The 115,343-nt window shown below is 51.4% G+C and carries 92 protein-coding genes and 1 tRNA gene (1 of these 93 cut by a window edge); 48 read left to right on the forward strand and 45 right to left on the reverse strand.

Features of this window, described 5'->3' with window-relative positions; genetic code table 11:
- Positions 1-522, reverse strand: the 5' portion of a protein-coding gene (locus tag Pan161_RS11625) for a site-2 protease family protein (protein WP_145226962.1). The gene continues 174 nt to the left of window position 1, outside the view; the window shows 522 of its 696 coding nt (coding positions 1-522); it begins with the start codon at positions 520-522; its stop codon lies off the left edge, out of view.
- Positions 523-1,072: 550 nt separating this feature from the next.
- On the opposite strand from Pan161_RS11625, the gene Pan161_RS11630 reads away from it, so the two are divergent.
- Positions 1,073-2,347 (forward strand): reverse transcriptase family protein, encoded by a 1,275-nt coding sequence (locus tag Pan161_RS11630; RefSeq protein WP_145226964.1) that lies wholly within the window; start codon positions 1,073-1,075, stop codon positions 2,345-2,347.
- Positions 2,348-2,491: 144 nt separating this feature from the next.
- Positions 2,492-3,283 (forward strand): DNA topoisomerase I, encoded by a 792-nt coding sequence (locus Pan161_RS11635; protein WP_232103705.1) that lies wholly within the window; start codon positions 2,492-2,494, stop codon positions 3,281-3,283.
- Between the two features lie 14 nt (positions 3,284-3,297).
- On the opposite strand, the gene topA is transcribed toward Pan161_RS11635, so the two are convergent.
- On the reverse strand, positions 3,298-6,009 hold the full coding sequence (gene topA / locus Pan161_RS11640; protein ID WP_197995834.1) for a type I DNA topoisomerase: 2,712 nt from the start codon (positions 6,007-6,009) through the stop codon (positions 3,298-3,300).
- A 432-nt stretch (positions 6,010-6,441) separates the two neighbouring features.
- On the opposite strand from topA, the gene Pan161_RS31225 reads away from it, so the two are divergent.
- The 9 genes from Pan161_RS31225 (at position 6,442) to Pan161_RS11685 (ending at position 20,548) form a co-directional block, all read left to right on the forward strand.
- The gene (locus tag Pan161_RS31225) at positions 6,442-8,874 is read left to right on the forward strand and encodes a SurA N-terminal domain-containing protein (protein ID WP_145226966.1); all 2,433 of its coding nucleotides are present in this window, start codon (positions 6,442-6,444) and stop codon (positions 8,872-8,874) included.
- Between the two features lie 408 nt (positions 8,875-9,282).
- On the forward strand, positions 9,283-10,050 hold the full coding sequence (locus Pan161_RS11650) for an ABC transporter ATP-binding protein (RefSeq protein WP_145226968.1): 768 nt from the start codon (positions 9,283-9,285) through the stop codon (positions 10,048-10,050).
- Positions 10,051-10,110: 60 nt separating this feature from the next.
- A complete protein-coding gene (locus Pan161_RS11655) occupies positions 10,111-12,759 on the forward strand; it encodes a Gldg family protein (RefSeq protein WP_145226970.1) in 2,649 nt (882 codons plus the stop codon).
- An 84-nt stretch (positions 12,760-12,843) separates the two neighbouring features.
- Positions 12,844-14,703, forward strand: a complete 1,860-nt coding sequence (locus Pan161_RS11660; protein ID WP_145226972.1) for a DUF4340 domain-containing protein — start codon at positions 12,844-12,846, stop codon at positions 14,701-14,703.
- 497 nt (positions 14,704-15,200) lie between these two features.
- Positions 15,201-15,686 carry a thioredoxin family protein gene (locus tag Pan161_RS11665; RefSeq protein WP_197995835.1) on the forward strand — a complete coding sequence of 162 codons (486 nt, stop codon included), beginning with the start codon at positions 15,201-15,203 and terminating at the stop codon, positions 15,684-15,686.
- Positions 15,687-15,759: 73 nt separating this feature from the next.
- Positions 15,760-17,211 carry a hypothetical protein gene (locus tag Pan161_RS11670; protein WP_145226976.1) on the forward strand — a complete coding sequence of 484 codons (1,452 nt, stop codon included), beginning with the start codon at positions 15,760-15,762 and terminating at the stop codon, positions 17,209-17,211.
- A gap of 78 nt (positions 17,212-17,289) precedes the next feature.
- The gene (gene panC / locus Pan161_RS11675; protein ID WP_145226978.1) at positions 17,290-18,162 is read left to right on the forward strand and encodes a pantoate--beta-alanine ligase; all 873 of its coding nucleotides are present in this window, start codon (positions 17,290-17,292) and stop codon (positions 18,160-18,162) included.
- A 146-nt stretch (positions 18,163-18,308) separates the two neighbouring features.
- Positions 18,309-18,932, forward strand: coding sequence for a sigma-70 family RNA polymerase sigma factor (locus Pan161_RS11680; RefSeq protein ID WP_145226980.1), 624 nt, complete (start codon positions 18,309-18,311; stop codon positions 18,930-18,932).
- Positions 18,929-20,548 (forward strand): anti-sigma factor family protein, encoded by a 1,620-nt coding sequence (locus Pan161_RS11685; RefSeq protein WP_145226982.1) that lies wholly within the window; start codon positions 18,929-18,931, stop codon positions 20,546-20,548. The genes Pan161_RS11680 and Pan161_RS11685 overlap by 4 nt, the downstream gene beginning before the upstream one ends.
- A gap of 43 nt (positions 20,549-20,591) precedes the next feature.
- Here the strand turns inward: Pan161_RS11685 and Pan161_RS11690 are convergent, their stop codons facing one another.
- Positions 20,592-21,632 (reverse strand): SMP-30/gluconolactonase/LRE family protein, encoded by a 1,041-nt coding sequence (locus tag Pan161_RS11690; protein ID WP_232103706.1) that lies wholly within the window; start codon positions 21,630-21,632, stop codon positions 20,592-20,594.
- Positions 21,633-21,881: 249 nt separating this feature from the next.
- On the opposite strand from Pan161_RS11690, the gene Pan161_RS11695 reads away from it, so the two are divergent.
- The 3 genes from Pan161_RS11695 to Pan161_RS11705 all read left to right on the forward strand — a co-directional run bounded on the left by Pan161_RS11695 (position 21,882) and on the right by Pan161_RS11705 (position 23,610).
- A tRNA-His gene (locus tag Pan161_RS11695) sits at positions 21,882-21,955 on the forward strand.
- A 169-nt stretch (positions 21,956-22,124) separates the two neighbouring features.
- Positions 22,125-22,691 (forward strand): D-glycero-beta-D-manno-heptose 1,7-bisphosphate 7-phosphatase, encoded by a 567-nt coding sequence (gene gmhB, locus Pan161_RS11700; RefSeq protein ID WP_232103707.1) that lies wholly within the window; start codon positions 22,125-22,127, stop codon positions 22,689-22,691.
- A gap of 16 nt (positions 22,692-22,707) precedes the next feature.
- Positions 22,708-23,610 (forward strand): NAD-dependent epimerase/dehydratase family protein, encoded by a 903-nt coding sequence (locus tag Pan161_RS11705; RefSeq protein ID WP_145226986.1) that lies wholly within the window; start codon positions 22,708-22,710, stop codon positions 23,608-23,610.
- A 21-nt stretch (positions 23,611-23,631) separates the two neighbouring features.
- Here the strand turns inward: Pan161_RS11705 and Pan161_RS11710 are convergent, their stop codons facing one another.
- Positions 23,632-24,771, reverse strand: a complete 1,140-nt coding sequence (locus Pan161_RS11710; RefSeq protein ID WP_145226988.1) for an MraY family glycosyltransferase — start codon at positions 24,769-24,771, stop codon at positions 23,632-23,634.
- Positions 24,772-25,194: 423 nt separating this feature from the next.
- Between Pan161_RS11710 and Pan161_RS30525 the strand changes: the two genes are divergently transcribed.
- Positions 25,195-25,809: a hypothetical protein gene (locus Pan161_RS30525; RefSeq protein WP_197995836.1), complete on the forward strand. Its 615-nt coding sequence runs from the start codon at positions 25,195-25,197 to the stop codon at positions 25,807-25,809.
- A 154-nt stretch (positions 25,810-25,963) separates the two neighbouring features.
- On the forward strand, positions 25,964-26,857 hold the full coding sequence (locus Pan161_RS11720; RefSeq protein ID WP_145226990.1) for a DUF1559 domain-containing protein: 894 nt from the start codon (positions 25,964-25,966) through the stop codon (positions 26,855-26,857).
- Positions 26,858-27,406: 549 nt separating this feature from the next.
- On the opposite strand, the gene Pan161_RS11725 is transcribed toward Pan161_RS11720, so the two are convergent.
- Positions 27,407-28,885: an IS4 family transposase gene (locus tag Pan161_RS11725; protein WP_232103358.1), complete on the reverse strand. Its 1,479-nt coding sequence runs from the start codon at positions 28,883-28,885 to the stop codon at positions 27,407-27,409.
- Between the two features lie 369 nt (positions 28,886-29,254).
- On the opposite strand from Pan161_RS11725, the gene Pan161_RS11730 reads away from it, so the two are divergent.
- On the forward strand, positions 29,255-29,683 hold the full coding sequence (locus Pan161_RS11730) for a leucine-rich repeat domain-containing protein (RefSeq protein WP_145226992.1): 429 nt from the start codon (positions 29,255-29,257) through the stop codon (positions 29,681-29,683).
- 102 nt (positions 29,684-29,785) lie between these two features.
- Here Pan161_RS11730 and Pan161_RS11735 read toward each other — a convergent pair whose 3' ends face one another.
- From Pan161_RS11735 to Pan161_RS11750, 4 genes are all read right to left on the reverse strand, one after another.
- Positions 29,786-30,586 carry a class I SAM-dependent methyltransferase gene (locus Pan161_RS11735; protein WP_145226994.1) on the reverse strand — a complete coding sequence of 267 codons (801 nt, stop codon included), beginning with the start codon at positions 30,584-30,586 and terminating at the stop codon, positions 29,786-29,788.
- Between the two features lie 26 nt (positions 30,587-30,612).
- Positions 30,613-30,852, reverse strand: a complete 240-nt coding sequence (locus Pan161_RS11740) for a Trm112 family protein (RefSeq protein WP_002645969.1) — start codon at positions 30,850-30,852, stop codon at positions 30,613-30,615.
- A 123-nt stretch (positions 30,853-30,975) separates the two neighbouring features.
- Positions 30,976-31,995 (reverse strand): sugar phosphate isomerase/epimerase family protein, encoded by a 1,020-nt coding sequence (locus tag Pan161_RS11745; protein WP_145226996.1) that lies wholly within the window; start codon positions 31,993-31,995, stop codon positions 30,976-30,978.
- Positions 31,996-32,186: 191 nt separating this feature from the next.
- Entirely contained in the window at positions 32,187-32,921 is a 735-nt protein-coding gene (locus Pan161_RS11750; protein ID WP_145226998.1) for a GntR family transcriptional regulator, read from the reverse strand.
- Positions 32,922-33,089: 168 nt separating this feature from the next.
- On the opposite strand from Pan161_RS11750, the gene Pan161_RS11755 reads away from it, so the two are divergent.
- Both Pan161_RS11755 and Pan161_RS11760 read left to right on the forward strand, forming a co-directional pair.
- Complete coding sequence (locus Pan161_RS11755) at positions 33,090-34,370, forward strand: Gfo/Idh/MocA family protein (protein ID WP_145227000.1); 1,281 nt, start codon at positions 33,090-33,092, stop codon at positions 34,368-34,370.
- Between the two features lie 92 nt (positions 34,371-34,462).
- Positions 34,463-35,869, forward strand: coding sequence for an aspartate aminotransferase family protein (locus Pan161_RS11760; RefSeq protein ID WP_145227002.1), 1,407 nt, complete (start codon positions 34,463-34,465; stop codon positions 35,867-35,869).
- Between the two features lie 87 nt (positions 35,870-35,956).
- Here Pan161_RS11760 and Pan161_RS11765 read toward each other — a convergent pair whose 3' ends face one another.
- From Pan161_RS11765 to Pan161_RS11775, 3 genes are all read right to left on the reverse strand, one after another.
- Positions 35,957-36,916: a tetratricopeptide repeat protein gene (locus Pan161_RS11765; protein WP_197995837.1), complete on the reverse strand. Its 960-nt coding sequence runs from the start codon at positions 36,914-36,916 to the stop codon at positions 35,957-35,959.
- 227 nt (positions 36,917-37,143) lie between these two features.
- On the reverse strand, positions 37,144-38,640 hold the full coding sequence (locus Pan161_RS11770; RefSeq protein WP_145227005.1) for an ATPase: 1,497 nt from the start codon (positions 38,638-38,640) through the stop codon (positions 37,144-37,146).
- Positions 38,641-38,709: 69 nt separating this feature from the next.
- The gene (locus Pan161_RS11775; protein ID WP_145227007.1) at positions 38,710-39,408 is read right to left on the reverse strand and encodes a hypothetical protein; all 699 of its coding nucleotides are present in this window, start codon (positions 39,406-39,408) and stop codon (positions 38,710-38,712) included.
- A gap of 574 nt (positions 39,409-39,982) precedes the next feature.
- Here Pan161_RS11775 and Pan161_RS11780 point away from each other — a divergent pair.
- Positions 39,983-42,466 carry a Tex family protein gene (locus Pan161_RS11780; RefSeq protein ID WP_145227009.1) on the forward strand — a complete coding sequence of 828 codons (2,484 nt, stop codon included), beginning with the start codon at positions 39,983-39,985 and terminating at the stop codon, positions 42,464-42,466.
- A 45-nt stretch (positions 42,467-42,511) separates the two neighbouring features.
- Complete coding sequence (thpR, locus tag Pan161_RS11785) at positions 42,512-43,081, forward strand: RNA 2',3'-cyclic phosphodiesterase (RefSeq protein ID WP_145227011.1); 570 nt, start codon at positions 42,512-42,514, stop codon at positions 43,079-43,081.
- Here thpR and Pan161_RS11790 read toward each other — a convergent pair.
- The 5 genes from Pan161_RS11790 to Pan161_RS11810 form a co-directional block, all read right to left on the reverse strand.
- Positions 43,062-43,964: a DMT family transporter gene (locus tag Pan161_RS11790; RefSeq protein ID WP_145227012.1), complete on the reverse strand. Its 903-nt coding sequence runs from the start codon at positions 43,962-43,964 to the stop codon at positions 43,062-43,064. The genes thpR and Pan161_RS11790 overlap by 20 nt on opposite strands.
- A gap of 33 nt (positions 43,965-43,997) precedes the next feature.
- Positions 43,998-44,738, reverse strand: coding sequence for a 1-(5-phosphoribosyl)-5-[(5-phosphoribosylamino)methylideneamino]imidazole-4-carboxamide isomerase (hisA, locus tag Pan161_RS11795; RefSeq protein ID WP_145227014.1), 741 nt, complete (start codon positions 44,736-44,738; stop codon positions 43,998-44,000).
- A gap of 36 nt (positions 44,739-44,774) precedes the next feature.
- Positions 44,775-45,380 (reverse strand): imidazole glycerol phosphate synthase subunit HisH, encoded by a 606-nt coding sequence (hisH, locus tag Pan161_RS11800; protein WP_145227016.1) that lies wholly within the window; start codon positions 45,378-45,380, stop codon positions 44,775-44,777.
- A gap of 219 nt (positions 45,381-45,599) precedes the next feature.
- Positions 45,600-46,016 (reverse strand): transposase, encoded by a 417-nt coding sequence (locus tag Pan161_RS11805; RefSeq protein WP_197995936.1) that lies wholly within the window; start codon positions 46,014-46,016, stop codon positions 45,600-45,602.
- Positions 46,013-46,450 carry a transposase gene (locus Pan161_RS11810; RefSeq protein ID WP_145226021.1) on the reverse strand — a complete coding sequence of 146 codons (438 nt, stop codon included), beginning with the start codon at positions 46,448-46,450 and terminating at the stop codon, positions 46,013-46,015. Before Pan161_RS11810 ends, Pan161_RS11805 begins: the two co-directional genes overlap by 4 nt.
- Positions 46,451-46,608: 158 nt before the next feature.
- Here Pan161_RS11810 and Pan161_RS11815 point away from each other — a divergent pair, with 158 nt between their 5' ends.
- The 5 genes from Pan161_RS11815 to Pan161_RS11835 all read left to right on the forward strand — a co-directional run bounded on the left by Pan161_RS11815 (position 46,609) and on the right by Pan161_RS11835 (position 50,569).
- Complete coding sequence (locus Pan161_RS11815) at positions 46,609-47,208, forward strand: hypothetical protein (protein ID WP_145227018.1); 600 nt, start codon at positions 46,609-46,611, stop codon at positions 47,206-47,208.
- Between the two features lie 122 nt (positions 47,209-47,330).
- A complete protein-coding gene (locus tag Pan161_RS11820; protein ID WP_145227020.1) occupies positions 47,331-47,783 on the forward strand; it encodes a hypothetical protein in 453 nt (150 codons plus the stop codon).
- 373 nt (positions 47,784-48,156) lie between these two features.
- The gene (locus Pan161_RS11825; RefSeq protein ID WP_145227022.1) at positions 48,157-49,524 is read left to right on the forward strand and encodes an IS4 family transposase; all 1,368 of its coding nucleotides are present in this window, start codon (positions 48,157-48,159) and stop codon (positions 49,522-49,524) included.
- Positions 49,525-49,592: 68 nt separating this feature from the next.
- Entirely contained in the window at positions 49,593-50,078 is a 486-nt protein-coding gene (locus Pan161_RS11830) for a hypothetical protein (protein ID WP_145227024.1), read from the forward strand.
- Between the two features lie 275 nt (positions 50,079-50,353).
- Positions 50,354-50,569 (forward strand): hypothetical protein, encoded by a 216-nt coding sequence (locus tag Pan161_RS11835; protein ID WP_145227026.1) that lies wholly within the window; start codon positions 50,354-50,356, stop codon positions 50,567-50,569.
- A 493-nt stretch (positions 50,570-51,062) separates the two neighbouring features.
- Here the strand turns inward: Pan161_RS11835 and Pan161_RS11840 are convergent, their stop codons facing one another.
- From Pan161_RS11840 to Pan161_RS11885, 9 genes are all read right to left on the reverse strand, one after another.
- Positions 51,063-51,494, reverse strand: coding sequence for a carboxypeptidase-like regulatory domain-containing protein (locus Pan161_RS11840; RefSeq protein WP_145227028.1), 432 nt, complete (start codon positions 51,492-51,494; stop codon positions 51,063-51,065).
- A 160-nt stretch (positions 51,495-51,654) separates the two neighbouring features.
- Positions 51,655-52,608 carry a DUF1559 domain-containing protein gene (locus Pan161_RS11845; protein ID WP_145227030.1) on the reverse strand — a complete coding sequence of 318 codons (954 nt, stop codon included), beginning with the start codon at positions 52,606-52,608 and terminating at the stop codon, positions 51,655-51,657.
- 910 nt (positions 52,609-53,518) lie between these two features.
- Positions 53,519-54,721: a BaiN/RdsA family NAD(P)/FAD-dependent oxidoreductase gene (locus Pan161_RS11860; RefSeq protein WP_390620748.1), complete on the reverse strand. Its 1,203-nt coding sequence runs from the start codon at positions 54,719-54,721 to the stop codon at positions 53,519-53,521.
- Between the two features lie 178 nt (positions 54,722-54,899).
- Positions 54,900-56,642, reverse strand: coding sequence for a phosphate ABC transporter substrate-binding protein (locus Pan161_RS11865; RefSeq protein ID WP_145227034.1), 1,743 nt, complete (start codon positions 56,640-56,642; stop codon positions 54,900-54,902).
- A 135-nt stretch (positions 56,643-56,777) separates the two neighbouring features.
- The gene (locus tag Pan161_RS11870) at positions 56,778-57,188 is read right to left on the reverse strand and encodes a host attachment family protein (RefSeq protein ID WP_145227036.1); all 411 of its coding nucleotides are present in this window, start codon (positions 57,186-57,188) and stop codon (positions 56,778-56,780) included.
- A 283-nt stretch (positions 57,189-57,471) separates the two neighbouring features.
- Positions 57,472-57,918: a CsbD family protein gene (locus Pan161_RS11875; RefSeq protein ID WP_145227037.1), complete on the reverse strand. Its 447-nt coding sequence runs from the start codon at positions 57,916-57,918 to the stop codon at positions 57,472-57,474.
- Positions 57,919-57,976: 58 nt separating this feature from the next.
- Positions 57,977-58,468, reverse strand: a complete 492-nt coding sequence (locus tag Pan161_RS11880; protein WP_232103708.1) for a YciE/YciF ferroxidase family protein — start codon at positions 58,466-58,468, stop codon at positions 57,977-57,979.
- A gap of 104 nt (positions 58,469-58,572) precedes the next feature.
- The gene (locus Pan161_RS31230) at positions 58,573-58,707 is read right to left on the reverse strand and encodes a hypothetical protein (protein ID WP_261342965.1); all 135 of its coding nucleotides are present in this window, start codon (positions 58,705-58,707) and stop codon (positions 58,573-58,575) included.
- A 55-nt stretch (positions 58,708-58,762) separates the two neighbouring features.
- On the reverse strand, positions 58,763-59,725 hold the full coding sequence (locus Pan161_RS11885; RefSeq protein ID WP_145227039.1) for a hypothetical protein: 963 nt from the start codon (positions 59,723-59,725) through the stop codon (positions 58,763-58,765).
- Between the two features lie 625 nt (positions 59,726-60,350).
- Here Pan161_RS11885 and Pan161_RS11890 point away from each other — a divergent pair.
- Both Pan161_RS11890 and Pan161_RS11895 read left to right on the forward strand, forming a co-directional pair.
- Positions 60,351-60,815, forward strand: a complete 465-nt coding sequence (locus tag Pan161_RS11890; RefSeq protein WP_145227041.1) for a hypothetical protein — start codon at positions 60,351-60,353, stop codon at positions 60,813-60,815.
- Between the two features lie 33 nt (positions 60,816-60,848).
- The gene (locus tag Pan161_RS11895) at positions 60,849-61,271 is read left to right on the forward strand and encodes a DUF1801 domain-containing protein (protein WP_145227042.1); all 423 of its coding nucleotides are present in this window, start codon (positions 60,849-60,851) and stop codon (positions 61,269-61,271) included.
- Between the two features lie 60 nt (positions 61,272-61,331).
- Here the strand turns inward: Pan161_RS11895 and Pan161_RS11900 are convergent, their stop codons facing one another.
- The 3 genes from Pan161_RS11900 to aroE are packed head-to-tail and all read right to left on the reverse strand — an operon-like array spanning position 61,332 to position 64,672.
- Positions 61,332-62,612, reverse strand: a complete 1,281-nt coding sequence (locus Pan161_RS11900; protein WP_145227044.1) for a prepilin peptidase — start codon at positions 62,610-62,612, stop codon at positions 61,332-61,334.
- Between the two features lie 24 nt (positions 62,613-62,636).
- Positions 62,637-63,164, reverse strand: coding sequence for a shikimate kinase (locus tag Pan161_RS11905; protein ID WP_145227046.1), 528 nt, complete (start codon positions 63,162-63,164; stop codon positions 62,637-62,639).
- Positions 63,165-63,175: 11 nt separating this feature from the next.
- Positions 63,176-64,672, reverse strand: coding sequence for a shikimate dehydrogenase (gene aroE / locus Pan161_RS11910; RefSeq protein WP_145227048.1), 1,497 nt, complete (start codon positions 64,670-64,672; stop codon positions 63,176-63,178).
- 367 nt (positions 64,673-65,039) lie between these two features.
- Between aroE and Pan161_RS11915 the strand changes: the two genes are divergently transcribed.
- From Pan161_RS11915 to Pan161_RS11925, 3 genes are all read left to right on the forward strand, one after another.
- Complete coding sequence (locus Pan161_RS11915; RefSeq protein ID WP_145227050.1) at positions 65,040-65,534, forward strand: cupin domain-containing protein; 495 nt, start codon at positions 65,040-65,042, stop codon at positions 65,532-65,534.
- Positions 65,512-66,084 carry a TetR/AcrR family transcriptional regulator gene (locus Pan161_RS11920; protein ID WP_145227052.1) on the forward strand — a complete coding sequence of 191 codons (573 nt, stop codon included), beginning with the start codon at positions 65,512-65,514 and terminating at the stop codon, positions 66,082-66,084. The genes Pan161_RS11915 and Pan161_RS11920 overlap by 23 nt, the downstream gene beginning before the upstream one ends.
- 189 nt (positions 66,085-66,273) lie before the next feature.
- Positions 66,274-67,236 (forward strand): prenyltransferase/squalene oxidase repeat-containing protein, encoded by a 963-nt coding sequence (locus Pan161_RS11925; protein ID WP_197995838.1) that lies wholly within the window; start codon positions 66,274-66,276, stop codon positions 67,234-67,236.
- A 478-nt stretch (positions 67,237-67,714) separates the two neighbouring features.
- Here Pan161_RS11925 and Pan161_RS11930 read toward each other — a convergent pair whose 3' ends face one another.
- The 7 genes from Pan161_RS11930 to Pan161_RS11960 form a co-directional block, all read right to left on the reverse strand.
- Positions 67,715-68,209, reverse strand: a complete 495-nt coding sequence (locus Pan161_RS11930; RefSeq protein ID WP_145227056.1) for an Imm26 family immunity protein — start codon at positions 68,207-68,209, stop codon at positions 67,715-67,717.
- A 10-nt stretch (positions 68,210-68,219) separates the two neighbouring features.
- Positions 68,220-68,855: a hypothetical protein gene (locus Pan161_RS11935; protein ID WP_145227058.1), complete on the reverse strand. Its 636-nt coding sequence runs from the start codon at positions 68,853-68,855 to the stop codon at positions 68,220-68,222.
- Between the two features lie 928 nt (positions 68,856-69,783).
- Complete coding sequence (locus Pan161_RS11940) at positions 69,784-71,127, reverse strand: DUF1501 domain-containing protein (protein WP_145227060.1); 1,344 nt, start codon at positions 71,125-71,127, stop codon at positions 69,784-69,786.
- Between the two features lie 1,036 nt (positions 71,128-72,163).
- The gene (mutL, locus tag Pan161_RS11945) at positions 72,164-74,098 is read right to left on the reverse strand and encodes a DNA mismatch repair endonuclease MutL (protein ID WP_145227062.1); all 1,935 of its coding nucleotides are present in this window, start codon (positions 74,096-74,098) and stop codon (positions 72,164-72,166) included.
- A 208-nt stretch (positions 74,099-74,306) separates the two neighbouring features.
- Entirely contained in the window at positions 74,307-74,999 is a 693-nt protein-coding gene (locus tag Pan161_RS11950; protein ID WP_145227064.1) for a UbiX family flavin prenyltransferase, read from the reverse strand.
- Between the two features lie 29 nt (positions 75,000-75,028).
- Complete coding sequence (ubiE, locus tag Pan161_RS11955) at positions 75,029-75,742, reverse strand: bifunctional demethylmenaquinone methyltransferase/2-methoxy-6-polyprenyl-1,4-benzoquinol methylase UbiE (protein ID WP_145227066.1); 714 nt, start codon at positions 75,740-75,742, stop codon at positions 75,029-75,031.
- Positions 75,743-75,764: 22 nt separating this feature from the next.
- Complete coding sequence (locus Pan161_RS11960) at positions 75,765-77,246, reverse strand: UbiD family decarboxylase (protein WP_145227068.1); 1,482 nt, start codon at positions 77,244-77,246, stop codon at positions 75,765-75,767.
- 137 nt (positions 77,247-77,383) lie between these two features.
- Here Pan161_RS11960 and Pan161_RS11965 point away from each other — a divergent pair, with 137 nt between their 5' ends.
- A complete protein-coding gene (locus Pan161_RS11965) occupies positions 77,384-78,367 on the forward strand; it encodes a bile acid:sodium symporter family protein (protein ID WP_145227070.1) in 984 nt (327 codons plus the stop codon).
- Here Pan161_RS11965 and Pan161_RS11970 read toward each other — a convergent pair.
- Positions 78,364-78,642 carry a hypothetical protein gene (locus Pan161_RS11970; RefSeq protein WP_002646417.1) on the reverse strand — a complete coding sequence of 93 codons (279 nt, stop codon included), beginning with the start codon at positions 78,640-78,642 and terminating at the stop codon, positions 78,364-78,366. The two genes, Pan161_RS11965 and Pan161_RS11970, sit on opposite strands and share 4 nt — an antisense overlap.
- A gap of 503 nt (positions 78,643-79,145) precedes the next feature.
- On the opposite strand from Pan161_RS11970, the gene Pan161_RS11975 reads away from it, so the two are divergent.
- Positions 79,146-82,055 (forward strand): hypothetical protein, encoded by a 2,910-nt coding sequence (locus tag Pan161_RS11975; RefSeq protein ID WP_145227072.1) that lies wholly within the window; start codon positions 79,146-79,148, stop codon positions 82,053-82,055.
- Positions 82,056-82,582: 527 nt separating this feature from the next.
- A complete protein-coding gene (fbaA, locus tag Pan161_RS11980) occupies positions 82,583-83,614 on the forward strand; it encodes a class II fructose-bisphosphate aldolase (RefSeq protein WP_145227074.1) in 1,032 nt (343 codons plus the stop codon).
- A gap of 83 nt (positions 83,615-83,697) precedes the next feature.
- On the opposite strand, the gene Pan161_RS11985 is transcribed toward fbaA, so the two are convergent.
- Positions 83,698-84,582, reverse strand: a complete 885-nt coding sequence (locus tag Pan161_RS11985; protein ID WP_145227076.1) for a hypothetical protein — start codon at positions 84,580-84,582, stop codon at positions 83,698-83,700.
- A gap of 336 nt (positions 84,583-84,918) precedes the next feature.
- Between Pan161_RS11985 and ispF the strand changes: the two genes are divergently transcribed.
- From ispF to Pan161_RS12010, 5 genes are all read left to right on the forward strand, one after another.
- Complete coding sequence (ispF, locus tag Pan161_RS11990) at positions 84,919-85,431, forward strand: 2-C-methyl-D-erythritol 2,4-cyclodiphosphate synthase (RefSeq protein ID WP_145227078.1); 513 nt, start codon at positions 84,919-84,921, stop codon at positions 85,429-85,431.
- 81 nt (positions 85,432-85,512) lie between these two features.
- Positions 85,513-87,069 (forward strand): cysteine--tRNA ligase, encoded by a 1,557-nt coding sequence (gene cysS, locus Pan161_RS11995; RefSeq protein ID WP_145227080.1) that lies wholly within the window; start codon positions 85,513-85,515, stop codon positions 87,067-87,069.
- Positions 87,070-87,100: 31 nt separating this feature from the next.
- Positions 87,101-87,631 carry a crossover junction endodeoxyribonuclease RuvC gene (gene ruvC, locus Pan161_RS12000; protein WP_232103709.1) on the forward strand — a complete coding sequence of 177 codons (531 nt, stop codon included), beginning with the start codon at positions 87,101-87,103 and terminating at the stop codon, positions 87,629-87,631.
- A gap of 29 nt (positions 87,632-87,660) precedes the next feature.
- Positions 87,661-88,281 (forward strand): Holliday junction branch migration protein RuvA, encoded by a 621-nt coding sequence (gene ruvA, locus Pan161_RS12005; protein WP_145227082.1) that lies wholly within the window; start codon positions 87,661-87,663, stop codon positions 88,279-88,281.
- Between the two features lie 261 nt (positions 88,282-88,542).
- A complete protein-coding gene (locus Pan161_RS12010; RefSeq protein WP_145227084.1) occupies positions 88,543-89,862 on the forward strand; it encodes an HD-GYP domain-containing protein in 1,320 nt (439 codons plus the stop codon).
- 30 nt (positions 89,863-89,892) lie between these two features.
- On the opposite strand, the gene Pan161_RS12015 is transcribed toward Pan161_RS12010, so the two are convergent.
- From Pan161_RS12015 to Pan161_RS12040, 6 genes are all read right to left on the reverse strand, one after another.
- Positions 89,893-91,251: a glycerate kinase type-2 family protein gene (locus Pan161_RS12015; protein ID WP_145227086.1), complete on the reverse strand. Its 1,359-nt coding sequence runs from the start codon at positions 91,249-91,251 to the stop codon at positions 89,893-89,895.
- Between the two features lie 141 nt (positions 91,252-91,392).
- Entirely contained in the window at positions 91,393-91,950 is a 558-nt protein-coding gene (locus Pan161_RS12020) for a hypothetical protein (protein WP_145227088.1), read from the reverse strand.
- A complete protein-coding gene (locus Pan161_RS12025; protein WP_145227090.1) occupies positions 91,950-92,168 on the reverse strand; it encodes a hypothetical protein in 219 nt (72 codons plus the stop codon). Before Pan161_RS12025 ends, Pan161_RS12020 begins: the two co-directional genes overlap by 1 nt.
- Before the next feature lie 352 nt (positions 92,169-92,520).
- Positions 92,521-93,174, reverse strand: coding sequence for an HAD family hydrolase (locus Pan161_RS12030; RefSeq protein WP_197995839.1), 654 nt, complete (start codon positions 93,172-93,174; stop codon positions 92,521-92,523).
- A gap of 28 nt (positions 93,175-93,202) precedes the next feature.
- Entirely contained in the window at positions 93,203-93,517 is a 315-nt protein-coding gene (locus Pan161_RS12035; protein ID WP_145227094.1) for a Rieske (2Fe-2S) protein, read from the reverse strand.
- A 128-nt stretch (positions 93,518-93,645) separates the two neighbouring features.
- On the reverse strand, positions 93,646-94,626 hold the full coding sequence (locus Pan161_RS12040; protein ID WP_145227096.1) for a lysophospholipid acyltransferase family protein: 981 nt from the start codon (positions 94,624-94,626) through the stop codon (positions 93,646-93,648).
- 352 nt (positions 94,627-94,978) lie between these two features.
- Between Pan161_RS12040 and Pan161_RS12045 the strand changes: the two genes are divergently transcribed.
- The 9 genes from Pan161_RS12045 (at position 94,979) to mnmA (ending at position 112,036) form a co-directional block, all read left to right on the forward strand.
- On the forward strand, positions 94,979-95,377 hold the full coding sequence (locus tag Pan161_RS12045; protein ID WP_145227098.1) for a hypothetical protein: 399 nt from the start codon (positions 94,979-94,981) through the stop codon (positions 95,375-95,377).
- Between the two features lie 149 nt (positions 95,378-95,526).
- Positions 95,527-98,340 carry a tetratricopeptide repeat protein gene (locus Pan161_RS12050; RefSeq protein WP_145227100.1) on the forward strand — a complete coding sequence of 938 codons (2,814 nt, stop codon included), beginning with the start codon at positions 95,527-95,529 and terminating at the stop codon, positions 98,338-98,340.
- 66 nt (positions 98,341-98,406) lie between these two features.
- Positions 98,407-100,314 (forward strand): CRTAC1 family protein, encoded by a 1,908-nt coding sequence (locus Pan161_RS12055; protein WP_145227102.1) that lies wholly within the window; start codon positions 98,407-98,409, stop codon positions 100,312-100,314.
- Between the two features lie 429 nt (positions 100,315-100,743).
- A complete protein-coding gene (locus tag Pan161_RS12060) occupies positions 100,744-102,042 on the forward strand; it encodes a DUF1501 domain-containing protein (protein WP_145227105.1) in 1,299 nt (432 codons plus the stop codon).
- A 160-nt stretch (positions 102,043-102,202) separates the two neighbouring features.
- Positions 102,203-104,617 (forward strand): PPC domain-containing protein, encoded by a 2,415-nt coding sequence (locus Pan161_RS12065; protein WP_145227107.1) that lies wholly within the window; start codon positions 102,203-102,205, stop codon positions 104,615-104,617.
- Between the two features lie 93 nt (positions 104,618-104,710).
- Complete coding sequence (locus Pan161_RS12070) at positions 104,711-107,242, forward strand: DUF1549 domain-containing protein (RefSeq protein WP_145227109.1); 2,532 nt, start codon at positions 104,711-104,713, stop codon at positions 107,240-107,242.
- A gap of 160 nt (positions 107,243-107,402) precedes the next feature.
- Complete coding sequence (locus Pan161_RS12075) at positions 107,403-109,538, forward strand: c-type cytochrome domain-containing protein (protein ID WP_197995841.1); 2,136 nt, start codon at positions 107,403-107,405, stop codon at positions 109,536-109,538.
- Between the two features lie 144 nt (positions 109,539-109,682).
- Positions 109,683-110,690, forward strand: coding sequence for a cation diffusion facilitator family transporter (locus Pan161_RS12080; protein ID WP_145227113.1), 1,008 nt, complete (start codon positions 109,683-109,685; stop codon positions 110,688-110,690).
- Positions 110,691-110,926: 236 nt separating this feature from the next.
- Positions 110,927-112,036 (forward strand): tRNA 2-thiouridine(34) synthase MnmA, encoded by a 1,110-nt coding sequence (gene mnmA / locus Pan161_RS12085; RefSeq protein ID WP_145227115.1) that lies wholly within the window; start codon positions 110,927-110,929, stop codon positions 112,034-112,036.
- Between the two features lie 6 nt (positions 112,037-112,042).
- On the opposite strand, the gene Pan161_RS12090 is transcribed toward mnmA, so the two are convergent.
- Positions 112,043-115,015: an MMPL family transporter gene (locus tag Pan161_RS12090; RefSeq protein ID WP_145227117.1), complete on the reverse strand. Its 2,973-nt coding sequence runs from the start codon at positions 115,013-115,015 to the stop codon at positions 112,043-112,045.
- Between the last annotated feature and the right edge of the window lie 328 nt (positions 115,016-115,343).

The following is a 115,343-nucleotide window of genomic DNA, read 5'->3' on the forward strand; positions in this document are numbered from 1 at the left end:
ACAGATATCTTCGCAGATATGACCGCCATCCAGTGGCAGCACGGGAGCGAGATTGATTAATCCCCAGATCAAATTAATAAACAGCAGATCATGAAAGGCTGCACCAATATAAATTCGGGCCTGTTCACTGAAACCGTCCCACATTCCATAGCGAACTGAGATATATCTGAAGAAAAATATTGCTCCATACAGCCCGAATCCAGCCATGGGTCCTGCTGCCGAGATAATGATGGAACGTTGTGTTGTCAGACCTGAATAGGGCTGGTAGATCGCCAGTCCTCCAAAGTGATACAGCACAATTTCCGGAGGCCAGCCAAAATATTTGGCCATGACAGCATGCCCCAGTTCATGCACGAGGATCGAGATAAAGACGCAGGCGATCCAGATGAACGTGATTTTCAGATCATTTGGATACCAGCCCATGAACGCTGCCATCACCCAGAACAGAGGATGAACGCGGATCGGGATTCCAAATAAGGAAAAACGCAAATCGAATTCGGTGGGAGCGACATTTCCCAGCATCAGCTCAACTTTCTGTTTGTATATCTATCTTTATCAGGCGTGCAGCATGCTCGTTTTACCTGGACTGAGACAGCTTATCTGATAATGCATGGGAATGCACTCCTGTGAAAGATCCTAAATTGATCGCACTGTAGCCGGGTCTGCGAATCGAAGCAATTGCAGTTCCGAATGTGGGATTCAGAGCTGTATACTGTCCGCTGGAACCACTCCGTTTACAAAACTTTTATCCTGATGGAAAATAGAGGCATTGGTCAGATTCACAAGACTTAACATTGACGCATCTCACGAAAAGGCTACGATTTGCAGACATAATGGGCAGTGGGTCGCACAAGTTCTGACTCTGACTGAATCTTGACTGATCACTCAGAGTTCTGCGGGGATACCCCGCGGGAGAAGGATTGACCATGCATCGACACTTGAAGTGTCGCTACGATAGACGCTTATCGTAGCAACACTTCGTCACAGGATCGGTTGTGCGGCCCGCTGGCCATTTTTTTAGGCATCACTATTATTGCCTTATATTGAAACGGAATGACTGCAGGTTTTCTCAATGGGTTTATTTGATTTCTTACGACGGATCTTTTTCGGTTCTCCACCGAGCCAGTCTGTCTCGCCAGTAGAGTCGACTCCCGTCCCGGAAGAGACCAGTCCCCGCAAACCCCGATGCAAAGCCAAACTGGAACCATTACGCTACACCAGCGTTCATTCGGACCGGGTCGAGAATATCGAAGAAGTGGCAGCGCCCCCCTACGAGTTGGCACGCTATGGAGCGAGGACCGGTCATTATTTCGATATGACCAAAGATGGCGATGCTCAGAAACTGGCTCGTTACGAACTGCCGCAGTTCTCTACGCCAATGGAACTTGCTGAGTGGCTGCAGATCCCAGTGGGGAAACTGGCCTGGCTGACCCACCGCTTCACACAATTCGACCGTCCTGATGAAGCACAGGAATCGCATTACATTTATCACTGGAAGCCAAAACGGTCCGGATTTCGCCTGATCGAATCGCCGCGCCCGTTCTTGAAAATGGCACAGCAGCAGATCCTGCAGGAGATCTTAAATCAGGTTCCTCTGCACACAGCCGCGCATGGATTCGTAAGAGGCCGCTCTTCTGTGACGAATGCGGCACCACACACGGGCAAACGTGTGGTTGTCAAATTTGACCTGGAGAATTTTTATACCAGCGTCAAATTTTCCCGCGTCGTTGCCATCTTTCGCAACCTGGGCTACTGCCGTGAAGCATCACTTTATCTGGCGCGGTTAACGACCTCCGTGATCCCCATGAGTCTACCTTTTCCGGATGGCAGCCTGCGCCCTTTGCTTCCTTATCTGTCACGGCATCTGCCTCAAGGCGCAGCCACCTCTCCAGCGCTGGCGAACCTGTCGGCCTATTCGCTGGACGTTCGGCTCTCCGGTCTGGCGCGCGCCTTCGATGCTGACTACACACGCTATGCAGATGACCTGACCTTTTCGGGATCAGAACCGTTTCTGCGATCACTGCAAGTCTTTCTGCCTCTGGTCAATCAGATCATCCGCTCAGAACGGTTTCAGGTGAACCACATGAAACGCCGCGTGCTGCGAGATAATCAGCAGCAGAAAGTGACCGGCGTCGTTGTGAACGAACATCCCAATGTGCCACGCAAAGAATTTGATCTGCTGAAAGCGATTCTCACAAATTGCATTCGCCAGGGTCCGGGAACTCAGAATCGCGAGAATCATCCCGATTTTGCCAGCCATCTGCGCGGGCGTGTGGCATATGTGCAGCAACTCAACCCGAACCGTGGGCAACGTTTACTGCAACTGTATGAACAGATTCGCTGGTAAATGGTTTGCTCCAGATTTACCTTGTCTCACTGGAGCATTTTAAGGCATAATAAGTAAACGATTTACGCTTAAGACCCGAATTTCCCGCGGTCTTTTTAATCCCTGACAGAACCACCTGCGTTTACACTGTCAGGAGATAAACTCGTGCCAATACCCTTCGATCAGTTAGGAACCGTTGTGGGTGGATTTTTTCGCATCCTGTTTGCCAACCCCTATTTCAGAAACCTGTTAAAACCTTTAACACGTTTCTTTATCGGTCTGATTGCCATCCCGGTCTTCCACCTGATTCTCAATAAAGTAGTGCGGGTTCAGGAAATCGACGAGGAACTGGAAAAGGATTTAGAGCAATGGTTTCGTGGATCCCTGTTGCTGCTGGCTGCGACTGCGAACATGGAGGCTGCGCTGTTTGGCTGGGTCCCGATGAGCCTGCAGGGAACCGAAGGCTGGATCCTGATGGGCTTTCGGATCATGCTGGCGATCGGTGTAATCGAAGCCATGCCCGACCAGGAACTGTTTTCGATCATTCATCCCGGTCCTCCCCAATTAAAACTGTCTAAAGAATATGGAATCTGGCGCGAGTTAAAAGAAAAATGGCGTACCATTTTGAAAGGAGTGATCTGCCAGCATATAAACCGTTCCTCCCCGGTCTTTGCGATTCTGTCCGCGATCGCCATCGATACAGTGGGTTGGGTCTGTTATGGCATGGCAATTACGCAATATCTGATTATCGGCCTGGTGACGTCGCGTGATCGCGCGCTGGACGTGCTGAGTGAATTTGATCGGAAGGTCACCATGCGGCGGCGCGAACTGATCGAAGAATTTGATCTGGACCAGGAAGAGGTTGAAGAAGCAGATCGAAAGCGATGCGAAGAGATCGAGCAGGAGCAGACGGAGTCGAAAAAAAAACAGGCCGACGCCTCGAAAGCATCGGTCTGATTTGAATTGTGCTGTTATTCTTCTGATTCTTCTTTCTTAGCAGCTTTTTTCTTTGTTGTTTTTTTCGCTGCTTTCTTTTTGGTAGTCTTCTTTTTTGCTGCCGCTTTTTTAGTTGTCTTTTTCGCGGCTGCTTTTTTGGTGGTTTTCTTGGCTGCTGTTTTCTTTTTGGCTGCCTTCTTTGCGCCTTTTTTCTCCGCTTTCGCGTCCAGCCACTCAATGGCCTGATCCAGCGTGACGTTATCCACTTCGTATCCCTTGGGAATTGTCGCGTTAATTTTGCCGTGCTTCACGTACGGTCCGTAGCGACCATCAAAGATGCCGATCGGTTCTTCGTCCTCAGGATGTTTGCCCAGATCACGAATCGGAGTCGGGGCACTGCGTTTACGCGCCTGTTTGAGCAGTTCGACTGCGCGAGGCAGGTCGATGGTCAGGATGTCGTCTTCCTTACCCAGCGACTTATAAACTTTATCATGCAGCACATAAGGACCGAAACGACCGATGCCCGCGTTGACCTTTTTACCGGTCTCCGGATGTTCGCCTAACGGACGAGGCAGGCTCAGATATTTCAAAGCAGTTTCAAAGTCAATCGTATCGGGGTCGACAGTTTTCGGAATACTGACGCGCTTCGGCTTCGGGCCATCTTCGACTACATCTCCCAACTGCAGATAAGGGCCAAACGGTCCATGCAGTTTATAAATGGGGGTGTTTTCCTCGGGATGCATGCCGAGTGATTTCGGGCCTTCGGCTTTCTGCCGGATTAATTTTTCAGCCAGTTCGTTGGTCAGATCCGCGGGAGCAATATTATCGGGAATGGAAGCTGAAACCGGTTCTTCATCTGCTTCATTCGAAACATAAGGTCCATAGCGACCAACGCGGACAGCCGAGGTGATGCCTTCCAGATCCAGCGTGCAGATTTCCCGCGCATCGATGGTCTCTTCCTTGGCTTTGACCTGTTCGTCGAGCCCCGCTTCCCCGCGATAAAACTGGTTCAGATAAGGCAGACGGTCCCCTTCACCGACGGCGATGTCATCGAGTTCCTGTTCCATGGCAGCGGTGAACTGCAGATCGACCAGGTTCGGGAAAAACTTCTCCAGTAGACGCGTGACTGCCAGCGCGGTAAACGTAGGAACCAGCTGGCTGCCTGATTTTTTGACGTAGCCGCGATCCTGGATTGTCCCGATGATCGATGCATACGTACTCGGACGGCCGACGCCTTCACTTTCCATTTTACGCACGATGGTCGCTTCCGTGTAGCGCGCGGGTGGTTTGGTTTCGTGCTTGAGTGGTTCCACTTCACTGGCTTCCAGAGCCTGATTTTCTTCCAGCGGAGGCAACACGGATTCGCTGTCATCCAATGCTGCTTCAGGATCATCCGAGCCTTCCACATAAGCACGGAAGAAACCGGGAAATTCAACATGACGACCGGTGGCTCGGAATTCGGCGTTGTCGGCTGTGATAGTAACGGTCTGGAATCGCAGACGGGCCTCTTCCATCTGGGTAGCCATCGTCCGCTTCCAGATCATGGCATATAGTTTTCCCTGTTGTCCTTTGAGGCCGATTTCCTCCACCGTTTTCATCGACTTTCCGGCGGGTCTGATCGCTTCGTGTGCTTCCTGCGCCCCTTTGGACTTGGTATCAAAACGGCGAATCTCGGGGCTGAGATAATCTTTGCCGTACAGATCTTCAATCCGTTGACGGGATGCGGAGACCGCTTCATTGGAGAGATTGACACTGTCAGTACGCATATAGGTAATGTGACCGTCTTCATACAGTCGCTGGGCGACCTGCATGGTTTCCCGGGCCGACATGTTCAGCTTGCGGTTACCTTCCTGCTGCAATGTACTGGTTGTAAAGGGAGCCGGTGGTTTGCGCTGTTGCATTCGCTGTTCGACCGAGGTGACCGTCCAGTCCGATTTTTTGACCCGCTCCAGCAGGTCATCTGCCTGCTGTTCATTGAGCAGCAGGACATCTGCTCCCTCTTTCAGTTTACCGGTCGACTCGTCGAAGTCTTTACCGCTGGCGACCTTTTTACCACCGACCGTCATCAGCATCGATTCGAATTCGGCACCTGCATCCGTCTTAAGCTGGGCTTTCAAATCCCAGTAAGTACCACTTTTGAAGGCAAGCCGTTCCAGTTCGCGCTGGACCAGAATTCGTACGGCCACCGACTGGACGCGACCAGCAGACAGACCCCGGGCAATCTTTTTCCATAACAGCGGGCTTAATGTAAACCCGTACAGACGATCCAATACGCGTCTGGTTTCCTGAGCTGAGACCAGGTTCAGATCGAGCTCGCGGGGGTTGGCGATCGCTTCCTGAATGGCTTCTTCGGTAATTTCCGAGAAAACCATGCGTTTCACGGGGACTTTGGGTTTCAGCAACTCGGCCAGATGCCAGCCGATACTTTCCCCTTCGCGGTCTTCGTCAGTCGCGAGAATCAGCTCTTCGGCATCTTTCAGAGCATCTTTAAGTTCTTTGACCGTTTTTTTCTTCTCTTTGGGGACCAGATAATAAGGTTCGAATTCGGATTCGACATTGACCCCCAGGGTCGCCCATTTATGTTTTTTCTTGAATTCAGAAGGAACATCAGAGGCTTTCGTAGGCAGATCGCGTACATGGCCCATACTGGCCAGCACCTTATAGTCGCTGCCTAAATAGCTGCCGATTTTCTTGGCTTTTGCCGGTGATTCCACGATCACCAGTGCCTTCAGCTTTTTCTTTGCCACCAGACCTGCCCTTCCTGAGAAACCGACGTCGACCTTGCCTCCAGAGTCAAGCTGGCTACAATACGCGGCTTAATCATTCCTGTTTATTCTATATCAGATCTGCTGAATCCAGATCAGTTTGTAAACTTCATCCGGCAATCTCTAACCGCCTTAAAAGTCTCTGTCAAGCCTGTATTTATTTTTTTCACAGGTCAGGCAGCCCCGAAACCGGGTACTTTTGAGTGTAAGAACAGACAGGAAACAGCAGGATTCTTTAAGAGAAGACTTTCACGAATGGCCGGAATAAATTACAACACATGAAATAAACGGAAAACTCTTTTCCAATTGGAAGATACGAAAACCAGCGATTACTAGAATCGGATCTCGTTGACACCGGAAGTTCACTACAGGAAATCGAATTCATTCGACTTGCAGACTGAAGAAGGAAACAGAATGGCCTCGCCACTGGAATTGTTTCGTAAAAAACAAAAAGTATTAATGGTTCCGCTTACCATTCTGGCGTTGTTCGCCTTTATTGTCATGGACCAACTCACACCGGCGCAGTTTCCCCCGATTGCGGGAATGCTGTTCTTCGGGTTCGTCTTCTGGTATCTCGGCCGGGACCGGGGTAAAGGAATTCACTTCGCGGCAGTGGGGGTCATTATCGGCTTCTTCGTGGGTTATTTGTATATTCCACGCGTCGGAGCTGAAACCGTTGTTAAGAGTACCGCCGGTGACATTGACCAGAGACAGTATCAGGAGATGGTCCATAACCGTAATGTTGCCAATCAGTTTATCATGAGATCCTATATGGCCTCACTGACGGAAGAAGAGCAACAACGCCCCCAACCCCCGCGTGGTGCCATGTTCGGATTCGGTCGTGAGATGGAAGACGATATTATTCTTGAGTTTCTGTTCCGCAAAGAAGCGGAAAAGATGAATCTGGTCGTCTCGGATGATGCGATTTCCAACTACATTTCCCGCTACACAAATAACAAACTCAGCCGCAAAGCCTTTCAGAAGATCTGCAAGGAAATGGGAATGACTGAGGGGCAGCTTTACGACATTTTCCGCGATCAGCTGCAGGCACGACTGGCTTTCCAGATGCTGCGACCTGAGGTTTCTCTGACTCCTGATCAATACTGGAACTTCTATAAGAAGTTCAATGTCCGCCAGGAACTGGAACTGGTTGCCTTACCAGTCAAAGATTTTGAAGAGGAGGTCCCCGCGCCAACTGCTACGGAGAAAAAAGCATTTTTTGAGACCTACAAAGCGGTCTTTCCAGGCGAAAAAGGACCGGGCACCCCTGGATTACGCCAGCCTCAAAAGGTACAGGTGGAATACCTGATGGCGGATTACGTCGATACCGAAAAACAGGTTCCCCCTGTGACAGACAAAGAAATTGCAGCATTCTACGAAGACAATAAAGAACGCCTCTACAAAAACAATCCGATTCCTGATCTTCCCGCAGGTTCAACAGTACCGACGGCACCGGAACTGCCTGCTCCTGCTGGTCCCAAAACCGAGCAGCCAGCGGAAGCAGCGAAACCGGGAGCTGCCGAGAAGCCAGCAGACAAACCGGCAGCAGCGCCCACTAAAGCAGAGACACCTGCCAAACCCAAGGCTGATCCGAAACCGGAGCCGGCAACAAAACCCGAACCGAAAACAGAAAAGAAAGAAGAGTCGAGTGCACTGGCGACTGAGTCAACCACATTCGTTTCTCTGTTAGATGAAAAACCAGCTGAGACCCCCATTGTCGCCCCCAAACCGGGTGCAGAAGCAGAGGGAGCAAAACCAGAACCGACCACAACGACTCCGCCTCCGCTGGAACCGTATCGTCCTCTGAATGATGATTTGAAAAGCGAAATCCGCGATCAGCTGTTGCGTGAAAGTACGCTGAAATTGATGAAAGATAAAATTTCAGAGGCTGTGATGTTCATGAATGAACTCAGTGATAAAATCACCAACCCGGAGGAAGGGGCTACTCGGCCGACTCCGGAAGAAGCGACCAAAGCCTTGAAAGAGTATGCTGCCAAACATCAGTTGATTTACAATATTACTCCGATGATGTCGGCTCAGGAGATGTCGGAATCTGAGAAATATCCACTGGGCACTGCCAAAGAGCCAACTATTAATCAATTTGCAGCGCAACCGAGGACTGCCATCGAGCAGTTGTTTGAGACACCTGTCAATCTGACCTATATGCCTTATGAGGCAGAAGACTCCTTCTCCAGCGGATTACTCTGCTACTGGAAGATCAAGCATGTTGATGCCACCATTCCTAAATTTGATGATCCTGAAATTGATCAGCAGATCACGGCACAGCTGAAGCTGGAAAAAGCCCGCCCCCTGGCTCAGAAACGGGCAGAAGAGCTGAAAAAACTGATCAGCGGCGATAAAGAAATGGCGGCAGCGATCGAAGGTCAGACCATCACCGGCAAGAAGGAGGGGACCGAGTTGTCCACGACCACAACGGAATCCTTCAGCTGGATGCGGACCTCAACGGCCAATGCCAGCAACCCGTTTTCCATGCCCCGCCCTGAACTGTCGAGTATTTCAGCAGTTGAAGGTGCCGGTAATGAATTCATGGAACAGGTCTTTGATAACCTGGACGACGGGGAAGTCGGCGTGGTTATGAATTCCGAAAAATCGGTCTGCTATGTCGTGAAAGTCATCAATCGCATCCCCTCCACACCAGGCGGATTGACTGCCATGTACCAGGAGTTTCTGAAGGAAGACATGTTCTTCTTCTTTTCTCCGTATCTGCCTATGGCCCAGATGGAACAGCAGCAGACCAATTTCGAATGGAGCCAGGAACTGGAAGCAAAGTACCAGGTCGAAAAATATTTTGAGCAGGTCGAGGGTCCGGAAGTTGTTGCTCAGTAGTCGCTATTGAGTTTTGAAAAAATGAAATCGGTTGTACCACGATCTGGTACAACCGATTTTTTTGTAATCTGACTCTGGTGGATCCGGAAAAAATTTTCGAAAACCAGGTTCAAAAAGGCTGGACATCCGCAAATTCAGGGATTATTTCTATAGGGATCATGTGGATGTTTCCTGTCAACTGTCCGGAGACTCGATGTCGGACAGATACGGGATAAGATCCATGTAACTCAAAACGTATTCTCCCCCTTTGTTGTGTTTTTAACACTTTCCAGTTAAAAATGTACAAGTCATCCAACTGCCGACTGGCTTGTCTCGTAAAAAGATTTGAGCAAAGCCACTGGCAGACCATGAACTTACAGTCTTTCTGTTGAATCAACCCACGAGATCATCATCGGGAGTAGTATTGTAATGTCGGAACAGGTTCAGCAATCTCCTGCAGAGCAGTCTGAAACTTCGTCCCGGGAGAACATGATTGAAGCCATCGGATTGAGTAAATTCTATGGTCAGTTCGCCGCGACAAAAAATGTGACATTCTCCGTCCCCCGTGGCCAGGTCGCTGCCTTCCTGGGTCCTAACGGTGCGGGAAAATCCACAACCATGAAACTACTGACCGGGTTTCTCTCCCCCAGTGAAGGTCAGGCACGTGTTGGCGGCTTTGATGTGAGTACCCATCGCATCGAAGCCAGCCAGAAACTCGGGTATCTTCCGGAAAACGGCCCACTGTATGAAGAGATGACGCCAAAGGGCTTTCTGACCTATGCCGGCAGCGTGCGAGGCATGTCGGCCGCTGAGCTCAGCAAACGCCTGGAGTTTGTCATGGAAAAATGTGACCTGAGCAGTGTCTGGAAAAAACCAATCCGAAAACTCTCACGGGGTTTTCGACAACGCGTGGGCATGGCTCAGGCATTATTGCACGATCCGGATATTCTGATTCTGGACGAACCCACCAGTGGACTGGATCCAAATCAAAACCAGTCAGTGCGAGATCTGATTCGCGACCTGGGTAAGACCAAGACCATTCTACTGTCGACTCATATTCTGCAGGAAGTCAAAGCGGTCTGCAGCCGGGTGATCCTGATCAATCAGGGTTTGATTGTGTTTGATGGTTCTGTGGATGAACTGGGAAACAGCCAGGACGACATGGAAGCCAGTTTCCACAAGCTGACACACGCGTAATTTTTCTATTATCGACCAGTTTATAGTTTCAGATAAAGCTGACGTAAGGACCCTTCTGTTATGTTGCGGAACAACGTTGTATTGGCCGTATTCAAGCGAAACGTACAGAGCTACTTTTCCGGAGTACTGGGTTATCTGTTTATCGTCGTGTTCGTTGTAGCCGGCGCATTTGCAGCTTTCAACCAGCAGTTCTTCGCGAACAATCAGGCGAACCTCGATCAATTAAGCCTGTGGTACCCGCTACTGCTGCTGTTCATTGTTCCCGCAATTACCATGGGTGCCTGGGCGGATGAGAAAAAAATGGGGACAGACGAACTGCTGTTTACCCTGCCTGCCTCCGACCTGGAAATCCTGATGGGAAAATTCCTGGCGGTGCTCGCTGTTTACACTATCGCCCTGCTGTTTTCCGTGACACATGTTTTTGTGCTCTGGAAGATCGGTAATCCCGATATGGGCCTGATGTTTACCACCTACTTTGGTTACTGGCTGGCGGGTGCATCGCTGCTGGCGGCAGGCATGTTCGCCTCGGCCCTCACCAGCAGTGCCACGGTCGCGTTTGTACTGGGAACCGTCATCTGTGCCATTCCGATTTTCATCGGGCAGGTTGCTCCCACAAGTGACCTGATTCAGAGCTTAAGCCTGGTGGAACAGTTCCAGGATTTCAGCACGGGGGTCATTCCGCTGGGAGCGGTTCTGTATTTTATTTCCCTGGCCGTGATGATGCTGTATCTGAACCGGATCCTGATTACGCGCCGGCACTGGAGTGCACAACAGCAGAACTCCATGGGGCTGCAGTACCTGGTCCGTACCATTTCACTCGCGGTTATTCTGATCAGTGCCAATGTCATCGTCTCCTATGGCAGCAGCCGCATCGATATGACGGGCGAAAAAGTTTTTAGTCTGTCGCAGACCACCAAAGATCTGCTCTCCAAGATTGATGAAAAAAATCCGATTACCATTGAAGCCTTCATCAGCCCGGAAGTCTCTCGCGAGTACGTCCCGATCCGCAAACGACTGATTGGTCTGCTGCGGGAATATAACCAGTTGGGCGGCAAACGGCTGCAGGTTCGATTTGTTGATGTCGAGCCCTTCAGTAAAGCGGAGGAAGAAGCCCGCCTGCTGAATATTACACCTCAACAGGTCCAGACTGAACGCGGCGGCCGTGCATTTGTCGATACGATTTTCATGGGTGCCGTTGTGAAAAGTGGCACCGATGAAGTGGTGATTCCCTTCTTCAATGTGGGCACCCCGATTGAATATGAGCTGACGCGTTCCATCCGTACGGTCTCAAAAGACAAACGTCTGACAGTCGGAATTCTCAACACCGATGCCAGTATCTTTGGCGGCATGAATATGGGCACGGGCGGCAACCAGCCTCCGTGGCTGATTGTCAGTGAGCTCAAGAAACAATACAAAGTCGAACAGGTCTCACCCGATTCTCCGATCAATGAAACGGCTTACGATGTATTGATCGCCGTATTGCCTTCCTCGCTGACAGATCCGCAGTTGAACCACCTCGTCGATTACGTCAAAAAAGGCAAACCAACGCTGATCTGTGATGACCCGCTACCCGTGTATGGCGGGGGACGAGGTATTCAGAATGCACCACGCATGCCCAAACCCAGTCCGGGTGGAGGCATGTTCGGGATGCAACAGCCACCATCAACGCCTAAAGCAAATGAAGGTCGTTTAACTCCACTGTTGAATCTGCTGCAAGTTCGCTGGGACAACGGTCAGGTTGTGTTTGACTACTTTAATCCTCATCCGGAATTTGCCGAAGTCGTGCGTCCCGAACTGATCTTCATCAGCCCCAAGAGTGGCACGGCAGGAGCCTTCAGCCAGAACAGCAATATCACCAGTGGCCTGCAGGAAATCCTGACTTTCTTTCCGGGCAGTATTCAGCCACTTCCCAATATGACAATGAATTTTGAACCCTTGCTGAAAACCGGTCCGAATTCGGGGCTGTTATCCTGGGGCCAAATCACAAGCCCCTTCTTCAACTCCGTCCGTATTACACAAGAACCGCCGCGCGTGATTGATAAATATGGGCATGTACTTGCCGCACATATTACTTCGACTGAGAAGTCCGAGGCAAAAGATATCAATGTCATCTTCGTCGCTGATGCCGACCTGATTTCAGATGAACTGTTCAACATCCGGGAACGTCAGGCCTTCGGTTTGAAAATTGATAACGTGACGTTTTTATTGAACTGTGTCGACCAGCTGGCCGGCGATGATTCCTATATCAAACTGCGTAAACGACGGTCTAAACTTCGCACACTGACTGTCGTTGAGCGAGAAACATCAGTGTTTGTGAAAGAACGGAATGCGGAACGCGAAAAAGCAACTGAAAATGCGGATGAAAAACTGAAAGAAGCCCGTGATCGCCTCAAAGCAGAACGTGATAAAATCATCAAGGACACCACCATCGACGGTAATACCAAACAGCAGATGCTGCGGATGGCCGAAGAAAATGAGAGTCGCCGGCTGGAAGTTGATGAAGCCAATATCGAACGTGAAAAACAGCGACAGATTGAAAAAATCAAAGCGCAGACGGAACGTCAGATTCGGACCATCGAAGACCGCATCCGCTGGTATGCGATCCTCTTCCCTCCGTTTCCCGCCATCCTGCTGGGGATCTGCTTCCTGTTTTTCAGACTGAAAAATGAAAACCAGAATATTTCTCCTGACCGGAGATTGAAGAAATAACGCATGCCTGTCATGCAGAATCATGTCGGGAAACCTGATCAGAATTCTATTTAAATCACTGTTTAATAAGTAAAATCGTTTGCCATGAATGAAACGACACGAACACTGACATTTGCAGGAATCGCAGCGGTTGCCTTAGTCGCCGCCTATTTCGCTGACCGTGCTTCTCAACCGGTTCAACTGACCGGTTATGAAAATGTAGGGGAAGAATTCTACCCGGATTATACAGATCCGACAGAGGCCAAATCTCTGCGAGTGGTGAGCTACAATGAAGATCTAGCCACGTTGAAAGTCTTCAACGTCGAGTTCAAAAATGGTGCCTGGATCATTCCGTCCCATCACGACTATCCGGCGGACGCCGAGGATGAACTGGCGGAAACTGCCACCTCACTGGTGGGCGTCGTGCGGGGTGCCCTGGAGAGCCGGCGCAAGAGTGATCATGAACGCTTTGGTGTGATTGATCCCCTGGATGATTCCAATACCAACCTGAAGGGCCGCGGACAGAGACTGACTCTGTCCAAAGAAGGCGGCGTTGCTCTGGTGGACTTCATTATCGGAAAGGAAGTTCCCGAGCAGCCTAATGAATATTATGTTCGCAAAGTGGATGAAGACGCCGTATACCGCACGAAACTGAAAGTCGATCTCTCGTCCGAATTCTCCGACTGGATCGAGCCTGATATCCTGAAAGTAGACCGCGATCGACTGGTGGAAATTCTGATCAGCCACTATTCGATTGATGAAGCACAACAGAAAATCGTATACGAAAGTGACAAACCTGAAGAAAACGTAACGGTGCTCACTCGCAAAAACTCAACGACCCCCTGGGAAATGCAGGGCCTGGATAAAGCGACTCAACAGCTGAATACTGCCGACGTCAATCAGCTGGTGAATACCCTGACAGACTTGAAACTTCAGGGTATCCGCCCCAAGTCGGGCGATCTTGCGGCGGGACTCAAACAATCGGGATCTTTAAAACCAAAGACTCAACTCGATCTGTTTGATCTGCAGAGCAAAGGTTTTGTGCTGGCACGAGGTCCCCAGGGTACTCCACGGCTGGCTTCCAACGAAGGGGAAGTCGTTCTGGCTACCAATCAGGGCGTGGTGTACTCCCTGTACTTTGGCGAAATCTTCACGGGTAGCACTCTCGATATCGAAGTCGGTAACAGTAATAAAAAAGAGGATGAGAAATCAGACGAGAAACAGGATGATGCAAAATCCAGTGACGCCAAACCGTCTGAGAAAGCAGAGTCAGAAAACGGAAATGACAGTGCGCTGAAAACCAGCCGTTACCTGTTGGTGACAGTTTCATTCGATCCCTCCTTCCTCGGCGATCCGCCACAAAAGCCGGAAGCGCCTGAAAAACCAGCCGGCCTGAAAGAAAAACCGGAAACAGAAAAAAACGAGCAGGATAAAAAAGAGACCGATAAAAAAGACGCTCAGGCAGACGAGAAACCCACTCCGGAAGCCGCTTATGAAAATGCCATGAAAGCCTATCAGTCTCAACTGAAAACGTATGAGCGAAAACTGAAGGAATACGATGACAAGGTAGTCAAGGGGAAAGAACAGGCGCAAGAACTCAACGAGCGATTCGCAGACTGGTATTACGTCATCTCTGCAAACAGCTTCGAAGCCTTGAAATTGAAGCGTAAAGCCTTGGTGGAACCGATCGAAAAACCGAAAGCGGATCCAGCCAAACCAGGTACAGCGACACCCCCGTTTGGCAAACCGGTATTTCCACCAGCGGATAAAAAACCAGAACCAGCGCCTGCTAAAAAACCGGCTCCCGCAAAATCAGAGGCGCAGAAACCCGCGCCGGGACAACCTGAGAAAGATGCGTCTGCCACAGCGAAAAAACCCGCTACTGGAAAACCAGCCAGCAAACCCGAGTCCGCGCCAAAAGAGACTCCCCCCGAGCCGAAATCGGTAACACCACCCAAAAACTGATCATAAGACCAGTGGCAGATACCAAAAACGCATTAGATTAAACCATAGCGCCTCTCAATCTATTATGCTCGGTCCCAATGGCCTTGGAGACGCTACAGTAAAACTGGACACAGTCTAAAGTCAAAGCTGTGGCAGATTTCCCATCAAATCTGTCAGCGGCTTTGGCTTTTTTGCTTTCCGCGTCGACTCTGTTCCGGTTAGGTAAACTTTACCGTCGATGTTCCAGTTATTCAGATGATTCGGGTCGAATCGATCATAGAAGTTCCCCACATCACTCCGATAAAGCTTAATGAATGATTTATGACGATCCGACCTGAACCCAGGCTGTTCGTCGCTGCATGCAGCTATTTCACATTGAGCAAAACTGTGACTGTCATGCCCTGAATCATTCAAATGCGTTCAGATCAGTTGCTCACTTTTAACCGGGTCATCACGTTTTTACTACATAAGTTCAGCTGTCAGGGATGACAGTTCAGACTTGTGAAGGAGTCACAGATATGAAAAGACTTCCCAAACAGATTCAATGGGTTTTTATTGGTTTTTCGATCGTTGCCCTGGTCGGCATTTCAATCGAATTATCGAAAGCCGATACTAAGACTGCAGATACGATCAAGTGGCATACCGATCTGGAATCGGCTCATCAGGCCTCACTGAAGAGCAATAAGCCTGTTTTGATCGTGTTTGATGCCAGCTGGTGCACTTACTGCCGCAAACTGGAACAGGAGACGCTTTCCGATCCACGAATGTCCCGCTACCTGAATCAGGCGTTTGAGCCCGTCCATCTGGATTTCGACAAAGACCGTAAAATTGCCGATGTTTTGAAGGTCAAATCGATCCCCTGCACAGTGGTTTTGAGTTCAGAAGCAGATCTGCTGGCCCGCCAGGTAGGTTATGCCAAAGTTCCCAAATACCATTCCATGCTGGAAAAAGCTCGCAAATTGCAGGCTGTGATCCACCATATCGAATACTCGGACAGTCAGTGATTTCCCTGAGATATAAAAATTCGGTACAGGCGCAAATCTTGAAAAAACTCTACGGAACGTGTACTTTGCGCATATGAATAAAAGCAAAGAGCCGTTTGGCATCAATCCGTCGGGTGAAGGTGACTCCTGGGAGTCTCTCGCAGGTGATCTGTTTGGCATCGATTTTGACCAGCAGGTTGAGCCGCTGCCCATTGACTTTGAAGATGATCTCGCAGAAGACGAGGACTCCTCGGAACAGGCTGAGGAGCCTAAGCCCACTGACAAGGAGGTTGTCGAAGCTCCGGTAGCAGCGAAGTCCGTGGAGCGAGAAGACGACGACGACGATCAGTTCTTCGGTGATTCGATCTTTGATGACGACGATGATGCACCTGCCTCCCAAAGCACAAAAAAAGTCCCCGTCCAGGAGCTGGACTCCGGAATCGGCTTCGATGAAGAGGACGACGAAGACGACTTTGAAGAAGAAGATGATGATGATGATGACATCATCGCTGCTTTTGATGACGAAGACGACGATGAAGAAGATGATGAAGTCGAAGAAGACTTTGCTCCCGCTGCCCCGCTGAAGGAAGCAGCGTCATCCGAAGATGAGGATGACACCTACTGGGATGCGCTGGATGGCTGGAACTGGGACGAAGATGATTCCCCACGTTCCCGAAAAGAAGTCCCGGTTGTCGCCAGCGATGAGGATGACGACGAGGAAGAGGAAGTCGCCGAGATTAAAAAGCCTGCTGTCAAAGAGCAGAAGAAGCCTCGTCCCGAAAAGAAAAAGAAACCTGCCCCGCAGCAAGTCACTGCCCGGACAGACGAACGACTTGATGATGATAACGAGTTTGGTTTCGGACTTATTTCAGAAGAGGTTGCCTTCCAGCAGGAAGCATTCGATGCCGATGAAGATGACGACGATGAGGAAGAGCAGAATAAAGCGGTAGCAGAAACAGCTGCAGAAGCAGACAGTGAAACCGAGGGTGAAGAAGAAACAGCGGAAACCAAACGTCCCCGTCGACGTCGCCGACGCCGACGCTCTCGCTCCCGCAAGGCTGAAGAAACAACGGATTCATCAGAAGAAAAAACTGAAGACGCCGAGCAGGAAGTCCAGGCGGAAAGTGATGAACCCGATGCGGACAAAGAGGACGATTCCGAAGACGAACAGAAACCAAAACGTCCGCGACGTCGATCCCGTAGACGTAAGAGCGAAGTAACTGCTGATTCTCCTGAATCTGCCGAAGACGATAAAAGCGAACTCGATTCTGAATCAGCAGACGCAGATGAATCGACTAATCCGACAAAACAGGACGTCGAAAACAAATATCCGAACGTCCCCAGTTGGGAAGAAGCCATTTCCTATCTGTTGAACCCGAAGCTGGTCGGTGGCAAAAGTGATAAGGATGAAGATCCTAAAAATCCACCGGCAGGCGAAGCGGATGACCAGAGTCGCAGACGTCCTAAAAGAAGACGTTCTTCCAGCAAACGGAGCGGGGGCGGAAGTGGAAGCGGTAACCGAAGCCAGGCCCCTAAAAAAACATAATCAAAACCAAACAGTATCTACCAGGCTGAATCATCTGGCCTGAAGTGGCCTTTGAGCCCGTCCTGAAAGTTTTCGATCATGTCTGATCTGACTCTGGAAACGGTGAGTGAGATTCCTGCGCTGCGGGAGCGGGTCAAATCGCGTCGTCAGCAGGGCGCAACAATCGGCTTTGTGCCCACCATGGGTGCGCTGCATGCGGGACATACCAGTCTCATTGAAGCAGCCGGGGCTGACTGTGATTTTGTCGTCGTCTCAATCTTTGTCAACCCGACCCAGTTTGGACCTGATGAAGACTTTGAAAAATACCCGCGCGTGCTGGAACAGGATCTGGCAAAATGTGCGGCGGCCGGCGCGGACCTCGTGTGGACCCCGGATACCAGCAGCATGTACCCTGACGGGTTTTCAACGCATGTGACTGTCAAGGCACTCTCGCGCATCCTGGAAGGAGCCACCCGCACCAATCATTTCCAGGGTGTGACCACTGTTGTCACCAAGCTGCTGTTAAGCTGCCTGCCGGATATCGCTTATTTTGGCGCGAAAGATTTCCAGCAACAGGCCATTATTCGCAGGATGTGCCTCGATTTGAACATTCCCGTAGAGATCAAAACCTGTCCCATTATCCGCGATACAGACGGGCTGGCACTTAGCAGCCGGAACGCCTATCTTTCTGCAGCAGAGCGCGAAGCAGGCTTATCCCTTTCCCGCGCCCTGCGACTGGCGGAAGAAAAAATCGCTGCCGGCGAAACGGATCTCGAGCAGATCAAAACTGCCATGCATGAGCTGTTACAGGCCACGCCGTTATTAAAACTGGACTACGCCACCATCGTTGATCCCATGACACTGGAAGACATCACCACCATTCAACCCGCGATGGTCGCGCTGATTGCAGCCTGGGTCGGCGCCACTCGTTTGATCGATAACTGCCAGATCAATCCCGCTTCTCCAGGCTGATTCCTGAGCCACCTGCTGATTTGATATTGACGTAAGCTGCTGAAAAGTAAGAAGATAGACGTTAAACTAATCGTTTTTCGCGGAAAATCCCGGTTTTTCTCAAACCAGGGGAACTTCGTTTCCCCCCGGATCGTCCAAGAGGTACTGTGACCAACAATGATCAATACCTGATTCAAGAATGTTTGGCAGGTCGTACCGAGGCGTTTGATCAACTGGTTCTGAAATATCAGGACCGCCTGTTTCGAACCCTGGTGCGGATTCTGGGCTCCAGCGATGATGCGCGCGATGCCGCCCAGGAAGGTTTTACCCAGGCCTTTTTTAAATTGAAAACGTTCCGAGGGACAGCCGCCTTTTATTCCTGGCTGTTTCGCATTTCTTTTAATGCCGCGATTACTCAGAAACGAAAAACCAAACGAACCTCCACAACAATTGATCCACAAGACAATCCGGCCAGTACCTGGCTGGTCGATACACACCCCGAAAACCATCCTCCCGAAGTCGCGGAACTCGCTGAGCGAAAAAAACTGGTTCATCAGGCATTGAACGAGCTACAGGAAGAATATCGCACGCCTTTAATCCTGCGGGAACTGGAAGGCATGTCGTACGGGGAAATTGCCGAAATTACGGAGATCCCATTAGGAACCGTCAGGAGCCGAATTTTCAGAGGAAGGAATGAACTAAAACAGAAGCTGAGCACGTTGTTTCAGGATGAACCTGTGACACGTGTTTCCGAGTCTGACCATGAGTCATCGATAAGTGAAACCAAATGAGCAGCCAACCCCCCTTTAACGAAAATCTGTCCGCCTACTTCGATCATGAAGTTTCCCCCGAGGAACGTCTTGAGTTGGAGTCACATCTGGAGCAGTCCAGTGCCGCGCGACAGGAACTGCACGAGCTCGGCGAACTCTCCCGCCTGCTGCAGGAGACCGCGACGGAATCGGCGCCTCCCGAACTGGCGCCTTCCATTCGTCGTCGCATTGAACAGGAAACCCTGCTTGCTTCCCCCGAAACAGTACCGGTCAAACGCGTACCATCAATGTTGCGTTACCGGATTGCCGTCGCCATCAGCGCCTGCTCTTCCGTGGCTGCGCTGGTCTTATTTGTGTTGCTGTTGAATACCAGCCCCCCGGAAACCACCTGGCAACTCTCGCAGGCAGATCATATGGTACTGCAACCAACTGCAGAATCTTCCTTCGGCACAATGGGCGATCAGGATAAAAAACTGGTTTCTGCTCGATCAAATCAATTCAATATCCAGACAGGAACAGATATTGGACCAGCCGGCCAGCCGCATCCTGTTTCCTCAGTCGAACTTCAGTTGGACAAGCGGGAATTGCAGCTCCCTAAAGTGGAAGTGGAAGAGAAACTGGTAATGCAGTCTCCGAACGAAAAATCGTCTGCCGACTTTTCCGTGCATAATACGCTGACTGAACTGAATTCCGCAGTAAAACAACACAAATCGCCAGCGCAGGGTCTGGCTGCCTCTACAGGGATTCCCAGCCATATTCCGCTGGATTCGATCCGCATTGGAGATGTGTTGCCTTACTTCCGGGATATTGACGGCAAAGTGGCTGTGATCGAAGTTCGCGTCGTCGATGTCAAACAGGCTCTGGGAACGATGGAACTCCTGTTGGCACAAAACAATATCCCCGTCGATCAACAGAAACAGTCGGAAGTCGAGCGTCAACTGCAGCGCACACAATCGCTGGAATATAGTACTGCAGACTCTAAACAACTGGCTGGCCAAAGCAAATCTGAGACGGACCAGCAGTTATTTGCTGTCTACGTGGAAGCCACCGATGCACAACTGGCTTCCACTCTGGAAGAATTTCAACGGGACCTCAAACAAGATCAGATGCTGAGCCTCGCATTGCAGCCGGCGATTACAGAACAATCCCTCAAAGAAGAAGTGGCCAGCCTGCCTCAACTGCTGGCTCGGCAGCCTGAAACAAAACAAGAACGTCCTGCAGCGAAGTCAACTTCTTCAGCGCTGCTGCCTGAAGTAGAGAATTCTGACCAGTACAGTAAGAATCCGACAGGCCCTAAAACTGTAACGGAGAGACTTGCACAAACCAAACCTCCGGCCAAAGGTATTCCGCAACGCTCTTACCAGATGCGCTACCGGATGCAGGTTCCTGCTGAGAATGAACCTGATCTTAAGCAGATGGCGCGATCCAACCTGCTTAAGAAAAAGGATTCTGAGCATCCATTCAAATCAGCAACGGATGCGCCCCTGATGGCGTCTAAGCCTCTCGACGACAGTCCTGCAATGCCCCGCCTGGTTCCGCAAAATTCCGCCGGAAAATTGCTCTCAGAGGCACCCGTTAAAGTCCTGTTTGTCTTTAAAAATCCGGAAACTCCCGCGCTCCCCACCGCTCCCCAGTAACGGGCAGCGGTGCAGCAGCGGAGAACTTCGTTTCTGAGCGGGCTTATTTCGCAGAACCAACGCGTCCTTTGGTTTTTGTGGGAATCCGAACCAGGTAGGTGTCTGCGGTCAGATACAGAACCGTACCATCGTTCCCCCAGGCACAGTTGGCTGTCCGTTCGCCCGTACTGATGCGTCCCAGCAGTTTGCCTTCAGGAGTGAAGATGTAACAGCCTCCTGGTCCGGTGGCAAACAGATTTCCATTAACGTCTGTTTTGAGTCCATCAGGCAGACCAGGCAGTTTGCCGACTTTGTCAGTGACATCATAAAAGACTTTGCTCGCTCCCAGTGTGCCGTCTTTATTGACGGGGAACGCTTTCCAGAGTGCCGCCTCGGGATCAGACTGGGCAACATACAATGTTTTTTCATCGGGTGAAAACGCAATCCCGTTCGGACGTGTCATCTCTTTGGTCAGTAATGTCAGTGTGCCATCCGTCGCCAGGCGATAGACGCCACAGAAATCCAGTTCACGTCGCGGGTCGTCATAGCGGTTGGGCAGTCCGTAAGGGGGATCCGTGAAATACAGATCGCCGTTGGATTTGAAGACACCATCATTGGGACTGTTTAACCGCTTGCCCATGTAGTTATCAACCAGCGTTCGTTTGCCGCCTTCTTTGGTCAAAACAGAGACGCGGCGGTCACCGTGCTCACAGGACACCAGGCGGCCTTGGGGATCGAGAAACAGACCATTGCAGCCTGGTTCAGATCCGTAGGGAGTGACTCCCGTGTAACCAGAGGGTTTCATGAACAGTGATGCCCCTGCCCCTTCTTTCCATTTCATGACAGAGTTGCGGGGAATGTCAGAAAACAACAGAAATCCGTCCGTGGCATTTCCCATCCAGACCGGGCCTTCCGTCCAGTCGAAGCCGGACGAGAGAACCTCAATCCGGGCATTCTTGTCCAGGAGATCATCCAGGCCGGGATCGACGCGGACGACTTCTCCCAGCGTGGGATAATTGGTGGAATCCTGAGCAGATAGTTCTGGCTGATAAAGGCTCAAAACGCAGGTTGCTAGAATCATGCAGGTGAATCTAATGGTTTTCATGCTTTTTCCCTATTTTTCAGATAGATCAGTGTGACTTGATACGGGAACTTAAGAGGGTTCAATTCTACAGATTCTCCGCAAGAGATGCACGTATAGAGGAAATATTCCTGATTCCGGGGCTTGGAATACTTGCATCCCGAAAACAGCTTCGATAACGTAGCACATGATCCAGTTGTCATGACTGAGAGACTTTTCAGCGATTTGATAATTGGTTAGAATCAGATCGACTCTGGTCAGATCACCACTATGGTGGGTATAGCTCAGTTGGTTAGAGCGCCGGATTGTGATTCCGGAGGTCGCGGGTTCAAATCCCGTTACTCACCCTTTTCTTCTCTCTCCTGCAGAATCACGTGATCAGCTTTCCTGGCTGCATCATCGGCTCTTATTCTCTGCCCTGTTCATCAAAGCCGTTTCGATTCTGAAACCCGGATACCTGAATGAATGTAACACCAGAAATTCTCCAGCCTGTTTTGAATCACGGATGCCATCATTTTGTCCAAGTCATTGTTTCTCGATCGTGATGGAGTGATCAACGTAGAAAAGGACTACCTGCACCGGATTCAGGATTTCGAATTCATTGACGGCATCTTCGATCTGTGTCAGGCAGCGGCAGAGGCAGGTTACCTGCTGATTATTATTACCAATCAGTCGGGGATCGCCCGTGGGTATTACACAGAACATCAATTTCAACAGTTGATGACCTGGGTCGTCGCTGAATTTTCCCGACACCAGCTGAGCATCACCGATTATTTCTACTGTCCCCATCATCCCACCAAAGGCACAGGCCATTTCCGCGTTGACTGCAACTGTCGCAAACCCAGGCCGCAAATGCTGCTGGATGCGGCTCAGAAATATGACCTGGATCTGTCGCAGTCGATCATCGTAGGAGATAAACTGACAGATATCCAGGCGGGACAGGCCGCCCACATTGGCACGAAGGCGCTGGTGGGAACCGGACATGCAGTGAGCCATGCAGATCAACTGGCGGCCGACGTGTATGCGGATACGTTAACCGAGTTAAAAACACGTTTATTTCCGGCAACGCCCGAGAACGACTGAAGGAACCTGCAGGACCATGCCGAACCAGACGCGTGTGATTGGAGTCATCGGAGCCAGGAGTCCAGTCGGTCAGTGCCTGCTCTCAAATGAAGTCCCGCATCGTGCGGACCGCAACGAACAGTTTGTGGCTTTCACCAGAGGAGACCTCCCGGAGGAGCAGAATACGGGGGTACCGGTTCGGTGGCGGCATTTAGTCGATGCTCCAGAATTGCCCGATCAACGAGAGACAATTACAGACTGGATTTGCCTGGCACCGATCTGGGTCGCATCCGAACACTTTGAACTGTTATCTGAGTATGGAGCACGCCGGATTGTCGTCTTAAGCTCCACAAGCCGCTTTACCAAAACGGAATCGATTGACGCCGGCGAACAACAGACGGCTCAGCAGCTGATTGAGGGCGAAGCCGCTTTGCAAAACTGGGCGGAAGCTCAGCAGATCTCCTGGGTAATCCTGCGACCGACTTTGATTTATGGATTTGGCCGCGATAAAAATATTGCCTCTGTCGTCAGGTTCATCCGGCGCTGGAAATGTTTTCCGCTACTGGGCAAAGCGCATGGAAAACGACAGCCAATTCATGCAGCCGATGTCGCAACCGCCAGCCTGCAGGCACTACGAACTGAGACTGTCGCAAACCAGGCCTATAACATTTCCGGAGCGGAAACGCTGACTTACCGCGAAATGATTGAGCGAGTCTTTCTGGCTCTGCAGCTGAAACCACGCTTTGTGCGGATCCCGTTGCTGCTGTTTCGCGCGGGGATCGCAGTCGTTCGCAATTTGCCCCGCTTCCGACATCTGACTGCGGGTATGGCCGAACGCATGAATGCTGATCTGGTCTTTGATCATTCTGAGGCACAGCAGGACTTCGGTTTTCAACCCCGTCCGTTTGAACTGCAGAGTGATGATGTAGCGAGCCCGTAAAGCGAATTCAGGGAATTCCGGCTAAACTTCGAGCGAGACACCTTCCTGGAATTCGACATTTTTTGAATGCTTCTGATGCCGCTGTTCGATATTTCCCGGCTTGCCTGCACCACAACTGGCGGCCAGCAGAACGAGGGGTGTCCAGGCTGCAGCGACCGTCAGCAGCCCCCAGGCAGGCCAGTATAAAGCGACAACGGACAGCGGAAACAGCCAGCCGATATTGATACACAGCATCCCCAGACTCACCTTGCGATGCGCGCGATGCCGTGTATGACTTCCGGGTCGTGTTTCTTCCAGAAAACGTGAGAGTCTCTGATAGGCGTGGCTTTGATGTGCCTGGTACCAGCAATCGCGGCGGATCATACGCCTGAGCAGTGTAAATGTGGCATCGACCCAGAAGACGGCAGGGATAATCAACCAGACCCAGAGATTTAAGGAACCGGAGCAGAGGGAAGTCAACGCAAGCATACCCAGCATATATCCCAGGTAGGTACTGCCCACATCTCCCATAAAGATTTTTGCAGGAGGCCAGTTAAGAGCCATGAACCCCAGCAGTGCAACCGTCAGCAGCAGCATCAGTATCTGTTCTGTTGCTTCAAAGGAAGCGGTCTTCAGTGAAATCAACAGCGTGGCGGCAACCAGAATACTGGTGGCCTCTCCTCCGGCAAGCCCATCGATGCCATCCATAAAGTTATACAGATTCAACCACCAGATCAAAGCAAATGTGGCGATCCCCCAGGTGAACCAGCTGACATTCAGGTTGAACCCCCAGAATTCCAGAGCGGGTAAGGGAGACAGAGCATATACGGAGGCAGCAACGATTGCAGCCTGGGCCACAAGCCGGTATCTGACAGGGACATTATGGAGATCATCCCAGAATCCCAGCGCAGCGATCAGAGTCCCGCCTGCTAAGATGACAGGGATCACAGGACCTGATATTGATCCTGAAAAATACAATATCGAAAATGCGATCAGACTCGAGACGACAAAAGAGACTCCACCACCACGAGGCGTCGGCATCACATGAGAACAGCGATTGGTCGGAGACTTCACCAGCCCCAGTATGGGAGCCAGGTTAAGAATGACACAGGTACAAATTAAAGATACCAGAAACACGCCGACAGCGATCAGGCCTGGTATCATCAAGTTGCCGAACATCATTTGTCAACAAACCCTTTTCGAAAATGACCTGGACCTGATGCACATATAAATACAGGTAAATGCCGAGCGCTGAAGTATTTTTGGGTTCATATGATTTTAATACGTTCGTTTTTGCACAAATGTCTTCGAGACAAAGGGAGCTGGTTCAGACCTGGCCTGCAAAAATGATGGTTTCTGAACCGCGGGGGAGTATACCGGGTTAGTAAAAACGGGTCAATCCGTTATAAAACCCCTGTTTTCAGGGGATAAACTGAGGATAGATTGCTCCTGTGAGTCATTTTCCTACTCTCGAAACCCACCCTGCAGTGAACGTTATGGCAGATCACTGAAATTCTGGCGTTCGCTCTTTATTTGAACAGAGGTAATTTGTTCCCCCCTGCTGACATTGATTTTGCCTCTCGCGAAAATTATCGTCGAACTGTCATGCAATATCTGTCACGTAAACTCGTCTGGGTCCTGGCAAGCCTGGGTCTGCTGGGGATGATCCTCCAGAGCCTGCAGGTTCAGGTCGAACATACGCACTCAGCTGGAAATGTGGACCACAGCCACTCCCACGGACACAGTCATTCACACGGCCATGCTCACTCACATAACCACGGCCATTCGCACAGTCATTCCCACCGCCATCAGGGGCATGCGCATTCCCATAAAGCGAACCCCTCAGAAATTCCGCAGACGCACATCCACGTATCACTGCTCTGGTGGGAATTCACCCTGAATGTGGATTCGGACCAGAGTCAACCTGCGCCCGTTGTTTCAAATTCAGAACTACCAGACGCTGCGCCTTCAGAATCGCGAATCCACGAGCACCCCACCAGACGATCGACCGGGCCGCTCTTCACATCAGTCTCCTGGGGGCAGATCCTTGCGGAACTGTATTCGGGCTGGAGCTCTGTCCTGCCCCCTTCCCGAAACCAGCTGCCTGCACAGCAGGATCTGTTCGCGATGCTGTCTCTCCCCGCCTGCTGTTATGAATGTCTGGCAGCAGCGCCCCCTGTTCCCCCGCCCGAAACTCTGCTTTCTGTTTCATTCACGTAATCCCCGTGAAATGTCTGCGTATGGCATTCCGGGAAAGGTGCGTGCGTTCATTGCTGCGCCTATTTCACTCGAATGATTTTCAGAGACCGATCTCTGTCCGCGCTGATGTTGCGGACTGAGTAAGTGTCTCTTTTAGAAAGTGGGATTCCATTCCATGAAAACAAAACGTTTTGTTCCGAGGGGGTTCACTCTGATTGAGCTCCTGGTGGTGATTGCAATCATCGCCATTCTGATTGCCTTACTGTTGCCTGCCGTCCAGCAGGCACGGGAAGCAGCCAGAAGACTCTCGTGTAAAAATAACCTGAAACAGCTGGGGCTGGGATTGCACAATTACCAGGAAACCCATGGCTGTTATCCCCCCGGTTATGTGTATAAGCCGGGAACCGATGGCAACCAGTCCGGCTTTGGCTGGGTGACAATGATTCTGCCGATGATCGATCAGGCCAATCTGTACAACCAGTTTGACCTGGAAGAACCGATCTTCAGCCCCGTGAATCTGATCCCCCGCGAACGTCAGATTCCCGGCCTGCTCTGCCCGTCCGATTCGGTTTCGGAAAATGGCTTCATCGAAATGGGCAGTTCCGCCGAGCGGTATGCTATGGGCTGCTATGTCGCCAGTTTCGGTCCACCCGATCTGGATGCGACCCAGGAAAAACGCGCGGGCATGTTCAGCCGCAACAGTTCGACACGCCCCCGTGATGTGATCGACGGTCTGTCCAACACACTTTGTGTCGGCGAAAGGCAGAACGGCGTATTCAGAAATGGTGCCGCCCACGGAAACCATTTTGAATACGAAACCACCTGGGCCGGTGCCGTCCGTGAAATTACCGATGCCACCGATGACCACGGGCATATGATCCTGTTTCAGACAGGTCATGTCCCCAACAATCCGGCAAGTGATGACCGCGATGTCTCAGCTCCGCATGTGGGGTTCGCGCAGTTTCTGCTGGGAGATGGATCGGTCAGACTGATCGGTTCCAGCATTGATTTCGGACTTTACTCCGCGCTGGGTACGATTGCCGGCGGTGAAGTGATCGGCGAGTATTAATTCTCACAAGTTAACAAGAGAAACGATGCAGGCTCACATCAACGTGGTGTGAGCCTGTTTGTCAATAGTCACATACGACCTGAGACTAAAAAGATTGCACACAGAAATACACGTTGATTAAGAACGTATCAACTTCAGGAACGGATGAATGGCTTCTTGGGATTAAGGAATTCAGTCATAAATTCGAGATAGTTTCTCGCCAATCACCTTTCCTGATGCATATCATATATGAACAAGTCTATGAAGTTAACTGAGAGCGAGAGCGTCCATGTTTAAAAATCCCAATAGAGCGCCATCCGATCCTCGTACGTCTGATGCCAATACTGTGCGTAAGATCTCAAAACGAGGTGGTATCTCAGTTTGTATTATTGTTCTGTTAGTTACAGCAATCCTTTTGTTCTCCTACCGCACTTCCGTATCACACGACCAGAAGCGCATTCAGCTGCTTGGCGGCACAACACGGGCATAAAAAGGGGCATAAAAAGGTGTCAGGCATAAAAAGGTGTCAGGCATGAATGGCACTGCCTGTTGTTGTGAAAGAGTTTGCGTTCATACAGTTGCTTTTCTTTGTTGATGGTAATGGTATCTTGGTTGCTTCAGCAAAGCCAGCACTTTGGTTCGGCGTTTATTGGCTCTGGGTTCTGTTCGGCCGATGCGATGCCCTACACGTTCGCTGCAGGGGACCTGCTGTCCGAGTGTGGCTAATTCCTCAGTCGTTTTTGTAACCGCGCCCAGCAACCAATTCGCAGCCAGCATCTGTTGCGTGGTAGTAAACGAGAGTGAACGGGGATCACGGCCTGTCGCCAGGCTACTCTGCAGCATCTTCAATCGAATCAGATTGTACGCCAGCAGACATGACCAGAGTTCGGTGAGCACCATGGCCGGAGACTTCGCCCGCAGGATATCCATCCCCAGCGAGCACTTGATACTGCGAATGTCCAGTTCGATCAGCCAGCGGCTCTGATACACGGCGGCGATCCAGCGCGCCGGGCATGCTTTCCGATCTGTGATGGTGGTGGCAATCGTAAATGTTTTGGCGCGATACCCCGGCTGACTGATCTGCACATCGACCAGCCGCAGAGTGAGTGTCAGCGGTTGTCGCCAGAATTCCTGACGGGTCATCCAGGCAGGACGGACGGGGGGACGTAACCATGTCACCAGGCGCTCTCGCTTGTTCAGTCGACGTGCGGTTTGTGGATGATTGTCACGCAGGTGATGGTTCTTCATCAGGATCTGAACGCCCCGCGCATGGCACGCACTCACCAGCCAGTACGTGCAGTAATACGAGTCAGCCACCAGAATATCACCCGGCCGGAGTGCATCGAGCATTTGCCAAAGCAGGGCCGTTTCGCCACTCCCTTTACCGCTGTAAGGCCCGCTCACCAGATCGACCAGCAGTCCGGTGGTCATCGAGATCAGAGAAACGCAGCGGAGAACGGGGAACCCGAGCCCCGGTTTCTGAGCCGGGTTCTGCGGATAGGCCCGCTGATTCTCAGGGGTATCGGCGGCCGTGATGGTGAAGCCGTCAACGAGCAGAATGCGACCGCCGGTACTCCGTGATTTCACATCGGCGACGCTGGAAGGACTGAGGCGCGCCGTTGACTGCTCTCGAGACTGGACACAGTTCTGGTCACAGGCCGCTTCGGCATCCGCGGCAAGTTGCTGGACGAGATCGCGGATGACGGTAAAGGATAGTTTGAGTCGCGCGCGACAGTAAGCACCGGTATTCGTACTGCAGACCCGTCGCCCCAGTGCCGCCCATAAGCTGGCAACACGAATGACGGCTGCCTTACAGCTGCGTTGCTCGCCGGAAAAGAACACCTGAGAGATTAACGCCCAGAGAGTGATTGCCGGTGTGTAAATGACATCGGGGTCATTGCCAAAGTCGATTTCGTGTTCGTCAAACACCTGCTGCCAGCGTTGATCGTCAAGGACGTCGGCTAGCGGCAGGCTGCTCTCCTGCATCATCGAACGTTTGAAAAGAGAAAATGATGCTGCATTCACTCGGGAAGATGATATAAATGGCATAGGACCTTCCTTGGTCAAATGTTTTGCCCACACCAACCCAAGGAAGGCCCTGCCAGAACGCAGCATAATGCCAGGAGACGTTTTGCCAAACACAATTTCCAGCGAACTGGCAAAAAAATCAGAAAATCAAGCATGTGACGATGTCACATGGGAACCGTTGCGCATACTCAAAGCAAAAAAACACCGGCAGTGCCATTCGTGTCAGGCATAAAAAGGTGTCAGGCATAAAAAGGTGTCAGGCATAAAAAGGTGTCAGGCATAAAAAGGTGTCAGGCATAAAAAGGTGTCAGGAACCTTAAATTTAAGGTTCCTGACACCTTTTTTATCCGATTCCAGGTCATTTACACAGTTGATCTTCGTGGCGTACGTGTGAATGCTGGCGTTAATACGGCGCTGAAGATTGCGAGAGATTTTGAACACGTCAATGAATTGATACTCTATCAATCCGCCGTTACCGACGATGACCTCGCAATACTCAAGACAGGATTTCCCAAACTTGAGCGCATCAAACTCAATGAGACGGCGATTACGGACGCTGGTATAGTTCACTTACGCGATCTTCCCGAACTACGATTGATCAATGCTCAACGTACAGCTATCACAAATGCTGCCGTACCGGACCTTGCGGCAATATCGAAGCTTAAAGAACTGAACATTGCAGAAACGCAAATTACATCAGTCAATTTAATTCGCAACACCCACCCAAGGTGTTACATCAACGGCCAATTAGTCACACGATCGCAGTCCAGCGATGCTCATCGTGCGTCCGGTCAACGAAGCCCACTAACAAATCGCTAAACCAAACAGGAAAAGGTATCAGTGACTCTGGCTAAAACTGTCAATAGGTAATCAGAACTCGAGGCCATCCGGTTCCGGGGCATGACCGCCTGGGGAATCGAATTACTTCTCTTCGGTTTTTTCAAACACCAGAATATGCTGGCGGGGGAGAATGCCGATGGTTTCTTTCCACTTGAGATTCAGTTCGGGTCGGGCGACCTCTTTTTTGGCCTGGGCTTCTGACATCTTGTGGACGAGTTTGATGGGGACGGCCGGATCTTCTTTGCGGTATTCGACGAGCACCACCCGCCCCCTGGGTTTGAGGGCTTTGGAAATTTCCTGCATCATTTCATAAGGAAATTCGAACTCGTGGTAGACGTCGACCATGATCGCCAGGTCGATCGACTCAGGTTTGAGGCCCGGCGACTTCTGTGTTCCCAATACGGGATGAATATTCTCGACCCCCTGCTTTTTCATCTTTTTATCCAGCAGATCCAGCATCTCCTGCTGCACGTCGACTGCATAGACTTTGCCATCGGGACTGACATGCTCGGCGAGGATGACGGAAATCACCCCGCTGCCTGCACCGATGTCGGCAATCGCCATTCCAGGCTTCAGCTTGAGCGCTTTGGGAAGCAGTGAGAGCCGTTCTTCCTGTTCGCGGGTTCTGCGTTCCAGCCAGGGCGCACCCTGATAGCCCATCACGCGGGCAATTTCGCGCCCCTGATAAAACTTGCCGATCCCGTTCCGATCGTGATCACGCAGGTTATAAGTATACCGTTCTTTCTTGCCTTCTGGTTTTGACTTCGCTTTTGCCGGTTCGTCAGCCCGCAGCGAGGATGTCTGCAACAACACCAACAGCAGGCAACTGAGAATCCCGATGAAACAGTTTTCAGATACGAATTTCTTCGACGCGATTCTCATCAGATCTCCTCAGGCGGTGAAAGGTTTCAGGAGACGAGTTCTCCTGATTCAGGATTCCGCTGGTGACGCTGCATGATCTCGGCCCACTCAGACTGAGGGACTTCAACCGCTTCGTCAACCAGCATGACAGGAATCCCGTCTTTTATCGGGTACTTGAGTCGTGTTTCAGGATCGACAGAAATCAGAAACTCACCTTCGCAGATGAGTTTCGCTTTGGTTTTCGGGCAGGCAATAATATCCTGCAGATGCTGCGGATCAAATAACATTGGTTCTTACTCTCGAACGACTTTCGCTTTATTGTAGCAAATGAGACAGCAAATCGACAGTTTTCTCTTCAAGCTGACGTTCCTGAAACACGAGACCCCACTCAGACAGTTTGAGTCTGATGACTAGAAACCACGCAGTTCCTGGATATCTTTGAAGGTCCGCAGATCATAGTCGATGCCGACATAATCCAGCACAGAGCATAACGCCCGCACAGCCACGCCGATTCCATCGGGACCGCTGAAACCACCGAACTGTCCGCCCCCCTTCAGATGAGGCTCGACTTCCAGGAAGACGCCGGGCACGCCGAGCTTCTTCATTTTCTTTTCCATTTTGGGCAGCATCTCGCGCAGTTCACGCAGGACGACTTCATGACCGGCGTCACCCACGTTGGCGGGTACGAAATTCTTGAGGCGTTCTTCATCAACGACTCCTGTCCATTCCAGATCTTTATCGACGGCGTAATCCTTGATATGCAACCAGCCCATGGATTTCTTCATGTCATTGAATTCGCTCAGGCACTGCATGGCGTCTTTATTCTGAGCAGCGATATTACCGCCATCATAAATGGTGACCATGTTCGGCCGATTGACTTTGCGTGCCAGTTCCGCCAGTAGCGGTCCGGTTTCCCCAATCAGATTGGGTTCAATTTCGAGACCGTAAACGAGGCCCTCTTTGGCACAAAGATCGACGATCTGGCCAATCTGATCGACGGCCTGACTCATGTAAGGCTTGGCGTCTTCACCTTTGGGAGGATAGAACGAGAAACCGCGAATCAGTTTGGTGCCCAGAGTCGTCGCCGCGTTGATCGTATTGGTGACCTCTTTTTTCAGGTACTCTTTAAACGGAACGAATACATTGTGTGAACCATCGTCTTTATCCACGAGTTTGATCTTCCCCACGCGGGCTCCGATGCTGGTCACGTTGATGCCGTATTCATCGTGCATTTTGAGCAGCGACTTGTATTCTGATTTATTCAGATCGACGACATGCTTGATGTTGCCATCGCCGTTCACATCAATAAACCGGGGGCTGTAATATCTCAGTCCCAATGCCGAAAGTGCCACCATCTGCTCAACGGCTGTTTTATGGTTTGCTGCTTCATCTGCAAAAGCACTTAAAATTACACGTGGGTTATCTGACATGACGGAGTTTTGCCTTTTAAATCTAAATCGAAAGCGAATGAGAAGATGCCCATTCCATGGACGATGCGCCACGGACTATGCGGGAGTCATTTTTGACAGGTTCGGGTCAAGTTTCAAGAGCTACGCGAAGTTCGACGTGTCTTTTTCAATGTCATTTCACAAATCACTCCTCAAATACAGCAGGAAAGTGATTACACAATCAAACGATCAGGTCGCATGCGGGACGCATTTCTGAGATGCATGGTCATCGCGGCCGCAGCGGTCTCGGCATCATGCTGTTTCAGCGCATCCAGCAGGACCAGATGATCATACAGGCCCCGGGTCATGATCTCCGGTGTTTCACCAGCTGCCGAATAGGAAACCCGCTTGTAGCTCCAGCATTTGTGAATCGCTTCTGAAATGGGAAGATTTCCACAGTGATCGGCGATCGTGAGATGCAGCGCATAATCGAAGGTACGCGAAGCGGTTCCCCATTTCTGCAGGTGTTCGGCTGACTGATCGCCGACCTCATACTGCTGCTGACAGGCTTTGACTTCCGCCGCCATCCCCTGCAAACGGGCGATTTCTTCCGCACTGATGTGCTGTGCGGCCATGCCTGCGGCACTCGGTTCCAGCAGCAGGCGCAGTTCGTGGATTTCGACCAGCCAGTTTTCGGCACCTTCCCGCACGACCGCACGGTGATTTTTCTGCTGAATCACAATGCCATCGGCCTGCAGACGGGCCAGTGCCTGCACGACCGGTGTACGACTGACGCCAATTTCCCGGGCGAGTCGCGTGCTCTTCAGCTCGGTCCCGCCGGGCAGTTCACAGCGAATAATCCGCAGCAGCAGCTTCTGATAGACCTCATCCACCAGGGAAAGACTCTCGTCTTCCTGCTGCAGCTCCTGATCTTCAGGTTCCGTTAATAAAGAGATCTCTTTTTTCACGTGAATCTCGATTCAAGGGCTTGACAATTCCGCTCCCGACCCATAAAGTGAATTCACTTTTGAGCTATTGGGACGCCTTCTACAGCGACTTACGGCTTATTATAGCAACATAAATGAAAACCACACCTATAAATCCAAACATTTTTGAATTCACTTAGGGATACCACTATGAGTTCTGCGGGAAACGAAAAAACCCTGAAAGCCGGCCTGGTCGGATTCGGCATGATTGTCGACGAAACCTATCGCCCTTTCTTTGAAACGGTTCATGAAACAGCACTTTACCAGAGATCCACGGGCCCGGTTGAGGTTTCCCTGGACGCCGTCGCGACCCGTACTGGGTCACGGGCAGAGAAGTATCTGGCAGAACGTGGTGATAAAGTGGGTGGCTTCCAGAGCTTCGCCGGCGAAAACGCCATTGAAGAGATGACGTCGACCGGTTTGAACTTCGCCTGCGTCGCTTCTCCCGATGACCGTCACTTCGATTCCTGTAAAAAGCTGCTGGAAGCGGGCACCCACCTGATTGTCGAAAAACCGTCTGTTCTGAAACTGCAGGAGCTTGATGAACTGGTGGCGCTGGCTGAGAAAAACAATGTGACTGCCAAAGTGGTCTACCATAAGCTGTTCGACCCGGATCACAAGAAGATGCGGACCCTGGTGTATGACAATATCCTGAAGCACGTTAACAGCGGCTATTGTTCGCTGCTGGAACCCAAGGCGATTTCCGGCAAGCAGTTCGCGCAGTGGATTACCGGTCGTAACCCGGGAACTTACGTTGCCGTCCATTATATCAAGCTGATCGACTACACGTTCGGCGGAAAACTGAAGACGGTCACTGCTACCGGTCAACGTGGTCTGGTGGGTGACAAAGATGGCCCCACCTGGGACAGTTGCCAGTTGCGGATGATCTACGAATACGAGTCGGGCCGCGAAGCCGCCTTCGATATTCACACATCCTGGGTCACGCCGGACAACTTCCCTGGCTACGTCGAACAGGAAGTCTCTTTCCGCTTTGACAATGGGTTATGGAATGGCCATTCCCGCAAGCGTGGTGTGGAATGTACGGTTGAAGAAAAAACGCCGTTCGAACTCAAGAACTCCATGAACAACCACTTCAATGCGACCTTCATCGAACCCTGGAACGAACGTTCGCAACGTGGTTACGGGATTGAAGTCATTGAGCAGTTTGCCAAAGAAGTCGCGGAGATCGAATTTGGCGGCCCCGAATCGGAACGCCAGGCACGACTCGAGAAGATTCGCTCGCTGGGCTACAACGATTTATCCGCCGACCGCCAGACCGTCGCCACTGTCCAGGCTCTGGAAGCGATTCTGGAACACCAGGCCGCTGGCGACCCTGACTGTGTCGTGCGTGTAAACGATGAAAAAGGCGGACTTGTTCTGTATCGTCCCGGTTCGGATGAGGCAGAAGTCCTTTATGACGGAACTGTGTAAGTAAAAAATCATGCGAATCACTTCGGAACCATTCTGACGTTGATTCAATTTCAATCAAACTGTCCATTACCCGATTTGTAAAAGAGAAAATCATGACCACAGCCATTCATTTCGACAATGAAAAACAATCCAATGCCGTTCGCGACGATCTGTTCCAGACCGAACCGCTGGCACTGCGCACATTTACCCCCAGCCAGGCCGTACTGGCCAAATCCGCCGGCTGCTATCACTGGACTCCCGAAGGACGTCGTCTGTACGACTTTACATCGGGCGTCCTGGTGGCCAACCTGGGACACAATCCCCGTAACTGGATGAAACGCTTCAGCGAATACATGGGCTGGAAACCGGAACATGTGACTGGTGAAGGAGAAGGCGAGTACTTCGACGCTCTTACACTGACTGCCTATAACGCCGTCACACCGATTGAAACCGAAGCCAGCAAGCGACTGATTGCCAGCATTCAATCCTTCAAAGGTGGTAATCGCTGTGATAAAGTCATGTGGGCTGCCTCCGGTTCTGAAGCCGTCCAGAAAGCACTCTGGGCCTGTCTGCACCGTGATTCTGAGCGCGATATCATTCTGGCAACCCGCTATGGTTTCCACGGCAAAAAAGGTCTGGCCGGCGCTGTCACCGGTTCCGAAACCGACGCCGACCGTGATCCACGCGTCAAGTTTATCAGCTTTCCCCGCACGGAATGTGATGATATCAGCAAGGCTGAAGATACGCTTGACGTTTCTGTCTACCAGAAAGAACTGGAAGATCTGTGGACCGAATATGGGACACGAATCAACTGCCTGATTACCGAGCCTTACCTGGGTGGCGGGGGAAGTTATCATCCGCAGGTTGCGTATCATAAAGTGCTGCAGGATTTCTGCCGTGCCCATGATATCATGTTGATCCTGGATGAAGTGCAGGCCAACTTTGGTCGGACCGGCTGCATGTACGCTTTCGAAAAATATCAGATCGAACCAGATTTTGTCGTCCTGGGTAAAGGTCTGGGAAATGGTGTACCTGTCGCTGCTGCCGTTGGTCGTAACGACGTGATTGCCAGTCTGAAATACGGTGAAGCATCTGACACCTGGAGTGCCAACCCGCTCTCTTCTGCCGCCGTGCTGGCGACCCTGGATGAGTTCGAAGGGACGGATGTAATGGACAACACTCAGAAGCTGTCCCAACTGTATATCGATGGTCTCAATGAGTTAAAAGAAACCGGCATCATCGCCAAAGTGCGTGGTGAAGGCATGGTCTTCGGCATCGAGTGTGCCGAGCTGGGTGGCAAGACCAGCCAGGAAGTCGCCATTGAGCTGGTAAAGACCTGCTACCTGGGTGAAACAGACGGCGATGGCATTCACCTGCTGGGTGCATTGGCTGGAAACGTGTTACGCATCAGCCCGCCGATGACGATGACCGAAGCCGAAGCCGAAGCCTCGATCGCGCTGCTGAATCGCATGTGCGTCAAACTGGCCGAGCAGTTGCAGGGTGCGACAGCATCTGCCTGATGCCCCGTGTTAGTTGAAAAAATGAAACAGGCCCCGGATTCATTCGGGGCCTGTTTTTTTATGTGTGTTAACAAAGGCGTTCGTTGATTACAGCTGTCGCTGGTTGCGCCATTGTTCCCGTTGTTCGGGGGTCATATCAGGAGGTGGTTTCGCGGCGTTTGTGGTATTGCCTGAGGGGGAGACATGCGCGCCTCTCATACCGGCTGCCACTGCTGTATGATTCGTTTTGACAGCCGCTGTCTTTTTCGGTTTAGCCTGAGAATAAGAGGCCTGTTTTGCTCCCTGATTCAAACCGGCATTGGTATCTGAAGAGACACCCGCCAGCATCAGGCGGTTTTCTTTTTCGCGGCGGATTTCATCGAGCCAGTACTGAGCTTCATTGAATTCCGGCTTGAGCAGTACGGCCTGCAGGAACTGAGACTCACTGGCCTGCAGTTCTCCACGCTCTCTTAAGATGTAGCCGATGTTATAATGTGCTTCCGCTTCACCAACCGCACGAATCAGGTGAGGCATGGCTGCCTGGTATTCGCCGGCGGACGCCATTGCGATTCCCAGTTGATAACGAATGTTTTTGTCAGCGGGTGCCGCTTTGCTGGCTTCACCCAGCAGTGCGACTGCCTGATCCCATTTTTTCTCAGCAGCATAGAACTGACCAATGCTGGCACGCACCTGGGGATCTTTGGGAGACATCTCCAGTGCTTTCTGGAACCCTTTTTCGGCTTCCATTTTGCGACCGGCAACCTGATCCAGGCGGGCCAGTCCCAGCACGGCATCAACCGATTTGGGGTTCTCGCCCAGCGCGACTTCATAAGAAGAGCGAGCCGAATTCAGATCTCCCATTTTCTCCTGAAGCTGTCCGTGAGTCACATAGAACTTATCCGGATCTTTGAGTTTATTTTTCGCGACAGAGATCTTGTCTTTCAATGTCGTGGGAGCTTCGTCTGATTTCGCGACAAATTTATCCCGCATCGAGCTGCAGCCATTACATAAAAGTAAAGCACAGGTGATGCCAGCCATCCATGTCTGTTTGGTTAATAATCCGGACATATTCATTACCTCCATGAGGTCCACTTGCAAGACGTGATGTGAGAATTAATTAATTGACTCTCAAAAGAACACGTCTTTGGATTCTGCCAGTTCCGATCGCAGCGCACCTGTGGTATCGCGCAGATGATGTTGAATCGGTCATATTAGAAACGAGTGATCATGAGTGAATCAGGTTGCTTTATCAGCCCGGTCCATTTCAGGCTAATAAAGATATTCAGGAAAGGACTTTATAGTTGACAGAAGAAACGTTGCGCTGCTTCTGAAATTAATTGAGTGGATAGAATGGGTTTCTGTCCTTTAAATCGACAAATTGACTGAATAATCTCCAGTAAATCTCGCGGGTCACTCGACCTGGGTAATTTTCCCTGATTGTAGTAAGTGTCATACAGGTAACTTACAAAGACTGGGTCATATGCAATTTCACGTTGGCGGCAACAGAGCTTCGCAATCTCTGTGAACACATCTTGAGACGGCGCAGTGATTTCGATCTTATGACGGATACGTCTGAGGAAGGCTTCGTCGACCAGTTCCTTCGGATCAAGGTTGGTTGAGAAGACAATTAATTGTTCGAAGGGAACCGCAAATTTCTTACCGGTGGCCAGCGTCAGATAGTCGATCCGGTCTTCGAGCGGCATAATCCACCGGTTCAGCAGGTCTTTTGGACTGACGAGTTGTCTACCAAAGTCGTCGATCAGGAACACACCACCGTTGGCTTTGATATGCAGGGGCGCTGTATAGAAGTTGCTGACTTTGTTGTAACGCAGGTCCAGCATTTCCAGATTCAGTTCTCCCCCCGTAATCACAACCGGGCGTCTGATGCGTCGCCAGCGCAAGTCGGTTTCGGGTTTGGCCCAGTCCTTCATTTCCGGAATCCGGCTCCCCTTCTGCAGATCGGTGGGGGCCCGGTCCTGCAATTCCAGATCGTCAGTGGTCTGATGAATGGTCGGATCAAACAGCGTGATGATGCTGTTTTCCATCTGCAGCGCGTAGGGAATATAAATTTCTCCCCCCTGCCGATTCAGAAAACGCCCCAGCCCTTTGGCAATTAAGGTTTTACCGTTACCCGGAGGTCCATAAATAAAGATGGAACGTCCACTGCAGACCGCTGGTCCCAGTTCGTCGAGCAGTCCTTCACGAATGATAAAATCGGAAAAGGCAGCTTCGAGCCGCTCCGGAGTACAATCGATGCCAACCACGGTCTGGAGCGCACACTGCCTGACATACGCTTCTAAAGGCACTGGTGCCGGTCCGACATAACGGCATTGCTCGAATGCTTCCCGTGCACGAATCCGCCCCAGCTCGGTCAGATTGAAGCGGTACGAAGAACGACCGATCAGATTACCTGACGTGACTTCGATGCATTTATCATCTTTCAGAAACACCAGTGCGGTATCAATGATGGTGAACGGCAGGTGAGCACTGCGCGAGATTTCAATACCCAGCGCACTTCCCTGAAGATACAGCTGTTTCAACACCAGGTTGCACAACTGATTCAATGTCAGTCCCGATTGATCCAGCGTGTTTGGCGCGGGAATCGCATGATCCTGTTGTGCTGCAGCGGCTGGCGCAGGCACTTTCTTTTCCGGTCGCTTCCATTCCCCGTCCTGCTGAGTTCCGGGAAACAGATCACTATACAGATCTGTCAAATCATTTGCTTTATCATTTTCCCGGAATCCCTGCCCGGAGGCATCTTGTGATTCATCTTCACCAGGGCGATCAATCATGATGGCAGTTTACGTTCAAGCTAGCTTGTTGTGAGAAAAAAATCGAAACCGGCAGAAAGCAGCTCAACCTTAATTACTTCCATTGGCTGCGGAACCGCCACCTGTCGTATACTGAATCCGAGGAGCCAGAATCGAACCCACGTAGGCACGGTATTTCATATCTTCTTCACGTGCCGGACGTCCGTATGTCTGGCTGACCCGTAACATGGCGGAAGGAATATTCTGTCCATCAGACATCTCGCTGGCTGCATACTGGACATTGGCCAGTCGTTCCTGACTGGAGATGGAACTGTTGGCAGTCTGCACGAAAATCATGCGACGCTCTTCGGGTGCATGTTCCATGATCCAGCGCAGATGCAGTAAGCCGGCTTGTGTCAACTTGTTACCATCTTTGTCAAAGTGGTAAGCGTACAACGTATTCTGATCAGTCCAGCCGTTGTGAATCTGTCGATCCATGATGTCTGCTACGTAAGCACGGTCTTGACAGGTATAGGGGTAAGGCCAGTAGTGGGCATGGTGGTAGCGGTTCCAGAAATGCTGTTTCGGTCCGGTGGGCCGGGGGTAGGGAGGCCAGAGTTCTCCGAATTTGTATTTCTGGCGGGAGCCCACAGGTCGCGAGGCGCGTTCTGCCCATTTTGCTTCTTTGGAATTATCTTCCGAACAGGTGGCACTGGACCAGGGCCAGCCCGCTTCTGCTGTCACGCCATTCATCAGGCTAACTGCAAAAACGATAAGTAGATACGATTGCATTTTGACGGCAGTAGCCATGCCATCTCCCCCCTGTATTGATCGTGCAGGAATCGCCAGACCCTTCACGAAAGATTGTTTTGCGCAATACCAGAACAGATCTGTGTTGCGACAGTCCTTTGTGAATTTATCGGCAGGCGACAGGTCTGGTCCTGACGAGAAAAACGATTCTACCGGGAGAATAAGAGAGATAATTTACAGCTGGTATCGCGGTGAAATCCCTGGTTCGCCTTGTGATGCAGTGGTTGCATGCAGCGTCTGCTTCCACCATCCGGGAAGGAATCCAGTCGCCTGCGTGACAGCGCATCACGGGCACTCTCTTTGAAAAGAGAGTGAATAAACTCAGCCCTGCCGGACAGGGCTGCCGCTCACTCTATTTTCATTTGCCTGAGCCTGTTAAACTGACGTCACTACCACTACACTTTCGAGAGTCGGGACAGAAGCGATCCTGTCTCTGGCACGTGTGTCGTAGCATAACCATTTCTATTTTTTCTCAAAACAGTTATTCTAAAGTAACTGAAAAGTAGATCCTGTAACTTATCATATTTCCAGACTCAGTTTTCGGCACCTGTGTCCGAAACGAATCGAGATCGAAATGGATGCGGTTGAGATACAAGCAAATGATTCCAGCGCCCGCTTCTCTGAACGAGACGCAGAGCAGATTGCGTCGGAACTGAATCTCACATCACAACAGATCCTGAATGTCATTGCGCTGCTGGATGAAGGAAACACCGTTCCCTTCATTACCCGCTATCGCAAGGAGCGTACCGGCAATCTGGATGAAGTGCAGATTCGCGACATCCAGAAGCGCGTGCAGTTCAAACGTCAGATCTGGGAACGCGCCTCGACCATCCTGCGACTGATTGAAGCTCAACAACAGCTGACTCCCGAACTCAAAGCAGAGATCGAAAAAGCAGATACACTCAAACGACTGGAAGACCTGTATCGCCCTTATCGCCCCAAGCGAACCTCGCGTGCCGCGACGGCGCGTAAACATGGATTTGAACCACTGGCCAACGCGATCTGGGTCGGCGATGCCCGCATCCAAAATCTGACGAACGCCGCGCTGCAATATACCAAGGCCGAAGACGGCGCCCGCACCACCGAAGATGTGCTCAAAGGGGCCGCCGACATCCTCGTCGAAAAAATCGGCGAAGATCCCGACGTGCGTGAGATCTCACGAAAGATCGCCTGGCGCTCCGGCAAACTGACTGTGAATGCCACCAAAAAAGCAGAAGAGTCCGGACAGGAATATCGCGATTACTTCAACTACTCGGAACAGGTCGTCAAAGTTCCCCACCACCGCACGATGGCGTTGAATCGCGGCGAAAAAGCGGGCGCGTTACGGGTTCGCTTTGAATGGGCCGACGATTCCGCCTGTCTGTCAATTACCCGCCACCTGAATCTCAACGGGCATCGCTTCCACGAATTTCTGACCGAAGTCATTTACGACGCACTCTCGCGACTGATCCAGCCCAGTCTCGACCGCGAGATCCGTCGGGAACTGACAGAAAAAGCAGAAAAACATGCCGTCTCCGTTTTCGCGCAGAACCTGAAAAACCTGCTGCTGCAACCTCCCCTGCAGGGCCAGCGGATTCTGGCCATTGACCCCGGTTTACGCACGGGCTGCAAGCTGGCAGTCCTTGATGAGCTGGGATACTGCGTCGCGAACGACCTGGTGTATGTAACCGGTTCGGCTGACAAAAAAGAATTCGCCCGCAAAAAACTGGCCGAAGTCATGACCGAACATCAGTGTCAACTGGTGGCGATCGGTAATGGAACCGCCTGTCGTGAAACAGAAGAGATTATCACCGAGATGATCGAGCAGGACCTGCCCGAGGCCCGCTATCTGATTGTGAACGAAGCAGGTGCCAGCATCTATTCCGCCAGCCCGGTCGCACGCGAAGAGTTTCCGGAACTGGACGCAACGATTCGCGGTACGATTTCCATTGGCCGCCGCCTGCAGGACCCGTTGAGTGAGCTGGTGAAAATCGACCCTCAGCATCTGGGAGTCGGCATGTATCAGCACGACGTCAATTCCAAGCGGCTTAAAGAGTCGCTGGATGAAGTCATCGAATCGTGCGTGAATTATGTCGGCGTGAATTTGAATACCGCCAGTGCCTCGCTGCTGCGTCACGTATCCGGCATGAACCAGTTAATCGCCCGCCGGATTACCGAATGGCGCGAAAAACATGGTTCGTTCCAAAGTCGCAAGCAGTTGCTGGATGTCGCCGGAGTGGGTGAAGCAACATTTACCCAGGCCGCTGGCTTCCTGAAAATCGATCAGGGAAGTGAACCGCTGGATTCGACGTGGATTCATCCTGAAAGTTACGAACAGGCTTATAAAGTATTCGAGCAACTGGAACTCCCCCCCGACAGCCTGAAGACGTCGGCCCAGGATCGTGCTTCGATTATTGAAAAAGTCGGACAGATCGACAAAGGAGGCCTGAGCAAGAATCTGAAAATCGGTCTGCCGACACTGGAAGACATTCTGGAAGCGATCGTCCGTCCGCGTCGCGACCCCCGTGCTGATTTACCCGGGCCGATTTTCAAACAGGGTGTGCTCAAGCTGGAACAACTGACAGAAGGCATGGAACTGCAGGGTACGGTGCTCAACGTGGTCGACTTCGGCGCATTCGTGGATGTGGGCTTGAAAGACAGCGCCCTGATTCATGTCAGCGAGATGGCAAACCACTTCATCGAAAATCCTTACCAGTTTGTCTCCGTCGGTGATGTGATCACGGCGTGGGTCCTGGGTGTGGATCTGGAACGCCGCCGCGTCTCATTGACGTTAATCAGACCGGGCACAGATCGTCAGCCGAAAAAAGCACAACGTCCCAAACCTGCTGAAAAACCAGCGGCAGCGGAGGCAGCAAAGCCGGCAACAGCGCCTGCCCAAAAAACATCGAGCAGCGGAAACAACACAGGTCACCAGCAGAATAAGCCGCCGCATCAAAAACGTAAACGATCTGGTAAAAAAGTTCCGCCTGCCAAACTCACCGATGAAATGAAAACCGGAGATCAGCCCCTGCAGGGCTTTGATCAATTAAAAGCACTTTGGAACCAGAAGAAGAAATAGAATTCTCTCATTTCTTCGGATCTGACGATTCTCCCGAGAACTATCATGCACACCAATCAACGCACGCGAACTTTTATCGCCGTTCCCATTCAGCCCCCCCGTGGTCTGAAAAAATTAATGCCCCGCCTGGAAAAGCTGGCCCCGGCTGTCAAAACCATTGATGTCGAGCAGATGCATATCACACTGAAGTTTCTCGGACCGACGGAGCTGGAAGACATCATGCCCGTCAGCAGGATTCTGAAAAACATGCGCGACCGCTTCAAGCGGATCAAACTGGCCTTCAAAGGGCTGGGCGCGTTTCCCCGCGAAGATCATCCGAACGTCATCTGGGCCGGCATCTCGGACGCCACCGCGCTGATGGAAATGGTCGAATTCCTGGAAGAAGAAACCGAGAAGCTCGGCTACCCTCGTGAGCGGAAAGACTTTCATCCCCATCTGACTCTGGCTCGCGTCAAAGCCAAACCCTCCGAAGATCTGTTCGATATCCTGCGGGACCGCAAGAACGCTGAATGGGGTGAAGTCACCGTGGACACGATCAAGTTTTTCCAGTCGGAACTAAAAACGCCACAGGCCCGCTATCACGAAATGCAGACGGTCAAACTGCCTCAGCGTTGATCGGCTTCGGCAGTGGTTTGGGTCGGAAGAACAGGAACCGGACCAGCAGCCCCAGTATGATCAGCGCACAGCCGATGAGCGTATGCAGGGAGACAGTCTCGCCCCAGAAGAGCCAGACCCAGATCGGGTTCAAAATCGGTTCGGTCAACACCAGCAGCGCCGCTTCCTGCGACTTGACGGTTTTGACCGCATGCGAAAAGACGACATAAGGCGTTCCCATCTGCACGACGCCCAGCAGCGCGATCAGAAACAACTGCAGCCAGGTCAATGAAATTCCGAGCGCCATCACCCAGGGCGCGACGACCGCTGCGGAGACCAGCAGACTGAGTGCCACCAGCCAGGCCGGATGCTCATCACGCAACACGCGAAAGAAAATCACCACCAGCGCATAGGAAATGCCGCTGAGCAGCGCAATCAGGTTGCCGGCGAAGTTTTCGCCCGACCAGTCGCCGGCGACAATACAGAAGATACCCACCAGCACAATGAACATGGCTAGCAGAGAACCCGCTTCAATGTGTTCTTTCAAAAACAGAAAGCCAAACAGCATGGCCCAGACCACGCTGGTATTCTGCAGAAAGATCGCAGCGGCTGCCGAGGTTTTTGTCATCGCGGTCACGAACAGGAAGTTCATCGACGCGAAGGCGATCAACAGGGGAATCAGAGCGGGACGCCAGCGGACGTATTTGAATTTCACGAACGGGAGCAGAAACAGCCCGGCGAAAAACGCACGATAACAGGCAAGGATCAGCCCGCGGTCGGCTTCGGGAATCGACTGAAACGGTGGGGACTTGATGAACACGCCACTCAGGCTCCAGAGCACGGATGCCAGCAGCACCAGCAACCGCGCCCGGAACAGTTTTGCCTGGTCATCGTCTTCGGTCATAACCTGTGTTCCGGTCCTGCTCTGCGGGAAGTTTTATGAACCGGCGGCTGCGATGGCGGCGGGAACTTCGATGGTTCCCTCGTACAAGGCGCGACCGATAATCGCTCCCACCAGTTTGGGTTGTGTGCGGCTGACTTCTGCCAGGCGCGAAACATCCTTCAGCGTTGTCACGCCGCCGGACGCGATCACGGGCAGACCGAGTTCGGCCAGTGAGATCATATCCTGAATCGTCGCTTCATCCACGCCCTGCATCATGCCGTCATTGGCGATGTTAGTGTAGATAACCGCCGCCAGTTCGACGCCGACATATTCTTTGGCCAGATCGATGGCGGACGTTTCGGAGACATCTAGCCAGCCTTCAGTGGCAACTTTGGAGTCGCGGGCATCCAGTCCCAGTGCCAGCCGATTCGGATAACGTTGCACCATCTGTTTGAACCACTGCGGATCTTTGAGTGCCTGGGTGCCGACGATTACGCGGTCGATACCCACATCATCCAGCATGAGTTGTATGGATGCTTCATCGCGGATGCCGCCCCCCATCTGACAGGGAACCGAAACGGCTTCCACAATCTTGCGGACGACTTCATGGTTCACAGGCTGCCCGGCTTTAGCACCGTCGAGGTCGACCAGATGCAGACGTGAAGCGCCGCCGTCGGCCCAGCGACGGGCCATTTCGGTCGGATCATCGCCGAACACGGTTTCCTGTCCGTAATCGCCTTGTCGCAGACGCACGCATTTGCCTCCCCGGATATCGATGGCGGGCAGTATTTCCATAACTGAGCTGACTTTCTTTTCGCTGATGTGGTGGTTTTAAAAGGAAGCAAAATTCTGCAGGAGTTTGAGTCCCGCGTTCTGACTTTTTTCGGGGTGAAACTGAGAGGCGACAATGTTATCGCGGGCGACCATCGAAGCAAAGCGACAACCGTATTCGGTATAGGCGGCGACATCTTCGGGATTGTCAGGAGCCACATAATAGCTGTGTACAAAATAGAAATGTTCGTGAGCAGGAATGCCTGCCAGGATCGGGTGTTCGGCCGTGCGTTCGATCTGGTTCCAGCCCATGTGGGGGATCTTCAGACCGGGTTGATCTTCGAAGCGAACGACCTTGCCGGGAATGAGACCCAGCCCCTCATATTCGCCGTCTTCATAGCTGACATCAAACAGCAGCTGCAGCCCCAGGCAGATACCCAGAAAGGGTTTGCCGGACTGCGCATGTTCCAGAATCGGTTCGACCAGCGACTGATCTTTGAGTGCCTGAATCGCATCGCGAAAGGCACCGACGCCGGGCAGAATCAGTTTGGAGGCCTTGGCAATTTTATCCGGATCGGCACAGATGACTGCTTCCGCCCCGACCTTCTCAAAGGCCTTCTGGACGCTCCGCAGATTTCCCATTCCATAATCGACAATTGTAATCATAGTGGTTTCTAAATTAAGGTCTCTATTTTCATCGCACAGTGACGCTGAACTGACACATCTGACACAGCAAAGTTCAGTACGTGCGACCGATTCTAGTCTCTCAACCCGTTTTTGTGAATGATGCCCGCAAAAATGGCCGATTCAACGGTTTTTATGGCAGTTCGGTCTGTGTTGCATGTTTTTTCTATAGACGCCAGCCCTGGTGAATTTCGGTTGACACTAGAGGTGGTCCGAAAACCGTTTAATAATGGTGAACAGGCAGGCCAGCTTTACAAAGCCTGTGTAAAGGTGATTGTGGTACTCCCATCGTGTCACCACTCGCCGATAATTATGTAACCAGGAGATCGTCCTCTCAACAATCCAACGTCGCTTGTAACGTCGGAGCTTGCGACCATCTTGGCTTTTCTGCTTTCGGTTTTTGATGTCCCGGTGGGGACAAATAAAATCGATATTCTGCTCAGCCAAACAGTCTCGCAATTTTTGTGAATCTCCCGCTTTATCGTAAATCAATCGCTGAGGATGTCGTTTTTTCAATGTCATTTTTGCAATCAACGGTTCGACCAGAATTGCTTCATTACGGTTGGCTGATTCCGTCTCGACTGCTAGGGGAATCCCCTGGGCGTCCACGCAAATCATAATCTTAGTTCCTTTGCCACGGCGTGTCGGTCCAACCTGTTTACCCCTTTTTTTGCCGAAGCAAATGTGCCATCGGCAAAGGTTTCTGTCAGGTCTAATATCTCCGATTCTTCCAAGGCTCTCAATAATCGTTCTAATGCTTGATCGAACAGACCTGACTCCGACCATTCCTTCAAACGGTCGTGACAGGTCGATTTTGGAGGATACCTCTCTGGTAAATCTTTCCAGCGGGCTCCTGTCCGAAGTATCCACATTATACCATTGAAACAGGCTCTGGGTTTTGCTTTGGGACGTCCACCCTGGGGCGCCGGAGGTTCCCAAGGGAATAAATCCTCAATTAAACTCCATTGTTTATCGGTTAATTCTACAGTTGGGTCCGTCCTGGATCCCGTGTCGACGAGCCGGCTTAGCTCTGTACGGGATCGTGTGGGCATGATAAAGCCTCCTTTCAGAGAGCAGAATCATGCAAATCTCAGGCCAGACTGTTCACCCTTTTCTTAGTTTTCGGATACCCTCTATACAAAATACTGGTAGATTGAGACGGAGTTATATTTTTGTCTTTCAATTGTTATCCCAACTCGATCGCCCTCAAATGAAGCCAAACGAAACACCATTCTCGACTGCAGCACCCCCAAAAGATGTTCCGTATCCACCAGATGGCTCCTTCAACTGGCTTCGGTCAACCGCTACTCATGATGAATGGGCAATCGGCGACCGCGCAGGATCGAATCTACCATCCCAACTCAAGGCTCTTACTGCTTCAGCCGAGGCAAATGGATTAACACTACCTTCTATCTTCACCAGATTCATGGCAGATCCAATACTCCACAAACATTTGCGATCTGCGAGTGGTGACTACCTTCGGCTGGCAGATTCGGTACTTCCTTTTGCCAACGGCTATCTGATTCGATTTCTTTCCGACCAACAGGAATGTGCCCACTGGTATTTGTTCGTCAACTCCACCGGTTCTGACCATTGTGTTGTGTCATCGTATGAATACTTTGATGCTGACGAAATGGACTACGAACTCGACGAATTGAAAGAGACTGACTTCCAGTTCTGGACTGAATCATTCGAATTGTTTTTCTGTCGATATTGGATCGAACACGAGGTTATGTTTTCTCAGAATGATGAGACCCCACTTCCGAATATCGATCCACAAATACTTATGTTGTACACAAACAGCGGATAACCAATGGATGAACCGGCGTGCCGATTGGTTTGTTGTTTAGAATTAAGGGAAGAATCTGAAAAGGGTCCAGGAACCGATTGTCTGGTCTGGCTGATGCCCACAGTATGTCACAAAGAGCGAACATGAAAACGCGAGCCGAGTATGATGCGAATCTGAAACAACTGGTGGGTTTCGCTATTGAGCGTGTGGTCTATTTCGAACTCGACTATCAGGATGGCAGGCAATACTTCCGTGACTATCCCGAGACCGGCCATTTTCTGGATTTCGGAGTCGAGCTGATTGACGCCACGGGACGAACTGTGTGCCTCACCTGGGATAGCACTTTTTTTCAATACGGAATGGGCGTGTATGTTGATATCTCGTCTGCTGACGTGCTTGCGGGACTCTCATACGATGTGACGAACGATCCGGAATGGACGCCATTTCTTCGGCGGAAAATCGTCGCTGTCGAGAGCTACTGGACAGGGATCTTCGACAGCATGGCCCCGACGCCACGGAGGCTTCTTATCCACAAGACATACGAATTACCTTCGATAACAATCGCAGTCTCTATCTTTCGGCGTCCCAGTTTCTGAATGATTCCGATGAACTCTTCGGCATGTCGGACAATGTGCTGATTGTCTTCCACGACGAAGTAGCACAGAAACACAAACTGGGACCATGGCAGTTGAATAACTGAGACTCAAAGTGCATATCGTTCTCCGAGAAGCAGTCTTCCATTCGCTATGGTTGTGAATTCAGCATATGCCAATTGATCACAATCAAAAACCCGGGTAGATTGGGGTGGAATCCATATTGTTCACGAAAGAGTTTCGAGATTCAAACCGGGGCTAAGGCCTAATGGCACTTACTTTAAATTAAGTTGGTTACCCCTGCCGTTTGGTATGGGATTTGCGCAGATTTTTATTCTTGAAAATAGGCCGCCAATTTGACAGGAGTAATCACGCTGTGAAACAATCACCGGAACAGATTCTTGAATTCGATCGTGCCTTCGAACAACTTAAAGAATTGGTGGACTTACGCCAAGCCGATCAACTGCATCCCAGGCGACCCAATGCAATCTATACCGCCTGCGTTGTGCTGTGGATGCTGATTTTTCAACGACTCAAACCAGATGCTTCACTCGAAGCAGCGGTGAAGCATCTGATTGAAAATCAACCTGGCTACCTTCCTGAAAACAAACGATTAAGCCAGGGAACACTCTCGTCCAACAGTGCAGCATACAGCCGAGCTCGCAGCGAACTACCGTTGGATGTTGTGAAATGGTTTTCCAATGAAATCACTCGTGCCATCGTCGGGCAATCTGAACCCCTGCTGGACGGTCGTCAAATTTTTTTACTCGATGGAACCACGATCACATTAGCACCGGAAAAAGAATTACAAACGAAATATCCACCTGCCTCCAATCAGCACGGCGAAAGTGTCTGGCCCGTTGTCAATCTGACCGTTTTTCATGAGCTCAGTAGTGGTTGTGCCTTGCTGCCACAGTTGGGGGCCATGTATGGACCTGAAGCGGTTTCAGAAACGGAACTTGCCCGAAATGGCATGCACTGCCTGCCAGACGAATCGATCATCATGGCTGATGCAGGATTTGGGATCTTTGGTGTTGCTCACCAGGCACAACTCCTGGGGCATGATTTTTTTCTACGTATGAAGAAGTTAAACTTTGACTCGCTTCGAGCCAAAGCAAAACTTGTATCGCAAAGCCCAAAACATAAGACCTATCAACACCAGTGGACTCCGACCCCCAAAAACCGTAGAACACAACCCGGGCTCCCCAGGGACGCTTCGCTGGCTGTTGTTTTGCACGAAATCATCGTCAATGAAACCTTGACGCTTTATTGCGTTACCAGCCTGCCGCAAGACGCTGCCACCTTAAGTAACCTCTACAATCAAAGGGTCAATGTCGAAGTTGATATTCGTAACTTGAAGGTCGTATTAGACACCGAGAACATTCGCGCCAAGAAGGTAGACACGTTTTTGAAAGAGCTGTATACGTCAGTGGTTGCCTACAATTTAGTTGGTCAATTCCGCAGACAGGCGGCTGAACTGAATCAGGTTGCTCCACGGCGGATGAGCTTTAAGCGAACCTGGACAACATTCCAAACGTTTCTCTTAAGACACCTGCACACTGAGCCTGAATTATGGCGTAAATGCTTCGAGCGAGCCCTGTTCTACGCGACCAAAGATAAACTTCCGAATCGCGCTGCCAACCGAAGCGTAAAAAGAGAATGCTACCCCAAACGTTCGAAGAGAGACCATTTCGAAAAAAGAAAAAAACCTCCAGAAAAATTGAAACACACTGATCTGAAGTAAGTGCCATTAGGCTAAGGCCCTGCGGCTAATGATTACTAATGCCTGACGTCTGATATGGTGGGATAGTGATGCATGATCAACCGCTGGCTTATTTCATTACGTTTACTGTTTACGGTACCTTCCTGCAGGGAGACTGGCGACTGTGGCGGTCTCGTGGCAAAGGCTCTCAGCCAGCTCAGCCGCCACTGGAACAGTGGCACCGCGACCGGCTCAAACATGACATCATTCTGCTCGGCAAACAGCAACGATCCGCAGTGGAAAATGAAACAGCACGCCTGTGCCATTTTCGAGAATGGAAACTCTGGACTGCCAACGCCCGCAGCAATCATGTCCACGTTGTTGTTTCCGTTTCAGCACAGGCTGGTGACAAGGTCCGAGATCAAATCAAAGCCAACTGCACACGAGTCCTGCGACAAGATTGGCCTGTTTTCATTGATCGACCTGTCTGGACCGTCGGCGGCGACTGGCAATGTATCAATTCAGAAAACGAACTGGAACAGGCAGTAATATACGCGGGCGAAGTTCAGGATCGAAAAGACAGAGATCATCAGTAACAATTAGAAATATTAGCCGCACGGCGTTAGCCGCGGTTAGCGCTGATTGGTGATAGAGCGGCCCTCACGTATAAAATTACCGAACAGGCAGCAGACTAATCATTCTCAATCGAATAGGGACCACTCTATGAAACGCGACAGGAGTCTGCTCCGTGAACTGGCTTTTGTTTTAAGAGAGCGATTGCGCGCTGCCTTAACCAGACGACTGATAGCATTTCTATTTTTGACAGTCTTTTAGTCATCATTGTCCAACCGGGGCTAAGGCCCTGCGGCTAATGGTCTCTCACTGGCATTGTTCTGAGAACATCATCAGCTGGTCTTTTCGTATCCAGCTACATCGCATTGCCGGCGGTCGAGGCTGTAGTCCAGGCGTTTTGAAAATTGAAGCCGTCGGCGGTGACTGGCTATGTATCAATTCAGAAAACGAACTGGAACAGGTCATCCTGTATGCGTCAGAAGCCCAGGATCGAAAAGCCAGAGACTCCCAATAACAATTAGAAAAATCAGCCGCACGGCGTTAGCCGCGGTTAGCGCTGATTGGTGATAGAGCGGCCCTCATGTATAAAATTACCGAACAGGCAGCAGACTAATCATTCTCAATCGAATAGGGACCACTCTATGAAACGCGACAGGAGTCTGCTCCGTGAACTGGCTTTTGTTTTAAGAGAGCGATTGCGCGCTGCCTTAATCAGACGCCTGATAGCATTTCTATTTTTGACAGTCTTTTAGTCATCATTGTCCAACCGGGGCTAAGGCCCTGCGGCTAATGGTCTCTCACTGACATTGTCCTGATCACATCGTCCGGCTGCCTTGTTTACATCGCATTTCCAGCGAACGGGAGAACCCGACGCTGTCCGACATGTAGTCCACGTTATCTTTTCGCCATCATATTCTGGACGTTATTCTTACGCCGGTTCGATACTCTCTATGGTTTTCTCACCATGAAAAAACCGCCTCTCATCGAAAATGAGAGACGGACTTTGCTTATTTCTTTTTTCCCTTAAGATCAAAATCGATCTCGTTCTCCCCCTCTTTGACGGTAGCCGTTAAGGTACTTGCAGTTCCATACGAATCAGGAACAAGACTTTCCTGAGGCAATTCGGGATCATCTCCATAGTGAAACACACGGACGATATAATCGCCGATAGCTGCACCGGAAGTGTCGCCATACATGAGTGTGAATTTACCCTCTCCGTCTGTGCCTCCTGAAGCAGAAACGGCTTGAAATTTAGGTTCAAAAATTACCGATGCTCCTGATACTGGCTTACCGTCGATGGTGACAGTGCCACTGACTTGAGCTAACGGAGGAATTTCTCTACCAGACCCACAACCAACAACAAAGAAAATCATTATTAATACGACCCAGGCATCGCGAAGGATCGTCTTACTAAAAAGCAAATTATAAAGTGAGCTCATTATTGGGTCCCTTAAACTCGTTCTCAATGATAAAAGAATGGTTCAGAGAACGAGTCTTCCAGTGAAGAAAAATTAATAATCTGTCAGGTCGATTTTAAGCCGCTATAAAATCATTAAAAATAAGTTTAAGAACTCTCAAGTGGAATGATGATTTCCACCATTAAAATTCTGAAACGATTTCTCCTCCGTCAATACTGACTAAGGCCCTGACAGTTGCTAAATCAATATTTTCACTGATGAAGCGAACAGCACCATCCCCCATCAGGATATGCATACCGCCAACATGCGCGCTGCCAGCACGGAAAGCATAAACGTAATCGTAGTGGGTAGTCCCACTCACATGATTTACATTGATCCCATATGCACCAGGTGCAATTCCTTGAGTGTAAGACCATTGGTTCCATAAGGGGCCATAGCTGGTACTGGTCTTGCGCAGAGGAGTTTCACACATGAACATCGTGTTACTGGTACCGTCTTTGATATGACTGATAATCGCAGCGCCATTGGTACCAAAAGCACCTTTAGCTGCTGTATTGCTCGAAGTATAATTCACCCTGAAGTTGTTGTCATAAGTGTGCACGGCAAACGCGTAGCTCGTTCGTTTCCCGTTGATTCTGGCATAAGCTCCTGATGCAACATTGGGAACAGGATTGGGCACGTCACTGGGACAGACAAATACCGGCAATTCGACATCCGTGTTTGTCGGGTTGGTATTTCCAGTCATGTCCGGATTACTGCCGGAGTAACTTGAAGGTCCCATGGGAATGCTGAAATTCAACTTGTTATAGATATTCGCCTGATCCAAAAACGGAAGAAGCAACAGGTGCCCGGTGATATTACGGATCGACGATGCCGCCGTGGACCCGTGTATCGCTGCCGTGTCTGTCACTCCCGGCATAACGACTTTTGGTGGCAGAACACCATGAGTATCATGGTAGTTATGAATTGCCAGGCCGATTTGTTTCAAGTTATTTTTGCAGGTACTCCTGCGAGCTGCTTCACGCGCCTGCTGCACAGCCGGTAACAACAGGGCAATTAAAATGGCAATGATGGCAATGACCACCAGCAATTCGATCAGAGTAAATCCCCGTTTACGCTTCAGAGAATGAGACATGAAAAACTCCTTAAAAAATAAAATAAATTTTTGATGAACTACAAGAGTTCTATAATTTCTGCCTTAAAATCCTCCACGGATGCATGAATTGAGCGCTGGAGGCAGAACAGATAAATCTAGATTAAAGGAGATATGTAAAACTTATTAAAATACTGCAAAATCGGTGCCACATTACCAGCGATACCAATTGTCATGCCATTCCAGAGATTTTGGCGCGCGTTCTCGCTCCTGGGAATTGATCGCTGCTTTCGGCAACAAAACGCAGGGGCTCCACGCCTCAACGTGAAATCAGAACAGGAGGCTACGTCGCGTTGCCGGCGATCCAGGCTGTGGTCCAGGCGTTTTGGAAGTTGAAGCCGCCGGTGATGCCGTCGATGTCTCAATGGTGCCAGGATTCGAGACCAAATCAAAGCCAACTGCACACGAGTCCTGCGGCACGGTTGGCCTGTTTTCATTGATCGACCCGTCTGGACCGTCGGCGGCGACTGGCAATGTATCAATTCCGAAAATGAACTGGAACAGGTCATCCTGTATGCGTCAGAAGCCCAGGATCGAAAAACCAGAGACATCCAATAACAATTAGAAAAATCAGCCGCACGGCGTTAGCCACGGTTAGCGTCGATTGGTAACAGGGCGGCCCTCACGTATAAAATTACCGAACAGGCAGCAGACTAATCATTCTCAATCGAATAGGGACCACTCTATGAAACGCGACAGGAGTCTGCTCCGTGAACTGGCTTTTGTTTTAAGAGAGCGATTGCGCGCTGCCTTAATCAGACGACTGATAGCATTTCTAATTTTGACAGTCTTTTAGTCATCATTGACCAACCGGGGCTAACGCCCTGCGGCTAATGGTCTCTCACTGACATTGCCCTGATCACATTGTCTGACTGGTCTTTTTCGCATCCAGCTACATCGCATTGCCGGCGATCCAGGCTGTGGTCCAGGCGTTTTGGAAGTTGAAGCCGCCGGTGATGCCGTCGATGTCCAGGATTTCTCCTGCGAAATAAAGGCCCGGGCAGATGCGACTTTCCAGTGTGCGGAAATCGACTTCTTTCAGGTTCACGCCGCCACAGGTCACGAACTCTTCTTTGAAGACGCCTTTGCCGGCCACCTGGAATTCGCCGGCTGATAATTCTGTCACGAGCGCCTGCGTTGCCTTTTTGGAAAGTTCAGCCCAGCGAACAGGTTGCGGGCCGACGGCGTGATCGACGAGCGATTTCCATAACCGTTTTGGTAACGGCCACGGGCACGCCACATCGACTGTCTTTTTGGGATGAACTGCTTTGAAGGAATTCAGTTGTGCCCGAATCTTCTCGGCACGGGAACCCGCCAGCCAGTTGATGCGCAGCGTGGCGTTGTAATTCGCATCGTGCAATTCCCGGGCCGCCCACGCAGACAGTTTCAAAACGGCAGGACCACTTAAGCCCCAATGCGTCACCAGAATCGGCCCCGACTGGCGGAACGTCTTCGCATCGGTGACGAGCTGACAATCCACATGTTCCACCGCCACCCCTGGCAGGTTTTCGATCCGTGGATCCTGAACTTTGAATGTGAACAACGAGGGCACAGGGGGAACAATCTGATGCCCGAGGCTGCTCGTCAATTCGAAACCGGCGCGGCTGCCGCCGGTCGCCAGGAGAATCCGGTCCGCCTGCATTGTTTCGCCTGATTGCAGAGTGACCAGGAAGAGTGAGTCTGTTTTCTGAATCGACGACACGTTGGCGCGCAGACGAATCACCGCTCCCGCGTCTTCCGCTGCGCTTTGCAGACAATCGACAATGGTCGCGGAATCATCGGTTGTGGGAAACATCCGGCCATCCGACTCGGTTTTGGTCTGCACGCCGCGCGATTCAAACCAGCTGATGGTATCAGTAGGCTGAAACCGGCTGAAGGGACCACGCAGCGCTTTCCCGCCTCGCGGGTAGCTGTTGACCAGCTCGCGGGGCTCAAAGCAACTGTGAGTCAGGTTGCAGCGACCGCCGCCGGAAACGCGGACTTTCGCCAATACGGACGCAGCCGCTTCGAGGATCGTCACCTCGTGACCGTTTTCGGCAGCCGCAATTGCCCCGAAAAATCCCGCTGCGCCGCCGCCAATCACAATCACTTTCAATTTTCTTCGCCTCGGATGAAATGCCAAAATACGCGACCGACGTCGTGTGGTCCAGGAGATAAAAGGTGTCAGGAACCTTAACATTAAGGTTCCTGACACCTTTTATCTCCTCGCTACAGTAAAACTGGACACAGTCTAGCATTTCAACCGATTGATTTCACCCATGCGGCTTCTCTCTTTAATCCCTCTGATCTGAAATGGGGAACTGCTTAAACAGAACGCACCAGTTCCAGAGCGGATACGGTTCCCCTGCACGCGTGCCATAACCCGGGTCGGCAAATTGATAAATGGCTGTTTCGGGATCAGAATCTCGCAGATTTCCAAACGAGAAACCTCGGTATGCTGTGAGTATCTGCCCGGTCTCGAAATTTTTATTCTTGCGACGCTCCCGATTCTCAAAGCGGAGTATCGTTTTTCCCTCACTTTCAGCCACGTGTCGAATGGGTGCCTGTGCGTAAGCATCGCCGGCCAGCATGTTGGACACGAAGAAGGCACCTTCAGCCAGTAGCGGTTTGAGTTGAGGATCGAATTGTTGATTGAGGATCAGTTCGGTTGTGGACTGACCTTCGATGACAGGTCCCGTTCTGATCTGAGAAATTTTTCCAACTTGCCCCGCGTAAGGCAGTCCATAGCTGAGCGTAAAATGTGTACCTGTTGTGAGCGGAGAGACCAGTTGTATTCGCAGGCGGGAAGGCGATTCGAATTCAATGGCCTTGATCGCTGAGACAGCACGGGCACTGTTGCGAACCTGGAATCCATAGAGGGAGTGGTATCCTTCGCCTCTGACTAACTGTTCTCGCGGGAGAAATGTTTCATCTAATACCAGCGGTGGTCGTGGCACATGAAACTCGACCAGCACACTGGCACGATCCGGCGCAACCCAGGCTTTCAAGGGACGTAATGGCTGCCATGTTTCTCCCAGCTTGAGAACACGATGGATTACCTTGGCCACCTGTTCGCCAAACCAGCGTTCGCCATCGGCTGACATATGGATCGGGTCACCATATCGGCCGGCATAGCGACTGTTCATAGCACTCGCCACCATGTAATGCGGGCCGACCAGCGTAATGTGCGGGTCCTTATCCGCAGCCAGCAGTTGAGCCTCACCGGCGGTGCTCAATGTCTGATAGGTAAACAGCGGAATTTCATCGATTTGCCCGGTAATTAACTGCAAGTCATGCGACCATTGCTTGCGGTAGTCAACGAGCCGATCCCGATACCAGTGCAGTCCTGCGGGACGAGGAATTTCCTTGTCCCAGCGACTGGGATTAATCCCGCCTGTCGGCCCGGCATTGCCTTCCCCCTGCATCCAGATTAATGCCGCGATTCCAAACGTTTCACCCCTGGCTGCCGCTTGTGCTTGGGCGCGACGGGCATCATCCAGACTCGTTTGATAATAGCCGCCCCCATGCTGCCTGGGTTGCGGCGTACGAGGATCAGTCGATTGATCTACACTGGAAAGTTCATCAATCATCCGTCCCCCCTGACCTGCATAAGTCACTAAAAAATGAGGCGTCTTTTTCTGCCTCCCTTTCAGGTCCTGCTGAGAAGCGGTGAGACTGGACTTCAAATGGTCGGCCAGACCGTTGGCGATGGTCTCCCCCAGTCCGCCGTTGACTGTAGCTTTGAGTGGCACCAGGGAGAACTGTTCGGCAGGTCGCTCGTGTGGCTTGTCACAATATTTCCGATACGACCAGGTGCGGACGCCACGCTGGAACATATAGTTTCCCCAGTCACCATCGGAGTGCGTGACAACAGGCAGCGACTCGGCACCTTCACATAACGATTGCCCCATTAACCAGAGGCCCACAATGTCGCGCTGAAGGAGCGGCTGCTCCGAAGCGGGCTGCGGTCCCTCTGCGGAAAAAGAGTCGGTAACCGATAAAACCACAACGGTGACGAAAAGTAAAAGTGACTTCATTCTGATGAGAATCCTGCTGCTGACGTGTGATGTGAAAAACAAATACACCGCAGCTATAGCCTATCAGAATAAAAGCAATCGCGACAGCAGAGAGGCACAGGAATGCTTCACATCCCCTTTTATCCTCCCCGGAAGTTATCCGTTAGACAAATGCTGTTCCAACTCCTGCTTTGATAAGTTGACGAGAGTCTTCGGCAGTTCGCAGGTAATACGATCTGTGACTGCCTTGTTGAAGACTTCTCGCATCTGTCCCATGGTTTGCGGATCTGCAATGACAACGAGATCGCTGAACTTCCCGGCGTAGGCCATTGAATTCAATGCTTCGGCGGCGTGTTTCGCGAACGTCGCTTCCTGCGTCTGATCGTATGTCTGTTCCGGCGGACGCGAACCTGAAGGCCCCTCGTGCTTTTCATAATCCGGTTCAAGAACATCAACGGCTGTCAAAGCTAAACGATCATCTGCAGCAGATGCCGAAAACAATCGACCGCCTGTGCCATCAGCCACCAGGATATAGGCTCCATCGGGTATTGATACTTTATCCGTCATCGTATGCCCTTTCTATTCAATGTTGGGACTGCTGCGAATCAGGTAGTTGAACGCAGCGCTGGTTATTCGCAATGAAATTCTGCCTAGTGGAGTGTCATTTTTAAAATTTGGGTTGATAGATATCACGAGAGTGCGACAACGGAGCACGTAAACAACACCTCCCAACCCTCAATTTGTAGCTTGACAAAGCACTAGACTGTGTCCAGTTTTACTGTAGCGTCTCCAGAGCCATTTGGACCGAGTAGAATAGATTGAGAGACGCTATGGTTAAATGTGATGCGCTCTAGCGTTTCCAGCGATCATACCAGGACAATTCACGCTCGCGCTGGGCACCAATCGAGGTTCCGATTATCAAACCGCAGACAATGCCAACGCCCAGGGCAATGCCTACAGAGGCCAGTGGTTTTTGAGCTACCGTTTTGATCGTCTCGTTGTATCCCTGACGGGCCTGTTCGGTGGCCTTATCGTAGCGTTCTCGAACTGCTTCACCGGCTCCGCCAGCCAGTTCTGCGGCCTGACCACCGACCGAATCTACGGAGCCGCAACACTCTTCGTAGAATTCTTTGATCTGCTTTTGCGTCTGGCCAGTTTTTTTCTGAATCAAACCAGCAAGCTGGTCCAAATTGCCTTCGACCTGTTTGAGGTCGTTGTCTGTGATCTGACCATACTTTTTCTTAACCGCACCGGCGATCGTTTTCCACTTCCCACTAAGTTCTACCTTAGTTGCCATGATTAATCTCGTTTCAATTGAAGGTGTTGATTGTGTGTTTGAACGACGCAATTCGATGCTACGCGTTGGCAGCGGTATTAATCGCTTTACTGAGCTTCGTCAGATTCTTGTCAGCTTTTTCCTCATCGTCGAGATTCTGGCCGAGTTGCTTTTTCGCATTGGTGTATTCCAACTTTTCAGCCCACATGCAGAGTGTGCCGTAGGTTGCGATCTCATAATGTTCGACCTTCTGTGCCAGTGCGATGATGAGCGCGTCCATCACGTCAGGATCGGCTTCTTCCCTCATCATTGATTCGGCTTCTTCGATCAGTCCCGCCATGGCGTCGCACTTTTTCGCGCGAGCCGCCTTGCCTGTCTCCTCGAAAGCGTTCTCAACACGTTCGACGTGTTCCCGGGTCTGCTCCAGGTGATCTTCCAAAGCCTTGGTCAGCTTTTCACAGGACGCCTTTTTGACCATCTTGGGAAGGGCCTTCGTCAACTGCTTTTCAGCACTCAGTACGTCCTGCAGTTCGTCATGGAATGCATCCGCCAGTGTTTTCATTTTCGTCATCTTTAAGTTTCCGTATTGTAAAGTTAGAAGGGGAGTTAAATACTATTTAGTACTGACCGGGAGAGCATGCCAGCGGCCAGATTCATTGTCGTTCCGCCTGTTTACTACAGACGACCGGTCAACAATAGAACCAGCAGAATCAATAACAGCACTCCACCGATGCCACCAACGGCGACGCTTTTGAGCAGTGCGGATACCAGCAGCACGATGAGTAGTAATCCAAGTAAGCCGTAGCCCATGAGAATATTCCTTTGTTTGTATTTTGACTTTATATTGACGAAGAGTCAGGTTGCATTAACGGGCAACAACCCGGCTGCGTTCGACTGCGAGAGTATGCAGACGGACGGCAGTATGGCATCCCAGCATTACTCCGAAGATGGTTGCAATCAGCCCGAGCGCTGCCGTAACGAATGCGGCCCAAAGCACTGCCTGAGCATACGAACTCGCTGTTTCTACAGCCTTTGCCGTTGCTGCCTTGTACTCCTGAACCCGCTTCTCAACCTTGTTTTCGATAGTGCTTGACAGATTATTGACCTGCTGTTCGCTCAAATTGGTGTTGGCAGCGAGCGTGTCCCGTGCGGCTACAGCATCGTCGTTGATATAGCTCCAGCCAATTTGTTCCAGAGCGTTCGGATCCAACGCGTTGATTGCCTGACTGGCTTCTTCTTCAGTTAATGAAGCGCCGCCCGTGCCGGATGCGGCTTCGGCAATCTCCCGCTTGACGGCGGCACTGATACCACTCGTAACGCGATTCAAGCGTTGCGAGTTCATACTCGAAGGGTCAGGCAAAGAACCTGCTGCATTCGAGGCGGCTTCGGTTGCGGTTGCCACGATCGACGAGCCGGTATTCACCAGCCCGGAGATGCCCAGGTAGCTCAGAACCAACATCAAAACAGTGGCGGTACTCCACACTGCTATTCCATGTAGTAGACCTGCCTGATCATCATCCTGACCACAAAGGCGACCCGTGACGAGTCCACCGATGAAGAACGCTGCCAGCCCGGAGATTGTCATCCAGATCACGGCACTGATCCCAAAACCGTTGCCGAGTGCTTCCGCGTCTGTTCCGTCCAAAACACTGGCCCCAATCGCGGAGCCCAGCAGTGAGAGGAGCCAGAGGATCGCCGGGATGACGACAATACCACAAATGATTGCTGGCCAGCTTGCGTACAACCTGCGAGGGCCAACCGCATCGATTCGTTTTTCGTGAACGACGCTGCCAGGGGTGTCTTGTGAGACAGAGTGGTCAGTTAGCATGTGATTCCTCAATATGGTGAAAATGTTCTAATGGTCGGCTCACACCCCAAGGGCGGGATTGATGTATTGATGCATTTAGACAATGCACTTTTTGTGCCAGTGCCATTTAGATTGTGAGTCGAAGTTGACAGTCGCGTTTCAACCCGTGATAAGCTTAGGCATTTCACAAACGGACAAATTGACTCACCAGAATCAACGTCGAATATTAATCGATCACTGATTGCAATCCGCTCAGCGCGTGCGTTTTACGTTCAGTTTCTCTACGCGCCAGGGCTCCGTTATGCACAATTTTCGTACCTGTTAAACAGTTATTCTTCAGGCTGAAACATCGACGAACGGTCACGCATTTCAAGGCGTGCACGGACAAACTTCGATGAGGGGCTGCAACGAACGATTTCATTCCACGCATCCAGCAACTGGTACCACTATTCATACGCGGTACAGTAATAACGAGGTTCGTGTTTACAATGAATCCCAAGAACTTTCGATCCACATCCACTGTCCTGTTGACTAACACGAATGGAATTTAAGTTGATACTGGATCGACTGAATTTTAGTTGACACTATACAAAATGCTGGTAGATTGAGATGGAATCGTAGTTGACCTAGTTATCGTGATCCGCCTATGAATTGCACCGATATTGAATCGCGACCTGATTGTGAGTTTGTATACGTTCACAACGCAATCGTTAGTGTTCTTGCCAGATTCCTGGACCCGACTGTTCCGTGGGTCTGGATTCTCGGCCATTGTCCGAATCGGCATCTGCAATGGTGGAACACAACCGTCCCGTTAAACGACGGCGGCAGCATCTACACGGGAGCAGTGCGTGCCCTGAGCTTTGATCTGCAACTTTCAACCCGTGACTTCGTTTCCCGCGCCACAGATTTCGATGAACACGGCCTGGCATTGATTCAAAGCCACAAGCGAATGCCCGATACACTGTCGCTAGATGGCATTCCCGAATCGCAACAAACAAATGTCTTGCGGCAGAACGGTGGAACACTAAGAATGTATTTACCACATGCGATCGAAACCGCTCAGGTGCAAAGCTTTAAGAAAGGCTACCTCGAAACCGTGATCGGCACATAATCATCAGGGTACTTGATATAAAAGGGGATCCCCATGTCAAAGTTGAAAACGCAAAAGAACGATGCCAGCGTTGACCAGTTTCTTGCCGGGATTAAAGACGAACAGCAACGCGCCGACTGCCTGAGCCTGCTTGAGTTGATGAAGGAACTGACGGGAGAGCCGGCCGTCATGTGGGGAAAGACCAAGGTCGGCTTTGGCAGTTTTCACTACCGGGGGAAAACGTCAGAGGGAGACTGGTTCCATGTCGGTTTCTCTCCCCGCAAACAGGACCTGGTCCTCTACCTGCACTGCGAACTGGAGAAGCAGGCCGCGTTGCTGGAAAAACTGGGAAAGCACCAGATCGGCAAGTCCTGTCTCTACATCAAAAAGCTGGAAGACGCCCACCTGCCCACGCTCAAGAAGCTGATCACGAAGGCTTATAAATCCCCGGCGATTGCGGGCGCCACCATCGAATAGACACCGCCCGTGAAAAGTAGCATTCCAGTTTTGACGTAATGAGCCAGTCGGCAACTCAGTTCATCTGTTACCGTTTTTCCATTGATGATAGTGCTGCGTTCCCCGCCCGGCACGGGTGTGTGCGTTTATGGTCAGATCCCAGCGGCCCTGGGTTTCGTTGACGTTTTCGCCCGACTGATAGGTGAGCTGATCGGCGGACGTCCATTCTTCGACCCATTCTTCCTCATAATGCAGGGGGATGCCCAGCATCCATTTGACCATTTGTGTCGTCATCAGGCAGGCTCCCAAAAGCAGCAGCATCACGATTGCCAGGATCGGGAGCAGTGGACCGAAGTGGCAGATGCGTTCGATGAACGGCCAGATCTTCGGCCAGCCCAGCAGTACCAGCAGCGCGCCCAGGCTGAGATAAGGGCCAAACGGGATTTCGCGCGACTGTTTGAAAAAGATGGAAACCGCCACAACAGCCAGGGCACACAGAGGCGAGATGACAAACACGGTCACCGTGGCCTGCCAGCCGAGAAAGCTGCCGATCACCGCCATTAAAATGACATCGCCGAAGCCCATCGCTTCCTGACGCAGCGTCCACTGGCCGATAATTCGCACAGCCCAGACAACTCCCCCGCCGACGATCAGTCCAACCAGGCTGACGGCCAGTCCGTGCAGATGCGGATACAGGCTGACCCACTGCGGCACTTTTTCGACGACGAATGCACTGCGATACTGTTCGGGAAAATAGATGCCCAGCAGACGCACGACCGAGGGTTCCTGAAACCAGACCGGCACCAGATACAGCAGACCAAACACAAACGAGCCGACGACGCCGATGAACATGGCGGGCAGCGTCGCACCGTCGGGAATGATTTTGAGATCGAAGTCGATAAAGGTCGCGACCATCAGCGATTCAATGAGGACCAGATGAAAGGCATACCGCAGATTGAGCAGCATGACGGGTGTCATCCACGAGTTCACTGCCAGCGGATCGGGGGCATACAGCGTAAACAGACCACTCTGCTGCAATGTCGCCTGGGCACTCAACGGGACTTCCGCCAGATACAGGAGCACAAAGATCACGCCGTTCAACAGTTCGACCAGCGCTTCCCGCTGAGAACGCCGGTAGGGGAATGCCGAGTGGGGAGCACGCGTTAAATAAACGCCGATAATGGGTATGTGATAGCGTGACCAGAGATGACGCAAGCGCCGGCCGACGCGTCTCCAGGCAGGTCCGACTCGCTCCTCGCGAGGAATTTCTTCAATACAAATATTGACAATCCGCCCCAGGCAGGCCCCCAGCAGAAACAGCAGCACGAGCAGAAAATAAGGATTGATGCCAAACGGAGTCATAGGAGTTGAAACTTTCGTCGTGCCTTACGAGGGAGAATCCAGAGCGGAAATGATTTCATCGACGATTTGTGCTACGGATTTGTCATCGGTCTGAATCACAATCGTGGCAGCTTCGTGATACAGGGGTTCGCGCTGTTCGAGCAGATGTTGTATCTCTTCGCGCTGGGAAGCACGCGTCGTCAATGCCGGACGGCGGCTGCCTGTGGTGGCATCCTGATTGATCCGCTGTTCCAGTTTTTCCACACTGGCGTTGAGCCAGACTACCGGGCCGGCGGTTCGCATGTCGGCGCGGGTCTCTGCATTCAGAATTGCCCCGCCGCCCGCAGCGATGATGAGTGACTCCCGGGAAAGCAGATCCTGCATGACGGCCCGTTCCAGTTGGCGAAAGTGAGGTTCTCCCTCCTCGGCAAAGATCTCAGTGATCGATTTTCCCGCGCGGCGTTCAATTTCGTCGTCGGCGTCGATCCAGTCTGCAGCCTGCCTGGCGGCCAGGGGGGCGGCGACACTGCTTTTGCCGCTGCCCCGATAGCCGATCAATGTGATTACCGTCATGCTCTAGCCCCTTATAGTTTTCCGACGGCGGAAATCCCTTTTCGCAGGGTGTTCCGCATGACTTCCAGCGGGGCTTCTTTGCCGGTAAACATTTTGTACTGGGCGGCTGCCTGGCGAACGAACATTTCTATTCCCGAAACCGTTTTGCAACCCCGCTCCCGGGCCTGTTTGAGGAGCAGCGTGTTTTCCGGATTGTAAACGGTGTCGAAAACCAGCATTTCTTCCTGCATGAAGTTCTGCGCGAAAGGGGTGTCGTTCACATTGGGATACATGCCTACCGCGGTGCCGTTGATGAGAATGTCATAACGACCGCTGCCCCGGTTTTCCCAGGTGGAATGATTACAGCCCAGATCTTTTGCCAGTTTTTCTCCACGTAGTCGACTCCGGTTGGAGATCGTTAAAGCACCTCCGGCCCCCACGATGCCTGCACCAATGGCCCGCGAGACACCGCCGGCGCCTAACAGCAGCACCTGTTTGCCGTTGATCGGGTCGGCAGTGGCTTTCCCCTGGGGGTCGAGTCCGAGGCGAATGCTGTCGAGGGCCGCATCGTAGTCGGTATTACGGGCCTGCCAGGCGTTTTTCTCATCTTTGAACAGCGTGTTGGCGACTCCCATTTTTTTCGAAGCGTCGTCAGCTTTGTCGGCCAGTTCCAGCGCCCCGGCTTTGTGGGGAATCGTCACGCTGTAGCCCTGCACGTTGAGCCATTCGAATTCTTTGAGTGTCTCTTTGAGTCGGTCTTTGGGAATGCGGAACGGCAGGTAAACTGCATCGAGTTTGTCGTGCTTAAAGGCGATGTTATGAATCAGCGGACTCAGGCTGTGCGCGATTGGATCGCCGATGACGCCGTACACGGGGGTCTCGGGACCGATTTCATCGTAGCGGTATATTCGCGACATTTCCGAGTAAGACAGTTGCCCGGGTGCCAGTTCGCGTTCGCGGCTGAAGGTGGCATACGTGAAGGGAGAACCATACTTCCCGCAGAGAATACGGCTGATCACGCCATACTCGCCCATGCAGAAACCGATGGTGGGCACCTTCGCATTCGCGACCAGTTGCAGCATCCGCACCGAATCGCCGGGCGAATTGGCCATGGTGACCAGCTTGACGATGTCCGGATCCTTTTTACACATCGCGGCGTGGATCTCTTCGATGTCGTCGGGGGTTTCATCGAAATTGTGATGACTGATGATACGTTTGGTTTTGCCGTAACGGGGGATAGAGCCGGCGATGTCGTCTTCAATGTCAACATATTCGACTTCGGAGACAATCGCGGTGCGCAGCAGCGCCTGCCGCTGATCTTCCGTTTTGTTCCAGCGGCCTTTGTCTTCGGGGCGACGGCAGGTGACGACCACCGGCGTCGGTCTGTCTTTGATCAGGCGGCTCACATCGGGAGCGCGGGCGATCCAGTCCAGCCGCAGTTCTACCAGTTCCGCCCCTTTTTCTGCGAGGGAGCGGTGTTCCATCATCACCATTTTGTGTCGGGTTCGACCGATGCTGACACAAATCATTGAATTACTTCAACTTTCTATAAGGAGCCGAACTGTCGGCGAACATGATTTTTAACGCAGGTTCCTGACAGGCAGACGAATGAACAACAGAGAGAGCGACCAGTGTACCCAATTTCTGACGCTGACTCAAACAAGTACCTGCCTCAGAGACCCGTTTATTATAGCGAATCACCGTCGTTTTCAGCTGATGATGCCTGACCTGAGGGGATTGCTATCCAGAAACCACAGCGATTTCGTTACTCACCCCTCCGGTTATGCGGCCTGCAGGGATTTTTCCGAATATGAAAACGGGATTGACTTAATATAACGCACGTTATATAACGATCGTTACATTTACATTCCAATCTGATTTGCAGGGAGAACCAGGATGAGTCAAGTGGGTGAAGAAGTACTGCACGGCGAGGGATACGACTGTTTTGCAGCGGGGCCACTGGAGAGCTGGACGCGGTTTCGGCTGTCGCCTCCCGAAACGCCGATGGCGGCGCGGGGAAAATATTTTCTGCGGAAGTATCTGAATTCGGACGGGCTGGAGATGTCTGTTAATGCATTGCCCGCGGGCGGCGAGATGCCGTTCGTACATTGCCATAAGGAGAACGACGAGATTTATTTCGTCATTCAGGGGCGGGGACAGTTCCAGGCGGGCACGGAAGTGTTCGACGTGTCGGAGGGATTCTTTATCCGACTTTCGCCGGAAGTGCCCCGGGTCTGGCGAAACAACTCGGAAGAACCGTTATACTATCTGGTAATCCAGTACCGTGCCGACAGTTGTGTGACCGGCACGATACAGGATGGCCAAATCCTGAACGATTACCCGATTGCCTGGAAAGCAGACCCCGAACATGACGTCCCCCACGGATCGTAAAACCCGTTCCCGCAAAAACATTCTGAACGCCGCGCTCAGGATGTTTAAGCGCCAGGGGTATGTCGGGAGTGGAGTGGACGGCATTATGGAAGAAGCCGGGATGACCTCGGGTGCGTTTTACGGTCACTTCGATTCGAAAACGGATGTGCTGGGCGCAGCGCTGGTGCAGTCATTCATTGAAGATCAGGCAGCGATGAACGGGGCGCTCAGTGAATCGGAAACGCCGGAGCAACTGATCGAGATCATGCGACGGTACCTGTCGAGCAAACATTGCGAGCATGTGGAGGAGGGCTGTTCGATCCCTCCTCTGCTGTCCGACCTGGGCCGGGCCGATGAAGAAACGAAAGCGCAGTTTGAAGAAGTGATCCAGTGGATGGTCACGCAGTTCGAAGAACGATCCCACAACGAATTCACCCGACAGCAAATACTCTCGACTCTGGCGCTCTGTTTTGGAGGCCTGTCACTGGCACGGGCCGTCAAGTCCCCTGCCCTGGCCCGGCAGATCCTGTCCGCGTGCCGCAAGAATCTGCCGATTCAGAAGGAAAAGTGATCGCCGTTCTGCTCAGTTATTGTATTTTCTTCTGTTCCACACTGAGTCAACGTACCGTAGGTTTGACCTGACAGAAAACAATGTTGATTCACTGGTGTTTTTCCTGCGGGCGGGATTATATAATTGAGGTACCGTAAAAGATTGCTTTTCTCTTTCTGCTGACGCATCACTTAAGAAATGGCTCTCACCATGTTTGCATTCAGCTCGCTGCTACTGACACTTTCCATCGGTGCCCTGCCCGACGCACAGCCGACTACCGTTCAGATTCGCGAAACGGTGCAACGCAGTATTCCCTTTATCGAAGAAAAAGGACTGTGGTGGATTGAAGAAAAGAAATGCGTGACCTGCCATCGTGTGGGCAATATGGTCTGGAGCCTGCAGGCCGCGAAACAGAGTGGCTTTACCGTCAGTGATCGCCTGGCGGAATGGAGACAGTGGTCGATTGATAAGTCGCTTGCGGAAAACGACAAAGGGAAGATCACCGGCCTGGGTAATAAAGAAGGGGTGGCGCAGCTTTTATTGAGCATGGACCAAGCTGAAAATGGAGCGGCACAGAAAGAAACCCGCAATAAACTGGCGGCGATTCTACTGGAAGATCAGCAGCCCGACGGCGCCTGGAAGGCGGGAGGCCAACTCCCGTTTCAGAAACGACCCGCGGCGGAAACGAACGCTGTTTCCACCATGTGGCTAACGCTGGCATTGCTGGCTGAGGGAAAGAACGAAGCCAGTGCTCCTGTGATGACCAATGCTCTGAAATTCATCCAGACGAGTTCGCCGGGTAAAAGTGTCGAATGGTATGCCCTACGCTTATTACTGGCCGTCCAGACGGGAGAGACCGAAGTGCGGGACCAGTTGGTGAAGCAGCTCCGCAGCCAGCAACATGCGGACGGCGGCTGGGGCTGGATGGTTACCGACGACAGCGATGCGCTGGGAACGGGTCTGGCTTTGTATGCACTGGTTTCTGCAGGCGTCGATCGACAGGACCCTGTGATCAAAGGGGCGCAACAGTTTCTGGTGAGCACGCAACGCGACGATGGTTCGTGGCCGGTGCACGGGACCAAAGAAAAGAAAAAAGCGAGCGTGCAGGAGACCGCCGTCTATTGGGGGACGACCTGGGCGGTCATCGGGCTGGTGGAGAGTTTGCCGCGGTAACTGCTTTTCTGAAACATTCTGCTCGCTTGGCCCGGTAGATTCATTTTTCTACCACGAAGGCACGAAGTGAGCGTGAGCGTCTACAACTGTGAGAGCGATGTAGAGTAGCCGGCGGATGGCACCGAATGTAATCCGGGGCGACTCGACTTTCATTCACATTAGCCGTACGGCGTTAGCCGCGGTTTCTACGATTTCGTCTGGCCGTGCCGAGTATAGTAGCAGCCTTGTTTCGGAGGGAACGCGGCAGCGGCGACCTCCTGCTCGCTGCGCTCGGCCCGGATTATATCCGGGCTCACCCTCTTTTTTCTTTCGTGTGGTTTCGTGATTTTCGTGGTAGAAATATCTAACTCGAAAGTTTCACAGGCCCCTATCGAGGTCTGAAACCTGCTTTTACGATTTCACTGACAGTTTCCTGTTGTCTGCGACAACCCCGGATTACATCCGGGGCTACCCGCTACAGCGGTAGAGCGATGAAGAGTTACCCGTTTTGACTCTGAAAGGAAGGATCCAGTTTCATGGTCAGGATGTCTTCAACGTATTTATACCCCATGACCCCATCTTCCGGATAGGCGTCGATGTCAACCTCACCGCGAGTTGAGACACTGATCAACTTCTCCGCAAGTGTATCTTCATCGTATTCAACCAGTTCTACCCGGTCACTCTCATCCTCTGTGTTAATCAACATCGGCATCGGCCAGTCCTTACGTTGAAACGACTTTATGTTGCCCAGTTGTTTCCATTCTCCGATGCACAGCCCCATACCACTGAAAATGCCAGCAAGAACAGTCTCCTCAATGCAAAGTTGGCTTTCATCAAGGGTAGCGGGAATTGAATCCAGACAGGGACCGAAAAAATATCCAAAGATCCCCAACTCTTCATCAGATCGCGCAACGACACCTCGAGCATACTTTCCATTTTTGAGCGGAACACAAAATACGGTACCGTTACTGTAATTGTTGACGTATTTTGGCATCAGCTTCGAACTACTCCAGGTTCCAGGCGGTCATGTCATCCAGCAGGAGCGTGTTGCCTTTCATGATGAAGCGGTAGCCGGTTTTGTTGACGTCGAGTGAAGGGTGCCGACCTTCCACGTTTAAACCATTGTCCAGTTGGGCAATGACTCGATCTCCCTGCATTTCCAGTTGCAGTGTGTACCACTTGCCCGGTTCCAGTGTGCCTTTGGCCTGTGCCAGGGTGATGGGTTTCGACTTGGGGTCTTTCTTGTTTTTGTCGGTCCGCAGCGTCATGCCTGATTCGTCGAGGATGACCCGAAACAGATGCCCTTTGGGATGATTCAGGCTCAGATGAAAAAAGTCCGCGTCTTTCAACTGGAACGAACAACGGATAATGGAATTCCGATGTGGCAGCTTCCAGGTCAAAACAGCCGCGTGTTTGTCGGCTTTCAATTCTTTGCCCGTCAGCACGCCGTCTGTCACCGTCCACTCCCCCTTCGCGGCGGCCCACTGTTTGCTGAGTTTGGGTTTGTCGAAGGTCTCAACTGCCGTCGGTTCGCCGGTCTTGCCCAGCACGGGTTTGAGAGGCGAATTCTTCTCCGCTTTGAGCAGAGAGGGAACGAGTAATGTCAAAGCCAGGCAGCAGCAGGAAACATGTTTCAACATGAGCGGAACTACTTTCTTGAAGTGAGTTGATCTGAATGGGATAAACAACCGACTCCAGTTTAACAATCCGATCACCACAAGGGGTAAACAAATCTGGAAAACTTTTCTGCGACATTCTGGTGTTTACTGACAAGAGGCGGACTAATTATTTTTCTACCACGAAAGGCACGAAAATACACGAAATGCATTGATTCGCTGCCAGTTTCTGTTGTCTGCGATAAGGCCGGATTGCATCCGGGGCGACCCGATTTTCTTTCACAGGAGCCGTACGGCGTAAGACGCGGTTTCTGCGATTTCGTCTGGCCGTGCCGAGTACAGTTGCAGCCCTGTTTCGAATTGAACGTAACAGCTGCAACCTCCTGCTCGCTCCGCTCGGCCCGGATTTTATCCGGGCTCACCCTTTCTTTCACATGAGTCATACAGCGTTAGTCGCGGTTTCTGCAGATCGGAAGACAACCGGAGCTAACGCGCTGCGGCTAATTGGGAACGCTTTATGGTTTATTTTTAGAGCCACCACCCACTTTTTCTTTCGTGTCGTTTCGTGTTTTTCGTGGTAGAAAAATCAACTTCGATGGTTCCATCGGTTCCCGTTGCTTTGTGAAACTGGTTCGAACTTCGCCCGTCGGGCGGACACGTGGATACCGCCCGTATGGCAAGGCAGGTTGGTGACGTGAAACTTAATTGGGTGATTTCACTGACAGTTTCCTGTTGTCTGTGACAACCCCGGATAGCATCCGGGGATACCCTTTCTTTCACATGAGCCGTACAGCGTTAGTCGCGGTTTCTGCAGATCGGAAGACAACCGGAGCTAACGCTCTGCGGCTAATTGGGAATATTCTACGGTTTATTTTTAGAGCCACCACCCACTTTTATTTTCGTGTGGTTTCGTTTTTTTCGTGGTAGTAAAAACAGGTAAGTCGGGAGGCAGTCAGATCAGTTCGTCGATCGGTTCGCGGATGTCGAGCATGTACTGCGGGCGGCCGGCGAAGTCGGGGACGGTGGTCGTCATGGGGTCGATGCCCAACTGGCGGTAGAGCGTGGCGAAGACATTCTGATAATGCAAAGGGCGATCCTGGGGGACTTCGCCAAGTCGATTGGTGGAGCCGATCACCTGCCCCATTCGCATGCCGCCTCCGGCGAGCAGTGCACAGGAGGCTTGCGGCCAGTGATCGCGGCCTGCGTTGTCGTTGATGCGGGGCGTGCGTCCGAATTCGCCCCAGGCGATCACGCTGACGTCATCCTGCAGTCCGCGGTGGTGCAGGTCTTCGACCAGCGCGGTGATGCCCTGATCGAATTTATTCAGCTGAAGTGGCAGGCGGGCGAAGTTGGAATGATGCCGATCCCAGCTACCGAACGAGAGCGTGACACAACGGACGCCTGCTTCGACCAGACGACGGGCCATCAGGAACTGATCCAGCCAGTGCGGGCCGGCGTCTTCACCAAAGGCGGGCGAGTTATCGCCTCTGCCATAGCGATCGCGGAGTGTGGGATCTTCTTTTTCCAGGTCCATGGCTTCGACCAGTTTACTGGAAGTCAGAACGTCGAAGGCCCGCTGCGAGTAGGCGTCCAGTCCTTCATACGCATTGTCGGCGGAGTTACGGAACGCGTCAAAGCCGGAGAGCAGAGCTTTGCGGTCGCGGAGTCGATCCAGCGAGATGCCCTGCAGGCGCATGTTGTCCATGCCTTCGCCCGTCGGTTGCATCGGGGCGTGAGGTTTTCCCAGAAAACCGGGGAAGCCGGGATTGCCGTACGGTTCGTGGCGACTGGGGATGCTGAGACCGACGAACGGGGGAACTGCTTTATCGACGGGTCCCTGCACTTTAGAAAGAACCGCGCCCAGGGAAGGATGACCCGACTGCCGCCCGTCACCATTGATGGGCCAGCCACTCATGCAGAGATCGGAAGCATGTTGATCGGGGCAGCCATGCAATGAGCGAATGATGGCGAACTTGTCCATCATGGTCGCCAGGCGGGGCATGTGATTGCAGATCTGGATGCCGGGTACGTTGGTGTCGATGGGACGGAATTCGCCACGAATTTCCGAGGGGGCATCCATCTTCAGGTCGTACATATCCTGATGCGACGGGCCGCCGGACAGGAAGATCATGATGATGGCTTTGTGCCCCAGTGGTCTGGCGGGCGTTGCGACTTGTGCTTCGGCCTGCAGGATCTGGGGAAGCGAAAGTCCGCCCAGCGCGAGTCCGCCGATCTTAAGGAACTGCCTGCGCGAGCCGTCACACTGCCGTCGTGGTGAGCCGGGGATCGAGAGCATCGTGTTCTACTCCAAAAAAGGATGCAGGAGGGTTACGGTCGAGGTTGTTGCAGGTGGGAGACTGAGAAATCCTGTCCGTCAGCCTGAAGTCGTTCGCTGGGAATCTCTGGTTTGCTGCACTGCCCTGGTGAGGCCTGCTTATTTTACTATCCGGTGAACACAACGGCAAGCAGATTCGCCAGGCGGGGAGACAGACCCAGAAAATTGACCTGTTAACAATGAAACGGGGCTGCCTTTCTTTCAAATTAGCCGTACGGCGTTAGACGCGGTTTCTGCAGATCGGAAGACAACCGGAGCTAACGCTCTGCGGCTAATTGGGAATGTTCTACGGTGAATAGCGATGATACCTATTTGCGCTTCCAGTGGTGCAGGATTTTCATCTGCGGGGCGTGGGAGCCGATCTTTATAATTTGTGGTAAATCACGTCAGGGAACCGTGAGCACAATCACAGTCGGACAAGCCGAATGGATATAGGAATCCCGGTTCTGGATTGTACGTGGTAGCTGCGACCTCCTGCTCGCTGCGCTTGGCCCGAATTACATTCGGGCTTACCCCTGCATCAGGAGCGGGAACTGGTTTTTCGGGCAACGTCAGGCAAGCGAACTGTGCCACCGGCACGAGAGGACGTTGAGTTATGTTCGTTGTTGTAGTGTTCAATCTGCTATTCAATCCGGAGTGTCTGGTGACTGTGATACCGTTGCATGGTGAAATATTTTCTGTAGAGGCGCTGGGACGTCAAGGGGGGATGAACAGAATCGGGTGGCGATGTCTGTTGAGACAGGGACGATGCTGGTGTGAGCAGTGGCGGTTCCGGGTTGAAGGGCTGCGAAGTGCGGCGACCCGCAGGCATACATTCGGAACAGGTGCTGTTCTGCGAACTGCTTATCTGGAAAAAACCGGCTGTTTTACGGTGAACTTCAGGAACAAGTGGTCCGTGTTTTGGTGCACTGTAAACTGGGCACGCGCGCGACACAGAACAGCGCTTATCGCTGTTGGCGCGGCGGGGTCAAGTCCAGTTTTTTCAGTGAGACATGTTTCAACCCATGCGGCCGAACTGGCGATCGAGCTCGGCGTGACTGAGAACCAGGGCAGAAGGACGGCCATGCGGACAGTGGTGGGCATCGTCAATCAGATGCCTTTGTTCCAGCAGGCTATAGATTTCTTCCTGCGTCAGTCGCTGGCCCGCCTTGATGGCGGCTTTGCAGGACATCATTGTGATCAGGTCGTCCAGCAGATCGCGGCGGGAGAGCTGTTTGGCGTTATCGAGGTTGTCGGCGATGTCGCGGACCAGCTGTTCCAGATTGACCTTCTTGAGCATGACGGGATAACTGGTGATCAGCAGCGTGTTGCCACCAAATTCTTCGATGCCGAGACCAAAGCTGTTGAGCATTTCGGCGTGATCCAGCAGGAGCGCCGCCTCTTTGGCGCTCATTTCGAGGGTCAGCGGGACGAGCAGTTTCTGTGCTTCCACCGATTGCGCGAGGACCCGTTTGCGGAAGTACTCGTACATGATGCGTTCGTGCAGGGCGTGCTGATCGATGATGGTCAGCGCGCCTTTGTTCTCGACGACGATGTAGCAGTTCAAAACCTGAATCGGTCGCAGGTCCGAGGTCGCGACGTCCGCAAATTTGTCGGCGGGTCGATCGATGTCGGGCACGACCAGGTCAGCGGGTGCGGACGATTCCACGGGCGCCTGTTCCCGGTTCTGCTGGAAGTGCGAGAGCGGAATCGCATCCGCGGCGGTAAAGGGGGCGGCGAGATCCGAGGACGGGGAAATCGACCGCGGAGCCGAGCTGATTTTGATATCCGAGAGGTTACCGTGGACCTGGTTGAGTTGTTCTTTGGCCCAACTGGTCAGTTCCATCTGCGTCTGTTTCTGCTCAGGGGTGAGCGGTGGCGGCGGTGCTGTGACATCGAAGTCGGCTTTTTTGCCGAGCGACATCTGCGACTGCAGATCCATGCTGAGAAACTGGCTGCGGAGTGTGGAGAGCAACTGGCGATACAGGTGCTGACCATCGCGGAAGCGGACTTCCGATTTGGTGGGATGCACGTTGACATCGACCTGGGAGGCGGGCATGTCGAGATAGAGGAACGAGATCGGCTGGCGTCCAACCATGAGCAGTCCGCGATAGGCTTCGGTCAACGCATGCTGCAGTGTGCGGTCCTGAATCCAGCGACCGTTGAGGAACAGGTACTGTCCTTTGCGGGTCGATTTGTTTTCGCTGGGATGCGAGACGTAGCCCCAGATGCGGATGTCGTCGACTTCCGAATCGACCCAGATCAGTTGCTCGGCGAGTTTGCTGCCATAAAACAGGCGAAGGCGATCGAGCAGATTATCGGAGGGGGGCAGATCGAAGATGACTTTGTTGTTGTGTCTGAGGACCATGTAGAGCCGCGGATGTGCGAGGGCGGCGCGGGTGAACTGCTCACTGATGTGTCCGAACTCGGTTTTGGTGGTTTTCAGAAACTTGCGGCGGACGGGCGTGTTGGCGAACAGCTGGCGGACTTCAATCGCTGTTCCCAGCGGACAGCCACACGGCTGAGGTTTGCCGGGGGTTCCCGTTTTGACTTCGAACTCGAGCCCCTGGGTCTGGTCGGCGGTACGCGTGCGAATACGGAAGTGGCTGACTTCGGAAATCGAGGCGAGGGCTTCTCCGCGGAAGCCCATGGTCTGCACGCTGAACAGATCGTCGGCGGTAGAGATTTTGCTGGTCGCATTGCTGGCAACGGCGAGCAGCAGGTCGTCGGGATGAATGCCTTCGCCGTTATCGACGACGCGGATCAGGTCAGCACCGCCGTTCATGATGTCGACTTCGATCCGGGTGGCGAGAGCGTCGATGCTGTTATCGAGGAGTTCCTTGACCGCGCTGGCGGGGCGTTCGATCACTTCGCCGGCAGCAATCTTGTTGATGACGCTGGTATCGAGTTGATGAATGCGGGAAATGGATTCCACGACGGCTTTCCGTTCCATTGGCTGATCAGTCCGACTGATGAATTGAATCTGGACTAAGTCCAGTTTTATTGTAGCGTCTCCAAGACCATTTGAGACGAGAATATTAGATCGAACGACACTATGGTTAAATGTAAGACGCTCTAACTTGTTTTTAACGGTTCCGAGGCAGAATCGCAAGAAAGAGCATTAATGAGGAGAAACAGTGCTGAACACAAAATACAAAATTCTACAACGGCTGATTGCCCCAGCGCTGATGGATTTCGTGTCTGATTCCCAGATGATCACAGATGCGGCCCGACATGAAGTCGACCAGATCGTGGATGGTGACCGGGTTATGATAAAAGCCGGGGGCGGCAGGCATGACGATGGCGCCGGCCTGTGTGAGTTTGACCATGTTTTCCAGCGGGATCAGCCCCAGGGGCGTTTCGCGGGCGAGCAAAATCAGTTTACGGCGTTCTTTGAGATGCACGTCAGCGGCGCGGTGGATGAGATTGCCACAGGCCCCGGAAGCGATGCTGCCGAGTGTTCCCATCGAACAGGGACAGACCACCATGCCCTCGGTCAGGAAGGAACCACTGGCGATGCCTGCGGAGAAATCTTTGTAGTGGTGATAGATGAGGGCCCCCTGTTTGAGGTCGGAATCGCCGAGGACGGAGCTGAGGGCAAAGTCTTCGCTGTGCGTGGGCTTGATCTTGCGGATGACACTGTCATCAGATTGACCGGCGGGATCGGGGAGGATTTCGGTGGGGTCGAAGTTTTCCAGATCAATTTTCAGGCCGAGCTCATGTTTCAGGACCTGCGCGGCGGAGGCGCTGATGGTGAGATGCACGGTGCGGCCGGCGGCCATCAGGACTTCGATCAGGCGGACGGCATAAATGGCGCCGCTGGCGCCGGTCATGGCGACGACTACATTGGACATGAGGGGACCTCACAATCTTTCTTTGAACGTTATTTCGAAACCGCTGGTTTCACGCCGGTATACAGAGTGGCGATACCGAACGTGAGCGGATACCAGCGTGTGCCTTCCAGCCCGCATTCATCCATGAGGTCAGCTAATGCCTTTCCATAAGGGAATTCAGAAACCGACTCAGGCAGATAGTTATAGGCAGACTGTCTGTTGCGGGCGAGTAATTGTCCCATTTTCGGGAGGATATGTCGAAAATAAAATTGATAACAGGAGCGAAACAGTGGATTGGTGGGCATGGAGAATTCGAGGACGGCCACCTGACCGCCGGGCTGACAGACGCGGATCATTTCTTTGAGCCCCCGACGGGTATCGGCGACATTTCGCAGGCCGAACGCAACGGAGACGATTTGAAACTGATTGTCGGCGAAGGGGAGTTCCTGAGTGTCGGCTTCCAGAAAGGTGAGATGACTGCTGGTATTCTTTTTCAATGCCAGCTGCAGCATTTCATGTGTGAAGTCGGCTCCGACGACCTGCGTTTTACCGCCTGCTTTTTTGAGATAGGAAAGGGCGAGGTCACCAGTGCCTGTACAGACATCGAGAATGGGAGCAGCGCCAGCGGGTGCGACTTTCCGCACGGTGCGCCAGCGCCAGTAATAGTCGACGCCGCCTGAGAGGAAGTGATTCATGAAATCGTAGCGGGGTGCGATTTCGCCAAACATCTGCTGTACACGGGAGCCGGTTTTATCTACATTCATAACTTAAAATCGTTTCATATTTTCAGGACAGGCCGAGTTCAGTCAGACGGCTCTGGACGCGTTCTAACATTTCAGCGGGCATCTTCAAGGCAGACGGCCATTCACGGGGATGCCCTTCTGCTGCGGACTTACGGGTGGCATCGAGACCGAGTTTATGGCCGATCCCCTGGATGGCTGCGCTGTGATCGTCATCATCGCCGGGCCCTTCTGTGTGAATCAGATCGCGGCCCGGATTGAGATTCGTGCTGACGCGGTACCAGACCTGCTGTTCGTCGTGCACATTGATGTCGTCATCGACCACGACGATCAGCTTCAATGATAATAGACTTTCCAGACTCCACAATGCATTGACGACTCGGCGGGCCTGCTGTGGATAGGATTTTTGAATGCTGACGAACATCAGATAGCGGCCTGCCCCGGAATCAGGAAAGTGAATATCAAGCAGTTCGGGAACCATCAGCTTCAACAGTGGCAGAAAAATACGTTCGGTGGCTTGCGCGAAATAACCGGCTTCTGAAGGAGGGGCCGCCGGGATCAGCGCGTGCCAGATGGGATTGGCGCGATGGGTGACTGCGGACAGATTCAAAGGCATCACTTTTTCAGCCGGACTGTAATAGCCGGTGGAATTTGCGACGGGGGCAACATCAATGGGATCAGAAGCGGGATCGATAAAGCCTTCCATGATGATTTCGGCCTGCGCGGGAACATCGATTTCGATGGAGCGGGCCCGGACCAGTTCCAGCGCATTGTTACGGAGAAAGCCGCCAAAGGCATAGGGGTCGGTCATTTTCGGCAGTGGTGCATGAGCCGTGTAAAGTCCGACGGGATCACCGCCAATCACGATGGCGACGGGCAGCTGCTGGCCGCGGGCATGGAATTTCTGCAGTAGCTGATATCCGGCATCATGCTGACTCCAGCGAATCGCCAGTTGTTGATTTGAGATGACCTGAATGGGTCGGGTGTTGACGAAGCGGGCTTTGGTTTCCGGGTCGAAGGTAATGATCTGGGCGGCGGTGATGGTGGGTGATTGTTCTTCGGGCCAGCAGGTGAGCAGCGGGAATTCGCTGAGATTGACATCACGGCCGAGCTTGACCACCTGCTGACAGCTGGCGGTTTTTACGATGCGGGGTTTGATGTTGAGGAGTTGCGAAAACTGCGGAATCATTTTTAGCGAATCGAGCCAGCCTTCGGGTAGATCCGGTGAGAGGAGCCCGGCGATGCGGTCGGCGATGGAATCGAGCGCATCGGTTCGCAGGATCTGCAGCAGTCGGGGCAGACTGCCATAGAGATTGGTCAGTACCGGAATTTTGTGACCGGCGATCTGATCGAACAGGAGTGCGGGTGCGGAGTCGGGCGGACTGGCTTTGATGACCTGTTGGGTGATGGCAGCGATTTCGAGCTGTGTCTCCACCGGGGATGAGATCCGGACGAGCAGCCCTGCTTCTTCAAAGTTGCTGACGAATTCCGCCAGATGGTCCGCATGCATCATTATGGTGTTGTTCATAGAATTTCAGGATGGCATTGATTACAGTCAGGAATCATAACCGATTCATTACTGTCAACAAATGATCGTGGCTGTGAACCTCTCAGATTATCAGGATCCAAGCCTGTCGACGCCATCCAAGCCCCGGAAATGCTCTTATGCTGCAACGTTATCTGTTAGTCTGGCTGATCGTGCTTTCGGGAGCGGCAATCCTGTGGGACAAGATCCTGCCTGACGCGTTCCATCCGTTTCATGCTTCGAAACCGTATCTCTCGTATTTATTTACTGTCACGATGTTTGTGATTGGCTCACTGCTGCCACCCGATGAAGTGCGGGCGGTATTTCGTCGCTGGCATCAAGTACTTGGCGGCACATTTGTGCAATACACGGTGATGCCTTGCCTGGCGTATCTGATGAGCCTGTTTTTTATCGATCAACCCGAATTACGGATCGGCATAATCCTGGTGGGCTGTGTGCCGGGGGCGATGGCTTCGAATGTGCTGACACTGGCGGCGCGGGGTAATGTGAGTTACTCAGTCTGTCTGACGGCGTCGGCGACCCTGCTCTCACCAATCTTTGTGCCAATTGTGCTTTATCTGGCTGTCAGTGGAACGGACATCAACGCTGTGGAACTGGCGAAAAATTCGTTCTTTCAGTTACTGACCCAGGTGGTATTACCTGTGATTGGCGGTCATATGCTTGCCCTGTATCACTACGGATTCAGTCGCTTGATGCAGGTTTTTGGCCCTGCATTCGCGAATTTTTCGATCCTGTGGATCATTGCCACAGTGATCAGCCTGCAGGAAGAACAGTTGAAGCAAGTCTTTTTCTCGCTGGCGGCGGCGCTATTGGTGATTAACCTGCTGGGTTATCTGTGCGGATATCTGGCAGGCGCGACGATGCAACTGAAAGAATCGATGCGGCGGGCTTTGACCCTGGAAGTGGGAATGCAAAACGCGGGTCTGGGAGCGGTGCTGGCAGGCCAGCTGTTTCCGGGACAGGAGATGATCGCGTTACCGCCGGCATTGTACATGTTTGGCTGCATGCTGACCGGGACGATCCTGGCTCAGATCTGGTCAATTCGATCTGAGCGGCAGCCTGAGCAAGAGGCGAGCTCAGTCGCTCCAACACCTGAAGATTAAGTTTCTTCGAGGCGGGCCTTGAGTTCATCACGTTCTTTTTTGGTGATATCCAAATCAAACATCAGGTATTTCACATCCAGGCGTAATTGAGCCAACGCTTCCTGGATCAGACCCAGAATTCGCCTGCGGCGTTTCACCGATTCCACCACCCGTGAATAGGAAACTTCCAGCAATTGCTGCTGTTCCCGTGGCAGCTCGGCGATTTTCTTGCCCAGATCGATTACTTCGCGGGGCAGACTTGCACTATCTGTTTCGTCGGTCAGTCGAATATTCATAAGTCTCAATTCTCAGCTTGTGCCAGTACTTTAACAATAAATGATTTCATCAAAGGATGAATTGAAAGCCAATAGAACAGATTTCATGCCGAATATGAATATTTAATCAAGGATTCACTCTAAGTTACCAATCACAGGCATTTTAGAACGACAACCAAAAATACACTCTCTGATGACAGATTCACAAAAATGGGAGGCTTCGTCTTGGCTTAGATTGCAAAATCTTCTAAAATCCCCAGAGAACGTAGTCATTTTGGGCAATGTTACAGCAGGTTGCATTATGGCAACGCGGTGGTTGTCTGACTGCAACGAAAACCGGACAGCTTACAACAATTCGTAAAGAATGCTGAACGGCGATGGGATTGTGGAAAATGGGGAATATTTTCCACAGACTGACTGGATTGAAAATCACATTCCTGAGTTAGCACAATGTGTAAATCAGTATAGAAACTGCAGCGTCACGATCATTTTTATCCCAGGGATGGGTTCGAGTTCAGGCATCGATGCCACGTACATTGAATAAGCTGTTTCAGAGTCACATCTGCCCGCTGGTCTTTCTGTTTTCGGGATTGTTCAGCGAGTCTGTGTTGCGCGCAGAAACATTCCACGAGCATTTTGATGATACGTCCCGTGTCAGCTGGCAGGTTCGCATTGATCCGAATCAGGCTCAGAAAAAGTGGCATGTCCGCAATACGACGGTAATGCATGCCGGTGCGGCTTGTGAGCATCTGCAGGTCGCGACGGGAAACCTGGGTTCGCTGATTGAACTGTCCCATCCACTCCCCTCCAGTCGGATTATCAATGAACTGACAGTCTCACTGTGGCTGAAATCCAATCGACGCGGGACTCGCGTTGGCCTGGAAGCCGTGCTGCCTCATCAGATCGATCCCGAAACCGGAGCGGTCGCCCGCATTTATTTAATCGGAGATACTTATTCGGAAGAAGGCAAGTGGCAGCAGTTGAAGTGCACGACAACCGAAGCGTTGGTAAATCAGTCATTAGGACTGTTACGGGGACGCAGCAAGCTCCGCCAGCTGGATACGCGTGAGATGTATGTGGAACGGGTTCTGGTGGTCACGCGTTCTTCCTCTGATCAGGTGGAATTCCTGATGGATGACCTGAAACTGACCCCGATTGTGCGTCCCAATGACTCAGTCATGCAGACGGCTGCTGCACTGAGCAAGCAGAATGCGAAACCGATCGTCGAATTCCTGCTGGACCGGGTTCAACTGGAAGGGCGACCGCTGTTTCCTCGCATGTCACGTTATCATGGCGAAAATCTGGAATCACTGAAACAGGCTGGCCTGAATGTTATCGAGGCACCTCAGTTTGATGATTATCAGTTTCTATCCGATCTGCGGAGTCAGGGATTATGGGCGATGGCGACTCCTCCGCGCCCGCAGGCTCAGGATGGTTCGTTTCTGCCTTCCCGCGATGCAACACTGATTCCGTTTGATGAGCAGACAGCGCCCATCATTTTCTGGTATCTGGGAACGCAAATCCCGGGTAGTAAATGGACTGAAATCCGCAGTCGCGTGGGACAGATTCAAAGTGCTGACCAGCAGTTCAAGCGTCCTATTATGGCAGACGTGCTCGGGAAAGAGCGACAGATTGCCCGGGAAGTTTCGATGATTGGTTCCAGCCCGCGTATTCTAAACAGTGATATCAGCCTGCTGGAATATCGCGATACTCTGATTGAGAAGACACGCTTTGCCCCGGGTCGTTTTCTCTGGACCTGGGTCCAGACAGAACCGACGTTTGCCAATGCCCGCTGGCGTGATTCTTCCAATCGAATTCCGATTGTCATTGAGCCTGAGCAGATTCGACTGCAGGTTTACGCGACTCTGTCAGCCGGTTGCCGGGCCGTCGGGTACTGGACGACAAACCGCCTGGATGATACGAGCGCTCCGGGTGCGCTGGAGCGAAAACTGGTGATCGAGCAATTGAATCGTGAGATTGATCTGATCGAGCCATGGCTGGCAACAGGTTCTGTGGTTTCTCATGTTCCGTTTCGGCTTAAACAAAAGGAAACACCCCGGATCACCCAGTTAGGGGTCGACTTCAAGCGATCCAGTTCCGATCGACTGCAGATAAATGAACAGCTGTCTGAACGGGAAATGCAGTTACAACGCGAAAAAGCAGCGGCTGCTGAAATGCAGGCGGCTGTCATTCGTTCTGAGTATGGCACTTTGATACTGCCGGTCTGGTATCGCAATGGTGGCCAGTTCGTCCCCGATCAGATGGCGGGGAACGATGCAACCATTGTCATTCCTGGCGGCAATGTATCCGCATCCGTGTGGGAATTGAGCACGACGAAGATCAAAAACTTAGATCGCAAACGCGTGAATGGCGGGGTTGAAATATCGATTCCCAAATTCGATATGACGTCGATCATCATCATGACTTCCGATCAGGGATTGATCGAGAACCTGCGAAAAAAGGTAGCCATGATCAGCCCGCAGGCAGCAGAAACCAGCGTAAAACTGAGCCGCGCCAAGCTGGAACGCTGCCAGAAAACAAATGCAGAGTTGCTGGAACTGGGGGTGAGCCAGGTCGCCCGCATGGATGGGCCGGCTATTCTGGAACAGGCGCGGAAGGGGTTGAGTCAGGCTGAGTCGGCCCTTTCCAGTCAGGATTACCATGGTGCCCGCAATGCAGCCCGCGACTGCCGTCAGATGCTGCGCATCTTACAACGCATCCAATGGCGTGAAGCAACCAGAACACTTTCCTCATCGATGACGAGCCCTTATACGGTTTCGTACAGTACCTTGCCCGATCACTGGAGAATGATCGAACAGATTGGCCGCAGTGCGAAACACATTGAACCCAACATGCTGCGTTCGGGAGATTGTGAAGACATTGACACCATGGTCGTGGAAGGCTGGACGCATGGGCAAAATGCGATTGAGGGAACTCAGGCGATTGCAGAACTCTATCCGCGCGACAGACAATCCGGAGATTTCAGCCTGAGATTGCTGGCGGTTCCCCTGAACCGTAATGAAATTCCCAATAACATTGAAGGTCCGCTGGTGCAGCTCACAACCCCTCCTCTGGCGGTTCGCAGCGGACAAATTGTGCATGTCACTGGCTGGGTCAAGGTGTCGACTTCCATTACCGGCAACCCACTGGGTGCGACGCTGCAGGACAGTATCATGGGACCTGGTGGCGCCTTACATTGGAATGAGAAGAGTGAGTGGCAGAAAATCGATCTGATCAGGGAAGTGCCGCAAAGTGAAAACTTCATTCTGACAATGTCATTGAATGGACTGGGCGCGATTTTATTTGATGATCTGCGGGTGATGACTTATACGCCTGAGCCTCGACTTTATCAGCAGACCCAGGGACTGGAATCCCTGCCCGCAACGACAACAGGCTCCTCGGGAGTCGAATTACTGAACAAGATTCCGAAATAGAGCCTCGAAGCTGGGGGGAAAACACGCGTTACATTACCCTGTAAAAGCGTCCCCTGCTCTCTCAGTTTTTCGTTAATCTCCGTTCAAAACAGGTATTATATCACCGGGCAGACGAAAACCTCTGTCAGGTGCGCATCACAGATTCCCCCGACACTTGAATGACAGGACAGAACTTGATAAGAAACAGTATAGAAGCAGAGTGAAAATCTGGCTCGGGGTTTTACGCTCTGCCAAACAGTTTTCAGACCGCATTCCATTTTTTACAGCAAGCGTCTCGGCATTGTTCAACAGGACTTACGTTCAAATGCGATGATGACTGTCTGGAATACGAAATTGAATCAGCGGAACCTCTGAAGCCATTCTCTCGATTATCTTTTCCGGTTTTCTGCTGTTGTCAGTCCGTGATGAAAATCGTCTTAAACATTCATCCGGAAACGACGCAGGAACAGGTCAGACAGCGTTTGTCAGATAGATTTTAACATCATTCAGAAGTAACTTTTCACTTTTAAACTGAACAGGAAATACCAATGCCGATTGCAACCCCAGCTCAATACGCAGCGATGCTGGATTCCGCTCAAGAAGGTAACTATGCCTATCCCGCGATGAATGTCACCTCGCTGACAACAATCAACGGAGCCCTGAAAGCATTTGCAGATAAGAAGTCAGACGGAATCATTCAGGTTTCAACCGGTGGTGGTCAATTTGCTTCCGGTCTGGATCAGAAAGACGCCGTGTTAGGCGCCATCATTTTAGCAGAAGCGACTCACCGTCTGGCAGAACGTTATGATGTTCTGATCGCATTGCACACCGACCACTGTCAGCCCGGAAAAGTAGATTCGTTCCTGAAGCCGCTGATCGCAGAAACGGCTCGTCGACGCGAAGCCGGTCTGCCGAACCTGTTCCAGTCTCACATGCTGGATGCTTCAGAACTGCCTCTCAAGGAAAACCTGGAATTATCGGTTGATCTACTCAAGCTGTGTGCGGCCAACGAAATCATTCTGGAAGTGGAAGCCGGTGTGGTTGGTGGTGAAGAAGATGGTGTCGATAACTCCGATCAGCCAGCCGACAAGCTGTATACTTCACCAGAAGACATGGTTGCCGTTTATGAAGCACTCAACGGTCTGGGACGTTACATGTTCGCTGCTACGTTCGGCAACGTACATGGCAGCTATAAACCAGGTGCCGTCAAACTGCGTCCAGAAATTCTGAAAGAGGGTCAGGAAGCTGTGATTGCCAAATATGGTAAGGAAGCAGAATTCGACCTGGTCTTCCATGGCGGCTCGGGAACTCCCGAAAATCAGCTGCGGGAAACACTGGAATACGGCGTTGTGAAGATGAATATCGATACCGATACTCAGTACGCCTTCACCCGTCCTGTGGTAGATCACATGATGAAAAACTATGATGGCGTATTAAAGATTGATGGTGAAGTGGGAGTCAAGAAAGTTTACGACCCTCGCAGCTACCTGAAAGCCGGCGAAATGGGAGTCGTCCAGCGAATGAGCGAAGCCTGCGATGACCTGTTCTCCAGCGGAAAAACCATTTTCGGCAAAGTCTGATTTGCATCTGCATTTCAGCTGAAAAACTGATTACCAGTGGGCTGTTTCTTTCCGAAGCAGCTCACTTTTTTTATTGAGGCTGCCTATTTGCTGCGAACAGCTTCCATCTTGGACATGTTGGACAGCCGCACGACCAGAATTTTCTGAATGTCCGCTTTAGAACCTTCTCCGCGGAAAAACAGGTGTCCTGCCGAATCCGGTTTGACTCCATCCGTGGCCGTGATAATTGCCATCTCGCCAACGTTCAGAGTGACCTCAAACTTCTGATTATAGAATGGGGTAGTATTCTGGCGATTTTCCAGTTGCCAGCCAATATTCGTCGGTGTGCGGCGTAGTTGCTGTGCGCCGTAATGCACTTCGGGAGTAAACTCCAGTTTCGCCCAGCCATCCTGTACTTTATGTGCTTTGACTCGCATCACGCAGCGGGCTTCTTCAAACTCTTTGAGTTCCTCAGGCTCTTCGTCGTCACCCGTCAGCAGTTTCAGGCTGCATTTTGGGTAGAAGTCACTGGTTTGAATATCAGTAGGCACGCCCGACCTTAACATCAGTCGTCTGCCGGAAAGCAATAATGATTCATCTTCCCGGGAAAGTCCGCCCAGATGAGACTTCAAACCGAGTAACGTCTGCAAGGCCATGGGGGGAACAGAACTCACATGTCCGACTCGCAAACCATTCTGATTCAGGTTTTCCTGGTCCATCAGTTCAATGGCTCCGATTTCATCGACCTCGTTCCAGAGCGTCGAACCGAGCAGAGGGTCTGTGACAGGACGTTCGATGAAGACAATTTCGACCTGCATGGCATCCTGTGATACAGGAATGGCCGGCAGCTTGTTAACCGTTTGTTTCTCCGCATACTTCTTCAAACCGAACACGGCACTTTCTTCCATCAGCGCGCAGCCGGATATTTTGACGACCAGTAAAACCAGTGCCACAACCACCAAACAGGATCTGAGAGGGAGTAACTTCATGAAAGGTTCAAGTTGAGAGGGGTATCAGTTTGAGAGATCAGTGCGCGACAGGATATCGCCAGTTGAATTGAGGGGCCGGGAGTTTAACGCGGATCAGATTTTATGTCAATTTGAATCTGCAGCCCCACCACATCCTGCGGAACTCGCACAGTTCGCTCCCGAAATTACGCTACTCTGGATCAGGGAACGACTTGGGAATCCTGGCTCATATTGCCTTGTTTGTCTGCTCCAGCTATGATCAGCCTGCTTCTGTTGAACCCGACCAAATCCAATATCCAAAAGAACAGCATCTGTCGCGATCTGAGCGATTTCGACCACTGTTATTGATTCGAACTCATGACATCTGCCCCTGAACCCCGGAAATATCCAGAATTGCGAATTGGCGCAGGCCAGGACTGCCATCGGCTGGAAGCAGGTTACCCGCTCATTCTGGGAGGCGTCACGATTGAGTTCGAACTCGGACTGGTGGGACACAGCGATGCTGATGTATTGTTGCATGCGATTACTGATGCTCTGCTGGGAGCAGCTGGTCTGGGTGATATCGGAGAAATGTTTCCCAACACAGACGACCGCTGGAAAGGCGCCGATTCCGGTGACCTGTTGCAAGCAGCATTCGCAGAAGTAGAGCAGGCTGGCTGGCAAATCGTAAACCTGGATTGCACTATTTCGGCAGAACGTCCTAAACTAGCCAGCTACAAGCCTCAGATCAGAAAATCAGTCGCCGAGCTACTGGATCTGGAGGAACAACAAGTCAATATCAAAGCAAAAACGGGAGAACGCGTTGGTCCTGTCGGCAGACAGGAAGCGATGACAGCAGATGCTGTGGTTTTATTAACGCGTTCGCATTGAAATTTATTATCTGACTGAACCTGTCTTACTTCAGGTTCCTCATAATTTTGATTACAGGAAGAAATTCAGGTAACTAACACAATGACACTCAGAATATACAACACACTCAGTCGCAAAAAAGAAGATTTCCAGACGATCAAACCAGGCAAAGTTGGAATCTACCTGTGTGGTCCCACAGTTTACAAACACGCCCACATCGGGCACATGGTCGGCCCGGTCATTATTGATACGATCGCCCGCTATCTGACCTACAACAACTATGATGTCAAGTTCGTCAATAACATCACCGACATCGACGACAAACTGATTAATAAAGCAGCCGAATTGAATATCTCTGTGGAAAAGCTGGCAGCTGAAATGACACAGGATTATTTTGATAACCTGGAAATCATGGGCGTCGATACGATTACCGATTTCCCCAAAGCCACCGACTATATCGAGCCGATGCAGGAGATCATTCAATCGCTGATTGACAAAGGCTTCGCCTATCCCCTGGATGGTGATGTCTACTTTTCTGCTGAAGCGGACAGTAAATATGGCTGTCTCAGCGGTCGCAAAATTGAAGAAATGATCGCGGGCACTCGTGTCGAAGCTAATGATAAAAAGAAGAACCCGGCTGATTTCGCGCTCTGGAAGAAATCGCGACCGGGTGAACCTGCCTGGGACAGTCCCTGGGGACCGGGTCGTCCAGGCTGGCATATTGAATGTTCCGCCATGAGCCGTAAACTGCTCGGTGATTCATTTGACATTCACGGCGGTGGTCTTGATCTGATGTTCCCGCATCATGAAAACGAACGGGCACAGTCAGAATGCTGCACGGGAAAAACCTATGTCCGTTACTGGGTGCACAACGGTTTAATGCAGGCCAGTGACGCCGCTGGAAAAGTAGGTGGCCAGCATGATCGTCACGGTGATGTCGCCGTTGATCAGCAGGCCCAGGAAGCAGACAAACTCTCAGGTTCCAAAGGTGCCGCATCGGTCAAAGAACTGTTTGCCGTCCACCCACCGGAAATCGTGCGGTTGTTTCTGCTCTCCACACATTATCGCAGCCCGATCGCGTTCAGTGATGAAAATATCCGTGAAACCGGGAAAGGTATTGAAGGCTTCTACCGCTTCTTTGAAACCTTCGAACGCATCACAGGTGAAAGTTTTTATCAGCTTCCCACATCAGAAAAGCGGGAACAGTCGACAGGCCTGACAGGGGATCCTGCGGAATACTTCCAGCAGCTATCCGAATTGCGTCAGCGATTCCTGGAAGCGATGGATGACGACTTTAATACAGGTGGTGCCATTGGTGTGCTGTTTGAATTACGGTCGACATTAAACGCCTTGATCCATTCGCAGAATCTGGAAGGTGAAGGCAAGCAGAATCAGGAGATGGCCGAGGCGTTGAAAACCGGCGCCAGCCTGCTGAAGGAACTTTCCAACCTGCTGGGAGTGTTCCGAAAAGCACCCGCTAAAGATTCGGGTACCGATGATGGCCTGGTCAATCAACTGATGGAATTGGTTCTGGAAATACGTAAAGATGCCCGCACCAACAAAAACTGGGACATCGCAGATAAAATCCGCGAAGGCCTTGCCGCCTGCCAGATCACTGTGGAAGATCGTCCGGAAGGCAGCTTGTGGCGACGCGGCTAATCACGTTTCCTGCGATCAGATTGAGCCAATTATGAATCTGAATTCAACGATGGATAAAGCAGAGTTGACTACCGCGGTCCGCTTTCTGGGTATTGACCCGGGATTGAACCGGACGGGATATGCTTTGTTACAGCAGTCTGTAAAAGGTCCTGTCCTGTGTGAAGGCGGCATCATCCGTTCGAACCAGGAAGCTAATCTTGCCGCGCGTGTTCATGAAATCGCTTCCGGAATCCGGGAAGTCATTGCCGAATATCACCCGGATGTCATGGTGATTGAGCAGGTATTTACAACTCCCCGTTTCCCCAAAAGTTCGATTATCATGGCTCATGCCCGGGGTGCGATTCTGTTCGCTGCCCATGATGCGGGTGTGCCTGTCGTGCATTATACGCCGACCCAGATTAAAAAACTGATCACCGGCAGCGGTCGTGCTTCGAAAGAACAGATCCAGCACGCCATCAAAAGCGAGCTGGGATTAAAAACCATTCTGGAACCCAATGATGTGGCGGATGCCTTCGCGGCCGCATTATGTCATTATCACACCATCCGTGTCACCTGTTTGTGAAACAACATTTTCTTTCTAACTGAGCACCCATGATTACAAATATTCGCGGCGAACTGATTGAATTGAGCTTAACCGAAGCCATTATTTCAGTCGGGGCTTTCGATTATGAAGTTTTTATTCCCGAGTTTGTCCGCCGCCAGCTTCAGCCTCTGATTGGCAGTGAAATCAGCCTGAAAACCATTCAGTACATCGAGGGAAATCCACAGAAAGGCAGACTCACCCCCCGTATGATCGGATTTATGAGTCACGCCGAACGGGAGTTCTTTGAACTGGTCTGTTCGGTGGATGGGGTGGGAGTCAAAAAAACATTACGGGCAATGGTGCGTCCCGTCAAAGAAGTGGCGACTGCCATCGAGGAAAAAGACATCAAACAGCTCACCACTCTGCCTGGTATTGGTCCGGCAGTCGCCGAACGAATCGTCGCCAAACTCCGACGCAAAATGACAAAGTTCGCATTGATCGTCGCACAAGAATTTCCCGCAGAGGAAGGTCGCACCGATGTCTTCAGCGAAGCCTATGAAGCGCTGCTCAGCCTGGGTTATTCGGCGACCGAAGCGCGTGCCAAAGTCGAGACCATTGCCGCAGAAGGAAAGAAATTCAAAAACATTGAAGAGTTTCTGACCACTCTCTATCAGCAGGAACGCAACTGACAGTCAGCAACCGTCCGCTTTTTCACTGCTATAATCCCTGCAATTGGTAGATTCGGTAAAACGTCTGCCGGAATACGCCTGTATCTGCATCTCGTGCGCTTCTGGTTTGGCGGCAGAGTCTGACTGACCTAAGTTTAAGAAATCTCTAACTACTTGGGTATCGGTTTATGCAATCCGACCACACTCAACTCACGTCGGTTCATTCCGTTAATATCGCATGGTCAAAATTGCAAATCCTCAGGCACAGCGGCGTCTCACATTATGGTTGGCAGAATTATCAAACAGAAATCCAGCCCCTACACCGCGCTGAATATTGACCGCTTAAGAATGGGGGTTAAATTACAGGCTCCCATCTATGACGCTGAAACTGAAAAGAACATTCTGCTGCTGGCCAGCGGCAAAAGTATCACCAAAACAACCATACAGAGCCTGAAAAAACGCGGCATTCGCAATGTGCGAGTCCATGATCGGGATCTGTCAAACCTGACCCTGGCTCCCGGCGAAAGCCAGTCTTCCGGTTTCACTTCTTCCCTGCAGCTACGCAGTCAAAAGTTAAAAAACCGCGCAGGTGATCCCTCCTCAAACAGGCAGGTTGCTGACACAGAGCGCACGAATTCTCCCTGGCAGATTCAATCCCAGTCCTTTTTACATGAAGTGACTCCGCCTACAGCGACCGCCTATTCTCCGACATTACAAAAAGAGTATCGAAAAGAATTCGCGGTCCTGACAAAATTAACAGATGATATTTACAGACAGATTCTGGCTAGCTCACGAATCAGTACTTCGCAAATTCAATCTGTGACAAACAGTTCCTTCTCACAAATGAGGCAGGATATGGATCTGTTCGTTCTGGAGGGAATTACGCCTGTCGCGCTGGGAAATATCTGCAGACACGGCCTGCAGATGTCGAGTCTGGCAATGGCAATGGGGACACAACTCGGCCTGCAAAGAGAGCATTTATCTCAACTCTGTATCGGTTGTCTGGTTCACGACACCGGCATGGTCAAAATCAATACTGACGGCCTGGTGGGACATCTGCCCGCCAGTCCCATCGACAGTCTGGAACTCAGAAAACATCCGGTCATCACCTATAATCTACTGAGTGAATCGAATGAGTTCTCCATGATCTCGCGGATTGTGGCTTATCAGGTACATGAACGCTGTGATGGATCCGGCTATCCGCGCGGCCAGAAACAAAATCAAATCCACCCTTTTGCCAAAATCGCTGCAGTAGCAGATGAATTCATTTCCCTGGTCTCCCTGGCTGCTGCCAATGCGGAAATCCAGCCTTACCTGGCTGTAGAGCAGTTGATCTACGGCGCCTCTCGGGGCATCTTCGACAGCGGCGCGGTTCGTGCATTATTACAGTCCATCTCGCTTTATCCCGTGGGATCCGTTGTCGAATTGAATCAGGGACAACTGGCAACGGTAATTCGGACGAATCGTCTGCAATACGATGCGCCGGTTGTCAGCATACTGCAACCGTGTGGCAGCGCACAGATTTTCGACCTGCAGGAACACGCTGATCTGCGAGTCATTCGATCAATCCCCCACGCCGAAATTGAGACCTGCAGCCTGTAACGGAAACAGCAGCAGGATCGCAAATTTCATTCATTCAACGATAGCTACTCGCAGATCCATGACGTTGGTCTGCGTAGCCCCTGTTTTCAGAAGACTACCTGTTTCTGCCAGAATGGGATACGCATTATGGTCCCGTAAATACAGCGCGGGATTCAGTTGCAGTGCATGTGCACGTTTCAGGCTGTGCTCATCCAGAATCCCACCTGCGGCATCGGTGGGCCCATCTTCGCCATCAGTGCCACCTGAAAGGATGCAGAACCCGGAAAGCGATTCATCCCAGAGACGCTGCATCGCAGCCAGTACCAGTTCCTGATTGCGGCCTCCCTTCCCTGGATGGGGAGACGACGATAAATCTACAACTGGTTCCCCGCCGCTGAGAATACAGGCAGGACGAGGTACCGGACCTGTTCCGGCCTGCAACTGCAGGCAAAGCTCAGCCAGTTCCACCCCGGTTTCAGCGGCAGTTCCTTCGTTTGCTGAGCCAAGCGAATAGACTTCGTATCCCAATGCCAGAGCCTGGTGTGAGGCCGCCTCCAGCGCGGTCGCATTATTGCCAATAACCTGATTGAACACAGTCGCATCTCTGACCGAATTTTGAGGGTGTGCTGGTGTCTGTTCTGACTTTAAGATGCTCCATACACTTTCGGGAATCTCTGCGGGATCTGAAACAAACCGCTGTAGAACCTGTAAGGCATCTTGCGCCGTCGATTGATCGACTACTGTCGGTCCGGAAGCAATCAGATCGAGAGGATCGCCAACGATATCTGAGATGATCAGAGCAAACAGATGTCGACAGCCAGCCGCTTGAACCAGCCGTCCACCTTTTACAGCGGAGATCTGTTTGCGGACACAGTTCAACTCCTGAATGGTGGCCCCCGAGGACATCAGCAACCGCGTCACCAGCTGTTTATCTTCCAGCGTCAATGGGGGCAGTGGTGCAGGCAGCAAAGCGCTCCCTCCACCTGAAATCAAGACAATACAGATATCATCCGGCTCCAAATCTGATATTTTCTTCAGGATCTGGCGGGCGCCATACACTCCTTCTGCAGTCGGTTCATTCAGGCTCGCAGGTCGCGCCGGATAGAGATGAATCATTGCAAGCGGACGGACACAATCGGCGGGAACATTAACCCAGCCGGAGGTTCTTTCAGCCAGCGCTGAACCGCGAAGCGCAGCTTCCACACCCGCAGCCATCCCACTGCCCGCTTTTCCTGCACCGGTTACCAGCAGTCGTTCATGCCCCTGTAGCGGAATCGTGTGCCCGCAGATTGTCAGTCCCTGGTCTGTAACTCGAATGGCATGGGAGACGAGCGTTTCAGAGTCGACTGCTCTGACTCCGGCTTTCCAGATCTCTAAAGCACGCTGAGCAGTTGAAGATGTCTGCGACATCAATACCTCGCATAAAAGAGAAGAGCAGATCGGCTGATTGCCAGATTACTTTTCGTATCTCTGTGGTTTAACAAGAATATTAAATGACAGGGAGGCACACTGGTCGAAATTGGGGATCGGCTTGAGCGAATGTATTACGTATCAGGGATCTACCTGGTCCGAACCCGAGTCTTCCACAGTTGTATTTAAAGAACGTGCCAGCTCTTTTGCAAGTACACGTCCCTGGACTTCTGCAGGGGGAACTCCCTCCTCAGTCAATTTTTTCCGGTCCAGTTCATCTTCCTGATCATACCAGAGGGGATCCACTTTTGCCTGGGTGATTTCAGAAACTTTCCAGACTCCCGTCTGACTTTTGACAAGATGAATGTCGGGCTTGATTGCATAGCCATTTTTCTGAATCTGCACACGGACCAGGGCGGTCGAACCATTCAATTTGACGTCCAGTACGCGACAGTCAAGCGGCAGGGGATCTTGATGAGATTCCTGATTCAACTTCTTCGCCAGATCGGCTTTTTCGGGTGTAAGCAGAGCGCGAATCTGTGATTCATTCCCTGTTTCCAGAGCGTCCACAAACTCAAGCGCAATCTGCTTCACCCGATAATGCTCGTAGAATCTTTGTGCGCCGATTACGATCAGGTAGAGACCTGCTGTAATGAGTACACCGATCAGAAACTTCTGCGAGAGAGGTTTATTGGCCATCAGGCGCCCGGGCGGAGATGGCTGTAAGCTGCTAAGATGGCATAGAGATCCGAGGGAATCTTTACTTCGTCTTCTGAAAAATCAGAGATCCAGGTACGACGATAGTAAACTGCTTCTGCCAGAGCATCTGCAATTTCCCCAAATCGAACATTGACCAGACTGTCCTTCTGTTCGAGCGTTTCTTCTTCACCTGTAAAAATTCGAAGCCGATGTTGCATGGAAAGGATCCTTCCTATATCGAACTCAATGATTTCCGGACCGGCTGAATCCACAGCCAGACAAAGGCAATTCTCTGCTAACCAGTATCATTTTGATTGAGCTGAACAAAACAGAAGACCGGAATTCACTCCAGCCTCATCTTAATTATCGGCTTAATCAATTTAGCTTCTTGACTGAAAAGTTCAGTTTTTTTCGATTTTATCGGCTGTAAGGTCGCCCTATTCTCACCACTTTGAAATCAACGATGTAAGAATTACCAGTCATCCGGCGTAATTCGCGCATTGAGCTGGCAAAGAGAATCATTAAACAGCAATCTTTGCCGACTGAAAGGGAGCCTGGCTGCGCTTTGAATCAGGAAAGTGACGATTGCAGCCCGAGTAAGGCGGGTAGTTCAAACATTGAGCCAAATGTTTTTGCCCCGTATGACTCCAGCTCGACCGGTGAACTGTGGTCAGCATAACCGAGTACCGGGATGCCTGCAGCGACTGCGGCCTGCACTCCGAGTTTACTGTCTTCGATGACCACACATTCGCTCGGATGTACTCCCATCTGGTCAGCCGCAAAGAGATACAGATCGGGTTCTGGTTTCCAGACCCCTACTGTATAAGCAGAGTAAATGCGACCATCAAAATAACGAGACAGATCGGTGATTCTCAAGGTGAGTGCCATCTTCTCTTCAGGCCCATTCGAAGCAACGCATTTCGTCATGGGGATTGCTTCCAGCGCTTCACGGACTCCCTGAATGGCCTGCAGTTCCTGCTCGAATACTTTCGCCATCTGTGCGCGGACCTGATTGGCAAAATCTGCCGGTAGCTTTGCATCCATCTGATCTTCGACGACGGCCAGGCAATCAGCCAGTTTGCCACCTTTGAACTGCTGGACCGCCTGCTCGGGAGACAGTGGAAATCCGATGTCTGTAATCATCTCGGCCAGAACGCGATTCCCCAGGGTTTCACTGTCGACCAGAACACCATCACAATCAAAGATTACCGCTTTGTATTTCATGTCGCCTGCTGACTCGCTTCTTTTTTCTCTATGACTCAGGTAGTTCAATATAGATCCCGTCCTCTTCCACAGAGACGGGATAGGTCGGGTGACACAGGCGTTCATTCAAACAGTGTTGACCTGTGGTAACATCAAACTGCCAGCCATGCCAGGGGCAGGTCACAACGTTACCCGTAAGTGTCCCTTCTCCCAGGGGACCGCCTGCATGGGGACAGACACCATCCATTGCATAATAGGTACCATCCACATGAAACAGCGCAATAATTCGATCTTCCGCGACAAACTCAGCGGCCTGCCCTTCAGGCACGGCGGTCAGGTCGGCGATTCGTATTTTATTGCCCATGACTGTCTCCGATTTGGCGGCCTGTTCACTGGATGTGATACGAGGTCTCATTTTGAACAGACGGTAGCCCCTTCTGCATTCTGTGACCTCAGATAGCGGTTGTAGTGGAGATCAGCGTCTGAATCAATTCAGGCAGCCTTTTTTTCCTGAATCGTTTCAGCCTGGCGTTTCTTTTTCGCTCGCACCCGCGGCTCACTTTTCCAGCGTCGATGCACCCAGAAATACTGTTCGGGTGATTTCCGCACGGCGTTTTCCAAAGCAGTCGTGAACTGCTGCGTGATTTCTCCTACTGGATCTTTAGAGACACACTGTGTCGAATCGATCAGTTGCTCGCAGCCCATTTCGAACTTGACCCATTGATTGTTTTCAAAATCATCGGGCAGTCTACGGGCATAGCCCACACAGATATAAGCCCGATACTCCAAAGCCAGCAGAGCAATCGATTTGAAGGTAGAAGCAGGTTTGCCAAAAAAGTCAACGAACAAACCCCGTTTGCCGGCATCCTGATCGCCGAGCAACGCCAGATGTCCGCGGCGTTCAATCGTGGCAATCATATCGTCGTAGCCACCTTTTTTCGCCATCGCACGATGGCCGGTATGCTGACGGAATTTTTCAAACCATTCGTTCAGGAAAGGATTATCCAGCTCTCGCGCGACCACCCCCATGGGGAAGCCAAACAGTCCGAAGACGGAAACGGCGATCTCCCAGTTTCCATAGTGGCCACTTAAGAGAATCACCGGTCTCCCGGAACAGAGTGCCGTAATTAACTCCGGCGGATAATCGAAATCCAGCACATCAAAGATATTTCCTCGATGCAGTTTGCGGGGCAGCTGGATGATTTCTACCACCATGCGAAACAGGTGCGTCCACATCTGATAGATGGTCTGGTCAATTTCCTGATCCGAGAGGTCTTCACCTAAAGCAGTCCGCAGATTTTCTGCTGCCACATGATAACGGGTCAGCTTGCGAGGCAGACAGCGATGAATCACAAACGCCATCCCCTTTGCCAGTTTCACTGATTCTCTCAGCGGTAATGATCTGACGATACAAACCAATGTGCGAAAAATCAGATATTCCAGTCGGTATCTTGCCATGCGCCAATCGATCATACGATCGTTCCCCCAAACTTCCCTGCTGTGATTGCCCGCTTCTTCCTGAAGATCATACGGGATCTATTGCACCTGAACCCCAGACTCAGCCTTACTTTAACTCTTGTGGTCTATGATCGGAGAGGGGCGGTCTGTTCCTGGACTCAGGTTCAAAGTCGTAAAAGTGTCTACAGAATCGGGTTTTTCGTCAAGCCCCAATTAGATCAGGGTCTGCCTGACATCGATTTCGATTGAAATCTATATAAACTGAGAGAGATCAATTATTTTTTACTCGGAATTGAACTGCAGACTGAGTATATTGATAAAGAGAGATAGATGTATCCAACCCCTTCCTGTTTCTTTGTATGATTCCATGACCGATCGATCTTCATTCACGCTGCGTCTGCTACTGATTGCAGTCGCCGTCTGCGCCGTGAATCTGATGTCGCTCGATTCCGCGCAGGCGACCTGTGGAGATTATCTGTCCCATGCGGGGCAGAATGATGCTTCAGTCAATCATCTGCTGACTGATCCGACGCAGATGCCACCCGCCATGCCCTGCTCAGGTCCCGGCTGCCAAAAGCATCGCCCCGATCCTGCTCCACACGCCCCCGTGCTTGTGATCACCGTTCTCAAACCAGCCTGCCCTGTCGGCTTCGAAACGCTGAAGTCGGAACAACGGCAAACCAGACTCGTATCCTGCTCCACATTACTGTGTTCGTCAGCGAATCGAGCACGCATCGACCGTCCTCCCCAACTCTCTGGCTCCTGAAACATCGGATACAGGGACATTGTCTCTGTTGTTTCATGAAACTTGCCTGCGCGAACTGTTCCATTCAACGGTTTTGCCTGCGCTTTGATTAAGTGCGGTTTTACTGCAAGTTTTCCCCATAGCCAATTAGTGCAGGACCTCTTGTCAATATGTCTACCACCGATTCTTCCACGGCGGAAGCGAAACCCCGTCGGATCGTCCGCAAAGCCATCGGACCGAAATTACGTAAAGTTCTCTATCTGCTCTTTTTCATGGTGGCATTGCTGGGCGCCAATTCGATCTATCTTGTCAGTATTACCGTCTATGACTGGTTGAGTGGTGAGACACTGGAAAACTGGTTCTACCAGTACATGTTTCTCGCGCATCTGATCCTGGGCCTGGTGTTACTGGCTCCCTTTATCCTGTTCGGCGTCGTACACATTTATAACACGAAGAACCGACTTAATCGGCGTGCCGTGCGAGTGGGATACGGACTGTTCTTTATTTCCTGCCTGGTACTGATCTCCGGAATCTTATTGTTACGCATTGGTTCTTTCGACATGAAAAACCCCACCGCGAGATCAATTACTTATTGGTGTCATGTGATTGCACCGGTGTTTGCCCTCTGGATGTACTGGCTGCATCGCCTGGTCGGACCCAAGATCAAGTGGAAAGGGGGACTTGCTTACCTGGGTGTCATTACTGCGATGGTGGTCGGCATGCTGATGTTTCATTCTTCAGACCCCCGCAAGTGGAATGTGGTCGGCCCCAAATCTGGTGAAAAATATTTCTTCCCCTCACTCTCCCGGACCTCAACTGGTGACTTCATTCCTGCGGAAGCGTTGATGATGGATGACTATTGTCAGAAATGCCATCCCGATACACACGCTGACTGGAAAAACAGTGTCCACCATTTCAGTTCGTTTAATAATCCCGCCTACCTCGCTTCGGTGAGAGAAACCCGCAAAGTCTCCTTTGAACGTGACGGGAACCTGCAGGCTTCCCGCTTCTGCGCCGGCTGCCATGATCCAGTCCCCTTCTTCAGTGGTGCCTTTGATGATCCGAATTTTGATGATATCAATCACATCACCTCACAGGCGGGAATTACCTGCACGAGCTGCCATGCCATTACGAACGTCAACAGTGTGCGTGGCAACGGAGACTATACCATTGAAGAACCGATCCATTATCCATTTGCGTACAGCGATAATGTATTTCTGCAATGGGTGAATAATCAGCTGGTGAAGGCCAAACCAGCGTTTCACAAGAAAACCTTCCTGAAAGATCTTCACAAATCAACGGAATTCTGTGGGACCTGCCACAAAGTACATCTGCCGGAAGAACTGAATCAGTATAAGTTTCTCCGCGGGCAGAACCATTACGATTCCTTTCTATTGAGCGGCGTGTCCGGTCATGGGGCCCGAAGTTTTTATTATCCTCCCCAGGCCCAGGAGAACTGCAACAAGTGTCACATGCCAGCCAAGCCTTCCAACGACTTTGGCGCACGGCACTTCTATGATTCAAAAGAACTCAGTGTTCACAATCACCTGTTCCCGGCTGCGAATACCGGGATCGCTGCACTCCGCAATGATCCGGAAACCGTCGCCATTCATGAGGCGTTCCTGAAAGACAATCTTCGCGTTGATTTCTTTGGAATTCGCGAAGAAGGCAACATCGAAGGCAAACTGATTGCGCCGCTGCGACCGGAAGTTCCCACTCTGAAACCCGGAAACAAATATCTGCTGGAAACGGTACTGCGTACCTTGAAAGTCGGACATCACTTTACCCAGGGAACAGCTGACTCGAATGAAATCTGGCTGGATGTGACGGTCAAAAGTGGCGATCGAATCATCGGACGCAGTGGTTCCCGTGAAGAAGACGGGACCGTGGATCCCTGGTCGCATTTTGTGAACGCTTTTGTGATTGACCGTGACGGTAATCGAATCTCCCGCCGAAATCCAGAGGATATTTTCGTACCATTGTACAATAACCAGATGCCGCCGGGGGCCGGTCAGACCATTCACTATGAACTGATTCTGCCCGATGACCTGACCGCTCCGGTGACGGTCGAAGCCAAACTGCAGTATCGAAAATTCGATACGCATTACATGCAGTTTGTCGCGTCTTCACTGGAAGCAAAAGGCCAGGAACTGTCCTGGAAGGAAAAAGGCGTTCCTTATGTGAATACTCTACCCATCACGACCATCGCTTCGGATACCATTACGTTTCCGATCGAAGGGGTGACTGCGGAAGTGAAAAACAAAGAAGTCGAGATTCCGGTCTGGCAACGCTGGAACGATTACGGCATCGGCCTGTTTCTGAAAGGCAAGGCGGAATTACGCCAGGCAGCGGAAGCGTTTGAGCACGTCGATCAACTCGACCGCTATGATGGTTCATTGAATCTGGCACGAGTCTACTTCACGGAAGGACGCCTGGAAGATGCCGTTGATGCCCTGAAGCGAACTGCATCATTCACCGATCCGCCGGCTCCTCCCTGGACGCTGGCCTGGCTGAGTGGCAAGGTCAATCAGCAGCAGGGACACCTGGAAGAAGCTGAAAAGAACTTCCGCAGTGTTCTGGAAGATCAGACCGAAGAGCGCACCCGCCGCGGGTTTGACTTCAGTAAAGATTATGTCGTCATTAACGATCTCGGTCAAAATCTGTTTGATCAGGCCAAGCGGTTCCGCACGGCAGAGAAGCAGGAGCAGCGCGTTCAACTGCTCAACCAGGCCGTCGAACAGTTCCAGAACACGCTGGTCCTGGACCCGGAGAATGTCACCGCTCATTACGGTCTCTCTCTGGTTTATGATCAGTTGGAGCAACCGGAACTGTCTGATCAGCATCGGAAGCTGCATCAGAAATATAAGGTTGATGATACGGCCCGAGGTTTCGCAGAACGCAAAGCCCGCGAAAAATATCCTGCTGCCAACCACGCAGCAGAGCAACCTGTGATTTATTCATTAAACCGTACCGTCAAACCATAACGCATCGGCTCTCCGCGCTGAATGGCAACGCGAAGAGCTGAATTTAGATAAACGAAAGTCATACTCATGTCAGATTTAAGCCCTGATGACCTGAGCCCCGAACTGGAAATCGAAACCGAACAGAATGATGAGTCCATTGGACGTGCATTCTGGTATTCCTTTTCGGTGATTCTGATACTTGCCATTTGTGGCGGAGGCATTTATGCCTGGAAGCAGATGCAGCAGCCCGAAGAAATCGTCAAGGAAACTCCCCTGAGCCTTCCTGCGGGGCGAAAAGTCGAAGAGATCACGCTTCCCCAGATTCCGTTTACAGATATCACGGAACAGGCCGGCATCCGCTTCGTCCACAACAACGGTGCCGCCGGCGAAAAACTGTTGCCGGAAACCATGGGTGGAGGCGCCGCTTTTTTTGATTACGATCACGATGGTGACCAGGATTTACTGCTGGTGGGATCTCAGAACTGGTCATGGAGTAAGGCGGCAGAGCAACAGAAATCAGTCCCTTCACTGGCATTGTATCAGAATGATGGCTCGGGAAATTTCCAGGATGTCACCGAAAACATGGGACTGAATTTGTCACTATATGGCATGGGCGTCGCCTGCGGTGACTATGACAATGATGGCCTGGTTGACTTATACATCTCGACACTGGGAAGTAACCGGCTGCTGAAAAATGAAGGGACGCGATTCCAAGATGTGACCGTACAGGCGGGAGTAGGCGGACCTGATCATCTCTGGAGCACCAGTTGTGGCTGGTTCGATTATGACCGGGATGGTGATCTGGATTTACTCGTCTGCAATTATGTTGACTGGACTCCCGCTTACGACCGCGCGCAGAATTTCACACTAAGGGGAGGCATCCGCGCTTATGGTCGCCCCCAGAACTTTAACGGCGTGAATCCCCTGCTTTATCAGAATCAGGGGAACGGAACCTTCACGGATATGACCGAGCAGGCGGGACTCAAAGTCTTCTCGCCGGGTACCGGCGTGCCCCTGGCAAAATCGCTGGGTTTGAACTTTTACGATTTTGACGAAGATGGCTATCTCGATATATTTATTACGAATGATACCGTCCAAAATTTGCTGTTCCGGAATCAGCAGGATGGAACCTTCAGCGAAACAGCGGCGCTCTCGGGAGTAGCCTTTGACATGGATGGAAATGCCCGCGGTGCCATGGGCATCGACATCGCCAATTTCCGAAATGATGACACGCTGGGGATTGCCATCGGAAACTTTGCCAATGAAATGACGGCCCTGTATACTTCTCCTGGAAAAGAGATGCAGTTCATCGACGAGGCGATCTCGAACGGGCTGGGGCCACAGACACGCCAGGCGTTGACCTTTGGCGTCTTCTTTTTTGATGCGGACCTCGATGGGCGACTGGACCTGTTTTCCGCAAACGGACATCTGGAAGAAGATATTAATATTGTCCAGGAGCGTCAGCATTACAAACAGTCTCCCCAACTCTTCTGGAATTGTGGTCCGCAGTATGCCACCGAGTTTGTACCTCTGGAGGAATCACTGGTCGGCAAGGATTTTGTAGAGCCGCTGGTAGGACGCGGCGCAACATTTGGCGACATTGACGACGATGGTGATCTGGATCTGATCATCATGACAACGGGCAACAAACCCCGCCTGTTGAGAAATGATCAGCAGACAGGAAATCACTGGGTTCGCTTTCATCTGTTCAGTGAAGAAACACAGAAAAAGGAGAACCCTGCTGCTTCACCCCGTGATGCGCTGGGGGCACACATTCAGATCAAGACGGCGACTGGGATACAAAACCGGATGGTCATGCCTACCAGAAGTTATCTGGCACAAACCGAGTTGCCAGTGACCTTTGGACTGGGAAAGACGGAGGAAATTCAGTCGGTCTCCATCAAATGGCCATCGGGAAAAGAGACTTCTTTGAAAAATCTCAAACCCGATCAGCTGTACCAGATTTCAGAGCAATCCGGGCTTGTGGAAAAATAGCATCATTCCGGTACTGCTAATTAGGGCGATATTTCCCTGACTTAGCAGAATCTGGGCAGTAAATCCTTGACATAATCGCATCAACCTTGTTTGATATATGAGGTGTCGAGTTGTGTTCAGATTGCTGGATTTCAAAATTGTCCTTGAATTCCAACGAGTGAATTTGGCATAATACCCTCAGGTGGTTAAAAACGATTCCTCCCCCTACTGGATTCATGTGATAATATTAGACACATTACCAGAATCACCTGACTATTAACTCGGGCCAGATAGAAGAGTAGATCCGAGCCATCCGCCAGTGAAAACTGGCTATATTCCAACCTGATAAGATTTAGTGCTCAATCCTGACTGCAAGTGTTAAGCCTCTGGCCCTTGAGAGCCACCAACCAGACACAAATTATCCCCACAATCGAAAATGGAGATTTCACTATGAGCTTGAGACAATCACGTCGCGACTTTTTGCATGTTGGTTTTGCAGGTGGAATCGGCCTGACTCTGCCTGATTTTCTCCGTATGAAAAGTGCCCAGGCAGAAATTAAAAAATACGAGTCAAAAGAGGGTACCGCGAAATCAGTCATCTTCATTTACCTGCCCGGTGGTGCCGCCCATCAGGAAACCTGGGACCCTAAACCTTATGCTCCTGTCGAGTACCGCGGTCCCATGGGATCAATCGACACGAATGTGGCAGGTGTACGCTTCAATGAAAAGCTGGCGAAAACAGCCAAAATCATGGACAAGCTGACTGTATGCCGCTCCATGTCACACGGCGAAGCGGCTCACGAACGGGGAACACATAACATGTTCACCGGCTATCGTCCCAGCCCCGCACTGCAGTTCCCCAGTATGGGAAGTGTGGTCACGCATGAATTTGGTCCTAAAAACAGCATGCCTCAGTATGTCTGTATTCCAAATCAGCCCAATGAGTTCGCCGGAACCGGTTATTTGAGTTCTTCTTTCGCCCCCTTCAGTGTGGGGGCAGACCCTGCTTCCAAAGGATTCAAGGTTCGTGACCTGAACCTGCCTGGTGGCGTTGACAACAACCGGTTTACCCGCCGTCGTTCTCTGCTGGGTGCCGTCAACGAGCACTTTGTCTCCAAAGAAAAAGCAGATTCACTCGACGCCGTCGATACTTTCTACAAACAGGCCTATGACATGGTCTCTTCGAAAGCGTCTCAGGAAGCATTTGACCTGGATAAAGAAGACGCCAAAGTCAGAGACGCTTATGGACGTAATCAGGCCGGTGCTCGCATGCTGCTGTCACGTCGTCTGGTAGAAGCCGGAGCACGTTTCGTTACCATGACTTATGGTGGCTGGGATATGCACGACCGGATTCAGACCGGTATCGAGCGCAATGTACCGTCCTTCGATCAGGCGTTCTCAACGTTGATTACAGATCTCTATGATCGTGGATTGCTCGACAGCACCCTGGTCTGCGTCTGTAGTGAATTCGGTCGTACTCCAAAAATCAATGCAACTGCCGGGCGTGACCACTGGCCTAAAGTCTTCAGTGTCGTCATGGCTGGTGGTGGTATTAAAGGTGGTAGCGTCTACGGTTCATCCGATGCGATTGCCAGTGAACCCGAAGACAACCCGCTGTCCGTAATGGACTGGGCAACCACCATTTACCACTGCATGGGTATTGTCGCTGATAAAGAACTGATGGCTCCCGGTGATCGTCCGATTGAGATTGTCGATGGCGGTAAAGTTGTCAAAGACCTGCTGGCTTAGAAAGCCAGCAGGTAAATCGAATCAGAATTGTTAGCATGGGGACGCCTGTTCCCATGCTGACATTCTTATTCAAACGGAAAAAATACTGATTCTCGAACATCAACATTCCAAGGGGGGAACCGTGATGCTGCAGAAGTACAGGTCTGTTTGCACCGGAGTTTTGACTATCGCACTGGGCTTACTGCTGGTTGCTCCAGCATGGGCTGCGGACCCGGGACTGAACTACGTTCGTCCTCGAGGCGGTCAACGTGGAACAGAAGTCAGTCTTACGTTCATTGGAGCCCGACTTTCTGACGCAGTCGAAATTCTGTCCTACAAAAAAGGATTTGAATTTAAAGAAATCAAAGCAAATCCTAAAAATGCAAATATCTGCACTGCCATCGTTAAAATTGCCCCCGACTGTGCCCTGGGCGAACATACATTTCAGGTTCGGACCAAAAGTGGTGTTTCCGACTACAAAACCTTCTGGGTCGGACAGTTCCCTGAAGTGGCAGAGAAAGAACCCAACAGCGAATTCGAAACACCCCAGCCAATCGAACTGAATCATACCGTCACAGGGATTGTTCAGAACGAAGACGTCGATCACTATATTGTCACTGCAAAAAAAGGTCAGCGGATCTCAGCAGAAATTGAAGGCATTCGCCTGGCTACGACTCTGTTTGATCCGTACATCGCCATTCTGGATGAGAAACGCTTTGAACTCAAAGCAGAAGACGACCTGCCCCTGCTGCGAAATGATGCGGCTATTTCAGTAGTTGCTCCTGCTGACGGGAAATATACCATTCTCGTCCGTGACAGCTCTTATGGTGGAAACGGTGCTGCGTTCTACCGATTGCACGTGGGAACTTACCCGCGCCCCACAGCCGTTTATCCGGCAGGGGGACAACTGGGTACGAAGCAGCAGGTCACATTTAAAGGAAACACAATCGATAATCTGGTTCAGGAGTTCCAACTCCCCGATAAACCAGACGCGGAATTCGAACTGTTTGCTTCCGATGCCGGTGGCAGTGCCCCTTCAGGAAATGTTTTTCGCCTGTTCCCCCATGGTAACTCCATGGAACAGGAACCCAATAACGATCTCAAATCGGCATCCGCAGCAGCGTTACCCAATGCTTTCAACGGGATCATTGAAAAAGAAGGCGATATCGACTTCTTCAAATTCCAGGCAAAAAAAAACCAGACTCTGGAAATCGAATGTTACGCCCGTCGTATTCGTTCTCCACTGGATCCTGTCGTGAATCTGTACAATGCGAAATCACAGCGGCTCGGTGGAAACGACGATTCCCGTGGACCGGACAGTTACTTCCGTTACAAATTCCCGGCTGACGGTGAATACGCTATTTCCATCACAGACCATCTCTCTCGTGGTGGTGAAGATTTTGTTTACCGAATCGAGATGCTGCCTGTATCACCTGAATTGGAACTGGGGATTCCCCGCAATGCCCGCTATTCACAGGAACGTCAGCGAATTGTTGTGGCACGTGGTAATCGATTTGCTGCTATCGTCAGTGCCAAGCGAAGCAACTTCGGTGGCGAAATCGCCCTCGATACTTCTAACTTCCCCAAAGGAATCAAGGTCATCGCTGAGCCCATGGCAGCCAATCTGACAACAATGCCTGTTGTTTTCGAAGCAGCCGCTGATGCTCCAGTGGAAGGTGAGCTCATCGCACTTACCGGCCGTCACGCTGATCCCAAGCAGAATATTTCAGGTGTTTTCACAAACCGGGCTGACCTGGTTCGTGTCCGAAATAATCAGTTACTGTGGCTGAAAGATGTTGCTCAAATTCCCGTAGTGGTTGTTGAGGAACTCCCCTTTAAACTGGATATCGTCGAACCGAAAGCGCCGCTGACACGCAATGGCTCCATGCAGTTGAAAGTGGTAGTGACTCGTAAAGAAGGTTTTGATGAACCCATTACACTGCAGTTTCCTTTCCGTCCACCAGGAGTAGGGGCTTCCAGTCGGGTCACAATCCCCAAGGGGAAAAATGAAGTCTTCTATCCGATCAATGCCAATAGCAAAGCAGAAATGAAAAAATGGAAGGTCTTTGTCATCGGCTCTGCCAATGTCGGAGGTAACGCCTGGGTTTCTTCTCAGCTGGCTCCTCTGGAAGTAGCAGATTCATTTGTAGATCTCGACCTGGCTCGAACAGCAGTCGAACAGGGGCAGGAAACGGAGATCATCTGCAAAGTGAATATGAAGAACCCGTTCGATGGTGATGCCAAGATTAAACTGGTTGGCCTGCCTCCGAAAGTGACGACGGAAGATATCTCTTTCAATAAAGAGAGCAAAGAACTGGTCTTTAAAGTCAAAACGGATCCGGCTTCTCCCCAGGGACGGCATAAGAGTCTGTTCTGCCAGGTAGAAATCCCGATCAACGGGGAAAACGTTGTTCATACGACCGGTCGTACTGAATTGCGAATTGATAAACCGGCTCCTCCCAAGAAAGATGAGCCAGCCAAACCTGCCACGGTCGCCAAAAAAGAGGAGCCTAAAAAAGAAGCTCCTAAGCGGTTAACCAGACTGGAACAGCTCAGGCTTGATGCACAGAAACGACTCGAATCCGGTACCAAATAAATCGGATTGAAATTGCGCGGTTTCAAAAATATTTTGACTGTTTATTATTACCTTCATCAACTGGATTTTGTTGACGAATAAAGGTTCTCAATTATGTGGCGTCATCGACTATTAACTGGTAGTGTTCTCTCTCTGGTTATTTTTGCCAGCGGACTCTCTCTCTCTGCAGCAGATGAGAAAACGCCAGCAAAACCCGAGCCAGCAAAACCGGCTCCCGCGAAACCAGCGGAAGCCAAGCCAGCAGCCCCTGCAAAACCAGCACCGAAACTGGTGAAGCTAAATGTGTATCCCACGGATATTCAACTCACTACCAGTCGCGATCGGCAATCGGTGATTGCCCAGGCGGTTTTCGATAATGGCCTGACTCACGATGTAACCAGTCAGATCCAGTTAAAAGCAGCTCAGCCCGGTATCGTACGTGTTGAGAAAAACATGGTCTATCCGGACAACGACGGCGAAACCGATGTCATCGCCAGCTTCGGCGGTGTAGACGTCAAACTCCACTCGAAAGTCGTGCAAGGTAAAGTGGATCGTCCGATTAGTTTCAATCTGGACGTGATGCCGACATTCATGCGAGCGGGTTGTAATACAGGTAGCTGCCACGGTGCTGCCCGCGGAAAAGATGGATTCCGACTGTCTCTATTTGGCTTCGATCCCAAAGGTGATTATAACCGCCTGACTCGTGAACTGAGTGGGCGTCGGATCAATCTGAGCCTGCCTCACGAAAGTCTGGTACTTGAAAAAGCAACCGGCGCAGTCCCCCATACGGGTGGAAAACTGTATGAAAAAGATTCCGAGCACTACAACGCCACGCTCCGCTGGTTACAGGCAGGTGCCCCTTATGATGCCGGCGAAATTCCGACCGTCACAAAAGTGGAAATCTATCCTGAAGGTGGCGTACTGGATGGTAAAGATACTACTCAGCAGGTGTCAGTCCTGGCTCATTATTCGGATGGCACTACGCGAGATGTAACAACGCTGGCATTTTTCTCATCCAATAACGATAACTCGGCGACCATTACAAAAGACGGTCTGATCACCGCCAATAATCGTGGTGAAGCCTTCATCATGGCACGCTTTGATACTCACACAGTCGGGTCACATTTTGTCGTACTTCCCAAAGGACTGGATTTTGAATGGCCTAACGTTCCTGAGCATAACTATGTTGATACCCTCATTCACAACAAACTCAAAAAGCTACGTGTGATACCTTCCGAGCTCTGCTCTGATGCAGAATTCCTGCGTCGTGCCAGCCTGGATATTTGTGGCATCATGCCTTCGATTGAAGAGTTCAACACCTTCGTTGCCGACAAAGATCCCAAAAAACGGGAAAAGCTGGTCGACCAGTTGCTGAACCGAAAAGAGTTTGTGGAAATGTGGGTGATGAAATGGTCAGAGTTACTGCAGATTCGGACGGTTAATAACCGCATCAGTTACAAGTCGGCCCTGCTCTACTATAACTGGTTACAGGAACGCATCGCTACTAACGTTCCTATCGACAAAATGGTTCAGGAACTGCTGGGTTCCACTGGTGGTACCTTTGCGAATGCCGCAACCAACTATTATGAAAACGAACGGGACACACTCAAAGTATCTGAAAACGTGGCCCAGGTCTTCATGGGCATGCGGATTCAATGTGCTCAATGCCATAACCATCCCTTTGACCGCTGGACGATGGATGATTATTACAGCTTTGCTGCCTTCTTTTCTCAGGTCGGTCGTAAAGGAAGTGAAGATCCTCGTGAATCAATCATCTACAACCGCGGCAGCGGAGAAGTCCGGCACGCAGTAGATAACCGGGTCATGCAGCCTAAGTTTCTGGGTGGCGCCCAGCCTGATACGCGTGGTAAAGACCGTCGGGTCGTGTTGTCAAACTGGCTGGCATCTTCTGAGAATCCCTACTTTGCTGCTAATCTGAGTAACATTGTCTGGGCGCACTTCTTTGGGAAAGGGATTATCAACGAAGTGGATGATGTACGCGTCAGTAACCCACCGGTCAACCCGGAACTGCTGAACGAACTGGCGAAACGATTTACCGATTACAATTATGACTTCAAAAAGCTGGTGCGTGATATCTGCACTTCGCGGACTTATCAGCTATCGACACAGACTAACCCCTCCAACGAGCGTGATCTGACAAATTTCTCGCATGCACAACCTCGTCGTCTGCGAGCGGAAATTCTGCTGGACTGTATTTCACAGGTCACCAGTGCCCCGAATAAATTTCGTGGGTTGCCACTGGGTGCACGTGCTGTTCAGATCGCCGACGGGAACACATCAAACTACTTCCTGACAACCTTCGGTCGTGCAAAACGCGACACGGTCTGCTCCTGCGAAGTGCGGATGGAACCCAGCCTGTCACAAGCATTGCATCTGTTGAATGGGGATACCGTCAACCAGAAAATCGTCCAGGGTAAATTTGTAGAATCCCGCTTGAAAGCAGGTAAGAAGCCGCTGGAAGTTATTGATGAGATGTATATCACCTGCCTGAGCCGAAAACCGACGGATAAAGAATATTCCTCGCTCGTCCAGGTTCTGGATGAAAACAAGAAAGACGAAACGAATACTTTGAACGATGTATTCTGGTCTCTTTTGAACTCACGAGAATTCATCTTCAACCACTAGAGTACATCGAATTTAAGCATACTGTCTCTCAATTTATGATACTCGGTCCGAATGGTCCTGAAGACGCTACTGTTAAACTGACACAGTCTAACTTTTCTGATCGATAGAACTAACACCGGGGCCTGCTTCGACAGACTTCAGACAAAATATGGTTACGATAATGAAATACTTACTTTCTAATGAATGGCACAAGCTTACCAGATGCAGTCTGATTGCTGCCGGTATGGTTTCGATCGCGCTATTTTCTACTCCGGTTTTAGCCGAAGAGAAAAAAGAGGATGTCAAGAAAAAACCGAAGATCACTTTTGATGAGCATATCAAACCGATCTTTCGGGCCAAATGTTTTGCCTGCCACAATACAGACAAAAAAGCCTCCGGTCTGGATCTGACCAACTATACAGGTCTGATGCAGGGGGGAGCTGCTGGAGAATCTGTCGAACCCGGTGATGCAGAAGGCAGCTATCTGTATATGCTGGTCACACATGAATCTGAACCCTTCATGCCTCCGAAAGCAGACAAATTGCCTGCAAATGAACTTGCACTCATCCAGGAATGGATCAGTTCCGGTGCTCCCGAAAATGCGGGCAGTAAAGTAACCATCAAAAAACCGAAATTCGATTTCGCGCTGAAAGGTGCCTCTTCCGGCAAACCGGATGGACCACCGCCGATGCCACCCCGTTTGAGCCTGGAACCTATCGTCCATACGAGTCTCTCGACCACTGTTACTGCACTCGCGACCAATCCCTGGTCACCATTAGCTGCCGTCGCAGGTCAGAAGCAGATTCTGCTCTATAACACAAAAACTCTCGAACTTCTGGGGGTATTGCCTTTTCCAGAAGGTGTCCCGCATGTGCTGAAATTCAGCCGTAACGGCAGTCTCTTGCTGGCAGGTGGCGGGCATGCTGCTGCCAGTGGTCGTGTTGTTGTCTGGGACGTAAAAACCGGCAAACGTCTGTTTGAAGTAGGTGATGAACTCGACACTGTTCTGTGTGCAGACATCAGTTCCGATCAGAGATTCATCGCATTGGGTAGCCCGAGTAAAGTCATTCGCGTGTACTCAACCAGTAATGGCGAACTCGCCTATGAAATCCGTAAACATACGGACTGGATGACTGGCCTGTCTTTCAGCCCCGATTCCGTTCTGCTCTGTTCCGGAGATCGTAACGGCGGCGCCTTTGTCTGGGAAGCTGCCTCTGGCAATGAATATCTGACACTGAAAGGCCATAAAGGGGGCATCACAGGAATCACGTGGCGTTCCGATTCAAACCTGGTGGCAACCAGTAGTGAAGACCAGTCTGTGAAACTCTGGGAAGTGCAAAACGGTACGAATATCAAATCCTGGAATGCCCATGGCGGCGGAACTTCGAGTGTCGAATTCGCCCGCGATGGCCGCCTGGTAACCTGTGGTCGTGACCGTGTCACCAAGGTCTGGGATCAGGCAGGAAAACAGCTGAAGGCACTCCCTGCTTTTGGAGATATTGCAGTCAGTGTGACGATTTGTGATGAAACTAATCGTGTGATTGCCAGCGACTGGACCGGCAAGGTTAAAGTCTGGAATGCTGCCGACGGGAAAGAAGTCGGTGCGCTCTCAGCCAATCCAGTACCTCTGTCATCGCGTTTGACCGCAGCGACTGCTGGCGTTCAGACCAGCCAGGCCAATCATCAGAAACTGCTGGCCGCTGCTCAGGCAGATCAGGCAGCGGTCGCTAAAATCAACGCTGATATCGCAGCCACACAGAAACAGCAGACTGATCTGCAAAACGGTTTAAATGGTTTGAATGCAAATCTGGCAGCTGCTCAAAAAGCTCTGGCAGCAGCTCAGGCAGGCGCAACAAATTCCACAAACCAGATCAAAGCGATTGATACTCCGCTCCCCGCGATTAAAGAAGCCCATGCGAAAGCAGATGCGATCAGCAAACAGGTTGCGGGAGATAAAGAACTGGCAGAAGCGGCTGCAAAACTGAAAGCTGCCGTTGATAAACGCGAAGCTGCTAAAGCCGCAGAACAGAAAACTCTGGCAGCCCATCAAGCCGCGGTCAAAGACAATCAGGCAAAGATTGCTCAATACACGCCGCAAATCAAGCAGACGACGGATGCATTGAACACCGCCAAAGCCAAAGTCGTAGCGCTTCAGAAGACACTCAAACCAGCGACCGATAAAGCAACGGCTTCACAAAATGCCGCCAATGCCGCTGCAACAGCTTTAGCGGCTGCTCAGAATGAAGTCAAACGCTGGCAGGCTGAAATTGAATTCTCCAAACAACTCAATAATGCCCAGGCCAGTACAGCCAAATAAATAGACGATCTCTTTCAGAAAGCCCTTTGAGTACCTGCTCAAAGGGCTTTTTTTGCGCCACACCGAATAGAACTCTCCTCTCTTTTCTGTTAATTTATTGACAGATTAAATTTCGAATGAATTCTTGAAGTGGAGCAGTAAAGAATGGCGCAAAGCAACTCCCGGTTCGCAGTGATTGCGGCCTTGATCGGAAATGCCGTAATCACCGTTGTTAAGGGAGCAACATTTCTGATCACCGGTTCCGGCGCCATGCTGTCAGAAACGATTCACTCAGTCGCTGACTTTTTGAATCAGGTACTGTTGCTGATTGGCCTGGTCCGCGCTGATCAGGCACCTGATAAACGATTTGAATACGGTTATGCAGGTGAGCGGTATGTGTGGGCACTCATTTCAGCTGTCGGTATTTTCTTTCTGGGTTGTGGCGTTACCATTTATCATGGTGTGCAGTCCCTGTTCCATCCACCCGAACTGATTTTGGGAGAAATGAAATGGGCTATTGCCGCCCTACTCTTTGCCCTGGTGATTGATGGCATCGTCTTTTTCCTGGCACTGAAAGGGGAATGGAAGAATGCAGCCCGGGAAGGTCGGCCGTTCCATCAATATCTGCGCAAAGAAGCAGACCCGGCTGCGGTCGCTGTCATCCTTGAAGACGGTGCCGCCTGTGTGGGTGTGATCATCGCATTAATCGCGATCATGCTGACCCAGATCACAGGGCATCATTACTGGGATGCCATTGGTTCCATTGGTATTGGTGTGCTGCTGGGGGGCATCGCAGTCTGGTTGATCATTCGCAATCAGGAGTTGCTGGTCGGGCCCAGTATTCCTCCCCAAACCCGAGAACAGGTCGTACGTATCCTGAAAAATAATCCATTAGTAGAAGATGTCATCGATCTCCGCTCACGCATTCTTTCCATTGATAATTATCGTATCAAAGCAGATCTCAGCTTTAATTCCCGGGAACTGTTTAAACGCCTTAAGAAAAAAACATTGGCCGCATATCCCGAAATTAAAAGCGAACAGGATTTCGAATTGTTTTGTCAGAACTATACTGAAGATGTTTTGACGATGCTGGCGGATGAAATTGATAAAATTGAAGCGGAAATCCAGCGTCAGATTCCCGAAGCGCAACATCTGGACCTGGAAGCGAACTGAGGATCTTAAGCGAAATCGCATCACATTTATTCATAGCGTCTCACGATCTATTATACTCGGTCCAAATGGCTCTGGAGACGCTACAGTAAAACTGGACACAGTCTAGCCAAAAATGCCCGATTTCATTTGAATTCGCTGCTTTCAGCAGTCCACTTAACTGTGATCATTCCGGGAGCCGTCTATAATAGGGCTGAGTTTCCCGACAATTACAGTATATTACATCGAGTTATTTTGATATGTCTCAGCGTGTTGTCCTGGCAATGAGTGGTGGTGTGGACAGTTCCGCAGCCGCTCATTTATTACTGGAACAGGGTTATGAAGTCATCGGACTGTTCATGCGGTCCGGCGCGACTGAGGAAACGGCTTGCGCAACGGAAGACAAACAGAGCCTGCCTGTATTGAATCTCAAAGCGCACAAGCAGGGCTGCTGCTCGGCCAGTGACGCGGCAGATGCCCGTCGTGTGGCTGATATGCTGGATATCCCCTTTCATGCCTTGAATTTCAAGGATGCTTTCGGACGGATCAAAGATTACTTCGCCGATGAATACCTGGCGGGCCGTACTCCCAACCCTTGTGTGATGTGCAATAACTGGCTGAAATTCGGCAAGCTCTGGGATTTTGCAGAACAGGTAGGGGCCTCCTATATTTCCACGGGCCATTATGCTCAACTGACGTCCGTTCCCGGCGAAACCCAGCCAGCCCTGATGCGAGGCCTCGACCGATCGAAAGATCAGTCCTACGTGCTGTTCGGAATCAATCGTGAACTGCTCGATAAAATTATCTTTCCCGTGGGTGGATTCGTCAAACCGGAAATCCGTGAGATGGCCGGGGAAGCCGGGCTGCGCACGGCCAATAAACCAGACAGTCAGGAAATCTGTTTCATTCCCGATAACGACTACTTTGGCTTTCTAAATCGCTATCGGGGTCCGCAGGAAACCGCGGGTGAAATGGTTGATACCAGTGGTAATGTCGTAGGACAGCATACCGGCTATGAGAATTATACGATCGGTCAGCGCAAGCGTCTGGGCGTTGCCTTTGGTACGCCCCGCTTTGTGATCAAAATCGAACCGGAAACGAATCGCGTGGTGATCGGCACCCGGGATGAACTGGCACGCAACTCTCTGGAAGCGAACCGCTCCAACTGGTTGATTGATGACCCTGGCTCAGAAATTCGCTGTCAGGCACAAATACGTTATCAGCACAAAGAAGCGGATTGCTTAGTCGAAATTCTGGACGAGGATCGCTTCCGTGTCACCTTTGACGATCCGGAATACGGTGTGGCCCCCGGTCAGGCAGTGGTACTCTATGATGCAGACCGCGTACTGGGTGGCGGCTGGATCATGTAAGCAGCATCAGGCAGCGGCTTCCATTCGTTCCTGATTTTGTCGCTTCTTCTTGCGATTCCGCTGGGTGTCGTCTTCGTCATCCATGATGATGGAATCAGTAGCTTCCTGACGATTAGAGATCCAGGTCAAGAGTGCCGGTAAAGTCACCAGTGAGATAAACAGGCAGCAGGCAACACCAATGACCAGGACCAGCCCCACGCTATAGAGACCACGATGCGTGGCAACCATCATGCTGCCGAAGCCAATCATGGAGGTCAGGGAAGTCATCACAATCGCATTGATGGTGCTGGGAGAAGTCTTATAGGGGCCTTTTCTCATACGGAAATCATGCACCACGTGCACACCGTCATCGACGCCAATCCCTAATATTAAGGGCAACACAATCAGATTAGCAGGATTCAGATCGATCGAAGTCATCGCCAGAATTCCAAACATGACAATCCCCCCAACGACAGGCGGCAGCATGGTGAGTAATGCATGACAGACACTACTGCGATCTAAAACAAAGGAGACTCCAAAACTCATGATCAGAAACATGCCGATCGCTGCTTCGACGCTGATCGGAGTCCCCCGATTGAACAGAATAAACCAGGTACAGACCGCCAGAATCACCGAGGGGAGCAATGCCATCGCTGCATGGCTGCGGCTCAAATAATCGATTAACAACACAATACAAATCACAGCCAACGCATAAATGGAAGCGGTCTTGTAACTCAGTTTGATCTGCTGGGCTGCTTCGTAATTCTGTAAAGGGGTACCTGTCACATCGGGATCAACCGAACGGACCTCTTTCACAAATTCTTCCAGAGGTTCGATCTCCCAGATATGATCACGGGGATAAACCTGAATCAACCATTTTCCTTCTGCACTGACAAAACGTGAAGTTAAGGAACGGGGAAGGTCAGAAAAACGGACCGGGGTCGAATCTGAGGCCCCCCGTAAAGCCTGGAACTGTCCCAGCAGGGAAGCCGTTGTTCGATACTGGAATTCATCCAGAAAGCGGGACTGCTGAGTCAGAGTCATCGATTCAAAACGATTGAGAAACTGATCGAGCATCCGGGCAGTCGTCTGGGCTGTGGGATGGTTATAACGAGACAACAGAACATAAAACTGTTCCAGCTTGCGTCCAATCGTCGAGGGATTCAGTCGATTCACCTGCGGGACTTCACGAGGTAAGTGTGTCAGTTGTGCGCGATAGGACTGCACGAGCAGATTGGTTTCCTGTGAGGAATGAGCGGGGACACGTGAAGCGAGTTCTTCAACATGATGAACGGCAGGCAGGGCTTCGAATTTCTTACGCAGCTCTCGGGCTTCTTCAGGGCTGTCAGCCACCGAGACCGCGAATAACAGTGAATTCTGGGCATCATTAAAGATACGTTTCTGAATCTCTACCGATTCCAGTCCAGAAGCCTGCAGGTTCAGCAGGTTGTAATCGTAAACGACTTTGGAACTCCAGCCGTCATCGGTCTTGTGTACCATCTGGCTGGCACAGAACGCGACGATCGCCAGAGATACGATTGCGACGGACCGCGGGAAGCGAATGATCATTTTCTGCAGCCATTTGCCCTGAAAAGGGGTCGGCATCTGTTTGACTTCCACGTCCTTATCTGCCCGTGAAAGCAGTGCGGGCAAAACAATGAATGTGGCAACCGCACACAACAGGATTCCGCCGCCGCCAATAAAGCCAAGTTCTGCGATCCCGAGGAATGGTGTTAAACCGGCACAATAAAACGCGAGCGCAGTTGTGATCGCAGCAGTCACGATCCCCGTGCCTACCGTCCGGGATGTCATCAGTAGTGCTGGCTCGAGGTCTTCCCCCCGATGCCGCAGTTCAATATATTTTGCCAGATAATGGATTCCAAAATCGATACCGAGACCAATCAATATGACCGCAAACGAGATCGAGAGAATATTCAGGTGGCCAATCGTCAGAGTGGTATAACCAAAGGCCCACGCCATCCCGGCAGCCAGCATGGTGAGCGTCAGTAAGGGATGACGAAAACCACGAAATCCGATAAACAATAACAGCCCCACCCCAAAGCAGGAAATGATCGAAGCGTTGATCATGTCCGCTTTGGACTTACGCATCTCGTCATTCTCAAGAACCGGGATTCCGGTCAAGCTGATTTTGGCTTCCGGATTTTCAGCGACCACTTCACCAATAATACCACGCATCTTTTCAATGGCTTTGGTGGCACCGTCAAAACCATCTTCCTGATGAACGGGAAATACTTTGAGGAAGCCCATCGTACCGTTTTCATTGAGCAGGTAGATCACTTCACGAGAGCGTTCACGCATGCGTTCATTCACGGGAACAATGGAAGGCCATGGAGACCGGAAATCGTTCTGATCAGCCAAAAACCGTGACATGCTGCTGGATAGTATGGCGGCATGCTGAAACAGAGGTTCCAGGTATTGATCTGTGTCAGCACCACGATAACTTGCTGAGCGTGACTGAATCTGATAACGCAGGCGATCATAGAGCAGATCGACCTGAGTCAGATCCCAACGTCCATTGCGGTAGATCGGCCCATATTCATCAAGTCGATTCAAACCCGCCTGTAACTGACGTGGCGTTAAATACTGAAGCCCTTTCGAGGGTAAGTCGCCCGGATTAATCTGATACAACGGATTTTCGAACAGCTCCGGATGCTTTTCAATGCGCTGACCCAGTATTCGTAATACAGATTTAATGGATTCAGGTGAATCTGCTTCGACCACACACACGAGGTCAGACGAACTGCCGAAGCTTTCGGTGTAGTTGATCCATTTCTTATGAAAGGCGGCCGTCGGGTCGATTAAATCAGCGCGATCTGTTTTGAATTCGAGGCGGAATACCGTCAGCAGTACACAGCCAATCGAGACGATCAGCGCAAAGGCCAGACTGAATTTGGAATGCGTGATCACAAACTGTGTCATCGCAGCCAGAGTCTCGCTGAGGAAAGATCGTTCCTGATTGTCGGGGGAGAGATTATCCACAGAACACTTCCGTGTGTTACTTAAGTCGATCTCTCGTTCGATCTAAACAACCGGGCAGAAGTGAAGGGATCGAGTCTATGAGAGCATTTCGCGTATTACGAACTTGTGAGTTTACAGCAATCTCCGTATTGCCGGCAACATGAATCTTGTTTGTATTAAAGGTGTAAGTCCATTAAAACCAAAACTTTAATAAAACGCTGATCATATAAATATTTGAAGTCATCAGGGAGGAATCTCCGCAATTGACGTACGTAATTTGCCCGATAACAGGGATTTCATCGGCAATCTGGTATCAATGAGATCAACATTCTCGCTCAATCCCTTTGAT

It is taken from the genome of Gimesia algae (genome assembly GCF_007746795.1).
Taxonomy (GTDB): domain Bacteria; phylum Planctomycetota; class Planctomycetia; order Planctomycetales; family Planctomycetaceae; genus Gimesia; species Gimesia algae.

What these genes read in the sequence shown, in the direction of transcription:
- Pan161_RS11630 (WP_145226964.1), top strand. Translation starts at nt 1,073, where the DNA reads ATGGGTTTATTTGATTTCTTACGACGGATCTTTTTCGGTTCTCCACCG.
- Pan161_RS31225 (WP_145226966.1), top strand. Translation starts at nt 6,442, where the DNA reads ATGGCCTCGCCACTGGAATTGTTTCGTAAAAAACAAAAAGTATTAATG.
- Pan161_RS11650 (WP_145226968.1), top strand. Translation starts at nt 9,283, where the DNA reads ATGTCGGAACAGGTTCAGCAATCTCCTGCAGAGCAGTCTGAAACTTCG.
- Pan161_RS11655 (WP_145226970.1), top strand. Translation starts at nt 10,111, where the DNA reads ATGTTGCGGAACAACGTTGTATTGGCCGTATTCAAGCGAAACGTACAG.
- Pan161_RS11660 (WP_145226972.1), top strand. Translation starts at nt 12,844, where the DNA reads ATGAATGAAACGACACGAACACTGACATTTGCAGGAATCGCAGCGGTT.
- Pan161_RS11665 (WP_197995835.1), top strand. Translation starts at nt 15,201, where the DNA reads ATGAAAAGACTTCCCAAACAGATTCAATGGGTTTTTATTGGTTTTTCG.
- Pan161_RS11670 (WP_145226976.1), top strand. Translation starts at nt 15,760, where the DNA reads ATGAATAAAAGCAAAGAGCCGTTTGGCATCAATCCGTCGGGTGAAGGT.
- panC (WP_145226978.1), top strand. Translation starts at nt 17,290, where the DNA reads ATGTCTGATCTGACTCTGGAAACGGTGAGTGAGATTCCTGCGCTGCGG.
- Pan161_RS11685 (WP_145226982.1), top strand. Translation starts at nt 18,929, where the DNA reads ATGAGCAGCCAACCCCCCTTTAACGAAAATCTGTCCGCCTACTTCGAT.
- Pan161_RS11690 (WP_232103706.1), bottom strand. Translation starts at nt 21,632, where the DNA reads ATGAAAACCATTAGATTCACCTGCATGATTCTAGCAACCTGCGTTTTG.
- Pan161_RS11705 (WP_145226986.1), top strand. Translation starts at nt 22,708, where the DNA reads ATGCCGAACCAGACGCGTGTGATTGGAGTCATCGGAGCCAGGAGTCCA.
- Pan161_RS11710 (WP_145226988.1), bottom strand. Translation starts at nt 24,771, where the DNA reads ATGATGTTCGGCAACTTGATGATACCAGGCCTGATCGCTGTCGGCGTG.
- Pan161_RS30525 (WP_197995836.1), top strand. Translation starts at nt 25,195, where the DNA reads ATGCAATATCTGTCACGTAAACTCGTCTGGGTCCTGGCAAGCCTGGGT.
- Pan161_RS11720 (WP_145226990.1), top strand. Translation starts at nt 25,964, where the DNA reads ATGAAAACAAAACGTTTTGTTCCGAGGGGGTTCACTCTGATTGAGCTC.
- Pan161_RS11725 (WP_232103358.1), bottom strand. Translation starts at nt 28,885, where the DNA reads ATGCCATTTATATCATCTTCCCGAGTGAATGCAGCATCATTTTCTCTT.
- Pan161_RS11735 (WP_145226994.1), bottom strand. Translation starts at nt 30,586, where the DNA reads ATGAGAATCGCGTCGAAGAAATTCGTATCTGAAAACTGTTTCATCGGG.
- Pan161_RS11740 (WP_002645969.1), bottom strand. Translation starts at nt 30,852, where the DNA reads ATGTTATTTGATCCGCAGCATCTGCAGGATATTATTGCCTGCCCGAAA.
- Pan161_RS11745 (WP_145226996.1), bottom strand. Translation starts at nt 31,995, where the DNA reads ATGTCAGATAACCCACGTGTAATTTTAAGTGCTTTTGCAGATGAAGCA.
- Pan161_RS11755 (WP_145227000.1), top strand. Translation starts at nt 33,090, where the DNA reads ATGAGTTCTGCGGGAAACGAAAAAACCCTGAAAGCCGGCCTGGTCGGA.
- Pan161_RS11760 (WP_145227002.1), top strand. Translation starts at nt 34,463, where the DNA reads ATGACCACAGCCATTCATTTCGACAATGAAAAACAATCCAATGCCGTT.
- Pan161_RS11765 (WP_197995837.1), bottom strand. Translation starts at nt 36,916, where the DNA reads ATGTCCGGATTATTAACCAAACAGACATGGATGGCTGGCATCACCTGT.
- Pan161_RS11770 (WP_145227005.1), bottom strand. Translation starts at nt 38,640, where the DNA reads ATGATTGATCGCCCTGGTGAAGATGAATCACAAGATGCCTCCGGGCAG.
- Pan161_RS11775 (WP_145227007.1), bottom strand. Translation starts at nt 39,408, where the DNA reads ATGGCTACTGCCGTCAAAATGCAATCGTATCTACTTATCGTTTTTGCA.
- Pan161_RS11780 (WP_145227009.1), top strand. Translation starts at nt 39,983, where the DNA reads ATGGATGCGGTTGAGATACAAGCAAATGATTCCAGCGCCCGCTTCTCT.
- thpR (WP_145227011.1), top strand. Translation starts at nt 42,512, where the DNA reads ATGCACACCAATCAACGCACGCGAACTTTTATCGCCGTTCCCATTCAG.
- Pan161_RS11790 (WP_145227012.1), bottom strand. Translation starts at nt 43,964, where the DNA reads ATGACCGAAGACGATGACCAGGCAAAACTGTTCCGGGCGCGGTTGCTG.
- hisA (WP_145227014.1), bottom strand. Translation starts at nt 44,738, where the DNA reads ATGGAAATACTGCCCGCCATCGATATCCGGGGAGGCAAATGCGTGCGT.
- hisH (WP_145227016.1), bottom strand. Translation starts at nt 45,380, where the DNA reads ATGATTACAATTGTCGATTATGGAATGGGAAATCTGCGGAGCGTCCAG.
- Pan161_RS11805 (WP_197995936.1), bottom strand. Translation starts at nt 46,016, where the DNA reads ATGATTTGCGTGGACGCCCAGGGGATTCCCCTAGCAGTCGAGACGGAA.
- Pan161_RS11810 (WP_145226021.1), bottom strand. Translation starts at nt 46,450, where the DNA reads ATGCCCACACGATCCCGTACAGAGCTAAGCCGGCTCGTCGACACGGGA.
- Pan161_RS11815 (WP_145227018.1), top strand. Translation starts at nt 46,609, where the DNA reads ATGAAGCCAAACGAAACACCATTCTCGACTGCAGCACCCCCAAAAGAT.
- Pan161_RS11820 (WP_145227020.1), top strand. Translation starts at nt 47,331, where the DNA reads ATGAAAACGCGAGCCGAGTATGATGCGAATCTGAAACAACTGGTGGGT.
- Pan161_RS11830 (WP_145227024.1), top strand. Translation starts at nt 49,593, where the DNA reads ATGCATGATCAACCGCTGGCTTATTTCATTACGTTTACTGTTTACGGT.
- Pan161_RS11835 (WP_145227026.1), top strand. Translation starts at nt 50,354, where the DNA reads ATGGTCTCTCACTGGCATTGTTCTGAGAACATCATCAGCTGGTCTTTT.
- Pan161_RS11840 (WP_145227028.1), bottom strand. Translation starts at nt 51,494, where the DNA reads ATGAGCTCACTTTATAATTTGCTTTTTAGTAAGACGATCCTTCGCGAT.
- Pan161_RS11845 (WP_145227030.1), bottom strand. Translation starts at nt 52,608, where the DNA reads ATGTCTCATTCTCTGAAGCGTAAACGGGGATTTACTCTGATCGAATTG.
- Pan161_RS11865 (WP_145227034.1), bottom strand. Translation starts at nt 56,642, where the DNA reads ATGAAGTCACTTTTACTTTTCGTCACCGTTGTGGTTTTATCGGTTACC.
- Pan161_RS11870 (WP_145227036.1), bottom strand. Translation starts at nt 57,188, where the DNA reads ATGACGGATAAAGTATCAATACCCGATGGAGCCTATATCCTGGTGGCT.
- Pan161_RS11875 (WP_145227037.1), bottom strand. Translation starts at nt 57,918, where the DNA reads ATGGCAACTAAGGTAGAACTTAGTGGGAAGTGGAAAACGATCGCCGGT.
- Pan161_RS11880 (WP_232103708.1), bottom strand. Translation starts at nt 58,468, where the DNA reads ATGACGAAAATGAAAACACTGGCGGATGCATTCCATGACGAACTGCAG.
- Pan161_RS31230 (WP_261342965.1), bottom strand. Translation starts at nt 58,707, where the DNA reads ATGGGCTACGGCTTACTTGGATTACTACTCATCGTGCTGCTGGTATCC.
- Pan161_RS11885 (WP_145227039.1), bottom strand. Translation starts at nt 59,725, where the DNA reads ATGCTAACTGACCACTCTGTCTCACAAGACACCCCTGGCAGCGTCGTT.
- Pan161_RS11890 (WP_145227041.1), top strand. Translation starts at nt 60,351, where the DNA reads ATGAATTGCACCGATATTGAATCGCGACCTGATTGTGAGTTTGTATAC.
- Pan161_RS11895 (WP_145227042.1), top strand. Translation starts at nt 60,849, where the DNA reads ATGTCAAAGTTGAAAACGCAAAAGAACGATGCCAGCGTTGACCAGTTT.
- Pan161_RS11900 (WP_145227044.1), bottom strand. Translation starts at nt 62,612, where the DNA reads ATGACTCCGTTTGGCATCAATCCTTATTTTCTGCTCGTGCTGCTGTTT.
- Pan161_RS11905 (WP_145227046.1), bottom strand. Translation starts at nt 63,164, where the DNA reads ATGACGGTAATCACATTGATCGGCTATCGGGGCAGCGGCAAAAGCAGT.
- aroE (WP_145227048.1), bottom strand. Translation starts at nt 64,672, where the DNA reads ATGATTTGTGTCAGCATCGGTCGAACCCGACACAAAATGGTGATGATG.
- Pan161_RS11915 (WP_145227050.1), top strand. Translation starts at nt 65,040, where the DNA reads ATGAGTCAAGTGGGTGAAGAAGTACTGCACGGCGAGGGATACGACTGT.
- Pan161_RS11920 (WP_145227052.1), top strand. Translation starts at nt 65,512, where the DNA reads ATGACGTCCCCCACGGATCGTAAAACCCGTTCCCGCAAAAACATTCTG.
- Pan161_RS11925 (WP_197995838.1), top strand. Translation starts at nt 66,274, where the DNA reads ATGTTTGCATTCAGCTCGCTGCTACTGACACTTTCCATCGGTGCCCTG.
- Pan161_RS11930 (WP_145227056.1), bottom strand. Translation starts at nt 68,209, where the DNA reads ATGCCAAAATACGTCAACAATTACAGTAACGGTACCGTATTTTGTGTT.
- Pan161_RS11935 (WP_145227058.1), bottom strand. Translation starts at nt 68,855, where the DNA reads ATGTTGAAACATGTTTCCTGCTGCTGCCTGGCTTTGACATTACTCGTT.
- Pan161_RS11940 (WP_145227060.1), bottom strand. Translation starts at nt 71,127, where the DNA reads ATGCTCTCGATCCCCGGCTCACCACGACGGCAGTGTGACGGCTCGCGC.
- mutL (WP_145227062.1), bottom strand. Translation starts at nt 74,098, where the DNA reads ATGGAACGGAAAGCCGTCGTGGAATCCATTTCCCGCATTCATCAACTC.
- Pan161_RS11950 (WP_145227064.1), bottom strand. Translation starts at nt 74,999, where the DNA reads ATGTCCAATGTAGTCGTCGCCATGACCGGCGCCAGCGGCGCCATTTAT.
- ubiE (WP_145227066.1), bottom strand. Translation starts at nt 75,742, where the DNA reads ATGAATGTAGATAAAACCGGCTCCCGTGTACAGCAGATGTTTGGCGAA.
- Pan161_RS11960 (WP_145227068.1), bottom strand. Translation starts at nt 77,246, where the DNA reads ATGAACAACACCATAATGATGCATGCGGACCATCTGGCGGAATTCGTC.
- Pan161_RS11965 (WP_145227070.1), top strand. Translation starts at nt 77,384, where the DNA reads ATGCTGCAACGTTATCTGTTAGTCTGGCTGATCGTGCTTTCGGGAGCG.
- Pan161_RS11970 (WP_002646417.1), bottom strand. Translation starts at nt 78,642, where the DNA reads ATGAATATTCGACTGACCGACGAAACAGATAGTGCAAGTCTGCCCCGC.
- Pan161_RS11975 (WP_145227072.1), top strand. Translation starts at nt 79,146, where the DNA reads ATGCCACGTACATTGAATAAGCTGTTTCAGAGTCACATCTGCCCGCTG.
- fbaA (WP_145227074.1), top strand. Translation starts at nt 82,583, where the DNA reads ATGCCGATTGCAACCCCAGCTCAATACGCAGCGATGCTGGATTCCGCT.
- Pan161_RS11985 (WP_145227076.1), bottom strand. Translation starts at nt 84,582, where the DNA reads ATGAAGTTACTCCCTCTCAGATCCTGTTTGGTGGTTGTGGCACTGGTT.
- ispF (WP_145227078.1), top strand. Translation starts at nt 84,919, where the DNA reads ATGACATCTGCCCCTGAACCCCGGAAATATCCAGAATTGCGAATTGGC.
- cysS (WP_145227080.1), top strand. Translation starts at nt 85,513, where the DNA reads ATGACACTCAGAATATACAACACACTCAGTCGCAAAAAAGAAGATTTC.
- ruvC (WP_232103709.1), top strand. Translation starts at nt 87,101, where the DNA reads ATGAATCTGAATTCAACGATGGATAAAGCAGAGTTGACTACCGCGGTC.
- ruvA (WP_145227082.1), top strand. Translation starts at nt 87,661, where the DNA reads ATGATTACAAATATTCGCGGCGAACTGATTGAATTGAGCTTAACCGAA.
- Pan161_RS12010 (WP_145227084.1), top strand. Translation starts at nt 88,543, where the DNA reads ATGGTTGGCAGAATTATCAAACAGAAATCCAGCCCCTACACCGCGCTG.
- Pan161_RS12015 (WP_145227086.1), bottom strand. Translation starts at nt 91,251, where the DNA reads ATGTCGCAGACATCTTCAACTGCTCAGCGTGCTTTAGAGATCTGGAAA.
- Pan161_RS12020 (WP_145227088.1), bottom strand. Translation starts at nt 91,950, where the DNA reads ATGGCCAATAAACCTCTCTCGCAGAAGTTTCTGATCGGTGTACTCATT.
- Pan161_RS12025 (WP_145227090.1), bottom strand. Translation starts at nt 92,168, where the DNA reads ATGCAACATCGGCTTCGAATTTTTACAGGTGAAGAAGAAACGCTCGAA.
- Pan161_RS12030 (WP_197995839.1), bottom strand. Translation starts at nt 93,174, where the DNA reads ATGAAATACAAAGCGGTAATCTTTGATTGTGATGGTGTTCTGGTCGAC.
- Pan161_RS12035 (WP_145227094.1), bottom strand. Translation starts at nt 93,517, where the DNA reads ATGGGCAATAAAATACGAATCGCCGACCTGACCGCCGTGCCTGAAGGG.
- Pan161_RS12040 (WP_145227096.1), bottom strand. Translation starts at nt 94,626, where the DNA reads ATGATCGATTGGCGCATGGCAAGATACCGACTGGAATATCTGATTTTT.
- Pan161_RS12045 (WP_145227098.1), top strand. Translation starts at nt 94,979, where the DNA reads ATGACCGATCGATCTTCATTCACGCTGCGTCTGCTACTGATTGCAGTC.
- Pan161_RS12050 (WP_145227100.1), top strand. Translation starts at nt 95,527, where the DNA reads ATGTCTACCACCGATTCTTCCACGGCGGAAGCGAAACCCCGTCGGATC.
- Pan161_RS12055 (WP_145227102.1), top strand. Translation starts at nt 98,407, where the DNA reads ATGTCAGATTTAAGCCCTGATGACCTGAGCCCCGAACTGGAAATCGAA.
- Pan161_RS12060 (WP_145227105.1), top strand. Translation starts at nt 100,744, where the DNA reads ATGAGCTTGAGACAATCACGTCGCGACTTTTTGCATGTTGGTTTTGCA.
- Pan161_RS12070 (WP_145227109.1), top strand. Translation starts at nt 104,711, where the DNA reads ATGTGGCGTCATCGACTATTAACTGGTAGTGTTCTCTCTCTGGTTATT.
- Pan161_RS12075 (WP_197995841.1), top strand. Translation starts at nt 107,403, where the DNA reads ATGAAATACTTACTTTCTAATGAATGGCACAAGCTTACCAGATGCAGT.
- Pan161_RS12080 (WP_145227113.1), top strand. Translation starts at nt 109,683, where the DNA reads ATGGCGCAAAGCAACTCCCGGTTCGCAGTGATTGCGGCCTTGATCGGA.
- mnmA (WP_145227115.1), top strand. Translation starts at nt 110,927, where the DNA reads ATGTCTCAGCGTGTTGTCCTGGCAATGAGTGGTGGTGTGGACAGTTCC.